This is a genomic window from Pseudomonas sp. fls2-241-TYG-175 (assembly GCF_030209155.1).
Taxonomy (GTDB): Bacteria; Pseudomonadota; Gammaproteobacteria; order Pseudomonadales; family Pseudomonadaceae; genus Aquipseudomonas; species Aquipseudomonas viridiflava.
This window is the reverse complement of sequence record NZ_JARVSO010000017.1, coordinates 57,672-149,820: the sequence shown is the minus strand read 5'-3', so window position 1 is coordinate 149,820 and position 92,149 is coordinate 57,672. Positions and strand designations below refer to the sequence as shown.

The following is a 92,149-nucleotide window of genomic DNA, read 5'->3' as shown; positions in this document are numbered from 1 at the left end:
CGCCGGAAGTGGGGCGAATTATAGACACCTCAACGAGCGCGTCAACCGTTATTTTGAACTTTCTTCAGAAACCAGCGTAACGCGCCCAAAAGCCTTCTTGCCGGCCTGGCAGACATGCGTCGAACCCAGCTTGAAGATAAAGCCGCGATCCACGACCTCTCCATCTATACGCACACCACCGGAAGCCAACAGATCACGAGCAACTGCTGCGTTCTTTACCAGGCCCGCCTTATTAAGGACGGCCGAGATCGGCATGTCTTCAGCAGCCCCTACCGATATCTCCGGCAGATCGTCAGGCAGCTCGCCTTCCTTCATACGGTTACCCGCAGAGCGGTGCGCATTGGCCGCAGCTTCTTCGCCGTGAAAACGCGCGACCAGTTCTTCAGCCAGCTTGATCTTGATGTCACGCGGATTGGCACCCGCCTCGCAATCAGTCTTGAAGCCCTCGATCTCTTCCATGCTGCGGAAGCTCAGCAGCTCGAAGTAGCGCCACATCAAGGAGTCAGGCATCGATACCAGCTTGTTGTACATGATGCCCGGTGCTTCCTGGATACCAACATAGTTACCCAGCGACTTGGACATCTTCTTGACGCCGTCCAGCCCTTCGAGCAACGGCATGGTCAGAATGCACTGCGGCTCCTGCCCATAAGCGCGCTGAAGCTCACGCCCCATCAGCAGGTTGAATTTCTGGTCGGTACCGCCCAGCTCGATATCGGCGCGCAACGCGACCGAGTCGTAGCCCTGAACCAGCGGATAGAGGAATTCGTGAATCGCGATCGGCTGACTGCCTTTATAGCGCTTGTCGAAATCATCACGCTCGAGCATGCGCGCGACCGTGTACTGCGAAGACAGACGAATAAAGTCGGCAGGACTGAGCTTGTCCATCCAGGTGGAGTTGAACGCCACCTCGGTTTTGGCAGGATCGAGAATCTTGAACACCTGAGCCTTATAGGTCTCGGCGTAGTCCAGAACCTGCTCACGGGTCAATGGCGGACGAGTGGCGCTCTTGCCGCTCGGGTCACCGATCATGCCGGTGAAGTCACCTATAAGGAAGATGACCTGATGACCCAGGTCCTGGAACTGGCGCAGCTTGTTAATAAGGACGGTATGACCCAGGTGCAGGTCGGGTGCCGTCGGATCGAAACCGGCCTTGATGCGTAGCGGCTGGCCGCGCTTGAGTTTGGCGACCAGTTCGGCCTCGACCAGGAGTTCATCCGCGCCGCGCTTGATCAGCGCCAGCTGCTCTTCAACCGACTTCATATCAGCCCCCAATTTAAAGGGAACCAACCATACAAGATCAGAGCCCAATTACAAGTTTTTGCCCAGCGCACACCTACGATTCCAGAAGGGATTCGTGGGGAGGGTTGCTTCGGGCAGCTTTTGGTTATATTTTATACAGTTATTTCATCTTCATCATGTCATTCATCTTTTCCATTTCACCTTTTTCAAAGTCAAAATTACCTATGATAGACACACCGCCTAAAGCGCCCCCGCTTTATCCGAAGAGTCACCTGCTCGCTGCAAGCGGCATTGCTGCCCTGCTGAGCCTGGCTCTCCTCGTTTTCCCATCCAGCGAAGTTGAAGCCAAACGAACCAATCTGGCGCTCGATCTGGAAATGCCCACAGATCCGAACGCACAAGACCAAGACGCTCCGCAAGCCGCTCAAGCCACACCTGAAAACTCCGAATCGCCCTTCGCTCAGATCGACAATGGCGATGAACAGACCGCCGAGACCGCCAGCAAGCAGCCCGAGCCAGCCAAACCGGCGCCGGAAGCAGCCAAGAACCCGAATCATCGTGAAGTCGTAGTCGCCAAGGGCGATACCCTGTCCACCCTGTTCGAAAAGGTGGGTCTTCCGGCAACGACCGTCCATGAAGTACTGGCCAGCGACAAGCAGTCCAAGGAGTTCAGCAAGCTGCAGAACGGCCAGATCCTGCAGTTCGAGCTCACGCCGGATGGTCAGCTCAAGCAATTACACACCAAGCTCAGCGAGCTCGAGACCATCAGCCTGTCCAAATCGGCCAGCGGTTTCACGTTCAGCCGCGAAGTCAGCAAGCCCAACGTTCGTAACGCGTACGTCCATGGCGTGATCAACAGCTCGCTCTCGCAATCCGCGCAGCGTGCAGGGCTGACTCACAGTATGACGATGGACATGGCCAACATCTTCGGCTACGACATCGACTTCGCCCAGGACATCCGCAAGGGTGACGAATTCGACGTGGTATACGAGCAGAAAGTCGTGAACGGCAAGCCCGTCGGCACCGGCAACATCCTGTCTGCCCGCTTTACCAACCGCGGCAAGACCTACACAGCGGTTCGTTACACCAACAAGCAGGGCAACACCAATTACTACACCGCTGATGGCAACAGCATGCGCAAGGCGTTCATCCGCACGCCGGTGGACTTCGCCCGCATCAGTTCGATGTTCTCCATGGGTCGCCAACACCCGATCCTCAACAAGATCCGCGCCCACAAAGGCGTCGATTACGCAGCGCCACGTGGTACACCTATCAAGGCAACCGGCGATGGCAAAGTCCTTCTTGCAGGACGTCGCGGCGGCTACGGCAATACCGTGATCATCCAGCACGGCGATACCTACCGCACGCTGTACGGCCACATGCAGGGCTTCGCCAAAGGCGTACAAACCGGCTCATCGGTGAAGCAAGGTCAGGTGATCGGCTATATTGGAACAACCGGCTTGTCGACAGGCCCGCATTTGCACTATGAATTTCAGGTCAACGGCGTACATGTCGACCCACTGGGCCAGAAACTTCCGATGGCGGATCCTATCGCCAAGTCCGAAAAGCAGCGGTTCATGCAGCAAAGCCAACCTTTGATGGCGCGCATGGATCAGGAAAAGGCCACCACGCTGGCCTCGAATAAAAGGTAATCCATGGCCTTCTTCTATATAGGTGTGATGTCCGGCAGCAGCCTCGATGGGATTGATATCGCCCTATTGGAGCAAGACGACCGACCAAGACTTCTGGCAACCCACTACATTCCCATGCCGGAAGACCTGCATGCGGAATTGCTGGGTCTCTGCTCCAGTGGCACGGATGAGCTGACGCGCGCGGCAATTGCCGAGCAGAAGTGGTGCCATCTGGTTGCCAAGGGTGTTTTGCAACTGCTGGAAGAACAAAACATGGTCGCCGGCCAGATCCGAGCAATCGGCAGCCACGGTCAGACTATCCGCCACGAGCCGGCACGCGGTTTCAGCATCCAGATCGGCAACCCTGCGTTGCTGGCCGAGCTGACCGAAATCACGGTCGTCAGTGACTTCCGCCGTCGTGACATCGCAGCAGGAGGCCAGGGCGCACCCTTGGTCCCGGCCTTCCACGAAGCGTTGTTCGATGACAACAAGGAACACCGCGCAGTACTCAACATCGGCGGGTTCAGCAACCTGAGTCTGATCGAGTCCGATCGCCCGGTGACGGGTTTCGATTGCGGCCCGGGCAATGTCTTGCTCGATGCCTGGATTCAGTCGCAACGCAATCTGAGCTATGACAAGGACGGTGCCTGGGCCGCCAGCGGGCAGGTAGATGCGGCGTTGTTGAAGACGTTGTTGAGCGACCAGTTCTTTCTGACCAAGGGTCCGAAGAGTACCGGCCGTGAGGTGTTCAACCTCGGCTGGTTGCACCATCACCTGTTCCAGTTGCCGACCCTGGCACCGGAAAACGTCCAGGCAACATTGCTCGAGCTGACCGCGCTCACCATCACCGAATCCTTGCAATCGGCTCAGTCGAGCACGATGGAACTGCTGGTCTGCGGCGGCGGCGCCCACAACGCCGCGTTGATGAATCGACTGGCCGAGTTGTTACCCGATACACGTGTCAGCAGCACCGCGAAGTTCGGCGTCGATCCTGACTGGGTTGAAGCCATGGCATTTGCCTGGCTGGCGCATTGCTGTCTGGAAAGCGTACCGGCCAACCGTCCGACGGTGACCGGTGCCAAAGGTCTGCGAGTGCTGGGTGCTATCTACCCGGCCTGATGCCCCGGCTGATCCAAAGCGCCAGAACGAAAAACGCCGCTCAATGAGCGGCGTTTTTGTAACTGCAGCGTACGATCAGATGGAGAACGACGAACCGCAACCACAGGTCGTGGAAGCATTCGGGTTCTTGATCACGAAGCGCGAGCCTTCCAGTCCTTCCTGATAGTCCACCTCGGCACCCGCCAAGTACTGGAAGCTCATCGGATCGACCACCAGACTGACGCCTTCGCGCTCGACGATGGTGTCGTCGTCTGCAACGTCTTCATCAAATGTGAAGCCATACTGGAAGCCGGAACAACCGCCCCCCGTCACGAAGACACGTAGTTTAAGGCGATCATTGCCCTCTTCATCGACCAGAGACTTCACCTTGTGCGCTGCACCTGGGGTGAATTCCAAAGCCGTCGGAGTGAAGGATTCGACACTCATGTCAGATATCTCCCGGCGATAAGCCGTCGTAATGCGTAATGACGGGCATTATCCGCTTGTCCTAGAAAATCGGTCAACTATTTGCAGAGCAGCGGCAAATGGAGCAGAACCCCGCTTGCCGCTTGATCCCGAGTCTTACGGCATCATACCGGCGTGGGACAGGCCCAGCCGTTCGTCCAGCCCAAACAGGATGTTCATGTTCTGCACCGCCTGACCCGACGCGCCTTTGACCAGGTTGTCGATGACCGAGAGCACGACGACCAGATCACCGCCCTGCGGACGATGCACGGCGATACGGCAGACGTTTGCACCGCGCACGCTGCGTGTTTCCGGATGGCTGCCTGCTGGCATTACATCCACGAACGGTTCATCGGCGTAGCGCTTCTCGAACAGCGCCTGCAGATCGACCGACGTGTCGGTGACTGTCGCGTAAAGCGTGGAGTGGATACCGCGGATCATCGGCACCAGATGCGGAACGAAGGTCAGACCCACGTCACCACCCGCCGCGCGGCGAAGCCCCTGAGTGATTTCGGGCAGATGACGGTGACCTTTGACGGCATACGCCTTGAAGCTTTCGTTGGCTTCCGAGTACAGCGAACCGATGCTCAGGCCGCGCCCGGCACCACTGACACCAGACTTGCAGTCGGCAATCAAACGCGTGTTATCGGCAATGCCTGCTTCCAGCAACGGCAGGAAGCCCAACTGGGTTGCAGTCGGGTAGCAGCCAGGAACCGCAATCAAGCGAGCATTCTTGATTTGCTCACGATTGACTTCCGGCAGGCCGTAGACCGCATCCTGCAACAATTCCGGTGCGCCGTGCGGTTGACCGTACCACTTCGACCACTCGACAGGGTCCTGCAGGCGGAAGTCTGCGGACAGGTCGATCACCTTGGTGCCCGCCGCGAGCAACTCGCCCGCCAGCGCATGGGCAACGCCATGAGGTGTCGCAAAGAACACCACGTCACAGGCACCCAGCGTCTGAACATCCGGAACGCTGAACGCCAGACCGTCGTAATGGCCTCGCAGGTTCGGGTACATGTCGGCGACGGGAAGACCGGCCTCCGAGCGGGAAGTAATCACCACCACTTCAGCCTGCGGATGCTGTGCCAACAGACGCAGCAGCTCGACTCCGGTGTAACCCGTGCCGCCGACGATACCGACCTTGACCATAACCTGCCCTCAACGAAACAACTGGAAAGCGGTCGATAATATGGGCCTATGGCCTCTGCGACAACCGACAACGTGACGTATGGACACTCTAGCCTCTACTATTCGGCCACCGTGAACCTGGGAATAACCAAAAATGCTCTATCTATGGATCAAAGCGCTGCACATCATCTCGATGGTCTGCTGGTTTGCAGGTCTCTTCTACCTGCCACGACTGTTCGTTTATCACTCCATGAGCGAAGACACCATAAGCCGCGACCGCTTCTGCATCATGGAGCGCAAGCTGTACAGAGGTATCATGGGCCCGGCAATGATCGCGACCCTGATCTTCGGCGGCTGGCTCATCAGCTTCAATCCAAGCGGATATTTCAGCCAGGGCTGGATGCACGTCAAGCTTACGCTGGTGGTGTTGCTGATCGGTTACCACCATGTGTGCGGCGCGCAGGTCAAACGTTTCGCCCGGGGCGAGAACGGACGCAGCCATGTGTTCTACCGCTGGTTCAATGAAATCCCGGTCCTGATTCTGCTGGCCATCGTCATTCTGGTAATCGTCAAACCATTCTGATGCACGACTGGATGGTGCTCATTCGGGTCTCATTCAAATAACAGGCGCTCTGCCCTTTGCAGATGCGCCTGGCTCGCTCTCACTTCAAGACAAGGAAGCCCTGTATGGCCGAAACCCACTTCAAAATCGTTTTTGAAGGACAGGTGCGTGATGGCGTAGAGCCCGAGGTTGCGAAAGCCAATCTGGCGCGTCTGTTCAAGAGCGAAACCGCGGCTGTCGAAAAACTGTTCAACGGTCAGCCTGTTGCACTCAAGCGGGGCTTGCCCCACGACGAGGCCGAGCACTACATAAAGGCGCTGTATGAAGCTGGCGTCGAGGCGCGGATTGAACCGGATCCGGCAATCAGCGCGAGCATCAACGAGAAAGACCTTCCCGCGCCCGCCTCCCCTTATGCGCCACCTCGATCACACGTGGGAACTGCCGAGTTCGCCGAGCACTCAACGCTCAAAATATTCAGCATCAACGGAAGGATCGGTCGTCTGCGTTACCTGGCATGGACGCTGGTGCTGAGCGCTGCCAGCCTGGCGCTGCTGTCCATCGCAATCACGATCATGAGCCAGTCACTGATCGCCGGCGGGCTGCTGATCGCGATCATTGCGATGGTATTCGTGGTCATCAGCTCAATGATGGGCGTTCAGCGGCTGCACGACATCGGCTGGTCAGGCTGGCTTCTGCTGCTCAATCTCGTGCCTTTCGTGGGCAGTGTCTTCCCCTTCGTGATGACTGCCATGCCCGGCACCAAAGGACCCAACCCATACGGGGCACCGCAGCCGCCCAACTCACGCGGCGTCAAGGTTCTGGCCGGGCTGTGGTTGCTGCTGATTCCCGTCATCCTCGTCAGCGGCATTTTCGGCGGGATGAACACACTCAAGGAAGAAATTGAGGTGCAGACCGACGAGTACGAGCAGTCCCTGCCTTATGACGATGAAGCGCAACGCGACAACGCCCAATCCAGCCAGGCCGACACCGAAAATGTGCCTGAAGACGAAAGCGACTCGCAATAAAAGGCTCATGGCCCGGTAGACTGCCGACCGCACTACGCTCAATGGAGAACTGCATGACCCGTTACGCCCTGATCACCGGTGCATCCAGCGGCATAGGCCTGGCCATGGCCGAAGCACTGGCGCGCCGTGGTCGCAGCCTCATTCTGGTCGCTCGCCAGCGAGATCATCTGGAAACCATCGCTCTGGAGCTGACGCAGCGATTTGGCGTGGAAGTGCTGTTTCGCGCCTGCGATCTGGGCGAGCCTCTTCGGCTTTCCGGGTTTCTGCTTGAGCTGGAAGACGGCGCGCATCAGATCGATCTGCTGGTCAACGCAGCGGGTATTGGTAGCAGCGGCCCATTCCTCGCGCAGGACTGGGGCGTCGAACAGGATCTGATCGACCTGAATATTCTGGCGCTGACGCGTCTGTGTCACACCGTCGGCAATCTGATGGCGATTCAGGGTGGCGGCCAGATACTCAATGTCGCGTCGGTGGCTGCATTCCAGCCCGGCCCATGGATGAGTACGTATTACGCGAGCAAGGCTTATGTCCTGCACTTTTCCGAAGGCTTGCGCGAAGAAGTGAAGAAAACCGGGGTCAAGGTATCGGTGCTCTGCCCCGGTCCGACCCGGACGGCTTTTTTCCGTACCGCTCAGCTCAAGGTCAATATCGACAAGATGATGAGCCCCGAAGAAGTTGCGCTGTACACCGTACGGGCCCTGGCGAAGAACCGCGCCGTCATCATACCGGGCTGGCGCAACAGGCTCTGGACGTTCAGCCCGCGACTGGTTTCACGCTGGCTGGCCAGACAGATCAGCGGTTACATCAACAAATCCTGCTGCCCGCGCTGACCCACAAAATGGCTGGGCGAGCCCTGTCTCGCTCAGTACACTCGACAGCGGTGATACCCCGCACGCACCATCAACCGATAAGGAGCATACGGCTGTGGATACTTTGTTCACCAAGATCATCAATCGGGAAATTCCGGCGAAGATCATCTACGAAGATGATCAAGTGCTGGCGTTCCACGATATCGCCCCTCAGGCCCCGGTACACTTTCTGGTCATTCCCAAGAAGCCGATTCGTACGCTGAACGATCTGACCGAAGAAGATAAAGGCCTGGCTGGACACATCCTGTTCACGGCGCAGCGTCTGGCACTTGAGCTGGGCTGCGAAGAAGGATTTCGTGTGGTCATGAACTGTAACGAGCTGGGTGGACAGACCGTTTATCACATTCACATGCACGTGCTGGGTCAACGCCAGATGAACTGGCCGCCGGGCTGAGTCAGCTTTCCAGCCCCATACGTCCTTCCAGCTTCCGGCATCGAGAGGCTGGCAAGGCGGTACCCTGCTCCGCTGATTCGGTTAAACTCCTTCTCAGGATCTATCCGGAGGTGCCCATGGCTACCGAACGTCACTACTCCCCCATTGACCGCTTGCTGCTGCAGGCCGACAGCGCGATGCGCACGTTGCTACCGTCAAGCGGCCACTCCCGTCGGCCGTCACCTGCCGTTGTGCAGACTGATCACAAGATGAGCGATGTCGACTCCCGTCACGTCGCGGGTCTGATGCGCATCAACCATACAGGTGAAGTCTGCGCCCAGGCGCTGTATCAGGGTCAGGCGCTGACCGCCAAGCTGCCCAAGGTGCGCAAGGCCATGGAGCATGCGGCCGAAGAAGAAATCGACCATCTGGTCTGGTGCGAACAACGCATCCATCAGTTGGGCAGTCACACCAGCGTGCTCAACCCATTGTTCTACGGTCTGTCATTCGGAATGGGTGCAGCGGCCGGTATCATCAGCGACAGGGTGAGCCTGGGTTTCGTTGCAGCGACTGAAGATCAGGTCTGCAAGCACCTGAGCGAACATCTGGAACAACTGCCCGTCGAGGACAACAAGTCTCGGGCGATTCTCGAACAGATGCTCAGTGACGAGGAGCATCACGCAGAATCGGCACTGGAAGCGGGCGGTTTTCGCTTTCCGGCACCGGTCAAGTTCGGCATGAGTATCCTGGCCAAAGTCATGACCAAGAGCGCTTACCGCATCTGACAAAACCGCATGAACAAAAAAGGCGCCCTCGAGAGGCGCCTTTTTTAGTTACGGCTGCTGGCCGATCCGAGTCTGGACTCAGACCGCTACGTTACGACCGTAGAAGATTTCCAGCATCTCGTGCTTGACCTTCGCGGTCACCTGCTCACGCTGTTCGGTGGACAGGTTGCTGGTCGCATCGCCGAACAGGTAGTTATCCAGTTCGAACTCTTTGAGCAGCATCTTGGTGTGAAACAGGTTTTCCTGATACACGTTCACGTCGGTCATCTGGTAACCGTTGCGGGTGTCTTCGGACAGGTAGTTCTGGATCGAGTTGATCTCGTGGTCGATGAAGTGCTTCTTGCCTTCCACGTCACGGGTAAAGCCACGCACACGATAATCGACCGTCACGATATCCGACTCGAACTTGTGAATCAGATAGTTCAGGGCCTTGAGCGGTGAAATGACGCCACAGGTCGACACATCGATGTCCACGCGGAACGTGGCGATGCCGTCTACCGGGTGAATCTCCGGGTAGGTGTGAACTGTGATGTGGCTCTTGTCCAGGTGGGCCAGAATGGTTTCCGGCAGTGGACCTGGCGACTCTTCGATCTGGCTTTCGGTAGGCGTCACCGGCTGCTCGGAGATCAGAATGGTCACACTGGCGCCCTGAGGATCGTAATCCTGACGCGCAATGTTCAGGATGTTGGCACCAATGATATCGACAACATCGGTCAGAATCCGCGTCAGGCGTTCTGCGTCATACACACTGTTGATGTATTCGACATAAGCCTGCTGGTCTTGCGGAGTTTCCGCATAGCAGATGTCATAAATGTTGAAGCTCAAGGTCTTGGTCAGGTTATTGAACCCGTGGAGCTTGAGTTTGCTTTTCACCGTTAAAAACTCTCTATATGTGTGCGGCGCCGGCCGCGTGATCAAGCATGCCCGTCAGATGAGTCCGGCTCAGCTGCGTAGGACGGTTAACACCTCTTCGCGTTGGCGATTTTGGTTGTCTGTTCGGGCGCGACAGCAGATAACCAATGCACGCTGCGCCCTGAAAAAGTGGCGCATTATGCAGACGTCCGAAGCCGTCTGCCAGAGTGTGCGCCGTTTTTATGATCGTTGGATGTCTGGAGGTCAGCCCAGTTCGACGATTTCATAATCGTGGGTGATCTTCACACCCGCATTGCCGAGCATGATCGAGGCAGAGCAATACTTTTCTGCGGACAGCTCGATGGCGCGTTTGACCTGGGCTTCTTTAAGCCCGCGACCTTTGACGACAAAGTGCAGATGGATTTTGGTGAAGACTTTCGGATCCTCGTCTGCACGCTCTGCCTCGAGGAAAGCTTCACAGCTCTCGACCGGCTGGCGGGACTTCTTGAGGATGCTCACGACGTCGTAATTGCTGCAACCGCCCAGACCGATCAGCACCATCTCCATAGGACGAACGCCCAGATTGCGACCGCCACTTTCGGGCGGGCCATCCATGACCACTACGTGACCGCTGCCGGACTCACCGAGGAACATGGCTTCACCAGCCCATTGAATGCGTGCCTTCATCGCCAAGACTCCAGTGCTAAAAAAGGGGCGTCAGCTTAGCACAGGGCCACCCCGCTCCCTGATCACATGATGAAAAATGCCTTTCGCAGCCGATGTGTAGGAATATTCGGAGATTGGGCCTGCCGCTCGTCGAAAAGCTGGCGAGAATGCAGGTGCAGCCGATACCTACAGGTATGCCATTTGGCGCAGGTCCTCATTTCGGAATTCACGCATGGCCGCACTCACACTTGCATCTAAAACAAAGAATCTGGAAAAGCTTCTTCCACACGCACAACGCCGTCGCTACGCCGCCAAGAGCAACATCATCAACGCCGGTGACGGCTCTGACTCGCTGTTTCTCATCATCAAGGGATCGGTCACGATCCTGATCGAAGACGACGAAGGCCGCGAGATGATCATCGCCTACCTCAACAGCGGCGACTTTTTCGGCGAGCTGGGTCTTTTCGAACAGGCGGGGCAGACGTCAGTGCGCAGCGCCTGGGTAAGGGCAAAGACTGAGTGCGAAGTGGCCGAGATTGCCTACGACAAGTTTCGTGAACTGACGCAGCAGGAGCCGGATATTCTTTATGCCCTTGGTGGCCAGATGGCGGATCGCCTGCGCAACACCACGCGCAAGGTGGGGGATCTCGCATTTCTGGACGTCACCGGACGTGTGGCTCGTACCCTGCTGGACCTGTGCAAGCAACCCGATGCCATGACCCACCCCGACGGGATGCAGATCAAGATCACCCGTCAGGAGATCGGTCGCATCGTGGGCTGTTCACGGGAAATGGTGGGGCGAGTGCTCAAGGCGCTCGAAGAGCAGAGCCTGATCGATGTCAAAGGCAAGACCATGGTGGTGTACGGCACACGCTGACGTGCGAACGGGTCAGATATCCGCAAGCAACTGCCGATAGGCGCTCAGCAGCCCGGACACCTCCGCCTCGGGAAACGCTTCATGCAACGCGATATGGCTTTCGGCCCGGACGTGCGCGTCGAGCTCGCAGATCACGTTGAAGCGATTGACGGCGGCGACCATCTGCACCCTTTCATCGTCCAGCAACAAGGCGGCGTGAGCCAGTACAACAGGTCGCGCGCCGCCCTGGCTCTGACGCCAGCGCTGGGCCGTGCCGACCATCTTGCGACCGTCGAGGTTGACGTTGAAACGACCGTCGCAGAACGCACCCTCCACTTCACCCAGCGAAGCCTCGCCACCCAGCTCATTCAACATGTCGAGAATGGGCTGACACAGACGGCGATACGCTGTCTCGATACGGTCCCGATCAAGGTCAGTCGAAGGCTGTGCATAGACCAGTGCAATGTTCACGGTGGCGGACGACTGCGGCACCGGTTCGCCGCCGGTTTCCCGCAGCAGGATCGGCCATCCGCTATCCGCCAGGGTTTCGCTCGCTTCGACGAAGCCAGGAAGCCGGCTCAAGCGACGCGGCATCACCAGCGCCTGATCATTGGGGCGCCAGAACAGCACCCCATGCTCTGCCTCGCCCGCACACACAGCAGCCAGAACATCCTGCTCGGCCTGCAGTCCTTTTTCGACACAGATGTCGATGATCGAGTCTGACATACGAACGCTCTGGCTCCTGCTACGTGTGGAACAGTCAGTCGAGTGTCGAGCCGCTTACAGGTGCTCCGCGCTCAGGGAAGAACAGGCGCTGCAGTTCCGTACCTGGATGTTCAGCACGCATGAACGCCTCACCGACCAGAAACGCATACACATCACTGATTTCCATCAATTCGACATCGGCACGATTGAGAATGCCGCTTTCGGTGATGACCAGACGGTCGCGAGGAACACGCGGCAGCAAGTCCAGCGTGGTTTCCAGACTGACATTGAACGTGTGCAGGTTACGGTTGTTGATGCCTACCAGCGGGGTGTCGAGTGTCTTGAGTGCGCGATCCAGCTCGTCGCCGTCATGCACTTCGACCAGCACATCCAGCCCAACGTTTTTGGCGACGGCGGCCAGTTCGGCCATCTGCACGTCGTCCAGCGCCGACACGATGAGCAGAACACAGTCCGCGCCCAAGGCACGGGCTTCGACGATCTGATACGGATCGATCATGAAATCCTTGCGGATCACAGGCAGGTTGCACGCCGCCCGGGCATCTCTCAGGTATTGATCCGAACCCTGAAAGAAGTCGATATCGGTCAGCACTGACAGGCAGGTTGCGCCACCGCTCTGGTAGCTTTTGGCGATCTCGGCAGGCAGGAAGTTTTCCCGGATCACGCCTTTGCTGGGCGATGCCTTCTTGATTTCAGCAATGACCGCAGGCTGTTTCTTCCTGGCCTGTTCGATCAACGCCTTGGCAAAGCCACGCGCAGGATCGGCTGCGGCAGCTTGTTGCTCAAGCTCGGCCAAGCTGACGACAGCGCGGCGGGCCGCGATTTCCTCGGCCTTACGGGCAAGGATCTTTTCCAGTACGGTTGGTACGCTCATTCTTCGTTCTCCTGCTTGAACACTGCCGTAAAGGCGCCCAACTCTTCCAGTTTTTCCCGGGCAAGGCCGGTATGAAGCGCGTCATGCGCCAGTGCTACGCCCTCCTTGAGGCTCGTGGCGTGGTCTGCAGCATAAAGTGCAGCCCCTGCATTGAGCACAATCATTTCGGCGGCTTTCTGACCGTTCTCGGTCTTGCGACGACCCAGAGCATCACGGATCAGCTCAAGCGAGGCCGCCGGGCTTTCCACCGCCAGGCCATACAGGCTCTGACTCTTGATGCCCAGGTCTTCAGGCTGCACCCAGTATTCGGTCACTTCGCCATTCTTGAGTTCCGCGACGAACGTCGGTGCGGCCAGGCTGAACTCGTCCAGCCCGTCCTGCGAGTGCACCACCAGCACGTGCTTGCTGCCCAGACGCAGCAACACTTCGGCCAGCGGACGGCACAGCGCCTGATTGAACACGCCAACCACCTGATGGCGTACGCCGGCCGGATTCGTAAGCGGGCCGAGCATGTTGAACAGGGTGCGCAGGCTCAGGTCACGACGCGGACCTGCCGCGTGCTTCATGGCGCTGTGATGAGACTGGGCGAACATGAAACCGATACCGACGCTGTCGATGCAACGCGCCACCTGAACCGGCGTCAGGTTCAGGTAAACGCCTGCGGCTTCCAACAGATCGGCACTGCCGCTCTTGCCCGAAACCGCACGGTTGCCATGCTTGGCCACGGTGCAGCCCGCTGCTGCAATCACGAAAGCGGATGCGGTCGAAACGTTGAAGATGTTGGCGCCGTCGCCGCCGGTGCCGACGATATCGACCACGCCTTCCAACGTCTTCAGCTCGACGTGATCGGCCAGCTCACGCATGACCGACACCGCGCCGACGATCTCATCGATGGTTTCGCTTTTCATGCGCATGCCCATCAGGAAAGCACCGACCTGTGCTTCAGTGCACTGGCCGGTCATGATCTCGCGCATGACATCGCGCATCTCGTCCGTGGTCAGATCCAGCTGGTTGACCACGCGGTTCAGCGCGCTTTTGATATTCATGGGGGTATTCATAAAAAGTCCTTAACCCTGACGACTGCCGCCGCGCTGCTTGAGGAAGTTGGCGAACAGCTCATGGCCCTGCTCGGTCAGGATCGACTCGGGGTGAAACTGTACCCCTTCGACGTTCAGTGTCTTGTGACGCAGGCCCATGATCTCGTCAACCGAGCCGTCGTCATGTGCCGTCCAGGCCGTGACTTCCAGGGCGTCAGGCAGCGTGTCCAGCTTGACCACCAGCGAGTGATAACGCGTGACAACCAGCGGATGGTTCAACCCTTCGAACACGCCCTGGTCTTCATGGATCACCGGGCTGGTCTTGCCGTGCATGACCTGACGCGCACGGACCACGTCACCGCCAAATGCCTGACCAATGGACTGATGCCCAAGGCAGACGCCCAGAATCGGCAGTTTGCCCGCGAAGTGATTGATCACTTCCAGCGAGACACCGGCTTCATTGGGCGTGCAAGGACCGGGCGAAACAACGATGCGCTCGGGGTTCAGGGCTTCGATCTGCGCGATGGTCAGCTCGTCATTGCGGATGACCTTCACGTCGGCGCCCAGCTCGCCCAGGTACTGCACGACGTTGTAGGTGAAGGAATCATAGTTATCGATCATCAGCAGCATTTTGCTATTAACCTTTTGAATTTTCTGACTTCGTTTACGCCTTCAGATCGCGATTCGCTCAAGCATCCGCCTTTCAGCCACCTCGAATGGAGTGACAGTGGCGGGAGAACATGACGAATTGAAGACATACAGGTGCGGGTCCGGCAGGGCCGGCAAGGAAATAGTCAGGCGCGCCAACGCCAGCGGGCGTGAGCCTTGATAACGCGCATCAAGAGTTTGCTGACAATCGTCACGGGAAGGGGTCTCATCGGTACGTTTCGGGACATTAGCGTACCGATGAGAGCGGTGCAATATGAATGTATCGAGCGAGGTGATCGATAACGTCGATGGGCGAGCCTGGAAAAGGCTGCAAGGAGGCCGCGCCTCCGTGTAGAGGCGGGAAAGAGGCAGGTCGTTCAGAACGCGATCTCACGCACGTAGGCCTGGCAGGCCTTTAGCGCGATCAGTCCCTGGTCGCCGTCGCCGGTGATGGCGACAATTCGTTGAGCAGCCGTTGGGTCAAGTTCGGCTCGCGGGCCTCCATGAACCACGCGGCCGGAGTCGGTGGAGGCTGACACTCCAGCACCACCGCTCGGGGTGGCGAGGAGGACTGACAGCCGCAGATCAGCAGTGGCCAGGCGATCACGCAGGCGGACCTGAGAAGTCTGTGCATCACTCAATTCCTTGTGAAGGGTTGTGTCGCTGTTTTGCAGACGGACTTCCAGCGCCCGTCGCCTGGCCTGCTCAGCGGTTTGCCAGTCGCTGACTGCCCTGGACGCCAGTTCGCGCTCTTGCGAACAGGCCATCGCCTGCTCGGAGAGTTGCCGCTCGTAGCGCGTGGCCTGCCATTCCCAGGCAAGCCAACCACCCAGGCCCGAACCAACCACGACCGCCAACAACACGAAGCGCAGATCCAGACCATTCACGGCAGTATCTCCAGGGCGCGTTGATAGAGCGCCTGTCGATCGGCCAGACCATTGGTGCCGCCATTGATACGCCGGGTGATCATCAGGAAATCGCCCTTGTCCGCCAGCGCGTTCAGGTTGGCGCGATACCAGAACCATGCCGCAGACATCGCGGCATGGTCGGGCCTTTCAAGCAGCTCGGGCTGGCGCAACAGATCCAGCCCCAGCGCCTCCCCGCACGCTTCATAGTTGGCCCGCCCCGTGACCTGAATCAGCCCACGACCACGGTAAAGCTGGCCGTCGCCGTCTGCGTCGGGCGTATTGCCCAGACGCAGCGCCAGCTGCCCGGTGTCGTACTTCGCCAGGTAACTGTCGTTGCCCAGTTCACGCACGTACCGCAATTGTCCTGACTCATGACCGATCTGCGCGATGAATGCCGCCACGCGCAGCCGTGTGTCGATGCAGTAGCGAGTCATCGCGATATTAAGAGCAGGAACGAAAACGCCGGCTTTAAGGCCGGCGTTGGGGAGGATGTGTAGCAATTGTTGCTGATTGACAGGCATGGGTCCTCCTTGGGCAGACGGGCTCAAACAAACGGCGTTGCTGGCGCAACAGGCCACTCGAACGACACGGGAAAGCCAGGCAGCGCATCGAGTTGGGCGAGCTGCACGCGGTAAAGCCAGTACGCATCACGCTCGGCCTGTAGCGCAGGCAGGGATTTGAGTTGAGCCTCGATGGCGCTTTGCAACGTGCTCAGCGTGTTGTTCAACGCCTCGATTTTCGCAGTAGCCATGGCCGCATAGCGGTCACGCTGAACTCGACCGTCTACGGTGACGACAGGCTCAGGCGGTTCAAGCGGCTCAAGAACCGGGCCAAACTCGCTGAAGATTGCACGATCAAACAGCTTTCTGGCTTGCGGCCTCGGGTCGTTGAAGGAGACGGTGACCGCCTCTTCATCACGGGTATCTTTGGTGTTCTCGAAAACCACCAAAAGAACAATGGCGTTATGGGACTGATCGGCCCAGCGAGGGTTGCGAATGCTCGACATCACCCAGGGCAGCTCATCATCGCTCACACCTGTCGGCGGCGTTGGCACTTCAGGCGGTTTTACGTACACGAACGGCGACGCAGGCGGAACCGGCCATACGAAAGACATCGGGAACCCCGGGATGTCTTCGAGGTGGGCGAGGTCTGCCCGGTAAGCCATGTAGGCATCAAGCTCGGCCTGCAGCGCAGGCAGGGATTCAATCTGAGCCTGGGTGGCCGTTCCCGATGCGACAGCGTTCTGCAGGACAGACAGATCGTTGGTCAGTGCATCGATTTTGCGGCTCGCGTCGGCCGAGTAGTTGCCACGCTTCATCATGACGGCGATCCGCACCATCTGCTCGGTGGGCTCGGCAATGACTCCAAACTCACCCGCGACGGCGCGATTGAACAGCGCGACAACTTGCGGATCCTGGTCATTCGCAGAGATGGATATCCCCTCCTCACGACCGGAATCCTTGTTTTCTTCAAAAATCACCCACAGGTTCAGGGTGCTGTGGGCTTGATCCGCCCAGCCAGGGTTGCGGGCGCTGAGTACTGTTTTCATGTGAATACCTTTAATGATGCATCGAGAAAGTGTGGATTTGTAGGTGGATGGCGCCTGCGACCATCAAAGAACGTCGTTTGGGTAACGCTGATCAGAGTGCTCTGACCAGCGCTTGAGTACCGCAAAAGCCGCTTGTGCAATGCGGCATCAGCAGTAGCCACATGGACAGGCCATGCCGATAGTGAAAGCAGAAACAAGAACGCCGGCTCAAGGGCCGGCGTCAGGGCGAACTTCAGGCATGTGTTGAGTTGATCGACCTCCGTGCCCCCGTCAGGTTCTGGACAATTCATGTTCGTTCACGCCCTGCCAAGTCCCGGTTACTTGGTTGGCGGCACATACACAAAAGGTTGCGCAGGTGCTACTGGCCACTCGAACTTGGTCGGGTAACCTGCCAGCGTATCGATCTGGGAAAGCCGTACCCGATAAACACGGAACGCATAGAGTTCAGCATTGACTGCCGGTACGGAGTTTATTTGCTGTTGGGTTGCGAGATTCATCGAAATGGCGTCTTGCAACATATCCAGCCTGGCCACCAACTCGTTGATGCGGGCAGTGGCTGTCGCGGACAAAGCATCCCGCTGGTTTGTTACCTGCGCCAGAATCGTTTGCTCGGTAGGCTCAAGAACCGGGCCGAACTCGCCGGCAACAGCACGGTTGAACAGATCGACACCGTGAGGCTCAGGATCTTTGGGAGACGCTCCGAAAGGGACCTCGCCGTAGGTGTCTTTGAACTCTTCGAACAACACCCACATTTCAATGGAGGTGTGTGCAAGATCGGCCCAGCGTGGATCACGAGCACTGATGACTGTAAACATATAAATACCTTTTGATTTTAGATTGAGAGAATGTGCGTTTATGACGGAATGACACTTGCTGGCGTCAACAGGCCTCCTGTTTGGTTTGAGTGACAGGGCGCGCTCATCAGCGTTTTTTTGATCAGCGCTTGAAAGGCAGCGGTAACTGCCTGAATGAATGCAGTTCGTTCGATAGTGCTGTCGCAGGATCACAGAGAGGGAGAGAGCAGAAACAAAAACGCCCCTTCATTGAGGGACGTTTAAGCGAGCTCCTTTGCAAGCCAATCGGGCGCTTTAGGCCGATGATCTATTAACGGAAAGTCTTCGGACTCCGGCCATTTACGAAGCTCGCGGCGGTAAGCCTGAAGCTGGATATAGTGCACGGACGTCAAAGTTGTCACCGACTCACCTTCCAACTCATCGCGATGACGACTGACCAAGCCGTCCGTAGCCGCCAATTGGCCATCTCGCCAGAACCGCTCGTTGCTGATCAAAACGTTTTCAGGCAACGGTAGTGGATTGGCTAAAACAGGAAGCCCGTTTTCATCAGCAATGATTCGCAACCCGGAAGCGGGCCCCGCAAGCAGGGCGGCATGACGCTCACTCGTGATTTCGAGTGCATCCTCGGGTATATAATTATTTTCAGAAGAGTCGTAAAACCCACCTGTTGTGGCTGAATAAAAAATCATGTTCAGAGCCTCAATAGCCGATACCAATAATCGTGGTTCCTGCAACGGAACCGATCTTCAAAGACTGGCCGTTATTAACGAGCTTTGCCCCCTGCCGGTTTCTGTCAATAATCGACAGCGTCATATAACCGTACTCGGAAATAGTAAAATCAGGAGCAAACGCAATGGAGACGGCCGCATTATCAAATGAGATGGGCCAATTGAACGGGATCACACTTCCTTGTCCGAGCGGGATAGAAACGTTCATCCATTGCATGAGTGTTCCGTTGGGCAGCCTCTGACGCCCTGAATAGCCGGAAACACCCGCAAGAGCGGTGCAATACTTCAGTGCGATGCTGCCCCCCAGCAAGCGCCATTCACCAGCCACCCGAGATAAAAGCGCCGAATCACCCGCGCCCAATACAATCGGAATTGTCGCGCCAGACTGATTCGTCAGGCTGTCGTTTCCAGAAGCCATCAAAGTAACGGCGCCAGCGCCTGCACTGACAACCATGATGGTCCCACTCGTGGGTACTCTCGCCGCCGCTGGCATCGTCACGGTTATCGGTGTTGAAGACGCTGCGCTGATCACTCCTCCGACGCTATCCACACCGAGCACAGTGCTTGTAGCTATAGAGTTGAAACCTGACCATTCGAAGCCCGGATTACCCCCCTCCTCAACCTGCCCATACCGATTGACCTTCACCCGGCTATAACTACCCGCCGCCACGCCACTTCGCCCCAGCGCTCGCTCGAAGACCAAGCCTGTGGTGCCCAGAACCGGCGCCGTCGTGTTGGTCAACTGCCAGACCGTACCGCCGTTTTTAGTCCCTGCCTGCACCGGCACAAGGTGACCGGGGGTGCACTCGGTGCTTTCGTTGGCATCCTGCGCACGGGTCCAGGCGTCTGCTGCTGCCAAATAGATCCAGTTCTGCGCCGGGTTGTCCTGGTTCTTGACCAGTACCCGGTCGCCTGCCACCAACGTGACGTCGTCGATGGTCTGCAAGCCGCTCAAGCCGATCGCCATGGTCGTGGCGCAGCGCACGGACTTTTTGTAGTCCGAGGCGGCGAGGCCTAGGATGGCCCTGTGCAGTTGCGTGACATCCGCTTCGCTGGGCACCAGACCGGCCCCCAGAATCACGTTCAAAATCTCCTGCGTCACCGAGTTGCCCCACTGCGCCGGAATCAGCGAGCCGGGGGTGCCGGTCGCCGGGTTTTCATCTACAAACTTGCCGCTGACCAGGCCTACGCCTGGCACACTCTTGGGATAATCCATAGGTTGTTCCTCAGTTGAAATTAACGAATTCGATGCCATGCGCCGGTGCTGCTCGACGAATCAGGCATTCGATTGCGGTTCCGGGATTGACCCCGAAACGCTCTCCCCAGTAACTGGCGCCAAAGCGCCGACCCAGCCGCTGGCGCCCGCCGGTGTTCAGGGTCCACATGAATTGCGCGTTCCAGGTGCCGAAATGCGCCTGCCCAAAACGAGAACGCCCCATACGGGGCGTTCTGAATTCGGTGACGGAGGCATCGGGATAGCCCTGGCTGACGGCAATGCCGACGTAGAACGCCGCGTTCTGCCCTCCTACGGCTACCAGCCGCTGACGTACCGATAGGCGTCGGTCTTCGAACAGTGGCTTGAGGCCAAGGCAGGGGTCGGGCAGGTTCATGACCCGCTCCCAATCCGGAACCAGTTCACTGACGGTGGCCGGGTCCATCTCGTTGAGCAGGTCGAAGGCGCGGCCGTCGATGCGAGCGAATTCATGGGACAAACCGGCGATCAGTTGCTGCACCTCGGGCACGCGCTCCGGGTCCCAGGCAGGACCGGGTGGCAACAAGGCTTGCAGCTGTTCGGTGTAATGCTCGGCGGTTCTTATGACGACCATAGAATCCCCCCGAAGGTGAGCAACTGATTGGCGGCTGCCGTGACATTGGCCGTCGGTGAGATCAACACGTGGTCGGTTTCTCCGGTCGCCCGGCTGATGGCCTCGGCAATGTGCGTCAGCAACAGGGTTTCACCCAAGCCCGCCTCGCGGTTATGCAGGTCCGCCAGTTGCGCCTGCACAGCGGCGCGCACCGCGGTGGTGTCCGGCGTCAGGCTGATGGTGTAGGTCACCGGTTTCTGCACCGGCGCCAGCACGTACAGCTCGGCCGTGACCGGGCGTAGCGGCTCGATGTAAGCCGCCACCTGGGCCAGTTGTTCGGCATCGGGCGTCGGCGTCGCGTCATCGTCGCGCATGAAAAACACGGCGACGGTGCCCGGCCCCATATAACGACGTACACACCAGGCTCGTGTTACGCCCGGCACGTCCAGCGCCCAGGTGACGTAGTCGTCCTGATTGCCGCCGTGCGGGATGACCCTGTAGGACCGCACGACACGAGCTCGCAGCGACTCGGTGCTTTCCCGGGCGATGCCACCGGTCAGGCCGTCGGCGATCACGGTAAAGCTGCTGTCGATGCCTTCAACAGGCTGCACGACGGTCATGACCTGCCCGGCATCCGCATTACCCAAGGCTCCCGCGTCCACCGCCTCGACAGTGGTCGTGTTGTTGCCTGCCACTGTGGTAACGCCCTGGGTTATGCGATAGAAACGCCCATCGCTGAACTGCAGGATCGTGTCGACATCCAGCACAGCGCCCGCGGCCGCCACAAAACGCACGGCGCCGGTGGCAGGCTGCGCGGGTTTGCGCGGTTGCCTGAGACGCAGGATGGCCTGGCGCTCAAGGGTTTCTTCATCGGCGGTGTCCGGCAGAATCTGATCTGCGATCCAGTCCTGATAGCCATACAGCCCATAGGCCGCGCCACTGTGGGCGCGGGACAGCACGCGGGCATCAGACTGACGAAGCGCGTCGCCCGCCAGATCAACCTGTGTGCGGTTGACGAGTGCGGGTAACGTGGGGGTTTCAAACGGCATAAATCACCTGCCACTGTTCTGAAGGGTTGAAGCGCACGACCTGACCGTCCGGGACGACCAGCTCGACGCCCAGGTTCAAGCGATTGCTCTGAACCTGTTCGGTGAAGATATTGATGCGTTGGACGTGACCGTCGTCGATCAGCCAGCTCAACGCTTCGCGGGCATAGAACTCGGCGTCGCGCTGCGTCTGAGCGGTGAGCTTGACCCTGCGCAGCAGCCAGAGCCTGGAACCAATCCGGTCATTGGCAACGGCCGGGTAGGTGTCGCCCCACCAGCCGAAGCGCTCTGCATCGTCGAACGGATCGTCCGCTTCGGCGCGGCGCCAGGTGAACAGACTGATGATCACCGAGCGCAGCAACGAAGCCTGCAAGGAGCCTTCGATAATCATCAGCCACCTCCAACGGGCGGCCCGCTCTGGTCGGGACCGGAGCGCACGCTGCCGTGCAGATGAGTGATCTGGCTGATGCCGCCGGCAATCTGGTCGCCCTGGGAAACGATCTTTCCGGTCTGGGTGATCTGCGGCGTATCGAAGTTCACCGCCGTCGCCGCCTTGATGTTCAAGGTGTTGGTTTCGATGTCGATGACCTTGCCGCGCTTGAAGTGAACCTTGTCACCTTCATCGGTGTAGATCGCCACTTCGCCCGACTCCAGTCCCTGAAGGCGATAACGGCGGTCGGCGACGACCAGCAGCAGCCCATGGGAGCGGTCGCCGCCGATGAAGGCAGCGATGCCTTCGGCGCCGGCCAGCGGGTTGCTGGTGAAACCGTAGGGTTCGAAATGCTCCATATCGCCCCTGACCTCCCCTGCCGTCAGACGCATTTGCAGCGCCTGCATTTTGCTGCTGGCCCTTGCGAGCACGACCGTGCCGCGCACCAGCATGCGGTTGAATAGACTCATGCAAGTGTTCCTTCGTCATTGGGTTGCGCGTAGCTGTAGGCGTCCTTGTTGACCGGCACCTTGCTGCGCTTTTCAGGATCACCGGGCTCGGCTTCAAAACCCTCTATCGGCCCCACCACCAGCGTGGTGGTGGTGCCCTTGTCGCTGAGCGAATAGGTAATGGCTGAAATCAGCATTTCCTGATCCAGATCGAGGATCGAATCAACGACCCGGACCAGGGTGTTATGGCGCCATAGCGCGCCGTTGGCCTGCCGCCAGCCCTGCACCTTGTAGGTCGTGAGCCGCGTCTTGCCTTGGCGATGACCGCGCTCCCATTTGGCACGGCTCAACGCCAGTGCCGGTGTGATTGGCGACTCCTCATGGATGACCAGCACACGCGCAGGCGTAACGCTGCTGTCAGTGACCGAGGCCGATACCTCGGACGCCGCCTTGCCGAATGTCTTGTCATTGCCCGCCTGCTGGCCAATGACCTGGTACTCGGAAAAGAGTCCGGAAAAATCCAGCGGCGCAACGGCTGACAGTACGTTCCTGCCCAGTTCCAGCGCGTCCACTGCATTGCCCATGCTGCCGGGCCTGGCGAGCACGACATTGCCGTATTCGTCATCGGTGGAAAATATCCGGAACACGGTCAGCAGGCGGTCGATGGACTTGAACACGGTCTCACCGGGCTCGATGGTGTGCTTCGATTTCCTCGAGGTTTCCGGTATCTCGCTGAGCACCTTCACGTTGTAGGACGCGGCCAGCTCCCTGACGATGGTCAGCGCCGACACATCGTTCCACTCGCCAGGTTTGTTGATCGCAGAACAATCAATGAGGTCGGCCGTCAGGGAGCGCCCGGAGATCTTCAAGGTGATCTGCTTGTCGTCATAGCTCACAGGTGTGGCGAACACCCGGCCTGTCAGGATCAGCTCGCCGCCGATACTGACCGCACACCGGGCACCTGCCCTAACAGGCCTGACCATGTCCGTTCCAGGCCATTGCCAGGTCAGGCTGATGTCGAAGCTGCGCGCCTGACGCTCGATGCCTGCGGAGATTTCCACGGTTTTCCAGCCAGCGTAATCCTTGTCATCCACCGTCAAGGTGACAACATTGGGGTCGATCATGGGTTACTCCTGAGCGATCTTGAGCGTGCCGGGCGGCACGAAGCCTGGATGCGGAATACGGTTGCGCTGAACCACTTCGCGCGAGCGGCTTGCGTCGCCGAAACGACGGTACGCCAGCACCAGTGCCGGTAAAGGTTCGGAGACCTTCATGTCCTGCAGGCGTACACCGGAAGCAGCCACTGCGTTGAGGTGACTGATCAGTGCATGACGCAGCGTATTGAGCGCCAGGTAATGCTCCGGATCGGCTTTCAATGAGGCGTCCCAGATCGCCGCGCTGAGCGTGTCGCGCAGTTCGATCACATCGTCGGCCACTGGTACATCGGCACGTTGCAGCGGTTGAACCCGTTGCTGATCCAGCGAAGGAACGACCAGAATCGGTGTCGTGCTGACCGCCACCGGCATGCTGGCCACGACCCGCGCCACCTTGACGAGCAGCGCATCCTGCACCAGATCCGCCGTGGCTTGAGCGGTCACACCGGTATCGAGACCTCCGCCCTGATTGACCTGATTGATGCTGGAGACCGCCTGCGCCTGTTGAGTCGCGTCGGAGATGATCGAGCGATACGGCACCGGCTCGACACCCGAAGCATTTCGGGAGACCGAGGCGCTGGACGCAACGTTGCCGACGCTGCCCGTGCCATTGGAACCGCTGGAACCGCTGGAACCGCTGGAACCACTGGAGCCGCCGCTACCCGAGCTACCGGAACCACTGCCGGAACTGCCCCCCGTATTGCCGCTGCCAGAACTGCCTGAACCACTGCCTGTGCTGCCACCGCCAGCGCTTCCGCTGCCAGATCCAGTACCGCCTGCGCCGACGTTGCTACTGCCGCGCTCTCTGCTGCTCCGGCGGCTGTCACCCTGGAAGCTGGCAAAGAACGTGGAAAACATCGTACTCACGGTGTAAGGCGCGTTGACCAGCGAATGCACCAGTGCGGTGGCATCCGAATAGACCGTCATGAACGAGGAGAACTGCCGCTGAATCGTGGCGAATACGCCAGACAAGGTACTGCGTAGCGCCTGAATGTTGATGCGCACCGCGTCCACCGTCACCATGACCGCCCGGTAGCGCCTGAGCGCAGAACCCAGCAATCCCTCGGACGCCTGCATGAGCTGGCGTCCCGTGTTGAGCGTCGACGTCGGAAACTTCAGCGGCTGATCCGGGTAGAACTTCAGGTTCAGACGCACGATTCCGCCTTCGGCCAGGCTGTGCGTCATGTCGCAATCGCCAACCTGCACCTGCATCCGTCCCAGCCAGGGATGCACCAACTCACCGGCGCCCGATGCTTCCAGCGCCTGAAGCAGCTTGTCCCTTTGCTCAAAACAGTCCGGCCCGACAATGAACGCCGTTACCGTATGGACTTGCGATTGCTTGCCCAGCGACTCGAAGTAAGGTTCGTCGCGCTGCGGAAACTCATGCAGTTGTCCTTTGCGTCCTATCGGAACGGCCGTACTGCTGATGAAAAAGCCGACACCCCGAAAGGACGCGGGCAACAGGCTGTCACGCCAAGTACTCATGATGCGGCTCCTGCGCCGAGGGTTCGATAACCCACGCTTGGCGATATAGTCAAACCGGGTTGATTGGTCTGCATCTGTTCGGTGCGCATGCCAGGGGGCGCGTTTTCAAAGCGAATATTGAGCTCGCCTTCGAGCCGTGAACCCACGCCTGCGCCCTGTTGCAGCAACAGGCTGCCAGGAGCTGGCAGGTTAGGCGCACTCAGCAACTGGCTGGTTGCCGGTATGCCCATTGCCTGATTGATCTGCTGCTGTTTCAACTGGCTGACCTGCACAGCGTCGGCGGTCAGAAACGCCCCTTTGCCACCACCGGGACCGGCGTTATCCACACGCCGTTCTTCAGCGAACTCGTTGAGCTTTTGAGTGGCTTTTTGCAGCAGAGACTTGTCCTCGGAGCCCATACCGAACCAGCTCAGGATCGGGTCAATGAACGGCTTGATGTCCGTGAACAGACCCGAAAAGAAGGTTTTGATCGGCGCCCACTTCTCGTTGATCGAATCCATCGGCGACCAGTTGAACAGCCCCGTCAGCGCGTCCATGAGCGGCGCGGTCTCGGCCTTGATGCCTTCCCAGATACCCGTGAAGAAACCGCTCACGGGTTGCCAGGCAGCCGAAATCAGTTCCATAGGCGACACGTCGAACAACGAGGCCAACGCATCGGTGACAGGTGCCGCCTCAGCCTTGATGGTTTCCCAGAGACCAGAGAAGAAGCTACTAACGGGTTGCCAGGCAGACGAAATCGTGTCCATCGGCGACCAGTCAAACATCGATTGAAAATAACCAATCACCGGCGAAGCCAAGGCCTGGATAACGCCCCAAAGCGCGCTGAAAAACTCGGACAACGGTTGCCAGTTCGAGATGATCATGCCGATCGGCGTCCAGCCGAACAGCGTTTTCATCGCGTCGAAGACCGGCGCGGCCAGAACATTGATGTCGTCCCATAAGCCGACAAAAAATGTGGACAGCGATTGCCAGCTTGAGACGATCGTGTCGATCGGCTTCCAGCTGAACAACGTTTTCATTGCGTCGAACACCGGCGCAGCCAGCACCTTGATGCCGTCCCACAAGCCAACAAAAAATGCGGACAACGGCTGCCAATTCGAAATGATGAGGCCAATGGCACTCCAGCTGAAAACCCTCTTGAACACATCCCACAGCGCCATGACGGGTTCCCGGATCGCCGCCCATACCGCCTGGAAATACGGGGCGACGGTCGACCAGTTGGCGATCAGCAGACCGGCGGCCAGCGCCAGCGCCCGCACGACAATGCCCACCGGAGACATACCGAGGACCGAGCTCAGCAATTTGCTGGCAGTGGTCGCCGCGATGACGGCCACCTGCAGCACGCCAAAGGCAATCGCAGCGCCCACCACACCCTTGATGACGCCCGGGTGTTCGGCGGCCAGTGCTGCGACCTGAGAAATCATCGGCCCGATCACGGCCATTGTTTCGTTCATCGCAGGCAGAAACATGCTGCCGATGTTGATGCTCAGGCGATCAACCCGATTCTCCATCTCTTTGAGAGCGACCGCAGTCGTCTCCGAGTTGGCCTGGAACTCCTGCTCTATGGTCCCTGCCGACTGCACCCCTTCCCCGACTTTCGCCAGGTTGGAGCGCAGCACATCCAGGTTCTTCAGCAGCGGCGTGATAGCGCCCAGCGACTCTTCGCCAAACAGTTGCGTGATGACCGCTGACTGTGTGCCCGGATCGACCGTCGAGATGGCCTTCAGGACCTTCTCGATGGTCCCGGACGGGTCCTGCTGCATGCCTTGGGTCAACTGGTTGATGTCCAGCTGCAGGGCCTCGAAAGCCCCGGCCTTGGCTGCGCCGCCCTCGGTAATCGACTGCATGAAACTCTTGATGCCCTTGGCGGCCACATCGGTCGGAACATCCACCCCGGCCAGCGTAGCGCCCATGGCGGCAATCTCGCCCGACGCCCGACCCGCCACAGGCCCGAGCGGGCCCATCGCGGTGACCATGGTCGCAATCTGCTTCTCCAGATTGTTGCCGCCCAGCACGTTGATCTTCTCGGACAGCGCCGCGACCTGTGGCTGAGTCATCTCGAAAGAAGAGCGCCACTTGCCCATCATCTCGCCAGACTGAGCGGCGGTCTGGTCGAACGCGATGCCCATTTTCACGGCATCGGTGGCAAACCCGGTCAGCTCGGCGCGTGGCACATTGGCCTTTGCGCCTTCAGTGACAATCGCCGCAAGACCACTCGCGCTTTCCGGCAGCCGTTCACTCAGATCAAGAATGTCACGGCTCATCGCCTGGAATTGCTGTGGGGTTTCAAACGTCACCGACCGTTTGACACCGGCCATGCTTGTCTCGAAACCCACCGCGGCCTTGACCGCATCGATCAGCGGCTGCGCCAGGGTGCTTTCGCTGATCATGTTTTCAAGCGGGACTTTTCCCAGCCCGGAGTCCTCAAGCCCTTGCTGGAATCCTTTGACGTTCTTGTTGATCGTCTCCAGCGTTGGAGACAGTTGATCGACGCCGGTGATCAGCGTTTTTATAGTGTCTGCCATCACTCCCCCTGCAGGATCTGGTTGATGCGTTGCGCCTGCAAGATCGACTCGGTGATGATGTCCAGCTCCCTGGACATCATCAGTTCGGGGTCGGTCTTCCAGAAGTACGCGAGGTCGTAAACGACGGCTATCAGGCCTTCAAGGTCGCTGATGCCGCTGCCATGAAAAAACTCGCGACCTTCCAGCTCAACGTGTTGATGTCACACAGATCCATCTGGTTGACGGACGACGGCGGAATGCCGGCGCAGACGGCGATGTACTTCGCTGCCACGTCCAGATCGAGGGACACGTCCTCGTTCTTGTCGATCCGGTAAGGCAGGGCCTTGATGGCGCGCGCTTCCTGTGCGGTGGGGCGGCGAAACGTCAGTTGCGAGACGGTTTCACCATGAGCCTCGATCGGGCTCGCCAGTTCGATGATTTCGCTCATTGCCAGCTCCCCTGACTGCCATCGAACCGCAAGTCGATGGTGCCGTCATCGGCCTTGCTGATCGGTTCTTCGACCAGATAGGCGCCGGACAGAACGTAGGTCTTGCCATTGTTGAACTCGCAGGTGATGGTCATATCCACACCGGTGGTGAGCAGTTTGAGCGGCATGTCTGGCGTGTGTACGGCCTTGAATTTCAACCAGGCGGCTTTATCCACTTCCTTGAAGTAGCCCGGCACGACGGTGTCACGCTTCACGTTCATCAACGGGGCTTCACCGCCGCCGCTGATGGTCAATTGGGTGCCATCCACTTTGATGTAGCAGGTACCCGCAACTTTCTGAGCCATGTTCTTTTATCTCCAGAATGAAAAAACCCGCACGAGGCGGGTTTGAAAGTGATGTTGGTGGAAAAATTTACGCCGCTTCGTCGTACTGCAGGCGGAACTGGTTGAGCAGCGCGAACACGCGCAGGCCGTTGATGTAATCCGGCGGGAACATCACGTTCACGCGGCTCGGATCGTTGCCGTCACGTTCAACGATAAGGTGCTGGGCGAACACTTCCGCGTTCTCCACATGACCTTCTTCTTCAAGACGGGCGTACTGCGCGATCAGCTCACCGCGAATGGTGCTCGGCGTGATGATCGGCTGACCGGCGCCGAAGCGCGTGCCATCGCTGGCCAGCTTGTGGCGACCGTACTTGCTGGTGATCACGCCCTGCAGACGGCGAATGATGAACGCCGACTGGTGCATGGTTTCGCTGTCCAGGTACGAGTTGTCGGCCTGGCCGTAAGCGTTCTTTTGATAGGTGGTGATCGAGCGCTGAATGCGCACATAACCGCCTTCGTAGTACGCCGTGGCAATGCCGTAACGCAGCAACGATTCACGCTCGGTCAGCGTGAAACGCTGGCTGGCCGGTGCAGGGTCCAGACCGGGCATGGTGCCGCTCTGGGTCGGACGGCTGGCGTCGGCGGAAATGAACACAGCCGTGCGTGCCGCCAGAGCAGCCGCTTGCAGCCAGACCGGCTGTGGCGCTGCCATCTCGACGGCCTGAATGGTGATGTGCTGATCGTTGCGCAGTTGACCTGCGGCGACCAACGTACCGACCGTGCCACGCTTGGCGCTGTAGACATGACCGTACAGTTGACGCGCCCAGCTCCAGCGACCGGTGCTGTCGTCCATGGCCGCTTTCCAGGCATCCAGCGTGCTGGTGTCGGTCCATGGCAGGCACAGGAACTCGAAAGGCTCATCGCCCAGAGCAGCCAGCGCCTGAACCTGATCGGGGGTGCCGACGCCGCCGGTCATGGCGGTGACTTCAGCGGTGAGGCCTGCCGGAATCGCTTCGCCATTAGTCTTGCCCAGGCGGTTGAATTCCAGGCGGATGTCGTTGCCGCTCACGCCGCTCCATTTGCAGGAGAGGGTCAGCACGCCCGCGTCGACGACCGACCGGACTGGCAGGTCAGGCGTGGCGTTGATCTTCACCGACAGAGCATTGGCAGCCTGAGCCGCCGTTGCACCATTGACCACAGTAGCCTGCACGCGCACGCCACCGACATACAGGTTCAGCAGACCGGTTTCGGTCGCTGCGCCCGCTACGGTAACCGTTGCAACGGCCTTGGCGCCTTCGGTATTGAGCAGCGGCAGGCACCAGACTTCACCGGTCGGGTCGGCCTTGCGCCAGGTTTCGTACATGGCGGCGAGCATGGAGCCCTGACCACCAAGGTTCTTCGCCAGCGCCACGCTTGGCACCAGCACCAGCGAACCGATTTCCGGGCCGGTGACATCGTCGTTGACCTGAGCAACGATCAGACGGCGCATGCCGGCCGACGCGCTGTTGGCGGCCGAGTTGTCCATCTCCGCATAGAACAGCGGCACGCGGACATCGGATGGAATGTTGTTAAAGCTGATAGCCATTGTTTGGCTTCCTCTTGATTAAGCCGTTTCGGCGGATTGAGTGGGGGATTGCTCGGTTTGCAGGGTGATATCGCCGTCGTTGTGACGGCGTTGCCACCAGGCGTTGAACGTCACGACGCGTCCTTCGGCAGGCAACAGATCGCCTGCTTCAGGGTCGGGCACGGTGCGGCCTTCGGCCGGTAGAACGGTGATGCGTTGGGTCATGGTTTTACATCTCCTGAGAATTTCACTTCGATACGCCCGTCCGGGCCTGGGTATTTCAGGTTGGGGTCTGCCGGGTCGATGCTGTCCATCTCGAACGTGGCACCGGTAAAGCCCGGCAACCCGTCCAGATACGCCTCGTGCCAGGTTTCGGCGGGCTGGCTTTCAAGGTTGCGACCCAACTGAAACTGCGAGGCGAAGCCGAAGCGATAGGTCACGCGGTCACCGCTGATCTGCACCAGCGCGCCACCCTGGTATTGCATCGGGTCGTACTCGCGCTCCGGGCTCCAGCCCACCAGCGCACGCCATAGCTCGGCGCGAATGGCATGCAGTTGTTCACTGGCTTCCTGTCCGCGCTTGTCGCCGCCATCAAGCACCACCACCACGTCCAGCCGGTCGGTGATGGTCTGGCGAACGACGTTCTGCAGATCGTTGGCCGTGGCGAGATCGCCGGTGGCAATCACATAAGCCGAGGGATGCGCGAGTTGATCGCCGAGGGCAACAGCCGCCCAGTCGATCCCTGCACTGATTCGCCCGGCAAAGGTCGGGCAGGTCGCCTGCAGATGGGCAACTATCGGGGTTATCTTCATGAGTGAATCCGCGTGTAAGAAATGTCGATCCAGCACGCCAGCAATGGCTGCCAGTCTGGAAGGTATGGACGGCTGAACGCCTTGAGCTATTGGGTTGCCTTGTCGAGCACCTTGTTGGCCTTGTCGGCAGCACGACTGGCCGTGTGCGCTGCCTCGCTGGCAACCGTGGCGGCGCTTTCGACCTTGCCAGCGGCTTCGGTCGTACTCTCGGCCAGCCGGTCCAGACGAAGATCGCGCCTGCCCAGTGCTGCGTCGTAGGCCTTGCGCACCTCGGCCAGCTGTTGAGTGTGTTCGGTATTCGCCGACCATTGACCGGCCTGAAACCCGAGCATCAGGCAGCCTGCGATCATCAACGCGGCGATCACCCAGACCTCGATCTGGCGCCAGGCGCGACGGGCGATGAAATCAATTACGCATCTGTGCATCGTTGGCACCTCCGAGCTGGGAACGAAGCCGGGCTATCTCGGCGCTTTGGGTGGTCACCTTGTCGGTGAGCTGCACGATGTGGCTGGTCAGCGCTTCGATCTTGCCCTCCATGCGGCCAACGGCTGCGGCGAGTTCGTTGCGCTCCTTGGCGAACTGATCAGCCCGCGCTTCAGCCTCCTTGCGAATCTGTCGCTCGGAGTCGAGCAGTTCATTGAGGCGCCGGACGGTGCCGATGTCGGCGTTATCCATCGCCCGGTCGGCGGCGTCTCTGGAAAGAAACTTGCGCAGCCATAAAAAGCCGCCAAGCAGAATGGTGCCAGTGCCGCCCAGCCAGGTAGCTGTGCCTGGTCCAAGGTCGGTTGGGTCCATCTTTGCTCCACGCATAAAAAAGGCCGCACAGTGGCGGCCGGGGAAATCCATGACGGTAGTCCGCCAGGGCGGGCTTCGGGGCGGATCACGAATGACCCGTTTCAACAGTTGCGCGGCCTGCCTTGAGCAGCAGTTCCGAGGCGCAAATCGCATATCGTGGGACCTTTTTACCCCCCTCCGGAAAGGCTGGGAAGGGGCAATTTCGGGGTGGGTCGAGTTTGACCGGACTTCAACCCGAGTTCGACCGCAGCTGTGCAGTCAACCCGGATGAGCGGTGCGAAACACCGCGTGATCCGACGCGAAATCAGGCTCTGTGTGCGACCTCCTTCCTGTTGCTTCGAGAGGCGCTACGCGCAGAAAGCGCAGCCAGGATGCTCTGATGGAGCTTGTCGACCCAGTTGCGGTAGGTTCGATCGGCGCCTTCATTAATGCCCAGCAAACGCATCTGCTCGCGCACCGGCAACGACTCCACATAACGCAGGGTGGCGAGCTGCGCCAATTCAGGTCCTCGGCTCCTGGCCGGGCTGCGCGCCATCTCGGCAACAGCGGCTTCGACTTCGCTGCTTATATAGTCCATGCCGCTGCCATTGCCGATCAGCGAGCGCGAACCCGGCTTGCTGCGGGGAATGTAAGCGCCCCATTCCATGATCCCGGCCATCGGGCTACTCAATCCGCCGCTCAGCCCGATGCGATTGCGCTGCTCGCCCCAATGCATCATCACCGCTTCTACTTCTTCAATCATTGTGTCGCTCCTGACTTCTGTACAGAGAACGCCTATCGACGTCCTCAGGAAAGGCAGACAATACAATCTGTATTTTTTATACACAACACGCCATTACAATGTGTATATTGAAGAACACCCTACAGCCTGTATGATTCGACGCATGAATAAATGGTATGAAGTCGCGAGACAGGTCATGGATACCCAGCAGATCAGCCAGGAAGAAATGGCTGAACGCATGGGGGTTACGCCCGGCGCGGTCGGGCATTGGCTGAACGGCAAACGCGAGCCCAAGATCGAGGTCATCAATCGATTGCTTGGCGAGCTGGGCCTGCCGATCCTCACTACCTCCATCCCTTGGAACGAGCCCGGACAGCAGAACGTTGCGCCAACGGAGCAGCCTTCGCGTTTCTATCGCTACCCGGTGATCAGCTGGGTCGAAGCCGGTGGCTGGAACGAGGCGGTCGAGCCCTATCCGGTCGGTTACTCGGACACCTTCGAATTGAGCGACTACAAAGCCAAGGGCCGAGCCTTCTGGCTGGTGGTGCGCGGGGATTCGATGACGGCACCCGCAGGCCAGAGCATTCCGGAAGGCATGTTGATTCTGGTGGACACAGGCATCGAGCCAACCCCTGGAAAGCTGGTGATTGCCAAGCTCCCGGAAAGCAACGAGGCGACCTTCAAGAAACTGGTCGAGGACGCCGGGCGCTACTTCCTGAAGCCGCTCAACCCTGCCTATCCCACCATCGCGATCAGCGAAGAATGCAAACTGATTGGTGTTATCCGGCAGATGACCATGCGCCTCTGATCACCGTGATGATCCCCAAGCCTCGCCCAGCGAGGCTTTTTTATGCCCGGCATTCAGGGTCATGACTTCCTGATAGGAAAGGTTTGCCGCTTGCGTGGGAAAATTTACTCAACTACTGTACGCACATACAGTAAAAAGGAGTTCACGCATGTACGACCTGAAACCTGAAGCCTCGCAACACGATGCCTACCTGGCGCTCGCCCAGCGTATCCAGGACCTGATCACCAGCCCCAAGGCGCAGATAGAGCACCAGGTACTGTTAGTCCGGGAGCCTGGTGAATCACCTGTTCACTGGGAGCAGATCGTCGAGCAGATCAGCGAGGCCGAAGGTATCAATGTGACGCGTAACTTCGAAAACGGCTCGGTCAACGTGTCGTGGTACGTCGAATCCGCAGACGCGTACTAATACAAATCGTATTTAAATATACAATCTGTATTGCACCATTCCGCTACATATCGTATTGTTTGTTCGCACCTCGTCATGGAGTACGAACATGCAGACCACACGACTCAAAGCACGCTGCCCGGTGTATCTGCACCCGGCAGCCTGCGACAGACATCTCATCGAGATGATCCAGCGGCAGACCGGGCAGTTCCTGGTCCTGACAAATTCCAGCCACAGGCCCTCGCCTGCCATCAATACGCACCCTGCCCCGTCAGGTGGAGACGCGGCATGACGCTACGCCTTTCATCTGCACCGACACAACCACAAGGAGTCACGGAATGAACGACATACTCGACCAGCTTCGCAAGGAATTCGCCACGCCGTGCCCATCGCTGAGTGCCGTGCGCGAGCGCTACTTCTCCCATCTGTCCAACGACCGCAACCTGCTGCGCAAGATCAACGCCGGGCGTATCGCCCTGAAGGTCAGCCGCACCGGCGGCACGCGCCAGGGCCATCCGTTCGTCTACCTGCACGATCTGGCGAATTACCTCAACGATATCGTCACGGACAGGGCCGCATGATTTACGCCAGTGATAGGCCAACCATTGGGCGGTAACTTTCGATAGCGCTGGCGGTCATGAAGAGGCTTGCTACGTTTCCTAGACAGAATAAAAAACAGGAAAGGATCTTTCTCATGATCACGATATCAAGGCGATGGCCCTTCGCGGCCTGTCTGCTTTCGCTGGCCTGTAGCACGGCCGTTGCCGCGCCTTACTCGACCATGGTTGTGTTCGGTGACAGTCTGGCCGATGCCGGGCAGTTTCCCGACACGGACGGACCTGCCGGTTCGACCCTGCGCTTCACCAACCGGGTCGGGCCGACCTATCAGGACGGCAGCGGCGAGGTTTACAACCTCAACTCGTCCACGCTTATCGGCAGAATGCTCAACGTTCCTGCTGGCGATCTGGCCGCTTCGACCTCCCCCGTCAACGCTGCGCTGGGCCAGCCGGATGGCAACAACTGGGCGGTGGGCGGCTATCGGACCGACCAGGTCCTGGACTCGATCACCACGCAGTCCGACGCGGTGACGCCCATCACCAGCGGATCGCAGACCGTTCTGCGCAGCCGTCCAGGCTATCTGCCCAGCAACGGGTTTCGTGCCGATCCGAACGCGCTCTATTACCTGACCGGAGGCGGCAACGATTTCCTGCAGGGCCGCGTACTGAGTTTCGGCGATGCCGAGGATGCCGCCGACCGTCTCGCCGACAGCGCGCAGGTGCTGCAGCAGGCGGGCGCACGCCACATCATGGTCTGGCTGCTGCCGGACATCGGCCAGACGCCCGCCTTGAGCGGCACAGTGCTGGAATCCTTGACGTCCAGACTCAGCGCCCGATTCAACGAGCAACTGGTCAGCCGCCTTTCACAGATCGATGCGCAGATCATCCCGCTCAACGTGCCGCTGCTGATCAGCGAAACGCTGGCGCAGCCTGCGCGATTTGGCTTCGATCCAAATGAAGACCTTGTCGGCACCTGTTTCAGCGGCGACAGCTGTGACGAAAGCGCCACCTTCGGACGCTCAGGCACAACACCTGATCCGACCAAGCTGTTCTTCAACGACCGCGTTCACCCGACCGAAGCCGGGCAGCGGCTGCTGGCCGACTATGCGTATTCATTGTTGTCGGCGCCCTGGGAAATCACCCTGCTGCCTGAAATGGCCAACAGCACCCTGCGTGCTCATCAGGACGAGCTGCACGCCCAATGGCTCAGCGACTTTGGCAACTGGCAGGCGGTCGGCCAATGGCAAGGCATCCTCTCGGCAGGCGGTCAGAAACTGGACATCGACGCTCAGGACACCGCTGCAGATGCAGACGGCAAGGGCTACAACCTGACGATCGGCACCAGCTACCGTTTCGCCGAAAACTGGCGCACGGGTGTCGTTGCGGGCGCCTATCGACAGAATCTCGAGGCGGGACCGCGAGATTCGGACTACAAACTCAACAGCTACATCGCCACCGCGTTTCTGCAGTATCAGGCCAACCACTGGTGGGGTGATCTGGCGGCCTCAGGCGGCAAGCTGGATTACGAGAACGCCGAGCGCAAGTTCGCATTGGGCGTGAGCCAAGGTCAGGAGAAAGGCGATACCGATGGTGAAATGTGGGCTGTGAGCGCACGTGTCGGCTTCGACATCGCGGGTACAAACAGTCGCTGGCACCTGTCGCCGTTCATCAGCGCGGACTATGCGCACATCGATGTGGACGGCTACTCAGAAGAAGGCGCTCGTTCGACAGCTCTGACCTTCAGCGACCAGACGCGCAAATCCAAACGAGCAGGCGTGGGTTTGCAGGGCAAGTTCCAGGTCACGCCATCGACGCAGGTCTGGGGAGAAGTGGCGCGTGAACGGGAGTTTGAAACCGATCAGCAGGACGTGACCCTGTCGCTCAACAGCGTGCCGTCCATCGACTTCACGCTGGACGGCTACACGCCGCAACGCAACCTTAACCGCGCCACAGTGGGCGTCAGCCAGAAACTCACCCAGGACCTCACGCTGCGCGCCAACTACAACTGGCGCAAGAACGATGACGTGACCCAGCAAGGGGCTAACGTGGCGCTGAGCCTGAACTTCTGAGTGAAGGAATGGGACGCGAAGCGTCCCCGGATGCATGCGGAAGATGATCGTTCCCACGAGCGTAGGAACGATCAGCGTGACCTCAAGCACGCCGATCATGCCCATGCTTGTGCTCAGCGTTATACCCGAGTCTTGCTGCGACCACGGACTGTGGGAGGCTCTCACTCCGCTGCGGTCTGCTCCGCCAGCGCCACTGCGCGGAACATCGCGCGGCGTTTGTTGAGGGTTTCTTCCCACTCCAGCGCAGGCACCGAATCAGCCACAATCCCGCCGCCCGCCTGCACATGCAGCTCGCCGTTCTTGATCACCGCCGTACGAATCGCGATGGCAGTGTCCATGTTGCCGTTCCAGGCAAAGTAGCCCACGGCACCGCCGTAAACGCCACGCTTGACCGGTTCAAGCTCGTCGATGATTTCCATCGCGCGAATCTTTGGTGCGCCGGACAAGGTGCCCGCTGGCAGAATCGCTCGCAGAGCGTCCATCGCCGTCAGGCCTTCCTTCAACTGGCCGGTGACGTTGGAGACGATGTGCATCACGTTGGAATAACGCTCGATGACCATCTTCTCGGTCAGCTTGACTGTGCCGATCTCCGATACCCGACCGGTATCGTTACGACCCAGGTCGATGAGCATCAGATGCTCGGCGATTTCCTTGTCGTCGGACAGCAGGTCTTTTTCCAGCGCCAGATCGGCTTCTTCGTTGGCACCGCGTGGGCGGGTCCCGGCGATCGGGCGCACAGTGATGAGGTTGTCCTCGACCCGCACCAGCACTTCCGGCGAACTGCCGACGACATGGAAATCGCCGAAGTTGAAGAAGTACATGTAAGGCGTCGGGTTGAAGCAGCGCAGCGCCCGGTACAGATCGATGGGCGCGGCCTTGAAGTCGATGGACATGCGTTGCGACGGGACGACCTGCATCACGTCGCCCGCCAGGATGTACTGCTTGATGGTATCGACTGCGGCTTCGTAATCGCCCTGAGTAAAACTGGAGCGGAATACCGGATCGGGCGCAGGAGGACGGTCCAGATCCAGACCACGGCGCGGCGTGATTGGCTGACGCAGTTTGTCCATCAGTTCATCAAGCTGCTTGCGCCCATGCTCATAGGCATCCTGCTGTGCAGGATCGACCAGCACGATGGCGTGCATCTTGCCCGCCAGGTTGTCGAACACCACAACCGCATCGGACACCATCAGCAGGATATCGGGCACGCCCAGTGGATCCGGGTTCGGGCAGTTGGCCAGGCGCTTCTCGACATAACGCACGCAGTCATAACCGAAATAACCGACCAGCCCGCCATTGAAACGCGGCAGACCGGCGATGGTCGGCACGTTGTAGCGCGCCTTGAATACTTCGACGAACGCCAGCGGGTCTTCCGATTCGTGAGTTTCGATCTCGACGCCATCGTGGGTAATGCTGACGCGATGGCCATGCACACGCATCACGGTGCGACATGGCAGACCGATGATCGAATACCGCCCCCACTTCTCGCCGCCCTGCACCGACTCCAGCAAATAGGAGTTCGGCTGGTCGGCCAGTTTCAGGTAGATCGACAGCGGTGTGTCGAAGTCAGCGAGGGTTTCGCGGGCAAGCGGAATGCGGTTGAAGCCATCAGCGGCCAAACGCAGGAATTCTTCACGGTTCATGAGCAACCTCGTGGTTTGAGGATAAAACGGTCAGTAAGGCAAACGCACCGGCAGGCCGGCCAGAAACAAGTCAGGCGCGCCAACGCCAGCGGGCCAGGGCCTTCATGACTTTCATCCAGAGTTTGCGAGTGACCACCACGATGGAATCTCTAAAGGAGGGACGTTCGATGTCGGGCAACAGTATCTCAGCGTCCTGATCCAGGCAACCGGGAATCAGCTTGCGCAGATCATCGATCACCATCGCCGGAGACTCCTCGGCAATCGGGCGACCATGGTTGTAGCCGTAGCTCATCGCAACGCAGGCCACACCGGCAGCCTTGGCAGCCTGCACGTCGGTCCGCGAGTCGCCGACGAACAGGGATTGCGAGGCCGGAACACCGGCCATTTTCATGACGAAAAACAACGCCGCAGGATCGGGCTTCTTTTGCGGCATGGTGTCGCCACCGACGATCCAGCGAAAGAACCGGCCCAGCTTCATTTCATCGAGCAACGGCGCAACAAAGCGCTCCGGCTTGTTGGTGATGAGGGCCATCTGCACGCCCATCTTCTGCAGCCACTTCAGAGTTTCCCGCACGCCCGGATAGACCACAGTGAACTCGTGCTTTTGCGCGTAGGCTTCCATGAAGATGTCCAGCCCGCGCTCGGCCAGCGCGTCATCGACATGGCTGTGGTCGATGTCATTGGCCAGCGCACGACGCACCAGCACCGGCGCACCGTTGCCAACCCAGGCGCGTACCGACTCAAGCCCGGCCGCAGGACGACCCAGCTCAAGCAGCATTTTGTCCACGGCGACGGCAAGGTCCGGCACGGAGTCCACGAGGGTTCCGTCCAGATCGAACATGATCAGCTTGGGCAGTTGACCTGCAAACAGCTGCTCGAAGCCGCTCATGCGTGGGCAGACGCCAGTTCGGCACGCATTTTCTCGATCACTTCGCGGTAATCGGGCGCGTTGAAGATGGCAGAGCCTGCCACGAAGGTATCGGCACCGGCAGCCGCGATTTCGCGGATGTTGTTGACGTTGACGCCGCCGTCGATCTCCAGACGGATATCGCGACCCGACGCATCGATCAGCGCCCGTGCTTCACGCAGCTTGTTCAGCGTGCCGGGAATGAACTTCTGGCCACCGAAACCGGGGTTGACGCTCATGAGCAGGATCATGTCGACCTTGTCCATGACGTACTCCAGCAGGTTCAAGGGCGTCGCAGGATTGAACACCAGACCCGACTTGCAGCCGCCTTCACGGATCAACTGCAACGAGCGGTCGATGTGCTGAGTGGCTTCAGGGTGGAAGGTAATGTACGTGGCACCGGCTTCGACGAAATCGCCGATGATGCGGTCCACCGGGCTGACCATCAGGTGCACATCGATGGGCGCTGTAACGCCGTACTTACGCAGCGCGCTGCACACCATCGGACCAATGGTCAGGTTCGGGACGTAGTGGTTGTCCATGACATCGAAATGCACGAAGTCCGCGCCTGCGGCCAGCACATTGTCGACTTCCTCACCCAGGCGGGCGAAGTCAGCGGAAAGAATCGATGGGGCAATAACGAAGGGCTGCATGACGCACCTGTTTGAGCAGAATCACAGTGGCGCGCATTGTACTCCAACGTTTCTGGATATGTCGCAGGTGCACTCCGGATGTTTTTGTCAGGCATTCAGCGGGTAAATGTCAGAGATCGCTTCATGCCTGATACAACCCGAGCAATTGTCGGAGGCGTCCGATGCGCAACGGCATCAGGCCGCCTGCGTCCTCAATTTCTCGCTCCGCCCACGCAGCCACTCCAGCACCAGCAGCAACACCACCGAAAAACCGATCAGCAGGGTGGCGGCAGCGGCGATGGTCGGGCTGAGGTTTTCGCGGATACCGCTGAACATCTGACGTGGCAATGTCGCTTGCTCGGGACCGGCGAGAAACAGCGTCACCACCACTTCATCGAACGAGGTCGCGAAGGCGAACAGCGCACCGGAAATCACGCCCGGCGCGATCAGCGGCAAGGTCACGCGGCGAAACGCAGTCAACGGCGAGGCACCCAGGCTGGCCGCAGCACGCACCAGATTGTGATTGAAGCCCTGCAACGTCGCCGACACCGTGATGATCACGAAAGGCACACCCAGCACCGCGTGCACCAGAATCAGCGAGGTATAGCTGTTGCCCAACCCGAGCGGTGCGAAAAACAGGTAACTGGCGACCCCGACGATCACCACCGGCACGACCATCGGCGAGATCACCAGCGCCATGACCAGCGCCTTGCCGGGGAAGTTGCCACGCGTCAGGCCAATGGCCGCCAGCGTGCCGAACACCATGGCCAGCACGGTCGCGGCCGGAGCGACGATCATGCTGTTCTTCAGCGCACGCATCCACTCGGCAGAGTTGAAGAAGTCCTGATACCACTGCAGGGAAAAGCCCTGCAGCGGATAGACCAGGAAGCTGCCGGAGTTGAACGACAGCGGAATGATGACCAGCACCGGCAGCACGAGGAACAGCAGCACCAGCGCACAGATGATGCGCAGCGCGAAATACCAGATGCGCTCGATCGGCGATGTGTAGGGGTTCAGCATGGTGACGCTCCTCAGCTCAGACGCAGGCGGCTGGCGCCGACCAGCCAGCTATAAATCAGATACAGCACGATGGTCGCCAACAGCAGCAGACCGCCCAGCGCCGTGGCCATTCCCCAGTTGATGCTGGTGTTGGTGTAGAACGCGACGAAGTAGCTGACCATCTGATCGTTCGGGCTGCCCAACAGAGCCGGGGTGATGTAGTAGCCGATCGACAGAATGAACACCAGCAGGCACCCGGCACCGATCCCGGCGTAGGTTTGCGGGAAGTACACGCGCCAGAAGCTGGTGAACGGATGACAGCCCAGAGAAATCGCGGCGCGCATGTAGGTCGGAGAGATGTTCTTCATCACGCTGTAGATCGGCAGGATCATGAACGGCAGCATGATGTGCACCATCGAGATGTACACACCCACCCGGTTGAAGACCAGTTCCAGCGGCTTGTCGATAATGCCCATCGCCAGCAACGCGCTGTTGATCAGTCCGCTGGACTGGAGCAGCACAATCCAGGCCGCAACCCGCACCAGAATCGAGGTCCAGAACGGCAGCAGCACCAGAATCATCAGCAGGTTGCTTTGCCGTGAAGGCAGGCTGGCGAGCAGGTAGGCCAGTGGATACGCCAGCACCAGACAGATAACGGTAATGACCAGTCCCATCCAGAAAGTGCGGGCGAAGATGTCCAGATAGATCGCTTGATCGGGGGTCGCGGGGGCCACTTCACCGAGGTCGTCGATGCGATGATCCAGCGCGGCCAGTACGTAATACGGGGTGATGCTGCTGGTGTTGCGGCGCACGGCCTGCCAGTAGGCAGGATCGCCCCAACGCTCATCCAGCGCTTCAAGCGCTTCTTTATAAGAGGCAGGCTCAGTCTTGAACGGCAACGCACGAGCCGTCTTGCTCAGCAGGCTGCGATAACCGGCCAGCTCTACGTTCAAGCGTCTGGACAGATCGCCCAGGGTCGAATTCTTGCGGGTTTCAGCCAGGTCCAGGCTCATTGCCTTGTAGACCGACTCGGGCGGCAGCCCTTTTCCATCCCATTTCTGGACTTCGATCACGGTGCTCGGCAAGGCGGCAACGACTTCCGGGTTATCGACGCTTTTGTAGAGCAGCGCGGCGATAGGGACCAGAAACACCAGCAGCAGGAAGATGACCAGCGGAGCGATCAGTGCCTGGGCCTTCCAGCGGTTGACCCGCTCTGCGCGAGCAAGACGTTGCTTCAAGTTGGGGCTGGCGCCTTCAGTCAGGGGCACGGCGATGGCCATAGCGAACTCCGGAATCTTTCAACGAAGGGTGTTCCCCTTGGTACAGGGAACACCCGGATCTAACGCAACGTGACGCGCTTACTTGGCAGCCCAGGCAGTGAAACGCTGCTCCAGGGATTCGCCGTTGTCAGTCCAGAACGACACGTTCATCTGCACCTGATCCTTGATGTTCTCAGGGGTCGTCGGCATGTTCTGCAGGGTTTCCTTGTCCAGCAGCGGTACCGCCTGAGTGTTGGCCGGGCCGTAGGCAATGTTCTGCGAGTAGACTTTCTGCTGTTCCGGGCTCAGGCTGTAGGCGATGAATTTCTTCGCGGCTTCAGCGTTTTTCGAACCCTTTGGAATGGCCCATGCGTCGAAGTCGTAGACGCCGCCAGTCCACACCACTTTCAGATTGCTTTCCTTTTGTACGGCGGCGATGCGACCGTTGTAGGCCGAGCTCATTACCACGTCGCCGGAGGCGAGGTATTGCGGCGGCTGTGCGCCGGCTTCCCACCACTGGATGTTCGGCTTGAGCTCATCGAGCTTCTTGAACGCGCGGTCCTGACCGTCTTTGCTGGCCAGCACTTTGTAGACGTCCTTCGGCGCAACGCCGTCGGCCATCAGAGCGAATTCCAGGGTGTACTTGGCGCCCTTGCGCAGGCCACGCTTGCCCGGAAATTTCTTGGTGTCCCAGAAATCCGCCCAGCCGCTCGGAGCACTGGCAACCTTGTCGGCGTTGTAGGCGAGTACGGTGGACCAGACGAAGAAACCGGCACCACAGGTGGTGATGGCGCCCGGAACATAGTCGGAAGCCTTGCCCAGCATCGCCGGGTCAAGTTCCTCGAACATGTCCTCGTCGCAGCCACGCGCCAGCTCCGGCGACTCGACTTCTACCAGATCCCAGGACACGCTTTTGGTGTCGACCATGGTCTTGATCTTGGCCATTTCACCGTTGTACTCACCGGCGATGATCTTGCCGTTACCCGCCTTTTCCCACGGCGCGTAAAAGGCTTTTTCCTGCGCGGACTTGTTGGCACCGCCGAAGGAAATGACCGTCAGGTCAGTGGCTGCCATGGTCTGCGCTGCGCACATCATCCCCAGGGTGATGGCGGTGAACTTCAATGATTTCAGCATTTATTCTTTTCTCCACGAGCAGTGTTGGTAAGCGATTGGAATGGGCGATCGATTCGCCTCTGTTATTGCTTTTATCGATAGATCAATGCACTTGCTGCAAGGGATCGAGCGCGCGCACGTGCTCGACTTGCCATCCGATGGGCACCACGTCGCCAACGCTCAGCGCAGGATCCAGCTCGGCGATAGGCTGCTTGACGAAGAAGTCGGTCTTGCCTGCCACTTCCAGACGCACACGCACGTGGTCGCCCAGGTAGATGAACTCGGCCACACGGCCGGAGAAACGATTGGTGCAGCTCTCGCTGCGGCCATTGAGATGGATGCGTTCCGGGCGAATGGACAGCGTGACAGGACCGCCCGGCTGCCCGACGTTGATCGCCAGCGCGTGGACTTTTTCACCGCGCTCCAGCTCGACGACGCAGCGGTCGCCATCCTGGCTGACCAGACGGCCGTTGAGGCGGTTGTTCTCGCCGATGAAGTTGGCCACGAAGGTGTTTTTCGGCTCTTCATACAGGCTGCGCGGCGGCGCGATCTGCTGGATTTCACCTTGATGGAACACTGCCACGCGGTCGGACATCGTCAGGGCTTCGCCCTGGTCGTGGGTCACGTACACCACGGTCACGCCGAGGCGCTGGTGGAGGTGCTTGATCTCCATCTGCATGTGCTCACGCAGTTGCTTGTCGAGTGCGCCGAGGGGTTCGTCCATCAGCACCAACTGCGGTTCGAAAACCAGCGCGCGGGCAAGGGCGACGCGCTGCTGCTGACCGCCGGACAACTGGGCCGGGTAGCGATGAGCGAACGTATCCAGCTGGACCATGCCCAGCGCACGTTTCACTTTCTCGCCGACATCGGTCTTGCTCATGCCACGCACCGACAGCGGGAACGCCAGGTTCTCGGCCACCGTCATATGCGGAAACAATGCGTAATTCTGAAACACCATGCCGATGTCGCGTTTGTGCGGTGGCACGTTATTGATGGCGCGGCCGCCGAGCAGGATTTCACCGGCAGTCGGGGTTTCGAAACCGGCCAGCATCATCAGGCTGGTGGTCTTGCCGGAGCCGGAGGGTCCGAGCAGGGTGAGAAACTCGCCTTTGCGAATATCCAGGTTGAGGTCTTTGACGATCAGTGCTTCGCCGTCGTAGCTCTTCTGCACACCACGAAAGCTGACCAGAACATCACTTGCTCCAGCGCTTGTATCGACGTCGCTCATTACCCACACCTTTGTTTTCTGTCTGCGTGGCTCGAAGACTAGAACAGCCCGAAGCCCCCGCAAATCGGGGCTGATGAGAGATTAGCCTAGGCAGGCTGGAAGGCCAGGGGTAGGGATTGCCCTACAAGGATGGCGGGGATGGGTATGTCTTCTAAACTGCGCGGAATCAGGTGGGAGCGGACTTGTCCGCGAAAAGTAGCCAACCCTGAGCATCTGCGTCGCCTAACCCATTCTTCGCGGACAAGTCCGCTCCCACGGGTCGGTGTCCAGAACTCTGATACATGTCGTTTTCAGACTCAGAGCAGCTTGTGCTCCATCGCATATTTCACAAGATCAGCCAGCGAGTTGAGCTTCATTTTCTGCATCAGGCGCGCCTTATGGGTGCTGATGGTCTTGCTGCTCAGTGCCAGTTGCTGGGCGATGTCGTTGACGTTCGCGCCCTGGGCCAGTCGTTCGAATACCGAAAATTCGCGCTCTGACAGCAGCGAGTGCAACGGGCGGTTGTCGGTAAGGCCCACCTCGAACACCATGCGGTCGGCCAGTTCGGGGTCGATGTAACGCCCGCCTGCCGCCACGCGACGGATCGCCGTCAGCAGCAGCGCCGGATCGCTGTCCTTGGTGGCGTAACCTGCGGCACCGACTTTCAAGGCGCGGGCCGCCATCTGCGCCTCGTCATGCATCGACAGCACCAGAATGGCTGGCGGATTGTTCAAGGCGCGAATTCTCGGGATCGCTTCAAGTCCGTTGACGCCCGGCATGGAAATATCCAGCAGCACCACCTCGCAAGCCACGTGGCGCAGCGTCTCCAGCAGTTGCTCGCCATTGCTCGCCTCGCCCACCACCTGCAGGTCCTTGGCCAGGCCGATCAACTGTTTGATGCCCTCACGCACGATGGTGTGGTCTTCGGCTACCAGTACACGGATCACTTTGCTCGCTCCTGTCCAGCGGGGTCCAACGGAATGTAGGCGCGCAAGGTTGTGCCCTCACCCAGCTCGCTGTCCAGTTCCAATCGACCGCCCAGCATCAATACCCGCTCGCGCATCCCGACCACGCCGAACGACGCCGACCTGCCGGACTCGATGACAAAGCCCTGCCCGTCGTCGGCAACCGTCATGCAGAGCATGTCGCGCTCGAGCGTCAGGCTGATTTCGACCGTGTGCGCCTGCGCGTGACGCATCACATTGGTCAGCGCCTCCTGAAGAATCCTGAACATCCCCGTCGCCTTCGCATCGCTGAGCGATGGCAGATTATCCGGAACCTGCACCAGACACGGGATCTGCGTGCGCGCCTCGAAACGCCGGGCCTGCCACTCGATGGCCGACGCAATGCCCGCATCGAGAATCGGCGGTCTGAGCGCGGTCGCCACATCGCGTACCAACTGGAACAACTGCGCGATCAGCTTCTTCATGCTGCCCAGCCGTTCTCTCAGGCCTGGGTCCAGATCGGCGTAGGCCAGTTCGCACATTGAGGTTTCCAGCTTGAGCACGGTCAGCATCTGCCCCAGTTCGTCGTGGACCTCGCGGGCAATTCTGGCTTTTTCTTCTTCACGCACGCTTTCCAGGTGAGCCGACAGTTCACGCAACTGATCATGAGCGCGACGTCGTTCGCTGACATCGCTGAGGAAGACCACCAGATATTCCGCCTCGCGAAAGCGCAGAAAGCTCAGCGACACATCGACTGGCAATACGCTGCCGTCGGCGCGCACACAATTGGTCTCGAACAACTGCGGGCTTTCTTCAGTCGAGCGAGCGTTTTTCCACAGGTTGAGCCAGCGATCCATATGCAGGCTGGGATCGAAATCAATCAAGGGCCTTTCGACGACTTTACCCGGCGCATAACCGAGCATGGTTTCTGCCGCCCGGTTGGCGTAGCGCACGCGGCTGTCCCAGTTGACCCAGAGAATGCCGACGGTGCTCTGGTCGATGGAAAACTGCGCCAACCGTAGCGACTCCTCGCCTTGCACCCGGCGGGCGATGTCATCGCGGGCCGTGAGCAACTCCTGCTCGAGCGCCTGCTGCTGACGACGTTGCCAGATCACGATGGCGAAACAGGCCAGCAGCATCACCAGCAGCAGGATGCACAGGTTCTGCCAGAGGCCCGGTGATTCGATGAAATGCGAAGGCGTCAGCGGCATCCAGCGGGTGTGCAGTTGGTCCAGTTCTCTGGCCGGAATGGCACGCAACGCTTCACCGATGATGTCCGCAAGCTCCGGGGCATCCCGGCGCGACGCGACCCTCAGCAACAGCGGCAGGCCGATGTCGCCCACCACCGCAAGACCTGCAAACTCGGGCTCCCGCAGCAGGCGACTGAGCTGGGCTTCATCGGCCACGGCATAGCGCGCCTGCTGACTGAGCAGCAACTGCAAGGCCTGACGCTCCAGCGGTACGCCTTGCAGATTCAGGTGCGGGTAATTGCTGCGCAGGTAATCGGCCGTGGCGCTGGGCATGCGCACCGCCACTCGGGAGAGACTGTCGAGCTTGTCCAGATCCACGGCGGTGCTGCCGTCCCGTTCGCCGATCAACAACTGGGACACTCGCAGATAGGGATCGGAGAACAGCCAGAGCTTGAGTCCTGCAGGCGTTTGGGTCAGACCAGGCGCAACGTCCACTTCGCCCTCGGCCAGCGCTTTCTCGAGCGCAGCCTGATCAGCGAAATTTCGCCACAGCAATTCCACCGGCAGCGTGGCCGCCAGGGCATTCATGAACTCGACGTTGGCCCCCGACAACTGCTGCAGGCGCTGATCGAACTGCGCATAGGGCGCACGCAGGACAAGGCCGACGCGCAACGGGCCATGCTGTTTCAGCCAGTCGCGCTGCACCGGACTCAGTTGGGCACGTGCAGCAATGTCAGATGCATCGAACTGTGCATTTGCCGCCTGCGCCATCAAGAGCACAGCCAGGCAGCCGATAAAACCGATGCACCGAAGACGAGTTAGCAACGTGTCGTTCTCATATAGAGGTAGTGCGCCCAGGCTCACGCCTGACAAAAGCCGATCAACCCATTAGGCTGCCGGTATCGTTTCTGGCTTGGAATATCCGATGTCCCACACCATTCGCGCAATGTTTCCTGCATTGTTTCTGTCATTGATCATTCCTTGTGCCCTGCCTGCCCTGGCAGCAGATGCACCAAAGGACGCGGCCAAAGACGCTCCCGAAGAGCGCGCGCCACTGCCCAGCCGCGCGCAGGAAGATGCCATCGCGCTTGAGCGTCAACTGCCCAAAGAGGATCAGCAGCAACTGCAGGCAGGCGACGAAAGCTTTCTGGCGCTCTGGAAACCGGCCAACACTGACGAGCCGCAAGGTGCCGTCATTATCCTGCCTGGCGCAGGCGAATCGCCGGACTGGCCCGACGTGGTCGGCCCGCTGCGACGCAAGTTTCCCAATGTCGGCTGGTCCAGCCTGAGCGTCACCTTACCGGACGCACAGGACACTGCGCTGATGCCGCGTGACACTGACGCCGCGACCGGCGACGCCAGCGCTGAAAAACCCAAGGAAGCGCCAAAGGATGCGCCTGCCAAGGATGCGGCCGCCGAGGCAGAAGCCCAGGCCAGCGCCGACACGGCCAAGGCAGCGGCCGATGAAGAACGCAACAAGGCCCAGGCTGAAAGGGTCTTTGCCCGCATTGATAGCGCGATTGCCTTTGCGCAGCAGAACAAGGCGCACAGCATCGTATTGCTCGGCCACAGCAGCGGCGCTTATTGGGCGACGCGCTACATGAGCGAGCGCCCGTCGCCTCTGGTGCAGAAACTGGTGTTGGTGGCCGCACGCGAACCGCTCGACACGCCACCGTCACTGCTGGACATGGTGCCCACGCTGAAGGTCAATACCGCCGACTTCATCTACAAAAACCCGCCCCAGCAGGCAGCGACCGAACGCCTCCAGGCCAGCAAACGCGCCAAGGGACCGGGCTTCACACAAATCGGGCTGATCAATATTGCAGGCAATGCAGAGACAGAGCAGGAACAACTGTTCCGCCGGGTTCGCGGATGGGTCGAGGCCAAATAGGCCGGGGATGCTCTTGGCGTGTTGAAACACGCTGTCCGTAGCAATCACCAGATTGGGGGAGGCCCCACCACGTCTCCGACGTAGCGCTGTCGCGCAGCAAACACCGGGCGTCGTGGGAGCGAACTTGTCCGCGAATGCTGCATTTCAGTCGCTGAACCTTCATCGTCTGCACCACCCCTTCGCGGACAAGTCCGCTCCCACAAAATCCAGTTTCTTCAGTGGGTTGCAGGTTGTTTGATAAGAGGCGGCTTGCCGGCGATGAACGATGACGCGACTTTCCTGACATGCCGCGTCGACTGCATCGCCGGCAAGCCGCCTCCCACTCATAGGGGTGAGCATCATCACTGAAACCCGCGACGCGCCTTGATCAGTCGATAGGCGTTGTGCAGTTCGCTGGTTTTCTCGGTCGCTACACGCACCTGCAATGAGCTGGCGCCCGAGCCTGCGATCTTGTCCGGGTGGTGGCGGCTGAGCAGCCGCCGGTAGGCACGCTTGATGGTCACAGGATCGGTGTCGGCCTTTACGCCCAGCAACAGCAGTGCACCCTTGTAGGCGTCAATACTGCCGATTGACGGCCGCTTCATCGGATCATGTTCGGCGGCCAGCGCCTCGATCTGCGGCTCGGTCCAGCCCAGCCACATGCCCCACACGCCAATCAGCTCGCGCTCGGCCCGGGACGCCTTGCCATCGGCCCACGCCATGCGCCAACAGGCACGTAACAATCCTTCGGCCTTGTCCGATTGATCACGCAAACCGCGCAGATAACTGCGCAGTCCATCGGATCCGTCCTTGCCGCGCTTGAACGCATTGATTGCACGCAACTGACCCGCCTTGTCCATGCTCAGTCGTTGCATCTCGACCCGCGCCTGATGGATGTGACTGGCGACCACGCGCCCGTCACATTTGGCCAGGCGCCCCAGCAGCACAAACAGCAACTCGTCGTCATGAACAGCCGGGCGACCACCCAGCCGCTCACGCAGATGTGCCCAGCTGTACAGTTTCAATCGACGGTCCAGCGCCTGCCCCAGCAAGGCGCCCAGCATCGCACCGGGTATGTCGGCAATCGCGTACCCGATACCAGCGCCTGCCAGTGTGCCCGGCCAGATCATTCAGTACGTCCCGCCAGCAACTGCTCCACTTCAGCCAGCCGTTCATGAGTACCGACATCCACCCAGCGCCCGCTGAAATGCTCACCGGTTACCTGCCCTTCACGCATGGCATCACGCAGCAACGGCGCCAGCTTGAACGCGCCCGCCTCGCAACCGGCGAACAGTTCAGGATGCAAAATCGCGATACCGCTGTAGGTGAGGCGATGCCCAGCCGAGTCGTCATCGAGTACCTGACCGTCAACCAGCGAGAAATCCCCCGTCGGGTGATGCGCCGGGTTGTCGATCAACACCAGATGCGCAAGCCCCGTCAACGGTCGACGCAGCGAGGCGAAGTCGTAGTCCGTCCAGATGTCGCCATTGACCACCACAAACGGCTCGTCGCCCAGCAAAGGGAGGGCGCGGAAGATGCCGCCACCTGTTTCCAACGGCTCACCTTCAGGGGAGTAACGGATGTTCAGGCCGAAGCGCTGGCCGTCGCCAAGCCAGTCTTCGATCTGCTGACCCAGCCACGCATGGTTGATGACCAGATCGTGGAACCCGGCCTCACGCAAAGCATTGAGGTGATATTCGATCAAAGGCACACCACCTGCGCGCACCAGAGGTTTTGGCGTGTGCAGGGTCAACGGGCGCATGCGCTCGCCTTTCCCGGCAGCGAGAATCATCGCTTTCATGCAATCCTCTTCAACACAATCGGTACCTTTTTCAAAATGAGTCAGACGGCTGTCTCGACCGGCTGCTGCAGGCTGGTCAGCAACTGACCCAGTTGCGCCAGTTCCGGACGTCGCGAAAGAACGGCTTCTATATAGGCGAAAAAGCGTGGAACGTCGCCCAGATAACGCGGCTTGCCATCGCGATGACAGATACGCGCGAAGATGCCGATGACTTTCAAGTGACGCTGTACGCCCATCAGGTCGCTGGCCCGCTCGAACGCAGCGAAGTCTTCATGGACCGGAATGCCCAGCGCCCGCGCCTTGTCCCAGTAGATTTTCAACCAGTCGCTGACGCGCTCCTGCGGCCAACTCAGGAACGCATCCTTGAACAGGCAGGTGATGTCGTAGGTGACTGGGCCATACACGGCATCCTGAAAATCCAGCACGCCCGGATTGGGCTCGCTGATCATCAGGTTCCGAGGCATATAGTCGCGATGCACCAGCACCTTGGGTTGTATCAGCGCACTTTCGATCAGCAGGTCGCTGGCCTGCTGCCAGTCAGCCAGTTGCGCCTCGTCCATGTCGATGCCCAGATGACGCTTCACGTACCACTCGGGAAACAGCTCCAGTTCACGGCGCAGCAAGGCCACGTCATAGCTGGGCAACGGCGCATCCATCGGCAATTGTTGATAAGCCAGCAACGACTCGATGGCGTCGGCAAATAACATATCCGCGTTATCGGCATCGATCACGTCCAGATAAGTCTGACGCCCCAGATCATTGAGCAGCAAAAAGCCCTGCGCGAGGTCCTCGGCATAAATTTTCGGAACATTTATGCCGGACTTTTCCAGCAAATGAGCGATATCCACAAACGGTTTGCAGTTTTCCTGGGGTGGCGGCGCGTCCATCACAATAAAAGTTCGCCCTTCGCCCTCCCAACGGAAATAACGGCGAAAACTCGCGTCGCTACTGGCCGCAGTCAACGTGGCCGGGGGTACGGCGCCCCAATTGTGCGCGGAGAACAGCGCTGGCAACTGCTTATCCAGCCAAACTTTCAGGGATTGCAGGCGTATATCTTGATCTGGCATTACAAGGGTCTCCGACGGCGCTAGCCGTCAAGCGGGTCATGCTTTATTATCCGGAATCTTTTTCAGCCCATCGAGAGGCGTGCGGCCCCCCCGCGGGCAGATGGCGCGCAGGAAGCCCGGACTAATAAGATGGCATTGAAATCCCCCGCGTTTCGTAAAAAATTTCCGTTGCTCGTAACCGGCAGTCTGCTGGCGATGCAACCTCTGGCCACTCAATTCGTGGTTGCCGCGGAACAGTATGACTGCTCAGTCTCTGCTTCGGGTGCCTGGAATTGTGCGCCTAAATCCGGCACCGCTGCCGTTGAACTGCCTCCGCGCCCCGTGCACAGCACGACGTCGGTCAGTTCCAACGGTACTGTGACCTCGGAAAGCACTTCCGCCGGCGAACCGGTTGCGACCACGCAACTGGTGACCGAAGCCAAGGGCAAAGGCCTGAGGTCGCGTAGTGCTGACTACAGTCACCTCGATTGGGTTCCTCGTGAAAAGCTCACCGCAGCGCAACTGGCCGAAACCGGTCCGTATTGCTCGGGTGCCTACGTAGAGCCGATTCGCCCGGGCATGGACGACAAGACGAAAATGAGCGATGCACCGATGTTCGTCGGTGCAAAAGCCTCGCGTTACGAGCAGGAAGCACAGGTTGCGACCCTCGCTGGTGACGTCGTGTTGCGTCAAGGCAGCATGCAGGTTCAGGCTCAGGAAGCCGCCCTGCATCAGGCCGAGAACCGTGGCGAGCTGAACGGTGACGTGCGTCTGCGTGACAACGGCGCACTGATCGTCGGCGACAAGGCCGAACTGCAGCTCGACACCGGCGAAGCCCGTGTCGACAACGCCGAGTACGTCCTGCACAAGTCGAACATTCGCGGTAACGCTCTGTACGCCAAGCGTGCCGAGAACGCGATCATTCGCCTCAAGGACGGCACATACACCACGTGCGAGCCGAACAGCAACGCCTGGACGCTCAAAGGCAACAACATCACGCTGAACCCGGCCACCGGTTTCGGCACCGCGACCAACGTGACGCTGCGGGTCAAGGACGTACCGGTACTCTACACGCCGTACATCTACTTCCCGATCGACGACCGTCGCCAGTCCGGTTTCCTGCCGCCTACCATCGGTACAGGCAGCGACACCGGTTTCACGCTGGTCACGCCTTACTACTTCAACCTGGCGCCGAACTACGACGCCACGTTGTACCCACGCTATATGGCCAAGCGCGGCCTCTTGATGGAAGGCGAGTTCCGCTACCTGACCAAGAGCAGCGAAGGCCAGTTCGGTGGCGGCTACCTGAACGACGAAGACGACGAGCGCAAGCTGCAGTCGGACTACGACAAGACGCGCTGGATGATCAACTGGCAGCACACGGGCGGGCTTGATTCGCGCTGGCTGACCAAGGTCGACTACACCGATATCAGTGACCCTTACTACTTCCAGGACCTGGAAACCGATCAGATCGGAGTGAGCAGAACCGACTTCATCAATCAACAGGGCTCCCTGACGTATCGCGGTGATTACTACTCGGCGTACTTCAACGCTCAGGCGTACAAGCTCGCGACCGTTGCAAACATCACGCCTTACAACCGCCTGCCGCAGATCACCTTCAACGGTACCCTGCCTTACAACCCGGGCGGGTTGAAGTTCGACTATCAGACAGAGGCGGTTCGTTTCGAACGTGATTTGCGCGATGGCAACTTCGTTGATGAAAACGGCATCTCTTCACGTCGTCTGGACACAAACGTTGCGGGGCTTGCACGTGCAAACGGTGACCGTCTGAACCTGGCACCATCGGTCAGCTTGCCGATGAACTGGACCTACGGTTTCATCACGCCGAAGCTCAAGTATGTCTACACCCAATACGATCTGAGTCTGGACGGCCTGGGCAAGACCTCACTGCTGGCTGACGAAGAGTACAGCAGCAGCCAAAGCCGCAGCGTACCGATCTTCAGTGTCGACAGCGGCCTGTACTTCGACCGCAACACGCAATGGTTCGGCAAGAACTATCGCCAGACCCTCGAACCACGTCTGTTCTATCTTTATGTTCCCAAGAAAGACCAGACCGATATTCCGGTTTTCGATTCGGGTGAAAGCACGTTCAACTACTCGTCCCTGTTCCGCGACAACCGGTTCAGTGGTGTCGACCGTATTGGTGACGAGAACAAGCTGTCGCTGGGCATAACCAACCGCTGGATCGAAGACAACGGCTTTGAGCGTCAGACGTTCAGCATTGGCCAGGCGATCTATTTCAAAGACCGCGAGGTCCAGTTGCCCGGCATCACCTTTGCCGATCGTGACGATGCCAAGGCCAACGTTTCGCCGTACGCCCTCGAATACGCTTTCCGCTTCAACCGCGACTGGCGGTTCAACTCCGACTTCAACTGGGATCCGGACAGCAAGAGCACCCGTTCGGCCAGCGCGATGTTCCACTACCAGCCTGAAGACGACCCGAACAAGGTCGTCAACGCCGGCTTCCGCTACCGCAATGACCAGATCCGTTTCGACCAGACAACTGGCCGCTGGACCGTGGGCGGTGGCGATTACGGCTCGCCGGGTGATGCGAACTACGTGAAGGACTACTACAAGATCCAGCAGTATGACTTCTCGGTCATCTGGCCGATTGTCCCGCAGTGGAACCTCATCAGCCGCTGGCAGTATGACTACAACCGCGACCGTACCATCGAGGCCTTTGGTGGTTTCGAATACGACAACTGCTGCTGGAAGCTGCGTCTGATCAACCGTTACTGGATTGATTACGACGAGTTCAGCCAGGAAGCGCCTCAGAACGAAAAAGGCGACCGCGGCATATTCCTACAAATCGTGTTGAAGGGACTCGGCGGCGTGACCGGCGCCAAAGTAGAGAGCTTCCTCGACAAAGGCATCCAAGGTTATCGTGAACGTGAAGACCAAGCTTTCTGATTGTCTGCGCCCGCTGATGCTGGGCGCGTTACTCCTGAGCGGTGCGGTGCATGCAGCGGTTCAGCCTCTGGACAGTGTCGTGGCCATCGTCGACAACGACGTGATCATGAAAAGCCAGATGGACCAGCGTGTTCGTGAAGTTCAGCAAACCATCGCCAAGCGCGGGTCGGGCGTACCGCCTGCCGAAGCACTGCAGCAGCAGGTTCTGGATCGTCTGATTCTGGAAAACCTGCAGTTGCAGATTGGCGAGCGCTCCGGCATTCGCGTCACTGACGAAGAACTGAATCAGGCCATCGGCACCATCGCTCAGCGCAACAACATGAGCGTTGACCAGTTCCGTGCAGCACTGGCCCATGACGGTCTGTCATACAACGATGCACGCGAGCAGGTTCGTCGCGAGATGATCATCAGCCGTGTGCGCCAGCGTCGTGTGGCCGAGCGTATCCAGGTCTCCGAGCAGGAAGTGAAGAACTTCCTGGCCTCCGATCTGGGCAAGGCTCAGCTGTCCGAAGAGTTTCACCTGGCCAACATCATGATCGCCACACCTGACAGTGCATCGTCCGATGCCATTCAGGCGGCAGCGCGCAGGGCCAAGGACGTTTACGACCAGTTGAAGAAAGGCGCCGACTTCGCACAGATGGCGATTGCCAAATCGTCGAGCGAAAGCGCGCTGGAAGGCGGCGACATGGGCTGGCGCAAGGCAGCCCAGTTGCCACCTCCGTTCGGCGACATGCTCAGCTCGATGCCAATTGGTGACGTGACGCCTCCGGCGCGCACACCGGGCGGCTTCATCATCCTCAAGCTGCTGGAAAAGCGCGGTGGACAGGGTCAGGCTCAAATGCGCGATGAAGTGCATGTGCGCCACATCCTGATCAAGCCAAGCGAAATCCGCAGCGAAGAAGAAACCAAGCGTCTGGCTGCCAAGATCTATAACCGCATCGAAAACGGTGAAGATTTCGGCGAACTGGCGAAGAGTTTCTCGGAAGATCCGGGTTCGGCGCTCAACGGCGGTGACCTGAACTGGGTCGATCCCAACTCGCTGGTTCCAGAGTTCCGCGAAGTGATGACCGAGACGCCTCAGGGCGTGGTCTCCAAACCGTTCAAGACTGCTTATGGCTGGCACGTTCTGGAAGTTCTGGGCCGTCGCGCCACGGACGCCACCAGTCAGGCTCGTGATCAGCAAGCGTTGAACGTACTGCGTAACCGCAAGTACGACGAAGAGCTGCAAACCTGGCTGCGTCAGATCCGTGACGAAGCGTACGTTGAAATCAAGCTTCCTGGCGCAGCCCAGGCTGCTCAGTGAAACCAAAGCGCTTCGCCCTGACACCCGGCGAGCCGGCTGGCATAGGTCCCGACCTTTGCCTGCTGCTCGCCACGCAGCCTCAGCCACACCCCCTGATTGCCATTACCAGCCGCGACCTGCTCACCGAGCGGGCCGCGCAACTGGGCGTGGCCGTCAACCTGCTCGACGTGATGCCAGATGCCCTCCCCGACTCGCCCGCCCCTGCGGGCAGCCTGTATGTCTGGGATACACCGCTGGCAGCCCCAGTGGTAACGGGTCAACTGAACACGGCCAACGCCGGGTTCGTGCTGCAAACCCTGACACGCGCCGGACAAGGCTGCCTCGACGGCCTGTTCAGCGGCATGATTACCGCCCCGGTGCACAAGGGCGTGATCAACGAAGGCGGCTTTGCCTTCTCCGGACACACCGAATTCCTCGCCGAACTGACCCATACCGAACAGGTCGTGATGATGCTGGCCACGGGTGACTTGCGAGTTGCACTGGTCACCACACACCTGCCGTTGCGCGATGTGGCCGATGCCATTACCCCGGACCGGCTGGAACGCGTCACGCGCATCCTGCATGCCGATCTGGTGAACAAGTTCGGCATCCCTCACCCGCGCATCCTGGTGTGCGGTCTCAATCCGCATGCAGGCGAGAGCGGGCATCTGGGGCGCGAGGAAATCGACATCATCGAACCGACTCTGGAGCGTCTGCGCAGCGACGGCCTGGACCTGCGTGGTCCGCTGCCTGCCGACACTCTGTTTACCCCCAAATATCTGGAGCACTGCGATGCGGTGCTGGCGATGTACCACGATCAGGGCCTGCCCGTACTGAAGTACAAAGGCTTCGGCGCAGCCGTCAATGTGACGCTGGGCCTGCCGATCATTCGTACGTCCGTCGACCACGGCACCGCGCTGGACCTGGCGGGCAGTGGCAAGATCGACACCGGCAGCCTGCACGTCGCACTGCAAACCGCCTACCAGATGGCCGAGACCCATTCATGACCGAGCTATACCAACACCGGGCGCGCAAGCGTTTCGGGCAGAACTTCCTGCACGACGCAGGCGTTATCGACAAGATCCTGCGCGCGATTCGTGCCAAACCCGAAGACCGCCTGCTGGAAATCGGTCCGGGCCAGGGCGCATTGACGGAAGGCCTGCTCAACAGCGGTGCCCGCCTCGATGTCGTGGAGCTGGACAAGGACCTGATCCCGATCCTCAACAGCCAGTTCGCCGGCAAGCCGAACTTCAACCTGCATCAGGGTGATGCGCTGAAGTTCGACTTCAACAGCCTGGGTGCCGAGCCGCGCAGCCTGAGGGTCGTCGGCAACCTGCCGTACAACATCTCGACGCCGCTGATCTTCCACCTTTTGCAGAACGCCGGTCTGATCCGCGACATGCACTTCATGTTGCAGAAGGAAGTGGTCGAGCGCCTTGCAGCCGGCCCTGGCGGCGGTGACTGGGGTCGCCTGTCGATCATGGTCCAGTATCACTGTCGCGTAGAGCACCTGTTCAACGTGGGGCCTGGTGCGTTCAACCCGCCGCCCAAAGTGGACTCGGCCATTGTGCGCCTCGTGCCGCACGAAACCCTGCCCCACCCGGCCAAGGATCACCGCCTGCTGGAGCGCGTCGTACGTGAAGCCTTCAACCAGCGTCGCAAGACCCTGCGCAACACCTTGAAACTGCTGTTGAGCAGTGATGACATCACCGCTGCGGGTGTAGACGGCAGTCTGCGTCCGGAGCAACTGGACCTGGCCGCTTTCGTTCGTCTGTCCGACAAGCTGGGCGAGAAAGCCCTCGCGGAGTAAGCATTGGTAACAGGTAAACGGCTGACGGCCATTGGTCATTTTCCGTTTACTTGTCCTAGACTGATGCTGCTGTTGAGCACTCCGTTTTTTTCGCTATGGATTTCAAGGCCTACTGAATGTCCGATTCCCGTTATCAGGTCGACGTCAGCGTCGTCACGCGCTTCCTCGCAGAACAGTCCCAACCCGAGCAGAATCGCTTCGCGTTCGCCTACACCATCACGGTCCAGAACAATGGCGAGCTGCCTGCCAAGCTGTTGTCCCGGCACTGGGTCATCACGGATGGCGACGGTCACGTCGAAGAAGTCCGCGGCGAAGGCGTGGTGGGCCAGCAACCGCTGATCAAGGCTGGTCAGAGCCACACGTACAGCAGCGGCACTGTGATGACGACCAAGGTCGGCAACATGCAGGGCTCGTATCAGATGCTGGCCGAAGACGGTAAACGCTTCGACGCCGTCATCGCCCCGTTCCGCCTTGCCGTTCCGGGTGCCCTTCACTGATGGCGGTGTACGCCGTAGGCGACCTGCAAGGTTGCCTGGATCCGCTGAAGTGCCTGCTTGACGATGTGCAGTTCGACCCTGAAAAGGATCAGTTGTGGCTGGTGGGCGACCTGGTCAACCGCGGCCCCCAGTCGCTGGAGACACTCCGGTTCCTGTACGGCATCCGTCAATCGTTGGTCTGCGTACTGGGCAATCATGACCTGCACCTGCTGGCCGCCGCTCGCAACATCGAGCGCCTGAAAAAAGGCGACACGCTGCGTGAGATCCTGGAAGCGCCGGATCGTGACCAGCTGCTGGGCTGGATACGCCAGCAGAAACTGATGCATTACGACGAATCGCGCAACGTCGCGATGGTCCACGCCGGAATCGCACCGCAGTGGTCGCTGAAGAAAGCACTCAAGCATGCGGCCGAAGTCGAACAGGCCCTGCAGGACGACAACCTGTATGAACCGTTTCTGGACGGCATGTACGGCAACGAGCCTGCCAAGTGGGACAACGATCTGAACGGCGTCACCCGGCTACGGGTCATCACCAACTACTTCACGCGTATGCGTTTCTGTACCAGCGATGGCAAGCTCGACCTCAAGGGCAAGGAAGGCGTCGAGACGGCCAAGCCTGGCTATGCGCCCTGGTTCAGTCACAAGAACCGCAAAACCCGCTCGGTAAAGATCATCTTCGGGCACTGGGCGGCACTTGAAGGTCGCTGTGACGAGCCGGACGTCTTCGCGCTCGACAGCGGCTGCGTGTGGGGCGGCGCCATGACGCTGCTCAACGTCGACACCCTTGAACGTCATCAATGCAATTGCGATGCTGTCGGCCACGTAGCAACACCGACCATCACCCGAATACCGGCAGACGCCAGCCGTCATCAGCAGCCACAGGCTCAGGAGCCCACGCAATGACCGATTTCAAACGCATCCCCCCCGAACAGGCTCAGGCACTGCGCGAGCAAGGCGCGGTCGTGGTCGATGTTCGTGACGCCCAGACATTCGAGAGCAGCCACATTCCCGAGTCACAGCACCTGGACAACCACTCGATCGCCGACTTCATCGCCAAGGCCGATCTGGACAAGCCCCTTGTGGTCATCTGCTATCACGGCAACTCCAGCCAGAGCGCAGCGGCCTATCTCGTGGGTCAGGGATTCTCGGACGTGTACAGCGTGGACGGCGGCTTCGAGCTGTGGCGCTCGACTTTTCCGGCCGAAACCGTACAAGGCAACTGAAAAATATTTTTATGACAGTCGATCCCGCGTTCTACGCGGGCTCGCGCCCCAACTGACGAACGGTCAGCCCGTCTTCTCGCTCATCCCTTCTTTATCTTTCCGAATCCGAACTATCCTTAGCCTAGGCCATCCGAAATCAGGGGAGAGCCGGTACACCGGCGCGTGGGTCATCGGTAGTTACTTTTATGGTGTTCTGGGGGGTAAACGGCATCTGGATACTCAGCTGCTGCCAGCATCGACTGACGATCCGCCGCCGGCTCAACGTATCGAGCGAGGTGACGTCATGAGTATTTTTAGCCACTTCCAACAACGCTTTGAAACGACACGTCAGGAAGAGCTCTCGCTGCAGGAGTATCTTGAGCTCTGCAAACAGGATCGCAGCGCATACGCCTCGGCGGCAGAACGTCTGCTGCTGGCCATAGGCGAACCTGAGCTGGTGGACACCTCCGCCAACTCGCGGCTGTCGCGAATTTTCTCCAACAAGGTGATACGTCGCTATCCGGCGTTTGCAGACTTCCACGGGATGGAAGAATGCATCGATCAGATCGTCTCGTATTTCCGCCACGCCGCCCAAGGCCTGGAAGAAAAGAAGCAGATCCTCTATCTGCTCGGCCCGGTTGGCGGTGGTAAATCGTCTCTGGCTGAAAAACTCAAGCAACTGATCGAAAAAGTCCCGTTCTACGCCATCAAGGGCTCGCCGGTATTCGAGTCGCCATTGGGCCTGTTCAATGCCAATGAAGACGGTGCCATTCTCGAAGAAGACTTCGGCATCCCGCGGCGCTACCTGAGCACCATCATGTCGCCCTGGGCGACCAAGCGTCTGGCTGAGTTCGGGGGCGACATCAGTCAGTTCAAGGTCGTGAAACTCTATCCATCGGTTCTCAACCAGATCGCTGTGGCCAAGACCGAACCGGGTGACGAGAACAACCAGGACATCTCGGCGCTGGTCGGCAAGGTCGATATCCGCAAGCTGGAAGAGTTTCCGCAGAATGACGCCGACGCCTACAGTTATTCGGGCGCGCTCTGCCGGGCCAACCAGGGCCTGATGGAATTCGTCGAGATGTTCAAGGCGCCGATCAAGGTCCTGCACCCATTGCTGACCGCCACTCAGGAAGGCAACTACAACAGTACCGAGGGGCTGGGCGCGATTCCGTTTACCGGCATTCTGCTTGCGCACTCCAACGAATCGGAATGGCACAGCTTCCGTAACAACAAGAACAACGAAGCCTTCATCGACCGTATTTACATCGTGAAGGTGCCTTATTGCCTGCGGGTCAGCGACGAGATCAAGATCTACGACAAGCTGTTGTTCAATAGCTCTCTGTCCAAGGCGCATTGCGCACCGGACACGCTGAAGATGCTGGCGCAGTTCACCACCCTGTCGCGCCTCAAGGAGCCGGACAACTCCAACATCTATTCCAAGATGCGGGTGTACGACGGCGAGAACCTCAAGGATACCGATCCGAAAGCCAAGTCGATCCAGGAGTACCGCGACAGCGCGGGCGTCGACGAAGGCATGAACGGTCTGTCGACACGTTTCGCGTTCAAGATTCTGTCCAAGGTGTTCAACTTCGATCCGCATGAAATCGCGGCCAACCCGGTGCACCTACTGTATGTGCTGGAACAGCAGATCGAACAGGAGCAATTCCCTGCCGAGACGCGCGAGCGTTATCTGCGCTTTATCAAGGAATACCTGGCACCGCGTTATATCGAGTTCATCGGCAAGGAGATTCAGACCGCTTACCTGGAATCCTACAGCGAGTACGGGCAGAACATTTTCGACCGTTACGTGCTGTACGCGGACTTCTGGATTCAGGATCAGGAATACCGCGATCCGGAGACCGGCGAGATTCTCAACCGGGTGGCACTGAACGAGGAACTGGAAAAGATCGAGAAACCGGCCGGTATCAGCAACCCCAAAGATTTCCGCAACGAGATCGTCAACTTCGTGCTGCGCGCCCGCGCCAACAACAACGGCAAGAACCCGACCTGGCTTAGCTACGAGAAGCTGCGTGTCGTGATCGAGAAGAAAATGTTCTCCAACACCGAGGACCTGCTGCCGGTCATCAGCTTCAATGCCAAGGCCAGCAAGGAAGACCAGCAGAAGCACAACGACTTTGTCACTCGAATGGTTGAACGGGGCTACACCGATAAACAGGTACGTCTACTCTCCGAATGGTATCTGCGCGTACGCAAGTCGCAGTAATGGCAGCGGCAAGCGGCAGGCTGTAAGCCTCAGGCGGACGCAGGTTCGTCTGAGGTGCTGTTTTGTGCCAGCGCTTGCTTTTAAGCTTCAGCCTCACGGCTTGAAGCTTGCAACTTGAAGCTGCCCGGAGGGCCTATGAGCTATGTGATTGACCGACGTCTCAACGGCAAGAACAAGAGCACGGTAAACCGGCAACGGTTTCTGCGGCGTTATCGTGACCACATCAAGAAGGCCGTGGAAGAAGCTGTCAGCCGCCGCTCCATTACCGATATGGAGCATGGCGAGCAGATCAGTATTCCCGGTCGAGACATCGACGAGCCTGTGCTCCACCACGGACGTGGCGGCAAACAGACCGTCGTTCACCCTGGTAACAAGGAATTCACCACCGGCGAGCACATCGCCAGGCCGCAAGGCGGCGGTGGCGGCAAAGGGCCTGGCAAGGCGAGCAATTCCGGCGAAGGCATGGATGAGTTCGTGTTCCAGATCACCCAGGAAGAATTTCTCGAATTCATGTTCGAGGACCTGGAGCTGCCCAATCTGGTCAAACGCAACCTGACCGGCACGGACACCTTCAAGACCGTGCGCGCGGGGATCAGTAACGAAGGCAATCCTTCACGCATCAACATCATTCGTACGCTGCGTTCAGCCCACGCGCGGCGCATCGCGCTGTCGGGCAGCAGCCGGGCAAAACTCAAGGAAGCCAACAGCGAACTTGAGCGCATGAAGCGCGAAGAACCCGACAATTTCGGAGATATTCAAGCGCTTGAGGTGGAGATCGAACGCCTGAAGGCACGCATTCGTCGTGTGCCGTATCTGGACACCTTCGACCTCAAATACAACCTGCTGGTCAAGCAGCCCAACCCCAGCTCCAAGGCCGTGATGTTCTGCCTGATGGACGTCTCTGGCTCCATGACGCAAGCGACCAAGGACATCGCCAAACGCTTTTTCATCCTGCTGTATCTGTTCCTCAAGCGTAACTACGACAAGATCGAAGTCGTGTTCATTCGCCACCACACCAGTGCGCGCGAAGTGGACGAGGAAGAATTTTTCTATTCACGGGAAACCGGCGGCACCATCGTCTCCAGCGCCCTGAAACTGATGCAGGAAATCATGGCCGAGCGTTATCCGAGCAGTGAATGGAATATCTACGCGGCCCAGGCTTCCGACGGCGACAACTGGAACGATGACTCGCCGATTTGCCGCGACATCCTGACCAAGCAGATCATGCCGTTCGTGCAGTACTACACCTATGTGGAGATCACGCCGCGCGAACATCAGGCACTTTGGTATGAATATGAGCGCATCGGAGAGGAATATGCCGACACGTTCGCCCAGCAGCAGCTTGTCTCTGCCGGTGATATCTATCCGGTATTCCGCGAACTCTTCCAGCGAAGGTTAGTGTCATGACCGCCAGAGAGCAGAAACGCCAACCCATTTCCACGGGGTCAGAGTGGACGTTCGAACTGATCCAGACCTACGACCGCGAAATCAGCCGTATCGCTGATCGTTATGCGCTGGACACTTATCCCAACCAGATCGAAGTGATCACCGCCGAGCAGATGATGGACGCCTATGCCTCGGTCGGCATGCCGTTGGGCTACCACCACTGGTCCTACGGCAAACACTTCCTCAGCACTGAAAAATCCTATACGCGCGGCCAGATGGGTCTGGCGTACGAAATCGTCATCAACTCCGACCCCTGCATCGCTTACCTGATGGAAGAAAACACCATCTGCATGCAGGCGCTGGTGGTCGCTCATGCCTGCTATGGCCACAACAGTTTTTTCAAGGGCAACTACCTGTTCCGCACCTGGACCGATGCCAGTTCGATCATCGATTACCTGGTGTTCGCCAAGCAGTACATCATGCAGTGCGAGGAACGCCATGGCATCGACGCCGTGGAAGACCTGCTCGACTCCTGCCATGCGCTGATGAACTACGGCGTGGACCGCTACAAGCGTCCGTATCCGATTTCGGCGGAAGAGGAGCGGCGTCGGCAGAAGGATCGGGAAGAGCACCTGCAGCGCCAGATCAATGACCTGTGGCGCACCATCCCGAAAAGTGCGAAGGAAGGCGGCAAGGAAGACAATGCACGCTTCCCTGCCGAGCCTCAGGAAAACATTCTCTACTTCATCGAGAAACACGCGCCGCTGCTGGAGCCCTGGCAGCGCGAAGTGGTGCGCATCGTGCGCAAGATTGCGCAGTACTTCTACCCTCAGCGTCAGACCCAGGTGATGAATGAAGGCTGGGCCACGTTCTGGCATTACACGCTGATGAATGATCTGTATGACGAAGGCCTGGTCACCGATGGCTTCATGATGGAGTTTCTGCAGTCGCATACCAGCGTCATTTATCAACCCGGCTTCGACAGCCCCTACTACAGCGGCATTAACCCTTACACGCTGGGCTTTGCGATGTATCAGGACATCCGCCGGATGTGCGAGCACCCGACCGAAGAAGACCGTCAGTGGTTTCCGGAGATTGCCGGCACTGACTGGCTGACCGCGATCAAGTTCGCGATGAGCAGCTTCAAGGACGAGAGCTTCATCCTTCAGTACCTCTCGCCCAAGGTCATACGCGACCTCAAACTGTTCAGCATCATGGACGACGACCTGAAAGATGATCTGCTGGTCCCGGCCATCCATGACGAGAACGGCTACCGCACCATTCGCGAAATACTGGCCGCGCAGTACAACCTGGGTAACCGCGAGCCCAACATCCAGATCTACAGCATCGACCGGCGCGGAGACCGTTCGCTGACCCTGCGTCATCAGCAGCACAACCGCAAACCGCTGGGCGACTCCACCGATGAAGTGCTCAAGCACTTGCATCGCCTGTGGGGGTTCGACATCCATCTGGAAACCCTGCAGGGCGATCAGATCGTGAAAACCCACCATGTACCACCGAGAGGCGAGCACGCCGACAGTGAATATCCCCGGCTCGATTTGGCGGTTGTACACCTCTAAATCCTGAAGGCGTGAAGCTTAAACCGGTCATCGTTCGGTTTTAGCCTCCGTAAGGACGACGCAAGGTTTATCCTGTCGCGCTTACGGAGGTTTTTTATGCAGATTTTTAAAGTGGGCGGCGCCGTACGCGACCGCCTCCTGGGTTTACCCGTCACCGATATCGACTGGGTGGTCGTCGGCGCGTCGGCTGAAGACATGCTGGTCAAGGGCTATCGTCCGGTCGGCACCGATTTTCCGGTATTTCTCCACCCGCTGACGGGCGAGGAATATGCGCTGGCACGCACTGAGCGCAAAAGTGGCGTGGGGTATGGCGGCTTTGTTTTTCATGCGAGCCCTGACGTTACGCTCGAGCAGGACCTGATCCGTCGCGACCTCACCATCAACGCGATGGCCGAAGACAAGGACGGCAACCTGACCGACCCCTATCACGGCCAGCAGGACCTAGAAGCGCGCATTTTGCGTCACATTTCCCCCGCGTTCGCCGAAGATCCCCTGCGTGTACTGCGCGTTGCCCGTTTCGCCGCTCGTTATGCGCCGCATGGTTTCAGCATCGCTCCCGAGACGCTGGGCCTGATGCGGCAACTGAGTGAATCCGGCGAGCTCAAGGCGTTGACACCCGAGCGCAGCTGGAAGGAAATCTCTCGCGCCCTGATGGAAAAACAACCACAGGTGTTCATCGAGGTGCTGCATGAGTGTGGCGCGCTGAAAGAACTGATGCCCGAAGTAGAGGACCTGTTCGGCGTACCTCAGCCAGCCGCGCATCACCCTGAAATCGACACCGGCGTGCATGTACTGAGTGTGCTGGAGCAGGCTGCCCTTCACGAGCATCCGTTGAGCGTGCGTTGGGCCTGCCTGCTTCATGATCTGGGCAAAGGGCTGACCCCGGAGTCGGAATGGCCAAGACACATCGCCCACGAGCACACCGGCTTGCGCCTGATCAAGGCTGTCAACGAACGCTTCCGGGTACCGAGGGAGTGTCAGGAATTGGCGTTGCTGGTCGGCCAGTACCACACACAAGGACATCGGGCGCTGGAACTCAAGCCCTCCACTGTGCTGGAACTGCTGCACAGCTTCGACGTGTACCGCAGGCCGCAGCGCTTCGAGGAATTCATCGCCGCGTGCGAGATGGATGCACGAGGCCGTCATGGTTTCGAGCAGCGCAGTTATCCACAGGCGGAGTACCTGCGCGGTGCCGCAGAAGCGGCACGAGCGGTGTCTGTACAGCCGCTGCTCGAGAAAGGCTTGCAGGGTCAGGAACTGGGCAACGCCCTGAAAAATGCGCGACTGGATGCGCTGAAAGTGTACAAAGCGGAGTATGGCAATAGGTAAGTCGATCGATTCCTAGGCTCCAGCGCTCATCGTTATACACAAGTCCGCAAGCCGCGCAAAACGGGGGCCTAAACGAAAGTGACTGACTGAATGCATACCCCTTGGTCGTAGCAAGACTCGGGTATAACGCTGAGCACAAGCTTGGGCATGATCGGCGTGCTTGAGATCATGCTGATCGTTCCTACGCTCTGCGTGGGAATGCCTCCCAGGACGCTCCGCGTCCGCTCTGGAATGTGGCGCAGATGTGTGCCCAAGCTCCAGCGTTATCCACGTCATGCGCTCGGCTTAATGAATCCTCAGTCTGTGCCATTTGTGACGCGGAGCGTCACGGGAGGCATGCCCACGCAGAGCGATGGGCACGATCAGTGTTGAAGCGGACTTATGTATAACGCCGAGCGCGTGGGCACGATCATAAGCCCTTGAGCAGCTCCGCAGGCGTCAGCGCCTGGCCTTTCCACTCGAACGCCACAGGCCACAGCTGCTGATCAATCTGCGCGTCAGCCCACAACGTGCTGAATGGCACGCCGACACCTGGGTGCAGACGATCCGGAGCGATCAGCGATAATGGCCACAATACGAAGGCGTTCTTGAGAATTTCAGCCCGGGGCAGAATCAGCCCGTCGAAATTACCGACCTGCTCGCCATACAGCAGCACGTCAATGTCAAGCGGCAGTCCCTTGCGGTCCGGGGCGTAGCGGCCGTTGTCGGCCTCGATGAATTTCAGACGGCGATCCAGCTCCATCAACGGCAAATCGGTCAGCGCCGACACCACCAGATTGAAAAACGGGCCGCTCTTGATGCCCACCGGATGACTCTCGAATACGGGCGAACAGCTCAACTCACTCAGGAAGCTGTCCAGCGCATCAAGCCCGGCATGCAGGTGCCTTTCGCGCTCGATGTTACTGCCGAGCCCGAGGAAAATCCGCGTCAGCGACATCCGCGCTCGATCTCCACGCCCACACCGGCAGCGGCAGCGACCGCACCGGGCTTGGTCAGCCTCAGGTGCAGCCAGGGGATATTGAATTCAGCCATCAGCACCTCGGCCAGGCGCTCGGCAAACGTCTCGACCAACTGAAACTGCGCCTGCTCGGCAAAGGCCTGGATGCGGGTCGAAACACTGGCGTAGTCGAGTGCCTTGCTCAGGTCATCACCCGCGGCCGCAGGTCGGTTGTCCCAGGCAAAACTCAGGTCAAGACGCAGGCACTGACGAATGCCGCGCTCCCAGTCGTACGCGCCGATCACGGTATCGACCTCAAGACCCTGAATGAAAACTCTGTCCAAGCACTACTCTCCACTGCACGACAAGGGCGCGATGCGCCGTTAGAATCAGGGCATCCTCGCCCGGAATGGTTAGCATGTTTTGGTTACTGGCGACCTTCGCCTACCTGCTCGGCTCACTGTCCTTCGCCATCCTGCTCAGTCGCCTCAACGGCGGTCCCGACCCGCGTGAAAGCGGTTCAGGCAACGCAGGCGCGACCAACATGCTGCGTCTGGCTGGTAAAAAAATGGCCATCCTCACGCTGATCGGCGATCTGTGCAAAGGTCTGGTCCCGGTACTGATCGCCAGCGCCTGGGGGCTTGATCCTTCGCAACAGGGCTGGATCGGCGTGTGCGCCGTACTGGGCCATCTGTTCCCGCTGTACTTCCGCTTTCGCGGTGGTAAAGGTGTCGCCACGGCTGCCGGCGTGCTGCTAGGTCTTTATCTTCCCGCTGCCGCACTGGCCATCGCCGCCTGGCTGCTGACGTTCCGCCTGACCCGCACCAGCTCGCTGGCCGCGCTGATCGCCACACCCCTCACACTGCCATTGCTGGCCTGGCAGGAACCTCGGGCATTGCTGCCCATGAGCGTCCTGACACTGCTGATCGTCTGGCGACATCGCGGCAATCTACGCGACCTGCTCGCCGGGCGCGAACGGCATTTCTGATCGGTGTATTACAGCCCCGACAGTTGCTCCATTGGCCAGCGCGCCTGCACGCTGATGCTCAGGTCTTCCTTCTGGCCTGCCTGCAAACGCTGACAGCCCGCATAGGCGATCATCGCGCCGTTGTCGGTGCAGAACTCGGGACGCGCATAAAACACTTGCCCGCGCAGATCGCCCAGCATGCTCTCCAGCGACTGACGAAGCGCCTTGTTGGCGCTGACACCGCCCGCGATGACCAGGCTCTTGAGGCCCGTCTGCTTGAGCGCGCGCTTGCACTTGATGGTCAAAGTCTCCACTACCGCCTGCTGGAAGGCCAGAGCGATGTCGCAACGGGTTTGCTCGCTGTCGTCCCCGGCACTCTGGCACTGCTGCCAGGTGTTGAGTGCAGACGTTTTCAGACCGCTGAAGCTGAACATCAGGCCAGGACGATCCGTCATCGGCCGCGGAAACGTGAAGCGCCCCGCCAGACCCTGAGTCGCCAGTCTGGAAATCTCCGGACCGCCGGGGTATTGCAGGCCCATCATCTTGGCGGTCTTATCGAACGCTTCGCCTGCCGCGTCATCGAGCGTCTCGCCCAGCAACTCGTATTGGCCGATGCCATCGACACGAACCAGCTGCGTGTGGCCGCCGGACACCAACAAAGCGACGAACGGAAACTCGGGTGGATTTTCTTCCAGCATCGGGGCCAACAGATGGCCTTCCATGTGGTGCACGCCCAACGCCGGAATGTCCCAGGCGAACGCCAGGGCCTGTGCGCAGGACGCACCGACCAGAAGAGCGCCCACAAGTCCCGGCCCTGCGGTGTAGGCAATGGCGTCGATGTCGGTTGCGACGCAGTCGGCCTCGGCCAGCGTCTGGCGAATCAGGGGCAGCATGCGCTTGACGTGATCACGCGAAGCCAGCTCCGGCACCACGCCGCCATAAGCACGGTGCAGGTCGATCTGACTGAATAATGCATCGGCCAGCAAACCGCGCTCACTGTCGTAAAGCGCGACGCCGGTTTCATCGCAGGACGTTTCTAATCCCAGTACTAGCATGGGTTTGCGCCTTGTAGGGGGCAGATTCGAAGGCGCGCATAATAGTCGCCGACCGAGGTGCCGACCAGCGGTTTTCGATCAGAGGCTTTGCATTCCTCTCAATGAGGGGTTAACATCCGCAACCCTTAAAAACCGACGTACTTTTGTGCAGTGTTTGCACGAAGCGTTGACCCCGGTAATGAATGAAGGTAGCTCTGGATGCCAGCCGTCAAAGTTAAAGAGAACGAACCCTTCGACGTAGCTCTGCGTCGTTTCAAGCGCTCCTGCGAAAAAGCCGGTGTTCTGGCTGAAGTTCGTAGCCGCGAATTTTACGAGAAGCCGACTTCCGAGCGTAAGCGTAAGGCAGCTGCTGCTGTCAAACGTCACGCCAAGAAAGTTCAGCGCGAGCAGCGCCGCGCCGTTCGTCTGTACTAATACAGACTTACGTCGAAAGCTTCTGCCTTGCCCGGCCTTACAGTCGGGCTGTCGGCAGTTGCAGTTATAGCATCACGCTAGATTGACCGAGCAGCCAAGGCAGCACATGCGACCCGGGCTTCAGTCAAGCACGTCCCGCCTGCTTACAGGCAACATTGGTCATGCCCTCTCGGGCAGCACATCGATCAATGGACAAGACGAGTATGCCTTGATGACTTCGCAAGAAGCTCAGCCAAGGCAGCGTCTCGTGCATATGAAAATCCCTTTTCATACCCAAGCACCGACCTTCGGATGCCAAGACGTGCCCGCTTGTTGCAGTGCCTTTCAAAAAGGCGGCTGACAGGCCGACGGAACGCTCGTAGAGTCACCACGATAATTTCGCGACACGCTTGATATGAGAATGCCATGGCCGGGCTGATTCCCCAGAGCTTCATCGACGACCTTCTGAACCGTACCGACATCGTCGACGTGGTCAGCTCGCGTGTGCAGCTCAAGAAAACCGGGAAGAACTTCAGCGCCTGCTGCCCGTTTCACAAAGAGAAAACACCCTCTTTCAGCGTCAGCCCGGACAAACAGTTTTATTACTGCTTTGGCTGCGGCGCGGGTGGCAACGCCCTTGGCTTCATCATGGACCACGACAACCTGGATTTTCCCCAGGCCGTCGAGGACCTCGCCAAAGCCGCCGGTATGGAAGTGCCCCGCGAGCAGGGCGTCAAAGGTCAGAAGCCGCGCCAGCCCACCGATTCGCCGCTCTACCCGCTGCTGACTGCCGCCGCAGAATTTTACCGTCAGGCCCTGAAGAACCATCCGACGCGCAGAGCCGCGGTGGACTACCTCAAGGGCCGCGGCCTGTCAGGCGAGATCGCGCGGGACTTCGGCCTCGGCTTCGCTCCGCCGGGCTGGGACAACCTGTACAAACACTTGAGCAGCGATACCCTGCAGCAAAAAGTGATGATCGACGCCGGCCTGCTGATCGAAAACGCAGAAACCGGCAAGCGCTATGACCGCTTCCGTGATCGGGTGATGTTTCCGATTCGCGACTCGCGCGGGCGGGTCATCGCGTTTGGCGGCCGGGTACTGGGCGACGACAAACCCAAATACCTGAACTCGCCGGAAACACCGGTCTTCCATAAAGGCCAGGAGCTTTACGGCCTGTTCGAAGCCCGCAAGTACAACCGCAACCTCGATGAAATCATCGTCGTCGAGGGTTACATGGACGTCATCGCGCTGGCTCAGCAAGGGCTGCGCAACGCGGTGGCAACGCTGGGTACAGCCACCAGCGAAGAACACCTGAAGCGTCTGTTCAGGGTCGTGCCCAACGTGCTGTTCTGCTTCGACGGCGACCAGGCAGGCCGCAACGCCGCCTGGCGAGCGCTTGAAGCGACACTGTCGAGCCTGCAGGACGGAAGGCGGGCACGCTTTCTGTTTCTGCCCGAAGGCGAGGACCCGGACACCTTGGTGCGCTCGGAAGGCACCGACGCATTCAGGGCGCGCATCAACCAGCACGCGCAGCCGCTGGCGGATTACTTCTTCGAGCAACTGACCAAGGAAGCCGACCCGCGCTCGCTCGAGGGCAAGGCTCATATGGCCACCCTCGCCGCTCCGCTGATCGACAAGGTGCCCGGCGCGAACCTCAAGACCCTGATGCGTCAGCGCCTGACCGAAATCACCGGCCTGAGCGGTGAAGCGGTCAGCCAGCTGGTGCAGAGCGCACCCTCGGAAGCGCCGCCCAGCTACGACCCGTATGTCGATTATGACGCGATGCCTGATTTTGCCGACTACCAGCCACAGGGCGGTTATGAAGCGCAGCAGGACTGGACGCCGAAGAAAACCGGCGGTCCGAATCAGAAAAAATGGGAAAAGAAACCCTGGGACAAAAAAGGCAAGCGTGGGGACTTCGAACCGCGCGCGCCACGTGTGCCAACAGCGGTTGAACCACCGATGCAGGCCGCACTCAGAACATTACTGCACCACCCCGAACTGGCCGAGAAAGTCGAAAATGCCAGCCATTTCGCGGCAGAAGACCAGTCTCAGGCTCAATTATTGGTTTCTCTTATTGAAGCCCGGCAAAAGAATCCCAATCTTCGGTCGTTACAGTTGATAGCGCGGTGGCATGGAACCGAACAGGGCCGTTTGCTGCGCGCGCTGGCCGAAAAGGAATGGTTGATCGAGGCCGATAACCTTGAACAACAGTTTTTCGACACTATAACTAGCTTATCCGCTCGCCAACGCGAGCGTAGCCTGGAACATCTGATCAGCAAAGCACGTCAAACCGAACTGAGTGCAGAAGAGAAAATTCAGCTTCGGGACCTGCTAAATCGCAATGTTCCTGCACAAACCCCGACCTCAACTGGCGCGTGAGGTCATAGCTCGGGTATAATCCTCGGCTTGTTTTTTGCCCGCCAAGACCTTCAGTGGATAGGGTGTTATGTCCGGAAAAGCGCAACAGCAGTCTCGTATCAAAGAGTTGATCACCCTGGGTCGTGAGCAGAAGTATCTGACTTACGCAGAGGTCAACGACCACCTGCCCGAGGATATTTCAGATCCTGAGCAGGTGGAAGACATCATCCGCATGATCAACGACATGGGGATCCCGGTACACGAGAGTGCTCCGGATGCGGACGCCTTGATGCTGGCCGACGCCGATACCGATGAGGCAGCCGCAGAAGAAGCGGCCGCAGCATTGGCAGCGGTCGAAACCGACATCGGTCGTACCACCGATCCCGTTCGCATGTACATGCGTGAAATGGGTACCGTTGAACTCCTGACCCGTGAAGGCGAGATCGAAATCGCCAAACGTATCGAAGAAGGCATCCGTGAAGTGATGGGCGCAATTGCGCACTTCCCTGGCACGGTTGACCATATTCTTTCCGAATACACACGTGTCACGAGCGAAGGCGGTCGCCTGTCCGACGTTCTCAGCGGTTACATCGATCCGGACGACGGCATTGCGCCACCCGCCGAAGTGCCTCCGCCTGTCGATCCCAAAGCCGCCAAGGCCGAAGGCACCGACGACGACGAGGAAGAATCGGCAGACGCTTCCGATGAAGAAGACGAAGTCGAAAGCGGCCCGGATCCGGTCGTCGCTGCACAGCGCTTCGGCGCTGTCTCCGATCAGATGGAAATCACCCGCAAGGCGCTGAAGAAGTTAGGTCGCGAAGACAAGCACGCCATTGCCGAAATGGTTGCCCTCGCCGAACTGTTCATGCCAATCAAGCTGGTTCCAAAGCAGTTTGAAGGTCTGGTAGAGCGTGTGCGTGGTGCCCTCGAGCGTCTGCGTGCCCAGGAACGCGCCATCATGCAGCTGTGTGTACGTGATGCACGTATGCCGCGCGCCGACTTCCTTCGCCAGTTCCCTGGCAACGAAGTCGACGAGAGCTGGACCGATGCGCTGGCCAAGGGCAAGAGCAAATACGCTGAAGCCATTGGTCGCCTGCAGCCTGATATCCAGCGTTGCCAGCAGAAGCTGTCCGCGCTCGAAGAAGAAACCGGCCTGAAGATTGCCGAGATCAAGGACATCAACCGTCGCATGTCGATCGGTGAGGCCAAGGCCCGCCGCGCGAAGAAAGAGATGGTTGAAGCGAACCTTCGTCTGGTGATCTCCATTGCCAAGAAGTACACCAACCGCGGTCTGCAATTCCTCGATCTGATCCAGGAAGGCAACATCGGTCTGATGAAGGCGGTGGACAAGTTCGAATACCGTCGTGGTTACAAGTTCTCGACTTATGCCACCTGGTGGATCCGTCAGGCGATCACTCGCTCGATTGCCGACCAGGCACGCACCATCCGTATTCCGGTGCACATGATCGAGACGATCAACAAGCTCAACCGTATTTCCCGCCAGATGTTGCAGGAAATGGGTCGCGAACCGACCCCGGAAGAGCTGGGCGAACGCATGGAAATGCCTGAGGACAAGATCCGCAAGGTACTGAAGATCGCCAAAGAGCCGATCTCCATGGAAACCCCGATCGGTGACGACGAAGATTCGCATCTGGGTGACTTCATCGAAGACTCGACCATGCAGTCGCCAATCGATGTCGCCACGGTCGAAAGCTTGAAAGAAGCGACACGCGAAGTGCTGTCGGGCCTCACGGCTCGTGAAGCCAAGGTTCTGCGCATGCGTTTCGGCATCGACATGAACACCGACCACACGCTGGAAGAAGTTGGCAAACAGTTCGACGTGACCCGCGAGCGGATCCGTCAGATCGAAGCCAAGGCACTGCGTAAACTGCGTCACCCGACCCGTAGCGAACACCTGCGTTCGTTCCTCGACGAGTAATACGCGCAGCACGCTATGCGTTCAAACAGAACCCCCGGCCCGCCGGGGGTTTTGCGTTTCAGGTCCGTCGAAATTTCAAAGCGCTCTATCTCGGGTGTTTCATTGAAACCCCCTCGAAAACACGCCTGTCAGCCGTCGCCCGGCAGGCAAAATTCCGAAACCTGACCTACAACTATGTGTCACTGCAGGCAAAAAGCCTGCTCGTGATCCTTTGGCCTATCGGTTGTTGCCAGGATATTTACCGCAGCATCGTGCGCAGACTTGCCGTGATGTTGAGACCTTCTGCTAGCAATAAATCAGCAGCGGTAATGACCACAACCCTGGCCCGCTCGTGCGCAACGATACGGAGCAAGTGCTGTGGCCCCCGCGATATCGGCAGCCAGACCAAGCACGGACGTGAGCACTTATGCGTGGATTAATGACCGACATCAGTGACATCAAACAAACAGAAGAAGCGTTGCGTCTATCTGAAGACAGGTTTGCCTCCGTCTTCGCCCACTGCCCGGACATCATGGTCATCGCCAGCCTCATCGATGGCCAGATTCTGGAAGCCAATAAAGCGTTCGTAGAACAATCGGGACTCACCGCCGAAGAAGCCATTGGCAAAACGCCCACGCAGATCAACGTCTGGGCCGTTCCCGGCATGGGTCCCAGCCTGCTTGAGCAACTGCAAAAAGGCACTATCCGCAATCTGGAAGTGCCCTTGCGGCGCAAGGACGGACAGACCTTTTCCGGGCTCATGTCCGCCCAGCCCTTCGAACTGGGCGCCAAACCCGCTGTGCTGGTGGTGGTCCGCGATATCACCCCGCTCAAACAGGCCCAGCGACAACTGCAGCTCTCGGAAGAAAAGTTCGCCAAGGCCTTCCACGCCTCCCCCGACGGGCTGACCATCAGCCGTGTGCGCGACGGGGTGATTCTCGAGGTCAACGAAGGCTTTTCCCGCATCACCGGGTACACCGAAAAACAGTGCCTGGAACGCTCCACGCTCGACTTGGGCATCTGGGCCGACCTGAGCGAACGCCAGACCATGATCGAGCACATCAAGCGCCATGGCTCTGTACATGATTTTCGCACCAGAATCCGGGGCTCCGAAGGCAACATCCGGCTCTGCGAACTCTCTGCGCACCCGGTGCTGATCGACGGCGAAGACTGCCTGCTGACCATCAGCCGTGACGTCACCGAACGCCAGCACATGCAGGAAAAACTGCACCTGGCCGCCACCGTGTTCGAGAGTACCGCTGAAGGCGTGCTGATCACCGACACGCGCCAGCGCATCCACGCCGTCAATCGCGCCTTCAGTGAGATCACCGGTTACAGCGAGACCGAAGCCATCGGCCATACGCCCCGCCTGCTCGCCTCAGGCCAGCACGACAGCGCTTTCTATGCCGCGATGTGGCATCAACTGACCGCAGAAGGCCACTGGCAAGGCGAGATCTATAACCGCCGCAAGAACGGCGACATCTACCCGAGCTGGCTGACCATCAGCGCCGTGCGCAACAAGGACGACCTCATCACCCATTTCGTCGCCGTGTTCGCCGACATCTCCAGCCTCAAGCACGCTCAGGCACGCCTGGACTACCAGGCCCACCACGACCCCCTCACCGGCCTGCCCAACCGCACCCTGTTCGAAAACCGCCTGCAGACCGCCCTGCTGCACAGCGAAGAGTCCGGCAGCCTGGGTGCCGTGCTGTTTCTGGACCTGGACCGCTTCAAGCACATCAACGACAGCCTCGGCCACCCGGTTGGCGACCTGCTGCTCAAAGGCATCGCCCAGCGCCTCAAGGAACACCTGCGCGACATCGACACCGTCGCCCGGCTCGGCGGTGATGAGTTCATCGTCCTGCTGCCCGGCCTGCTGCAACCCAGCGACGCCGTCAGCATCGCCAACAAACTGCTGGCCTGCTTCAGCGCGCCGTTTCAGGCGGGCGAACACGAATTCTTCATCAGCTCCAGCATCGGCTGCAGCCTGTTCCCCACCGACGGCACAGACGTCGCCACGCTGGTCAAAAACGCCGACGCGGCCATGTACCGCTCCAAAGCCAAAGGCCGCAACCGCGTCGAAAGCTACACCCGTGACCTCACCTCCCAGGCCAGCGAACGCATCGCGCTCGAGCAGGAACTGAGACGCGCACTGGACCGCAACGAACTGAGCCTGTCGTTCCAGCCCAAGACCAGCCTGCACACCAACACCATGGTCGGTGCCGAAGCCCTGATCCGCTGGAGCCACCCGACCTTCGGCGAAGTGCCGCCGGAGCACTTCATACCGCTGGCCGAAGAGAACGGCATGATCCTGCAGATCGGCGACTGGGTGATCGAACAGGCCTGCCTGCAAATGCACGCATGGCGCAAAACCCACAAGCCCTTCGGCCCGCTCTCCGTCAACCTCGCCGGCGCACAACTGCGCCAGCCGCACCTCGTGACCCGCATCGAACAACTGCTGGCCGACAACGGCCTGGAGCCCGGCTGCCTGCAACTGGAAATCACCGAAAACTTCATCATGAGCCAGACCCAGGAAGCCCTGGCCGTGCTGCACAAACTCAAGAAACTCGGCGTCCAGCTGGCGATCGATGACTTCGGAACCGGCTATTCATCGCTCAGCTACCTCAAACGCCTGCCACTGGACATCCTCAAGATCGACCAGTCCTTTGTCCGCGGCCTGCCCGAAGACACCCACGACGCCGCCATCGTCCGCGCCATCATCGCCCTGGGCCGCAGCATGCAACTGACCGTCATCGCCGAAGGCGTGGAGAACAGCGAACAGCAGCAATTCCTGGCCGCAGAAGGCTGCGAACAGATGCAGGGCTACATCGTCAGCCTGCCCCTGCCCCCCGAGGAATTCTGCGCCAGGTTTCTTCTTATGAACGTTTAGGACTTTTCGGATAGCACAGCCGCGAAACCGCCGTTATAATCCGCGTCCTGCTGAGGGCCCATAGCTCAGTTGGTTAGAGCAGAGGACTCATAATCCTTTGGTCCACGGTTCGAGTCCGTGTGGGCCCACCATACTCAAAGCCGCGCATTGCGCGGCTTTCGCGTTTCTGGGGGGTGCATAACAATTACAGTTCTATGGACTATTGCAGAGATGACCCACTACTCGCTGTCAGCTTGCTGAATACCCCTGACAACGCATATGAATCACGAAACCGAGGGCCTACCAAATGGTGCTCGCCCTCAATCAGATTGCGCTCCACCCTATCCAAAGTCGACATTACCTGGCTTTTTCATCTCTGTAATAGAGACGGCCAAACCCGTTCACTTAACTATTTCCACTGCATTGGTAGTGATGAAGTATTGAAGGGCGATGCAAGCCAGCCTGTAGCCCGCGAGCCACCAGCTATCAGAAAAATACTTATTTGTAGCTCTTGAGCCACATTAATCGGGTAAATCATTGCGCCAATGTAGCCCATAAGCTACATTTTTCGATATTACATCTGTTTCTGACGCTCAAGGGCCACAAGTGACCTCTCTATACGATATTTCCGAGATGCTCAAACACGCGCGCGGTGACGCGAAGTTGAGCCAAGAGACGCTGGCCAGCCGTGCCGGTGTCTCGCGCTCCACCGTGGCACGCATGGAAACGCTGGCTAAAGGCGACATGAGCGTTTCGGCGCTGGTTCGGCTATTGGAAGCTGCGGGCTATGATCTGAAACTGGTTAAGACCGGACACCAACGCACAGTTGAAGACATCCTCAACGAGCAGCGATCAGGGAGCGCTTGAGCATGATGCTGGACGTCCACGTCAGCGCAAGGTTGGTAGCCAAGCTCTACCGGGAGCGCGATGAATACATACTGAAATACCTTCCAGACACAGCACCTGAAGACTTTGTCAGCCTGACGATGCCTGTTCGTGAGGAAGCATGGCGCTGGCCCCGCGACCTGTTCCCGTTTTTTCGGCAAAATCTTCCCGAGGGTTATTTGCTCAGTGTTATCCGCGAAGAATTCGGCCCCTTGCTCGACGGCACTGATTTGTCACTGCTGGCCGTAGTGGGAGGCACCGGTATCGGTAGAGTCTCGATCACTCCTGAAGGCGTGCGGCCTGGAGTCGAGATGGCCCCCTTGGAGATAGAACACTTGCTCAAAACGGAGAACACTAGCGAACGGTTCGCCACATTGGTACGGCAATATGCTCGAGTAGCCATATCAGGGGTCGTGCCGAAATTCATTGCCGCCGACACCGCCGGAACTCAGGAGCCGCTAGGCAAACCGACTCTGCGTACCGGCTTTCACATCATCAAAGGCTCCGACGACACAACTCCTTTTCTGGGTTTTAACGAGTTCTATACCATGCGCGTACTGGCCAGGCTTAATGTCGTGCCGGTCGCAGCCTGTCGTATGTCAGAGGACGGCAAAGTATTGGTAGTGGATCGCTTCGATGTGGACGACCGCGGCATCCCACGCGGTGGAGTCGAAGATGCCTGTGGGTTGCTGGGTTTACCACCCCATGAGAAGTACGCCCCCACCACCGAGCGACTATGGAATGCTACACGCCCCTATATTCCTGCTGACCGTCTGCAAACACAACGCGAGCATCTGGGCTGGCAACTGCTTACCAACTACGTCGTGCGTAATTCAGACTGTCACGCGAAGAACATCGCACTGCTTTACACCTCACGTGCGGACGTGGTTTTTACCCCGGTCTATGATCTAGTGACCACTCAGGCCTACCCACGCTTCGCCAGCAACCCTCCCGGTCTTTCCATAGGCGGCAGGAAAACCTGGACACCAGGTCGCTCGGTAGAAACGTTCTTCAAAGCTGTCTTAGGCATTTCACCGCGCCAGTACGCTGCAATGGTCGAGCAGCTCTGTGAGTCGGCTGTAGCCGTCGGTAAGGAAGTGATCGAAGCGTCAAAGAATGAGCCAGCTTGGCGCGATGTAGCCAAACATATGGTGCACGCTTGGAACGAAGGGATGGAGACATTGCGCAGCTCCAAGGCGGCCCCGCATTTTCGCGGTCTGGATACTTTCATCGAAGAAGCCGGCTTATCAGGGCCGAGCAAATCAGAACGCAGTCGTGACGTGATTGGCCGCTCTGAATTACTAGCAAAGAAGCGCTGAAATTTATAAAGAGGTGAAATGGCCCAATGATCCCGGACACCTCTATAGGACGGTATGACTCTACCCCGCTCCACACATGACTAAATTGGACTCACCTGCCCGCACTCAGCCACCACCTCCCCCGTTGCCAACCAAAGCGCATACTTCCTGAACCGCTCATGGTTAGCCACCTTCAAAAAAGGCTGCAGCCCCATCTCGGTGATCCCCGCCTCGTATTTCTTCCAACTGCTGATACTGATCCCCACGACCTCGCAGAACTCAGTTTGGGTCAGGCCTTCCTTCTTACGGATGGCTTTCATTTTTGCTGGCAAATCCACTTTTTATCTTCCCTGTTGAAAACCACAAAACTCGGGGAGCGCTAAATCGTTCAGGCAAGCGACCTTCAAAACAGCCCAGTCAAAAAGCCGTTTTCAGTACGAGGTCTGGAGCGGCAATACGACGAGAAACTACCATGCGGTGCTCCTGACACACTGCGTCGACTGCGTCGCCGGCAAGCCGCCTCCCATGGTTGAGTGTTTGGTCGAAGACGCGGTGGAACCTCCAAGGCACGGCGATTAACGGCGCACTCATCAATCAACCGACGGCCCATTCCTCATCCCTATTCCGCACCTACCTGACCGCAATCAGGAGCGGTGTCACCCGTCATCAACCACAGAGTGTACTTCTTGAAATCCGGGTGATTGCTCACCTTGCACAGCGCCCCGTATCCCATCTCAAACATCGAGGCCTCGTATTTTTTATACGTGCTGAGGCTGATGCCCACCCGCTCGCAAAACTCGGACTGGGTTACCCCTTCCGTGCGCCGGATCGCTTTCAATTTAATAGCCAGGTCCACGATTCACCCTCTTGACAGGATCCTATATAGGGCACACCATAAGAGCCTATATAGGAACCAAAATTGCCATCATAGCTGGAGAGATTATCAGAACATCGCTCTTGACCGGCTCGGTCTGCGTAACCGCAGGTGAGCGGGCTGACTTTGATACCTGAAAGCAGCCGATAACTCAGCCCCAAAAAATACATCAATCAAAAAACGCTGCACCAGCGCCAACGGGATCGGCTTGCCCGAAAAACGCCCAAACCCCGCATCTTCAATTATCCAAGGAGGTATCACATGACAAAAATCACCCTGCACTGCCTGTCGCAACTCCAACCCCGCCCCGAGCACGCCACTGATCACACCGGCAAACGTCGAGGGAAGTTGACGGCGATTGAGTCCCTGCGCCCAGTTGGACGTCAGCGTCTATAGCGCACACACATCTCACCGCCCAGACTGTCTCCTTCAGGTTGACAGACAAACCTTTTTCAAGCGCTTTTTCAACGCTCAGATGGACATTAATCTAGCAACACGTTGAAACGACAGCCACTCACCACTTTGAAAAAGGATTCCTTCATGACTAACGCCACTTACAACCGCCTGAACAAAGACGACGCCGTAGTTCTGTTGGTCGATCACCAGACAGGTCTGATTTCGCTGGTACAGGACTTCACACCAAATGAGTTCAAGAACAACGTTCTGGCGTTGGCCGACGTGGCGAAGTTCTTCGAACTGCCGACCATTCTGACCACCAGCTTCGAACAGGGCCCGAATGGCCCGCTGGTACCGGAACTCAAGGAGATGTTCCCGGACGCGCCTTACATCGCTCGCCCTGGCCAGATCAACGCCTGGGACAACGAAGACTTCGTCAAAGCGATCAAGGCCACCGGCCGTAAGCAACTGATCATTGCCGGTGTGGTGACGGATGTCTGTGTAGCGTTCCCGACCTTGTCGGCACTGGCTGAAGGCTTCGATGTGTTTGTGGTGACTGACTCGTCCGGCACGTTCAATACAGCTGTGCAGCAGGCCGCCTGGAACCGCATGACGCAAGCAGGTGCGCAGATGATGAACTGGTTCTCGGTGGCGTGTGAGTTGCAGCGCGACTGGCGGAACGATATCGAAGGCCTGGGCAACCTGCTGTCCCAGCGTATTCCGAACTACCGCAACCTGATGAACAGCTACGCAGCCTTGACTGCACGCTGACAGGTAATCGCAGGGGGGCATTTTGCCCTCCTGCATGCACCTCGATATCACGCCTGACTAAAGCGATGCCACCGGGCGCTTAATGCGCCACGATCAGTCCAGCATTCCCTTCAGCCTGACTACCTCGCCAACCTGATTCACCCTCTCCTCCGCACTCAGCATCCGCTCGCAATACTCACGACTCACAAAAAGTATCACGTCGTTTCCATCCGGCTCAGCGGCATACTCAGGATGCGCTGCTATCTCTGCGAGCAATGCCTTGGTTACCGGCACCACATGAAAATGCAAATTGAAGCCTGCCGAGAAACCCAGTTTGTAGACGATCACTTTCCAGGGTTCATACGCCCGCATCAGAAGCTGTTCGGTCCTGCGCAAAACACCTCCCAGCTCAGCCAGCGCCTCGTCGGCAACGTCTGTCAGGTCAGACGCCGACGCAACGGACGCAACCATCAGATAGCCGTTGTATCGCGCGTCACGTCGATGACTGACACGCCAGTGCCCGGTCTCAAAGACGTCCCACTTGGTCATATGTCCATCCTCTGGTTCTTCATGTGCACCTGACTCACAGCGGGAGAATATGACAGCGCGCCTCAGGCGTGCGAGATTGCAGACACTTTGTCATTCACCGCACCAGCAGGAACACTTTTCAATGGACCTGAAATTCAGCCACATCGACGTCCTCGTCACCAACCTTGAAGAAGCCTGCGCTTATTACGCGCACATCCTTCAAGCTAGAATATCCAAGACCCTGGTCTGGGAACGCGGCGGTCTGCATGTGCGTTATGCCATCGCGATGATCGGCACGGAGCGTTTCATGCTGGTCCAGCCGTTGGCGGGGAATCTGAAGGAGCTGCTGGATACGTCAGGCGAGGGCATGATTTATCGGCATTGTTATTCGACGCCGGATATCGGGAAGGCTTACGACGAACTGATCGCAGCCGGTGTGCAGCCGGAAGACGAGAACGGCAAGCCGCTGGCGCGTTCGAACCTGCAAACGCCATCCGGGGGAAGGATTATCTGGCTGCCCAAGCGGTTCGGGCATTTCTCGATGGAGATTCTGGAGGAGAAGACGCTGGAGGCGTTTATCGAGGCGGCGTTTGCGGATTAGCATGTAACACACACATTGCCTGACTGTGAGCAAGCGTCAGGACCGCTCTGCCACTCTGCTAGGGTGCGAAAAACCTTGGAGACCCCCATGGAAACCGATCCGATTTGCCTTGTTTTCATACCTGCGTTGGTAGCCATTCTTACAGCCGTAGAAAACGAAAAAGGCTCGCCACTCACGGAGGAGGAAGTTATCGGCATCCGGGACAAGGCGACGTGCATGGCGGTTAGGTTCAGTGTCGCGCTCAGTATGGAACAGGAGCGGGGCTATCCGGATATCGTTGCGGAGAACTGCTGGGAGGAATGGCAGCGCCATCGCGAACAACGCGCCTGATTTTTTACTGCGAGCGCGCGCTGTATCAAAGACATATAGGCGTCTTTTCTGCTCCACGCCGCTGCGTCGAGGAGGGCCTCCCACAACCCGACGTTAGCCGCAACGCTGTACAAAATCCCCCTCCCCTCGCAATTTCCAGAATCACAGCTAAACCTAATACTCAGGCACATCATGCACTTGGTCACCCAACTGTCATCAACCGGACGGGTGGCGTCTGTGCGCTCTAAAGTTGCCATGATCGAGGCAGATAACCACTAAGTTGCTTCCATCCGCTGTAATGTTCAAGGATCGAACCCATGACGTCGAGTCAGTACGGTAGTACTCCAGGTCAAAGTCATCCCCGCTTCCTCTGGTTTCCGCTGGTCCCGGTCATCCCGGCCATTGCCTGGATTCTGACTCAGTCGGGCACCTCTTCCGCCAATCTTGCTGCATGCGTCGTACTGGCCGTTCTCGGCGTGGGTGCCGGGGTGTGGAGTGCGCGTTCGCAACGTGAACAGGCCGTGCGTCTGACGGCGGATACGCTCACGCAGCATCAGGCCAATGACGCTGCAATCGGCGCGAAGGCTTCTCGGGCGCAGCTCAATGAAGTGTTGCTGGGTGCGATGCCGATCTGGGCCAAGCAGGTCGAAAGCTCGCGTCAGCAGACCGAGACCGCCATTGTCGAGCTGACCAGTCGGTTCACCGGCATTTCCGAGCGGCTGCAGGAGACTGTTCAGGCATCGCAGCAGGCCGCGGGTGAGCTGGACGGGCAAAATGCCGACGGCGCACTCAAGGTGCTGGCGCAGAGCGACAGCGAGCTGAGCCAGGTCATCGATTCATTGAAAGCCACGCAAGCCAGCCGCGACGAGACGCTGACTCAGGTGCGCAGCCTCACGGCCTATACCGGCGAGCTGCGTACCATGGCGGCCGACGTTGCCGCCATCGCGGCGCAGACCAACCTGTTGGCCCTCAATGCGGCCATCGAAGCAGCGCGTGCCGGTGAAGCCGGGCGAGGCTTTGCGGTGGTGGCCGATGCGGTGCGCAGCCTGTCGAGCAAGTCCAGCGAGACCGGTCAGCAGATGTCGGCCAAGGTCGACATCATCAACAACGCAATCACCCAGTTGGTTCAGGCTGCCTCCAGCGGCGCGGATCAGGACAGCCATTCGGTGGCCGAGTCCGAACAGAGCATTCAGCATGTGCTGCAGCGTTTCCAGAGCATTACCGGACGCCTGGCCGAATCCGCCGACCTGCTGAAGCAGGAAAGCTACGGCATTCGCGACGAGATGACCGAGGTGCTGGTCAGCCTGCAGTTCCAGGACCGGGTCAGTCAGATCCTCACTCATGTGCGCGACAACATCGACTCGCTGCACACCCATTTGCAGCAGTCCAGCCAGTCTCCGGACGAGGCCGTCGCGATCAATGCCCGCGAGTGGCTGGCGCGCATGGAGTCGACTTACGCCACTGACGAACAGCGCCGCACGCACCGCGGCGAATCGGCAGCGCAACAGAATTCTCAGGAAATCACGTTCTTCTAGGAGCGAATCATGGCTAAGAGTGTATTGGTGGTCGACGACTCGAGCAGCGTTCGGCAGGTCGTCGGCATTGCGCTGAAAAGTGCTGGATACGATGTGATCGAGGCCTGCGACGGCAAGGATGCACTGGGCAAGCTCAGCGGGCAGAAGGTGCACCTGATCATCAGTGACGTGAACATGCCGAACATGGACGGCATCACGTTCGTCAAGGAAGTGAAGAAGCTGGCCAGTTACAAATTCACGCCGATCATCATGCTGACCACCGAGTCGCAGGAATCCAAGAAGGCCGAGGGCCAGGCCGCTGGTGCCAAGGCCTGGGTGGTCAAGCCGTTCCAGCCTGCACAGATGCTGGCAGCGGTCTCCAAGCTCATTCTGCCCTGAATGTCCGGGCCACGGAGGCCAGCATGCCGATGTTGAGCGAAATCACTGCTGACACCCTGCGTGTCAGCATCGATGGCGAACTGACGATTTATACCGTGACCGAACTCGCTGCCGGACTACTGCCGCAGATGGGTAGTGCGCCACGCATGAAGATTGACCTGTCGCAGGTGACCGAAATGGACGGCGCAGGGTTTCAACTGCTGGCGGTCATCGAGCGCGAGGCTGGCAAAACCGGCACCGCACTCAGCCTGACCGGGCAGAGCAAGGCGGTCGTGGAAACATTCGAACTGTGTCATCCGGGCGCCTTCGCTTAGCGCCCGTTGCAGTGTGGTTCAGTGATCGAAAAGGAAGTTCACGTGAGCATTAATCTTGATCAGGCACAGCAGACGTTCATCGTCGAGGCGCGTGAGCTGTTGCTGGCCATGGAGGAATCCCTCCTGCAACTGGAAAGCGAGCCGGGCGATCAGGATGCCATCGGCGCGGTATTCCGTGCGGCCCACACCATCAAGGGCTCTGCCGGGTTGTTCGGCCTGACGCCAATCGTCAGCTTTACCCACATTGTCGAAGACGTGCTCGACCGGTTGCGTGAAGGCAGCGTGTCGGTGGATGCAGAATTGATCGCCGTGCTGCTCAGGTCCGGCGACCACATGCTTGAACTGATCGACGTGGTGGCCAGCCGTGGCGAGCAGCTTCAGGCCGCAGCGCTGGAACGTGAAGCCGCGTTGCGTCAGGCCTTGCAGGCGTATCAGGCACCTGCGCAAGCGTCTGCGCAGCCCGTGCAGACGGAAACTGTCAGCGACATTCAGGCAGAAAGGCTGTGGCACATTTCCCTGCGTTTCGGCGTGGACGTGTTTCGCAACGGCATGGATCCGCTGTCGTTCCTGCGTTACCTCAACACGCTGGGCCAGATGGTCCAGGTCACCACCGTGACCGACAGCATTCCGACCGTTGAGGAGTGGGACCCCGAATCCTGCCATCTGGGTTTCGAGATCGATTTCCGCTCGGCAGCCGGATATGCGGCAATCAATGAAGTGTTCGATTTCGTGCGCGAAGACTGCGCCGTAGAGATCACTGCCCTGGATGAAACGGCGGAATCCACAGGCACTGACCTGGTGTCGCAGGACGACACCAGCCCGGTCATCCACAGTGGCGAGTTGCTGGGCGATCAGCGCGCCGTGCCGCGAGGCCCCGCCCAGGTTTCCACAGAGCGGGCATCGTCTGCGAACGAACAGAAGAACAAGGACGGCCGCTATGTGCGGGTCAACGCCGACAAGCTCGATGAGCTGATCAATCTGGTCGGCGAACTGGTGATCGCCAGTGCCGGGGCCAATCTGCTGGCCCGCTCCTGCAACAATGCGCCGCTTCAGGAAGCCAGCTCGACGGTATCGGGACTGGTCGAGGAAATACTCGACGGCGCCCTGCACCTGCGCATGATCCCCATCGGCGATACCTTTAACCGCTTCCGCCGCGTGGTGCGCGATGTCAGTCAGGAACTGGGCAAAGACATCGACCTGATTATCAGTGGTGCAGAGACCGAGCTGGACAAAACCGTGGTCGAGAAAATCGGCGACCCGTTGATGCACCTGCTGCGCAACGCCATGGACCACGGCATTGAAAGCGCTGAAGCGCGCCGTGCTTCAGGCAAGTCGGCAAAAGGTCATTTGAGCCTCAATGCCTACCATGACTCAGGCAGCATCGTGATCGAAATTGCCGATGACGGCGCAGGCCTGAACCGCGAGCGCATTCTGGAAAAGGCGCAGGAGCGCGGCCTGGTCGCGAGCGGCGCGGTGCTGACCGATCAGGAAATCTACAACCTGATTTTCGAGCCCGGTTTTTCCACGGCCGAGGCGGTCACCAATCTGTCGGGGCGCGGCGTCGGCATGGACGTGGTCAAGCGCAACATCACCCTGCTGCGCGGCACCGTGGACCTGGACAGCCAGCCCGGCCAGGGCACCATCGTGCGGATCCGTCTGCCGCTGACGCTGGCGATCATCAACGGCTTTCTGGTCGGCATCGATCAATCGACCTATGTCATTCCCCTGGACATGGTTCAGGAGTGCATCGAACTCGACGAACAGGACCGTCAGTCCAGCCGCGACAACGGCTATCTGGACCTGCGCGGCGAGGTGCTGCCGCTGGTGTACCTGCGTGACCACTTCAACCATGAAGGTCCCGTCGCGCGGCGCCAGAACGTGGTGGTCGTGCGTTATGCGGAGCACAAGGCCGGGCTGGTGGTGGACGACCTGCTCGGCGAGTTCCAGACCGTGATCAAGCCGCTCGGCAAACTGTTCGGCGGCCTGCGTGGCATCAGCGGCTCGACCATTCTGGGCAGCGGCGCGGTGGCACTGATTCTCGACATACCGGCGCTGCTCAACCAGATCGTCCAGCTGGAAGCCCGCTCGACCCAAACCCCTTATTCGCTGTCGGCTGCGGCCCGCTGACGCGCCTGCATTTCCATGGAGGTAACCCCGATGAAATGGTTTTACGATCTGAAGATATCCACCAAGTTGATCACCTCCTTTCTGGTCGTGCTGGCGCTGACGGCGGCCATGGGCGTGTTCGCCATCATTCAGCTCGGGCAGGTCAACCAGACTGCTCAGGACATGAAGGAAAACTGGATGCCCTCCATGCGTGCTGCCTCGGGCATGCGCTTTTACGCGGCCAGCTATCGCCTGAAGGAAAACCGGCACATCGCGGCCGATACGGCGCAGGAAAAGACCCAGATGGAACAGGAGGCTGTCGAGGCGCGCAAGCAATTCGAAACCCGCCTGGCCACCTATGAACACCTGTTGTCCAACGACACGGATCGCCAGTTGTTCAACAGCGTGACCACTGCATGGTCAGCGTACCTGGTGGTTAGCAAAGAGCTGTTCGACCTGTCTCGGCAGGGTCTTGAGAATCAGGCGCGCACGCTGTTGAAGGGCGAGTCCAAGCTGCACTTCGATGAAGCGACCAACCAGTTGCAGAAAATGGTCGAGCTCAACGATGCAGGCGCAACCACGGCCAGCGAGAAAGGCGCGGCCCTGTATGAAAATGCGCGTATCTCGATCATTGCGGTGCTGGTCGCTGCGCTGTTGATCGGGCTGGGCCTGGCGCTGTTCATCGCTCGGATCATTTCCCGCCCGCTCAAGGACGCTGCCATCGCCGCCGAGCAATTGGCTGAAGGCAACCTGAGCGCGCAGATAGCGGAAGGCTCGAAAGACGAAACCGGTATGGTGCTCAACGCCATGCGCAACATGGTTGGCAAGCTGTCGCACATCATCGGCGAAGTGCGCAACGCGGCCGACAATCTGGCCAGCGCCTCGGAAGAAGTCAGCGCCACGGCTCAGTCCATGAGTCAGGCCACCAGCGAGCAGGCCGCCAGCGTTGAAGAGACCAGCGCGTCGGTTGAACAGATGAGCGCCAGCATCAACCAGAACACCGAGAACGCCAAGGTCACCGACGGCATGGCCAGCAAGGCCGCCAAGGAAGCCACAGAAGGTGGCGATTCGGTGCAGCAGACCGTGGTGGCGATGAAGAAAATTGCCCAGCGCATCAGCATCATTGACGACATCGCCTACCAGACCAATCTGCTGGCCCTCAACGCCGCAATCGAAGCGGCCCGTGCGGGTGAGCACGGCAAGGGCTTTGCCGTGGTTGCCGCCGAAGTGCGCAAGCTGGCTGAGCGCAGCCAGGTGGCGGCTCAGGAAATCGGCGAGCTGTCTTCGAGCAGCGTGGACATGGCCGAGAAGGCCGGCAAGTTGCTGGACGAGATGGTGCCGTCGATCAACAAGACCTCGGACCTGGTGCAGGAGATCAGCGCAGCGTCCGAAGAGCAGGCCGCAGGCGTGGCGCAGATCAACACCGCCATGACTCAGCTCAATCAGGTAACGCAGCAGAACGCGTCGAGCAGCGAAGAGCTGGCGGCGACCGCTGAAGAGATGAGCAGCCAGGCAGAGCAGTTACAGCAGGCCATGAGCTTCTTCGTCCTGAGTTCGGCATCCAGAACGGCCGTGAACGACTTGAGCGTTGACTCCTCCAGCAGCGCCCCGCCTCGCCAGCCGTCGCGACCGGTCAAGCCCGCCCCTAAAAAGGCGTTTGCCTACAACATGGCCAGCGCGCCGGATGAATCGGAATTCACCCGTTTCTGATCGCAGACCGGATACAGGTCACACAGGGAGAACGACATGGGCGCACTGGCCAAGACACACCAGACCGCAGCCGCAGTGGAAGAAGAGGCGCAGTACCTGACGTTCATGCTCGGTGGCGAGATGTTCGCCATCGGCATTCTGGGCATCAAGGAAATCATCGAGTACGGCAGCCTGACCGTGGTGCCGATGATGCCGTCGTTCGTGCGCGGCGTGATCAACCTGCGCGGCGCCGTCGTGCCGGTGGTCGATCTGTCGGCGCGGTTCGGCCGGCAAAACTCGGAAACCACGCGACGCAGCTGCGTGATCATCATCGAAGCCAGCACCGAAGACGGTCAGCCGCAGGACATCGGTCTGCTGGTCGATACGGTCTCGGCGGTGCTGGAAATTCCCGCCTCGCAGATCGAGCCGCCGCCGAATTTCGGCGCACGCATTCGCGCCGACTTCATCAGCGGCATGGCCAAGGTCGAGGGCAAGTTCGTCATCGTACTTGAGGTCGAACGCGTGCTGTCCATCGACGAGATGTCGAGCCTGGCCGAAGCCGGTCAGACACCCGCTCTCGATTTCGACGCGCACTGAGATCCGCATATGCCAGACACAGCCGCACTCAACGACCGCGAATTCGGCCAGTTCCAATCCTGGCTGTATCGCGCAGCGGGTATCAATCTGTCGCCGGCCAAGAAGGCGCTGGTAGCCGGCCGCCTGTTCAAGCGCCTCAAGCACTATGAACTGAAAAGCTATGGCGACTACTTCAAGCTGATCATGACGGACCAGCGCCACGGTGAACTGCAGGTCGCGCTGGACCTGCTGACCACCAACGAGACGTACTTCTTCCGCGAGCCCAAGCACTTCGATTTTCTGCGCCAGCACGTATTGCCCAAGGCAACGCCGGGCAAGACGTTCCGATTGTGGAGTGCTGCCAGTTCATCCGGTGAAGAGCCCTATAGCCTGGCGATGACCTTGGCCGAAGGTCTGGGGACTACGCCCTGGGAAGTGATCGGCTCAGACATCAGCACCCAGGTGCTGGCCAAGGCGCGCACCGGCCATTACCCCATGGAACGCGCAGGCACCCTTCCGCAGCCGTTGCTGGTCAAGTATTGCCTGAAGGGCACTGGCCGTCAGGACGGCACCTTTCTGATCGAGAAGTCGCTGCGCAACCGGGTCAATTTCGTTCAGGTGAACCTCAATGAAACCTTGCCCGATCTGGGCGAATTCGACGTGATCTTCCTGCGCAACGTGATGATCTATTTCGATCAGGAAACCAAGAGCAAGGTGGTCGCGCGCCTGCTGCCACGTCTCAAGCCGGGCGGTTTCTTCATCATCAGTCACTCGGAAAGCCTCAACGGTGTAAACGACACCCTGAAGCTGGTCGCCCCCTCGATTTACCGCAAACCATGAAAAAGCCTGTCGGCGCGGCCGAAGTGGTGCTGGCTCCCGGTGAAGTGAGCTTTGCGACCCGCCCTACCCGCCTGCGCACCCTGCTCGGGTCCTGCGTGGCCATTACCTTCTGGCATCCGTTACGGCATATCGGCGGCATGTGCCACTTCATGCTTCCGGGACGTATCCGCAGAGGCCAACCACTGGACGGCAAGTACGCCGATGAAGCCCTTGAAATGCTCATCCGTCATGCGCGCATCAACGACACCCGGCCTGAGGACTATCAGGTCAAGCTGTTCGGCGGTGGCGAGATGTTTCCCTGTCACCGTCATGATCTGCATGCGCATGATGTCGCCAACCTCAACATCCGCGCCGCCCTGACGCTCGCCGAGCAGCACCGTTTACACCTGATGGCGCAAGACATGGGCAGCACCGGCTACCGCAATATCATCTTCGACCTGTGGAACGGCAACGTCTGGGTCCGGCACACACCAACAGGGACCATCGATAAAGATGCCAACCAAAAAAATCAGCGTACTGCTGGTCGATGATTCGGCCGTGGTTCGTCAGGTACTGCTGGCGATCCTCAACGACACCCCCGACATGCATGTGATGGGCGCCGCTTCGGACCCGATTTTCGCAATGGACAAGCTGGCCCGGGAATGGCCGGACGTTATCGTGCTGGACGTGGAGATGCCGCGCATGGACGGCATCACCTTTCTCAAGAAGATCATGAGCGAGCGCCCGACGCCGGTGGTGATCTGCTCGTCGTTGACGCAGAAAGGCGCAGAGACCTCGCTGCAGGCATTGTCCGCCGGAGCGGTGGAAATCATCACCAAACCCACCACGGGCCTGAAGAACTTTCTCATCGAGTCGGCAGCAGAGTTGGTGACAGCGATCCGTGCGGCAGCCAACTCCAATGTCAGGAATCTGGGAAAGCGCGCTGCGGTTCCGGTCCTGGCGCCCGCCAGCAAGCTCACTGCAGATGCCATCCTGCCCGCTGCCAACGGACACGCCATGGCCCAGACGACCGAACGGATTGTCGCCATTGGCACCTCGACCGGGGGAACCCAGGCGCTGGAGGCTGTGCTGACGTCCTTGCCTCGGGTGTGTCCCGGCATGGTCATCGTGCAACACATGCCGGAGAAATTCACCGCCTCGTTCGCAGCCCGCCTCAACGACCTGTGCCAGATAGAAGTTCGCGAGGCAAAGAACAACGACCGTATTCTGCCCGGTCTCGCGCTGATCGCTCCCGGTGGCAAACACATGATGGTGACCCGCAGCGGCGCCTACTATCACGCTCAGGTCATCGACGGCCCGCTGGTCAACCGGCATCGGCCTTCGGTGGATGTGCTGTTTCGTTCAGTGGCCAAATTCGCGGGCAAGAACGCCACCGGAATCATCATGACCGGCATGGGCGACGACGGCGCACGCGGCCTCAAGGAAATGCTTGACGCCGGCAGCTCGACCGTCGCTCAGGATGAAGCGAGCTGCGTCGTGTTCGGCATGCCCAAGGAAGCCATCAAACTCAACGCCGCGCAACGCATCATGCCGTTGCAGGAAATCCATCAAGCGATACTGCACCGATAGGGCCGGGCGTCAGGAAACCGAACCTGCTGAACGGCCCCGGCGTCTGTGGGAGGCGCCACCACGTCTTCGACATAGCGCTGTCGCGCGGCAAACACCGGACCGTGGGAGGCGGTTTGCAGCAAGACACCATGCCGTCTCTGAAGATGACTTCAGAACACGAAGAACGCCCCAACCATCAATCGTAAAACGGCGCAACCAGCACCCGACTGCCCACGAAAAAGCTGTCCGCCACCAGCCGCAATGGCTGCAGGTCCAGGTCGCTCTTCCTGTCGCCAATCAACTGCTGAAAATGCCGGTAGACCACGGTGTACTCACCCTCTTCCGAAACCGTCTGGCGCACGCCATCGATGCTCAACATTGCGCCGCCATTGTCCAGCCGAAGGACGCCTTCTGCGCAGCGGATTTCGATGCTCCACAGTTCGTTCTGACCGTGGTCGAAATCGAATTCGGCGCGAAGGTCGAGGTGGCGGGCGTCGGACATTTTGATGTCAGCGGCGATGGGCGACTGGCAGTTGTCGGGGACGCGCAGTTCGGCAGACTCAACGAACAGTTGCAGCGGTAGCAGGTGGGTCACGATCGATAGGGCATTGATGCCCGGATCGAAGACGCCAAGACCACCAGGCTGCCAGATCCAGGTCTGGCCGGGGTGCCATTTGCGGACGTCTTCCTTCCACTCGATTTTCACGCTTTCCAGAGTGCGCGTCGCGAGCCAGTCGCGGGCGGCTTCGATGCCGGGCGCGTAACGCGAATGCCAGGCGAACAGGCCGGTAACGCCCTGTACGTGTACCTGATTCACCAGCTCCATGGCTTCGCCCAACGTGGCGCACGGCGGTTTTTCGACCAGCACGTGTTTACCAGCGGCAATGGCTTGCTGCACCAGGGCGAATCGACCTTGAGGAGGTGTACAGAACGCGATGGCATCGACCTGCGGCCCGTTTTCGAGCAGCTCGGTCAGGGATTTGAAGTTCTGCACGCCAGCGCAAGGCTGACCCTGGGTGGCGACGGACACCAGCGCGAAGGCGGGATTGGCGAGAATCGCGGGAACATGCTGGTCCTGAGCGATCTTGCCGTAGCCCACCAGACCGAGACGAATGGGTTGCATCGGTGACTCCTGATTCTTGTACTTATTAGAGGGTGCGATTAATAGTCATACTAATTATGGAGCAAACTAGACGTAAATGGCGCGCCAGACAATGGGCAAGCGCGACATACGTGAGTTTTCCGCTCAGGCTGCGGTCACGACGTTGGCAATCCTGCCCAGAAACGGGTCGAGCCGCTCGCGTGGCGCGTCCTGCTCGACCACCAGCGCCGACACGTCTTCGCACTGGGCCACTTGGTAATGAGCGACGCTGGACAGCTTTTCGTTGGTCACGGCCACCACAATCTGGCCGCTCGCTGCGACGACGGCGCGCTTGAACTCGGCGTCTTCCAGCCCGAATGCCGTGACGCCGTTGTCCGGGTCCAGCGCGCAGGCGCCGAGAAAGCACAGGTCAAAGCTGAACTGACGTAGTTGCTGGACCGCCGTCAGGCCGATCACACCTCCCGCCGTCGGATTCAGACGCCCACCGAGCAGAATCACTTCGGCGTTGGGCAGTGTCATCAGCTGCACGGCAATCAACGGTGAGTTGGTGGTGAGCGTCAGGTGAAGCTGGGGGGCGATGGCGCTGGCGATGGCGAAGTTGGTGGAACCGGCGTCAATGAAGACGTGCTGTCCGTCGCTCAGCAGGGAAGCAGCGGCCTGCCCGAGGCTGTCCTTGCGTGTGGTGTCCTGCTGCACGCGCGCGGCCATGGGGCCTTCAGCGCTGCGCAACAGAATAGCGCCGCCGTAGACGCGCTTGCATACACCCGAGGCAGCCAGCGCACTGAGGTCGCGGCGGATCGAGTGCTCAGAGACATTGAACTCGCTGGCCAGATCAGCCGCAATCACCCGGCCGTACCGGGCCAGGCGTTCACTGATCAACTGCTGGCGTTCGCCGGGG

At 59.3% G+C, this 92,149-nt stretch carries 92 protein-coding genes, 1 tRNA gene and 1 pseudogene (1 of these 94 running past the window's edge); 44 read left to right on the top strand and 50 right to left on the bottom strand.

Annotated features, from left to right (window positions below; translation table 11 throughout):
• Positions 1–48 precede the first annotated feature (48 nt).
• Entirely contained in the window at positions 49–1,260 is a 1,212-nt protein-coding gene (gene tyrS, locus QRN20_RS14730) for a tyrosine--tRNA ligase (RefSeq protein WP_029243339.1), read from the bottom strand.
• 203 nt (positions 1,261–1,463) lie between these two features.
• Here tyrS and QRN20_RS14725 point away from each other — a divergent pair, with 203 nt between their 5' ends.
• Positions 1,464–2,891, top strand: coding sequence for a peptidoglycan DD-metalloendopeptidase family protein (locus QRN20_RS14725; protein WP_029243340.1), 1,428 nt, complete (start codon positions 1,464–1,466; stop codon positions 2,889–2,891).
• A 3-nt stretch (positions 2,892–2,894) separates the two neighbouring features.
• Positions 2,895–3,989: an anhydro-N-acetylmuramic acid kinase gene (locus QRN20_RS14720; RefSeq protein WP_122469069.1), complete on the top strand. Its 1,095-nt coding sequence runs from the start codon at positions 2,895–2,897 to the stop codon at positions 3,987–3,989.
• Positions 3,990–4,064: 75 nt separating this feature from the next.
• On the opposite strand, the gene erpA is transcribed toward QRN20_RS14720, so the two are convergent.
• Entirely contained in the window at positions 4,065–4,415 is a 351-nt protein-coding gene (erpA, locus tag QRN20_RS14715; protein ID WP_004885454.1) for an iron-sulfur cluster insertion protein ErpA, read from the bottom strand.
• A gap of 135 nt (positions 4,416–4,550) precedes the next feature.
• A complete protein-coding gene (gene argC, locus QRN20_RS14710) occupies positions 4,551–5,585 on the bottom strand; it encodes an N-acetyl-gamma-glutamyl-phosphate reductase (protein WP_025995993.1) in 1,035 nt (344 codons plus the stop codon).
• A gap of 133 nt (positions 5,586–5,718) precedes the next feature.
• Here argC and hemJ point away from each other — a divergent pair, with 133 nt between their 5' ends.
• From hemJ to coq7, 5 genes are all read left to right on the top strand, one after another.
• Positions 5,719–6,147, top strand: a complete 429-nt coding sequence (hemJ, locus tag QRN20_RS14705; RefSeq protein ID WP_025995992.1) for a protoporphyrinogen oxidase HemJ — start codon at positions 5,719–5,721, stop codon at positions 6,145–6,147.
• 104 nt (positions 6,148–6,251) lie between these two features.
• Complete coding sequence (locus QRN20_RS14700; RefSeq protein WP_029243341.1) at positions 6,252–7,151, top strand: DUF805 domain-containing protein; 900 nt, start codon at positions 6,252–6,254, stop codon at positions 7,149–7,151.
• Positions 7,152–7,204: 53 nt separating this feature from the next.
• Complete coding sequence (locus tag QRN20_RS14695; RefSeq protein ID WP_025995990.1) at positions 7,205–7,981, top strand: SDR family NAD(P)-dependent oxidoreductase; 777 nt, start codon at positions 7,205–7,207, stop codon at positions 7,979–7,981.
• A gap of 94 nt (positions 7,982–8,075) precedes the next feature.
• The gene (locus tag QRN20_RS14690; protein ID WP_003316306.1) at positions 8,076–8,414 is read left to right on the top strand and encodes a histidine triad nucleotide-binding protein; all 339 of its coding nucleotides are present in this window, start codon (positions 8,076–8,078) and stop codon (positions 8,412–8,414) included.
• 116 nt (positions 8,415–8,530) lie between these two features.
• Entirely contained in the window at positions 8,531–9,178 is a 648-nt protein-coding gene (gene coq7, locus QRN20_RS14685) for a 2-polyprenyl-3-methyl-6-methoxy-1,4-benzoquinone monooxygenase (protein WP_122605550.1), read from the top strand.
• A 78-nt stretch (positions 9,179–9,256) separates the two neighbouring features.
• On the opposite strand, the gene speD is transcribed toward coq7, so the two are convergent.
• Together speD and QRN20_RS14675 are read right to left on the bottom strand one after the other, a co-directional pair.
• Positions 9,257–10,051, bottom strand: a complete 795-nt coding sequence (gene speD / locus QRN20_RS14680) for an adenosylmethionine decarboxylase (RefSeq protein WP_004885441.1) — start codon at positions 10,049–10,051, stop codon at positions 9,257–9,259.
• A gap of 243 nt (positions 10,052–10,294) precedes the next feature.
• The gene (locus QRN20_RS14675; RefSeq protein ID WP_025995989.1) at positions 10,295–10,717 is read right to left on the bottom strand and encodes an OsmC family protein; all 423 of its coding nucleotides are present in this window, start codon (positions 10,715–10,717) and stop codon (positions 10,295–10,297) included.
• Between the two features lie 211 nt (positions 10,718–10,928).
• On the opposite strand from QRN20_RS14675, the gene crp reads away from it, so the two are divergent.
• Positions 10,929–11,573 (top strand): cAMP-activated global transcriptional regulator CRP, encoded by a 645-nt coding sequence (gene crp, locus QRN20_RS14670; protein WP_088234473.1) that lies wholly within the window; start codon positions 10,929–10,931, stop codon positions 11,571–11,573.
• A 12-nt stretch (positions 11,574–11,585) separates the two neighbouring features.
• On the opposite strand, the gene QRN20_RS14665 is transcribed toward crp, so the two are convergent.
• From QRN20_RS14665 to QRN20_RS14545, 25 genes and pseudogenes are all read right to left on the bottom strand, one after another.
• Entirely contained in the window at positions 11,586–12,278 is a 693-nt protein-coding gene (locus tag QRN20_RS14665; RefSeq protein WP_122605552.1) for a lipoate--protein ligase family protein, read from the bottom strand.
• A 34-nt stretch (positions 12,279–12,312) separates the two neighbouring features.
• Entirely contained in the window at positions 12,313–13,149 is an 837-nt protein-coding gene (gene trpC / locus QRN20_RS14660) for an indole-3-glycerol phosphate synthase TrpC (protein ID WP_029243344.1), read from the bottom strand.
• On the bottom strand, positions 13,146–14,195 hold the full coding sequence (trpD, locus tag QRN20_RS14655; protein ID WP_057410148.1) for an anthranilate phosphoribosyltransferase: 1,050 nt from the start codon (positions 14,193–14,195) through the stop codon (positions 13,146–13,148). The genes trpC and trpD overlap by 4 nt, the downstream gene beginning before the upstream one ends.
• A gap of 21 nt (positions 14,196–14,216) precedes the next feature.
• On the bottom strand, positions 14,217–14,816 hold the full coding sequence (locus tag QRN20_RS14650; RefSeq protein WP_004885428.1) for an aminodeoxychorismate/anthranilate synthase component II: 600 nt from the start codon (positions 14,814–14,816) through the stop codon (positions 14,217–14,219).
• Positions 14,817–15,211: 395 nt separating this feature from the next.
• Positions 15,212–15,721, bottom strand: a complete 510-nt coding sequence (locus QRN20_RS14645; RefSeq protein ID WP_122411066.1) for a lysis system spanin subunit — start codon at positions 15,719–15,721, stop codon at positions 15,212–15,214.
• A complete protein-coding gene (locus QRN20_RS14640; RefSeq protein WP_122433389.1) occupies positions 15,718–16,263 on the bottom strand; it encodes a glycoside hydrolase family 19 protein in 546 nt (181 codons plus the stop codon). The genes QRN20_RS14645 and QRN20_RS14640 overlap by 4 nt, the downstream gene beginning before the upstream one ends.
• A 23-nt stretch (positions 16,264–16,286) precedes the next feature.
• Positions 16,287–17,291 (bottom strand): phage tail protein, encoded by a 1,005-nt coding sequence (locus QRN20_RS14635; RefSeq protein WP_122417523.1) that lies wholly within the window; start codon positions 17,289–17,291, stop codon positions 16,287–16,289.
• 317 nt (positions 17,292–17,608) lie between these two features.
• Positions 17,609–18,106 carry a tail fiber assembly protein gene (locus QRN20_RS14630; protein ID WP_069142847.1) on the bottom strand — a complete coding sequence of 166 codons (498 nt, stop codon included), beginning with the start codon at positions 18,104–18,106 and terminating at the stop codon, positions 17,609–17,611.
• Between the two features lie 239 nt (positions 18,107–18,345).
• Positions 18,346–18,774: a tail fiber assembly protein gene (locus QRN20_RS14625; RefSeq protein ID WP_122518076.1), complete on the bottom strand. Its 429-nt coding sequence runs from the start codon at positions 18,772–18,774 to the stop codon at positions 18,346–18,348.
• A gap of 640 nt (positions 18,775–19,414) precedes the next feature.
• Positions 19,415–20,029, bottom strand: a pseudogene (locus tag QRN20_RS14620) (phage tail protein); the annotation flags it as partial.
• Positions 20,030–20,039: 10 nt separating this feature from the next.
• Positions 20,040–20,639: a YmfQ family protein gene (locus tag QRN20_RS14615; RefSeq protein ID WP_122409470.1), complete on the bottom strand. Its 600-nt coding sequence runs from the start codon at positions 20,637–20,639 to the stop codon at positions 20,040–20,042.
• Positions 20,627–21,667: a baseplate J/gp47 family protein gene (locus QRN20_RS14610; RefSeq protein WP_285360632.1), complete on the bottom strand. Its 1,041-nt coding sequence runs from the start codon at positions 21,665–21,667 to the stop codon at positions 20,627–20,629. Before QRN20_RS14610 ends, QRN20_RS14615 begins: the two co-directional genes overlap by 13 nt.
• Positions 21,657–22,055: a phage GP46 family protein gene (locus tag QRN20_RS14605; protein WP_004885412.1), complete on the bottom strand. Its 399-nt coding sequence runs from the start codon at positions 22,053–22,055 to the stop codon at positions 21,657–21,659. The genes QRN20_RS14610 and QRN20_RS14605 overlap by 11 nt, the downstream gene beginning before the upstream one ends.
• Positions 22,055–22,564 carry a phage baseplate assembly protein V gene (locus QRN20_RS14600; RefSeq protein WP_004885410.1) on the bottom strand — a complete coding sequence of 170 codons (510 nt, stop codon included), beginning with the start codon at positions 22,562–22,564 and terminating at the stop codon, positions 22,055–22,057. The genes QRN20_RS14605 and QRN20_RS14600 overlap by 1 nt, the downstream gene beginning before the upstream one ends.
• The gene (locus QRN20_RS14595; protein WP_029243351.1) at positions 22,561–23,667 is read right to left on the bottom strand and encodes a phage baseplate assembly protein; all 1,107 of its coding nucleotides are present in this window, start codon (positions 23,665–23,667) and stop codon (positions 22,561–22,563) included. Before QRN20_RS14595 ends, QRN20_RS14600 begins: the two co-directional genes overlap by 4 nt.
• 3 nt (positions 23,668–23,670) lie before the next feature.
• The gene (locus tag QRN20_RS14590; RefSeq protein WP_217386828.1) at positions 23,671–25,182 is read right to left on the bottom strand and encodes a DNA circularization protein; all 1,512 of its coding nucleotides are present in this window, start codon (positions 25,180–25,182) and stop codon (positions 23,671–23,673) included.
• Positions 25,179–27,707 carry a phage tail tape measure protein gene (locus tag QRN20_RS14585; RefSeq protein ID WP_285360630.1) on the bottom strand — a complete coding sequence of 843 codons (2,529 nt, stop codon included), beginning with the start codon at positions 27,705–27,707 and terminating at the stop codon, positions 25,179–25,181. Before QRN20_RS14585 ends, QRN20_RS14590 begins: the two co-directional genes overlap by 4 nt.
• A gap of 130 nt (positions 27,708–27,837) precedes the next feature.
• Entirely contained in the window at positions 27,838–28,134 is a 297-nt protein-coding gene (locus tag QRN20_RS14580) for a phage tail assembly protein (RefSeq protein ID WP_004885402.1), read from the bottom strand.
• Positions 28,131–28,478, bottom strand: a complete 348-nt coding sequence (locus QRN20_RS14575) for a phage tail tube protein (RefSeq protein ID WP_043305456.1) — start codon at positions 28,476–28,478, stop codon at positions 28,131–28,133. Before QRN20_RS14575 ends, QRN20_RS14580 begins: the two co-directional genes overlap by 4 nt.
• Positions 28,479–28,545: 67 nt before the next feature.
• Complete coding sequence (locus QRN20_RS14570; protein ID WP_088234465.1) at positions 28,546–30,042, bottom strand: phage tail sheath subtilisin-like domain-containing protein; 1,497 nt, start codon at positions 30,040–30,042, stop codon at positions 28,546–28,548.
• A gap of 18 nt (positions 30,043–30,060) precedes the next feature.
• Entirely contained in the window at positions 30,061–30,246 is a 186-nt protein-coding gene (locus QRN20_RS14565; RefSeq protein WP_004885397.1) for a DUF2635 domain-containing protein, read from the bottom strand.
• Entirely contained in the window at positions 30,243–30,833 is a 591-nt protein-coding gene (locus tag QRN20_RS14560) for a phage tail terminator protein (protein WP_058431030.1), read from the bottom strand. Before QRN20_RS14560 ends, QRN20_RS14565 begins: the two co-directional genes overlap by 4 nt.
• A gap of 86 nt (positions 30,834–30,919) precedes the next feature.
• A complete protein-coding gene (locus QRN20_RS14555) occupies positions 30,920–31,258 on the bottom strand; it encodes a hypothetical protein (RefSeq protein ID WP_025995968.1) in 339 nt (112 codons plus the stop codon).
• Positions 31,239–31,628, bottom strand: coding sequence for a DUF3450 domain-containing protein (locus QRN20_RS14550; protein ID WP_004885392.1), 390 nt, complete (start codon positions 31,626–31,628; stop codon positions 31,239–31,241). The genes QRN20_RS14555 and QRN20_RS14550 overlap by 20 nt, the downstream gene beginning before the upstream one ends.
• Positions 31,629–31,932: 304 nt before the next feature.
• Complete coding sequence (locus QRN20_RS14545; RefSeq protein ID WP_122413326.1) at positions 31,933–32,370, bottom strand: hypothetical protein; 438 nt, start codon at positions 32,368–32,370, stop codon at positions 31,933–31,935.
• A gap of 175 nt (positions 32,371–32,545) precedes the next feature.
• Between QRN20_RS14545 and QRN20_RS14540 the strand changes: the two genes are divergently transcribed.
• The 4 genes from QRN20_RS14540 to estP all read left to right on the top strand — a co-directional run bounded on the left by QRN20_RS14540 (position 32,546) and on the right by estP (position 36,168).
• Positions 32,546–33,157, top strand: coding sequence for a LexA family protein (locus tag QRN20_RS14540; RefSeq protein ID WP_025995966.1), 612 nt, complete (start codon positions 32,546–32,548; stop codon positions 33,155–33,157).
• Positions 33,158–33,305: 148 nt separating this feature from the next.
• Positions 33,306–33,563, top strand: a complete 258-nt coding sequence (locus QRN20_RS14535) for a DUF1654 domain-containing protein (RefSeq protein ID WP_122411056.1) — start codon at positions 33,306–33,308, stop codon at positions 33,561–33,563.
• Positions 33,564–33,880: 317 nt separating this feature from the next.
• Positions 33,881–34,123 (top strand): pyocin activator PrtN family protein, encoded by a 243-nt coding sequence (locus QRN20_RS14530; RefSeq protein WP_004885381.1) that lies wholly within the window; start codon positions 33,881–33,883, stop codon positions 34,121–34,123.
• A gap of 113 nt (positions 34,124–34,236) precedes the next feature.
• Complete coding sequence (estP, locus tag QRN20_RS14525) at positions 34,237–36,168, top strand: esterase EstP (RefSeq protein WP_285360627.1); 1,932 nt, start codon at positions 34,237–34,239, stop codon at positions 36,166–36,168.
• Between the two features lie 161 nt (positions 36,169–36,329).
• Here estP and trpE read toward each other — a convergent pair whose 3' ends face one another.
• The 9 genes from trpE to QRN20_RS14480 form a co-directional block, all read right to left on the bottom strand.
• Entirely contained in the window at positions 36,330–37,811 is a 1,482-nt protein-coding gene (trpE, locus tag QRN20_RS14520) for an anthranilate synthase component I (RefSeq protein ID WP_029243360.1), read from the bottom strand.
• Positions 37,812–37,881: 70 nt separating this feature from the next.
• A complete protein-coding gene (locus QRN20_RS14515; protein WP_025995962.1) occupies positions 37,882–38,700 on the bottom strand; it encodes a phosphoglycolate phosphatase in 819 nt (272 codons plus the stop codon).
• Positions 38,697–39,371, bottom strand: a complete 675-nt coding sequence (gene rpe, locus QRN20_RS14510; protein WP_029243361.1) for a ribulose-phosphate 3-epimerase — start codon at positions 39,369–39,371, stop codon at positions 38,697–38,699. Before rpe ends, QRN20_RS14515 begins: the two co-directional genes overlap by 4 nt.
• 174 nt (positions 39,372–39,545) lie before the next feature.
• On the bottom strand, positions 39,546–40,370 hold the full coding sequence (locus QRN20_RS14505; RefSeq protein WP_004885370.1) for an ABC transporter permease: 825 nt from the start codon (positions 40,368–40,370) through the stop codon (positions 39,546–39,548).
• 11 nt (positions 40,371–40,381) lie between these two features.
• On the bottom strand, positions 40,382–41,629 hold the full coding sequence (locus tag QRN20_RS14500; RefSeq protein WP_004885368.1) for an ABC transporter permease: 1,248 nt from the start codon (positions 41,627–41,629) through the stop codon (positions 40,382–40,384).
• Between the two features lie 78 nt (positions 41,630–41,707).
• Complete coding sequence (locus QRN20_RS14495; protein ID WP_004885367.1) at positions 41,708–42,742, bottom strand: polyamine ABC transporter substrate-binding protein; 1,035 nt, start codon at positions 42,740–42,742, stop codon at positions 41,708–41,710.
• An 82-nt stretch (positions 42,743–42,824) separates the two neighbouring features.
• On the bottom strand, positions 42,825–43,949 hold the full coding sequence (locus QRN20_RS14490; protein WP_025995960.1) for an ABC transporter ATP-binding protein: 1,125 nt from the start codon (positions 43,947–43,949) through the stop codon (positions 42,825–42,827).
• 296 nt (positions 43,950–44,245) lie between these two features.
• Positions 44,246–44,875, bottom strand: coding sequence for a response regulator (locus QRN20_RS14485; RefSeq protein WP_004885362.1), 630 nt, complete (start codon positions 44,873–44,875; stop codon positions 44,246–44,248).
• Positions 44,872–46,833: a sensor histidine kinase gene (locus QRN20_RS14480; RefSeq protein WP_423242102.1), complete on the bottom strand. Its 1,962-nt coding sequence runs from the start codon at positions 46,831–46,833 to the stop codon at positions 44,872–44,874. Before QRN20_RS14480 ends, QRN20_RS14485 begins: the two co-directional genes overlap by 4 nt.
• A 154-nt stretch (positions 46,834–46,987) precedes the next feature.
• On the opposite strand from QRN20_RS14480, the gene QRN20_RS14475 reads away from it, so the two are divergent.
• A complete protein-coding gene (locus QRN20_RS14475) occupies positions 46,988–47,953 on the top strand; it encodes an alpha/beta hydrolase family protein (protein ID WP_058431035.1) in 966 nt (321 codons plus the stop codon).
• Between the two features lie 341 nt (positions 47,954–48,294).
• Here QRN20_RS14475 and QRN20_RS14470 read toward each other — a convergent pair whose 3' ends face one another.
• Genes QRN20_RS14470 through QRN20_RS14460 form a run of 3 tightly spaced genes read right to left on the bottom strand, consistent with a single transcriptional unit; the run spans position 48,295 to position 50,800 of the window.
• Positions 48,295–49,062 carry a TerB family tellurite resistance protein gene (locus QRN20_RS14470; protein ID WP_029243368.1) on the bottom strand — a complete coding sequence of 256 codons (768 nt, stop codon included), beginning with the start codon at positions 49,060–49,062 and terminating at the stop codon, positions 48,295–48,297.
• Positions 49,059–49,733: an N-acetylmuramate alpha-1-phosphate uridylyltransferase MurU gene (gene murU / locus QRN20_RS14465; protein ID WP_088234460.1), complete on the bottom strand. Its 675-nt coding sequence runs from the start codon at positions 49,731–49,733 to the stop codon at positions 49,059–49,061. The genes QRN20_RS14470 and murU overlap by 4 nt, the downstream gene beginning before the upstream one ends.
• A 41-nt stretch (positions 49,734–49,774) precedes the next feature.
• On the bottom strand, positions 49,775–50,800 hold the full coding sequence (locus tag QRN20_RS14460) for an aminoglycoside phosphotransferase family protein (RefSeq protein WP_122417512.1): 1,026 nt from the start codon (positions 50,798–50,800) through the stop codon (positions 49,775–49,777).
• 129 nt (positions 50,801–50,929) lie between these two features.
• Between QRN20_RS14460 and QRN20_RS14455 the strand changes: the two genes are divergently transcribed.
• The 11 genes from QRN20_RS14455 (at position 50,930) to QRN20_RS14405 (ending at position 65,022) form a co-directional block, all read left to right on the top strand.
• On the top strand, positions 50,930–53,710 hold the full coding sequence (locus QRN20_RS14455; protein ID WP_122433379.1) for an LPS-assembly protein LptD: 2,781 nt from the start codon (positions 50,930–50,932) through the stop codon (positions 53,708–53,710).
• Positions 53,691–55,013, top strand: a complete 1,323-nt coding sequence (locus QRN20_RS14450; RefSeq protein ID WP_058431076.1) for a peptidylprolyl isomerase — start codon at positions 53,691–53,693, stop codon at positions 55,011–55,013. Before QRN20_RS14455 ends, QRN20_RS14450 begins: the two co-directional genes overlap by 20 nt.
• On the top strand, positions 55,010–55,999 hold the full coding sequence (gene pdxA / locus QRN20_RS14445) for a 4-hydroxythreonine-4-phosphate dehydrogenase PdxA (protein WP_058431040.1): 990 nt from the start codon (positions 55,010–55,012) through the stop codon (positions 55,997–55,999). The genes QRN20_RS14450 and pdxA overlap by 4 nt, the downstream gene beginning before the upstream one ends.
• Positions 55,996–56,802 carry a 16S rRNA (adenine(1518)-N(6)/adenine(1519)-N(6))-dimethyltransferase RsmA gene (gene rsmA / locus QRN20_RS14440; RefSeq protein ID WP_096767449.1) on the top strand — a complete coding sequence of 269 codons (807 nt, stop codon included), beginning with the start codon at positions 55,996–55,998 and terminating at the stop codon, positions 56,800–56,802. The genes pdxA and rsmA overlap by 4 nt, the downstream gene beginning before the upstream one ends.
• Before the next feature lie 116 nt (positions 56,803–56,918).
• On the top strand, positions 56,919–57,299 hold the full coding sequence (apaG, locus tag QRN20_RS14435) for a Co2+/Mg2+ efflux facilitator ApaG/CorD (RefSeq protein WP_004885335.1): 381 nt from the start codon (positions 56,919–56,921) through the stop codon (positions 57,297–57,299).
• Complete coding sequence (locus tag QRN20_RS14430; protein WP_096767448.1) at positions 57,299–58,201, top strand: symmetrical bis(5'-nucleosyl)-tetraphosphatase; 903 nt, start codon at positions 57,299–57,301, stop codon at positions 58,199–58,201. The genes apaG and QRN20_RS14430 overlap by 1 nt, the downstream gene beginning before the upstream one ends.
• Positions 58,198–58,521 (top strand): thiosulfate sulfurtransferase GlpE, encoded by a 324-nt coding sequence (glpE, locus tag QRN20_RS14425; RefSeq protein ID WP_004885333.1) that lies wholly within the window; start codon positions 58,198–58,200, stop codon positions 58,519–58,521. Before QRN20_RS14430 ends, glpE begins: the two co-directional genes overlap by 4 nt.
• A 283-nt stretch (positions 58,522–58,804) precedes the next feature.
• Positions 58,805–60,727, top strand: a complete 1,923-nt coding sequence (locus QRN20_RS14420) for a PrkA family serine protein kinase (RefSeq protein ID WP_004885332.1) — start codon at positions 58,805–58,807, stop codon at positions 60,725–60,727.
• 135 nt (positions 60,728–60,862) lie between these two features.
• Complete coding sequence (locus tag QRN20_RS14415) at positions 60,863–62,134, top strand: YeaH/YhbH family protein (protein ID WP_004885330.1); 1,272 nt, start codon at positions 60,863–60,865, stop codon at positions 62,132–62,134.
• Positions 62,131–63,693 (top strand): SpoVR family protein, encoded by a 1,563-nt coding sequence (locus QRN20_RS14410; protein WP_004885328.1) that lies wholly within the window; start codon positions 62,131–62,133, stop codon positions 63,691–63,693. The genes QRN20_RS14415 and QRN20_RS14410 overlap by 4 nt, the downstream gene beginning before the upstream one ends.
• Positions 63,694–63,789: 96 nt before the next feature.
• Complete coding sequence (locus tag QRN20_RS14405; RefSeq protein ID WP_285360621.1) at positions 63,790–65,022, top strand: multifunctional CCA addition/repair protein; 1,233 nt, start codon at positions 63,790–63,792, stop codon at positions 65,020–65,022.
• Positions 65,023–65,431: 409 nt separating this feature from the next.
• On the opposite strand, the gene folK is transcribed toward QRN20_RS14405, so the two are convergent.
• Both folK and folB read right to left on the bottom strand, forming a co-directional pair.
• On the bottom strand, positions 65,432–65,959 hold the full coding sequence (gene folK, locus QRN20_RS14400; RefSeq protein WP_122413334.1) for a 2-amino-4-hydroxy-6-hydroxymethyldihydropteridine diphosphokinase: 528 nt from the start codon (positions 65,957–65,959) through the stop codon (positions 65,432–65,434).
• Positions 65,950–66,303, bottom strand: coding sequence for a dihydroneopterin aldolase (gene folB / locus QRN20_RS14395; RefSeq protein ID WP_004887801.1), 354 nt, complete (start codon positions 66,301–66,303; stop codon positions 65,950–65,952). The genes folK and folB overlap by 10 nt, the downstream gene beginning before the upstream one ends.
• A gap of 74 nt (positions 66,304–66,377) precedes the next feature.
• Between folB and plsY the strand changes: the two genes are divergently transcribed.
• Positions 66,378–66,947, top strand: a complete 570-nt coding sequence (gene plsY / locus QRN20_RS14390; RefSeq protein ID WP_004887799.1) for a glycerol-3-phosphate 1-O-acyltransferase PlsY — start codon at positions 66,378–66,380, stop codon at positions 66,945–66,947.
• Positions 66,948–66,955: 8 nt separating this feature from the next.
• On the opposite strand, the gene tsaD is transcribed toward plsY, so the two are convergent.
• Positions 66,956–67,981 (bottom strand): tRNA (adenosine(37)-N6)-threonylcarbamoyltransferase complex transferase subunit TsaD, encoded by a 1,026-nt coding sequence (gene tsaD, locus QRN20_RS14385; RefSeq protein ID WP_058431048.1) that lies wholly within the window; start codon positions 67,979–67,981, stop codon positions 66,956–66,958.
• Positions 67,982–68,179: 198 nt separating this feature from the next.
• Between tsaD and rpsU the strand changes: the two genes are divergently transcribed.
• From rpsU to QRN20_RS14350, 7 genes are all read left to right on the top strand, one after another.
• Positions 68,180–68,395 (top strand): 30S ribosomal protein S21, encoded by a 216-nt coding sequence (rpsU, locus tag QRN20_RS14380; protein ID WP_002551877.1) that lies wholly within the window; start codon positions 68,180–68,182, stop codon positions 68,393–68,395.
• A gap of 405 nt (positions 68,396–68,800) precedes the next feature.
• Positions 68,801–70,756, top strand: a complete 1,956-nt coding sequence (gene dnaG / locus QRN20_RS14375; protein WP_029242329.1) for a DNA primase — start codon at positions 68,801–68,803, stop codon at positions 70,754–70,756.
• A 67-nt stretch (positions 70,757–70,823) separates the two neighbouring features.
• Entirely contained in the window at positions 70,824–72,674 is a 1,851-nt protein-coding gene (gene rpoD, locus QRN20_RS14370; protein ID WP_029242330.1) for an RNA polymerase sigma factor RpoD, read from the top strand.
• A gap of 418 nt (positions 72,675–73,092) precedes the next feature.
• Positions 73,093–75,543 (top strand): bifunctional diguanylate cyclase/phosphodiesterase, encoded by a 2,451-nt coding sequence (locus tag QRN20_RS14365; RefSeq protein ID WP_050575382.1) that lies wholly within the window; start codon positions 73,093–73,095, stop codon positions 75,541–75,543.
• Between the two features lie 54 nt (positions 75,544–75,597).
• Positions 75,598–75,674, top strand: a tRNA-Ile gene (locus QRN20_RS14360).
• 454 nt (positions 75,675–76,128) lie between these two features.
• On the top strand, positions 76,129–76,389 hold the full coding sequence (locus QRN20_RS14355; RefSeq protein ID WP_004887765.1) for a helix-turn-helix domain-containing protein: 261 nt from the start codon (positions 76,129–76,131) through the stop codon (positions 76,387–76,389).
• A 2-nt stretch (positions 76,390–76,391) separates the two neighbouring features.
• A complete protein-coding gene (locus tag QRN20_RS14350) occupies positions 76,392–77,726 on the top strand; it encodes a type II toxin-antitoxin system HipA family toxin (protein ID WP_043305479.1) in 1,335 nt (444 codons plus the stop codon).
• An 80-nt stretch (positions 77,727–77,806) separates the two neighbouring features.
• Here the strand turns inward: QRN20_RS14350 and QRN20_RS14345 are convergent, their stop codons facing one another.
• Positions 77,807–78,043, bottom strand: coding sequence for a helix-turn-helix domain-containing protein (locus QRN20_RS14345; protein ID WP_122605570.1), 237 nt, complete (start codon positions 78,041–78,043; stop codon positions 77,807–77,809).
• Between the two features lie 281 nt (positions 78,044–78,324).
• Positions 78,325–78,561: a helix-turn-helix domain-containing protein gene (locus QRN20_RS14340; protein WP_122413355.1), complete on the bottom strand. Its 237-nt coding sequence runs from the start codon at positions 78,559–78,561 to the stop codon at positions 78,325–78,327.
• A gap of 558 nt (positions 78,562–79,119) precedes the next feature.
• Between QRN20_RS14340 and ycaC the strand changes: the two genes are divergently transcribed.
• The gene (ycaC, locus tag QRN20_RS14335; RefSeq protein WP_069142817.1) at positions 79,120–79,746 is read left to right on the top strand and encodes an isochorismate family cysteine hydrolase YcaC; all 627 of its coding nucleotides are present in this window, start codon (positions 79,120–79,122) and stop codon (positions 79,744–79,746) included.
• Positions 79,747–79,839: 93 nt separating this feature from the next.
• Here ycaC and QRN20_RS14330 read toward each other — a convergent pair whose 3' ends face one another.
• A complete protein-coding gene (locus QRN20_RS14330) occupies positions 79,840–80,274 on the bottom strand; it encodes an HIT family protein (protein ID WP_122605572.1) in 435 nt (144 codons plus the stop codon).
• Between the two features lie 121 nt (positions 80,275–80,395).
• Here QRN20_RS14330 and QRN20_RS14325 point away from each other — a divergent pair, with 121 nt between their 5' ends.
• The 11 genes from QRN20_RS14325 (at position 80,396) to QRN20_RS14275 (ending at position 90,170) form a co-directional block, all read left to right on the top strand.
• Positions 80,396–80,854 carry a VOC family protein gene (locus QRN20_RS14325; protein ID WP_122605574.1) on the top strand — a complete coding sequence of 153 codons (459 nt, stop codon included), beginning with the start codon at positions 80,396–80,398 and terminating at the stop codon, positions 80,852–80,854.
• Between the two features lie 87 nt (positions 80,855–80,941).
• Positions 80,942–81,184 carry a hypothetical protein gene (locus tag QRN20_RS14320; RefSeq protein ID WP_004880035.1) on the top strand — a complete coding sequence of 81 codons (243 nt, stop codon included), beginning with the start codon at positions 80,942–80,944 and terminating at the stop codon, positions 81,182–81,184.
• Positions 81,185–81,480: 296 nt separating this feature from the next.
• Positions 81,481–82,698: a methyl-accepting chemotaxis protein gene (locus QRN20_RS14315; protein WP_122415883.1), complete on the top strand. Its 1,218-nt coding sequence runs from the start codon at positions 81,481–81,483 to the stop codon at positions 82,696–82,698.
• 9 nt (positions 82,699–82,707) lie between these two features.
• On the top strand, positions 82,708–83,076 hold the full coding sequence (locus tag QRN20_RS14310; protein ID WP_004880039.1) for a response regulator: 369 nt from the start codon (positions 82,708–82,710) through the stop codon (positions 83,074–83,076).
• 23 nt (positions 83,077–83,099) lie between these two features.
• Positions 83,100–83,390: an STAS domain-containing protein gene (locus QRN20_RS14305; protein ID WP_122605576.1), complete on the top strand. Its 291-nt coding sequence runs from the start codon at positions 83,100–83,102 to the stop codon at positions 83,388–83,390.
• A 42-nt stretch (positions 83,391–83,432) separates the two neighbouring features.
• A complete protein-coding gene (locus QRN20_RS14300; RefSeq protein ID WP_122605578.1) occupies positions 83,433–85,517 on the top strand; it encodes a chemotaxis protein CheA in 2,085 nt (694 codons plus the stop codon).
• A 30-nt stretch (positions 85,518–85,547) separates the two neighbouring features.
• The gene (locus QRN20_RS14295) at positions 85,548–87,206 is read left to right on the top strand and encodes a methyl-accepting chemotaxis protein (protein WP_122605580.1); all 1,659 of its coding nucleotides are present in this window, start codon (positions 85,548–85,550) and stop codon (positions 87,204–87,206) included.
• Positions 87,207–87,242: 36 nt separating this feature from the next.
• Complete coding sequence (locus QRN20_RS14290) at positions 87,243–87,782, top strand: chemotaxis protein CheW (RefSeq protein ID WP_004880047.1); 540 nt, start codon at positions 87,243–87,245, stop codon at positions 87,780–87,782.
• Between the two features lie 9 nt (positions 87,783–87,791).
• Positions 87,792–88,601 (top strand): CheR family methyltransferase, encoded by an 810-nt coding sequence (locus QRN20_RS14285; protein ID WP_025993471.1) that lies wholly within the window; start codon positions 87,792–87,794, stop codon positions 88,599–88,601.
• Positions 88,598–89,131 carry a chemoreceptor glutamine deamidase CheD gene (gene cheD, locus QRN20_RS14280; RefSeq protein WP_122605582.1) on the top strand — a complete coding sequence of 178 codons (534 nt, stop codon included), beginning with the start codon at positions 88,598–88,600 and terminating at the stop codon, positions 89,129–89,131. The genes QRN20_RS14285 and cheD overlap by 4 nt, the downstream gene beginning before the upstream one ends.
• Complete coding sequence (locus QRN20_RS14275; protein ID WP_025993473.1) at positions 89,094–90,170, top strand: protein-glutamate methylesterase/protein-glutamine glutaminase; 1,077 nt, start codon at positions 89,094–89,096, stop codon at positions 90,168–90,170. Before cheD ends, QRN20_RS14275 begins: the two co-directional genes overlap by 38 nt.
• 175 nt (positions 90,171–90,345) lie before the next feature.
• Here QRN20_RS14275 and QRN20_RS14270 read toward each other — a convergent pair whose 3' ends face one another.
• Positions 90,346–91,272 carry a Gfo/Idh/MocA family protein gene (locus tag QRN20_RS14270; protein WP_122605584.1) on the bottom strand — a complete coding sequence of 309 codons (927 nt, stop codon included), beginning with the start codon at positions 91,270–91,272 and terminating at the stop codon, positions 90,346–90,348.
• A 123-nt stretch (positions 91,273–91,395) separates the two neighbouring features.
• Positions 91,396–92,149: the 3' portion of a DeoR/GlpR family DNA-binding transcription regulator gene (locus tag QRN20_RS14265; RefSeq protein WP_285360613.1), read on the bottom strand. Its footprint extends 23 nt past the window's final position; the window shows 754 of its 777 coding nt (coding positions 24–777); the start codon falls outside the window, past its right edge; it ends in the stop codon at positions 91,396–91,398.

Coding starts and splice junctions, on each gene's coding strand:
- tyrS (WP_029243339.1), bottom strand. CDS start 1,260: ATGAAGTCGGTTGAAGAGCAGCTGGCGCTGATCAAGCGCGGCGCGGAT.
- QRN20_RS14725 (WP_029243340.1), top strand. CDS start 1,464: ATGATAGACACACCGCCTAAAGCGCCCCCGCTTTATCCGAAGAGTCAC.
- QRN20_RS14720 (WP_122469069.1), top strand. CDS start 2,895: ATGGCCTTCTTCTATATAGGTGTGATGTCCGGCAGCAGCCTCGATGGG.
- erpA (WP_004885454.1), bottom strand. CDS start 4,415: ATGAGTGTCGAATCCTTCACTCCGACGGCTTTGGAATTCACCCCAGGT.
- argC (WP_025995993.1), bottom strand. CDS start 5,585: ATGGTCAAGGTCGGTATCGTCGGCGGCACGGGTTACACCGGAGTCGAG.
- hemJ (WP_025995992.1), top strand. CDS start 5,719: ATGCTCTATCTATGGATCAAAGCGCTGCACATCATCTCGATGGTCTGC.
- QRN20_RS14700 (WP_029243341.1), top strand. CDS start 6,252: ATGGCCGAAACCCACTTCAAAATCGTTTTTGAAGGACAGGTGCGTGAT.
- QRN20_RS14695 (WP_025995990.1), top strand. CDS start 7,205: ATGACCCGTTACGCCCTGATCACCGGTGCATCCAGCGGCATAGGCCTG.
- coq7 (WP_122605550.1), top strand. CDS start 8,531: ATGGCTACCGAACGTCACTACTCCCCCATTGACCGCTTGCTGCTGCAG.
- QRN20_RS14675 (WP_025995989.1), bottom strand. CDS start 10,717: ATGAAGGCACGCATTCAATGGGCTGGTGAAGCCATGTTCCTCGGTGAG.
- crp (WP_088234473.1), top strand. CDS start 10,929: ATGGCCGCACTCACACTTGCATCTAAAACAAAGAATCTGGAAAAGCTT.
- QRN20_RS14665 (WP_122605552.1), bottom strand. CDS start 12,278: ATGTCAGACTCGATCATCGACATCTGTGTCGAAAAAGGACTGCAGGCC.
- trpC (WP_029243344.1), bottom strand. CDS start 13,149: ATGAGCGTACCAACCGTACTGGAAAAGATCCTTGCCCGTAAGGCCGAG.
- trpD (WP_057410148.1), bottom strand. CDS start 14,195: ATGAATATCAAAAGCGCGCTGAACCGCGTGGTCAACCAGCTGGATCTG.
- QRN20_RS14650 (WP_004885428.1), bottom strand. CDS start 14,816: ATGCTGCTGATGATCGATAACTATGATTCCTTCACCTACAACGTCGTG.
- QRN20_RS14640 (WP_122433389.1), bottom strand. CDS start 16,263: ATGCCTGTCAATCAGCAACAATTGCTACACATCCTCCCCAACGCCGGC.
- QRN20_RS14635 (WP_122417523.1), bottom strand. CDS start 17,291: ATGAAAACAGTACTCAGCGCCCGCAACCCTGGCTGGGCGGATCAAGCC.
- QRN20_RS14630 (WP_069142847.1), bottom strand. CDS start 18,106: ATGTTTACAGTCATCAGTGCTCGTGATCCACGCTGGGCCGATCTTGCA.
- QRN20_RS14625 (WP_122518076.1), bottom strand. CDS start 18,774: ATGATTTTTTATTCAGCCACAACAGGTGGGTTTTACGACTCTTCTGAA.
- QRN20_RS14615 (WP_122409470.1), bottom strand. CDS start 20,639: ATGGTCGTCATAAGAACCGCCGAGCATTACACCGAACAGCTGCAAGCC.
- QRN20_RS14610 (WP_285360632.1), bottom strand. CDS start 21,667: ATGCCGTTTGAAACCCCCACGTTACCCGCACTCGTCAACCGCACACAG.
- QRN20_RS14605 (WP_004885412.1), bottom strand. CDS start 22,055: ATGATTATCGAAGGCTCCTTGCAGGCTTCGTTGCTGCGCTCGGTGATC.
- QRN20_RS14600 (WP_004885410.1), bottom strand. CDS start 22,564: ATGAGTCTATTCAACCGCATGCTGGTGCGCGGCACGGTCGTGCTCGCA.
- QRN20_RS14595 (WP_029243351.1), bottom strand. CDS start 23,667: ATGATCGACCCCAATGTTGTCACCTTGACGGTGGATGACAAGGATTAC.
- QRN20_RS14590 (WP_217386828.1), bottom strand. CDS start 25,182: ATGAGTACTTGGCGTGACAGCCTGTTGCCCGCGTCCTTTCGGGGTGTC.
- QRN20_RS14585 (WP_285360630.1), bottom strand. CDS start 27,707: ATGGCAGACACTATAAAAACGCTGATCACCGGCGTCGATCAACTGTCT.
- QRN20_RS14580 (WP_004885402.1), bottom strand. CDS start 28,134: ATGAGCGAAATCATCGAACTGGCGAGCCCGATCGAGGCTCATGGTGAA.
- QRN20_RS14575 (WP_043305456.1), bottom strand. CDS start 28,478: ATGGCTCAGAAAGTTGCGGGTACCTGCTACATCAAAGTGGATGGCACC.
- QRN20_RS14570 (WP_088234465.1), bottom strand. CDS start 30,042: ATGGCTATCAGCTTTAACAACATTCCATCCGATGTCCGCGTGCCGCTG.
- QRN20_RS14565 (WP_004885397.1), bottom strand. CDS start 30,246: ATGACCCAACGCATCACCGTTCTACCGGCCGAAGGCCGCACCGTGCCC.
- QRN20_RS14560 (WP_058431030.1), bottom strand. CDS start 30,833: ATGAAGATAACCCCGATAGTTGCCCATCTGCAGGCGACCTGCCCGACC.
- QRN20_RS14555 (WP_025995968.1), bottom strand. CDS start 31,258: ATGCACAGATGCGTAATTGATTTCATCGCCCGTCGCGCCTGGCGCCAG.
- QRN20_RS14550 (WP_004885392.1), bottom strand. CDS start 31,628: ATGGACCCAACCGACCTTGGACCAGGCACAGCTACCTGGCTGGGCGGC.
- QRN20_RS14545 (WP_122413326.1), bottom strand. CDS start 32,370: ATGATTGAAGAAGTAGAAGCGGTGATGATGCATTGGGGCGAGCAGCGC.
- QRN20_RS14540 (WP_025995966.1), top strand. CDS start 32,546: ATGGATACCCAGCAGATCAGCCAGGAAGAAATGGCTGAACGCATGGGG.
- QRN20_RS14535 (WP_122411056.1), top strand. CDS start 33,306: ATGTACGACCTGAAACCTGAAGCCTCGCAACACGATGCCTACCTGGCG.
- QRN20_RS14530 (WP_004885381.1), top strand. CDS start 33,881: ATGAACGACATACTCGACCAGCTTCGCAAGGAATTCGCCACGCCGTGC.
- estP (WP_285360627.1), top strand. CDS start 34,237: ATGATCACGATATCAAGGCGATGGCCCTTCGCGGCCTGTCTGCTTTCG.
- trpE (WP_029243360.1), bottom strand. CDS start 37,811: ATGAACCGTGAAGAATTCCTGCGTTTGGCCGCTGATGGCTTCAACCGC.
- QRN20_RS14515 (WP_025995962.1), bottom strand. CDS start 38,700: ATGAGCGGCTTCGAGCAGCTGTTTGCAGGTCAACTGCCCAAGCTGATC.
- rpe (WP_029243361.1), bottom strand. CDS start 39,371: ATGCAGCCCTTCGTTATTGCCCCATCGATTCTTTCCGCTGACTTCGCC.
- QRN20_RS14505 (WP_004885370.1), bottom strand. CDS start 40,370: ATGCTGAACCCCTACACATCGCCGATCGAGCGCATCTGGTATTTCGCG.
- QRN20_RS14500 (WP_004885368.1), bottom strand. CDS start 41,629: ATGGCCATCGCCGTGCCCCTGACTGAAGGCGCCAGCCCCAACTTGAAG.
- QRN20_RS14495 (WP_004885367.1), bottom strand. CDS start 42,742: ATGCTGAAATCATTGAAGTTCACCGCCATCACCCTGGGGATGATGTGC.
- QRN20_RS14490 (WP_025995960.1), bottom strand. CDS start 43,949: ATGAGCGACGTCGATACAAGCGCTGGAGCAAGTGATGTTCTGGTCAGC.
- QRN20_RS14480 (WP_423242102.1), bottom strand. CDS start 46,833: ATGGCGCAGGCGGCAAATGCACAGTTCGATGCATCTGACATTGCTGCA.
- QRN20_RS14475 (WP_058431035.1), top strand. CDS start 46,988: ATGTCCCACACCATTCGCGCAATGTTTCCTGCATTGTTTCTGTCATTG.
- QRN20_RS14470 (WP_029243368.1), bottom strand. CDS start 49,062: ATGATCTGGCCGGGCACACTGGCAGGCGCTGGTATCGGGTACGCGATT.
- murU (WP_088234460.1), bottom strand. CDS start 49,733: ATGAAAGCGATGATTCTCGCTGCCGGGAAAGGCGAGCGCATGCGCCCG.
- QRN20_RS14460 (WP_122417512.1), bottom strand. CDS start 50,800: ATGCCAGATCAAGATATACGCCTGCAATCCCTGAAAGTTTGGCTGGAT.
- QRN20_RS14455 (WP_122433379.1), top strand. CDS start 50,930: ATGGCATTGAAATCCCCCGCGTTTCGTAAAAAATTTCCGTTGCTCGTA.
- rsmA (WP_096767449.1), top strand. CDS start 55,996: ATGACCGAGCTATACCAACACCGGGCGCGCAAGCGTTTCGGGCAGAAC.
- apaG (WP_004885335.1), top strand. CDS start 56,919: ATGTCCGATTCCCGTTATCAGGTCGACGTCAGCGTCGTCACGCGCTTC.
- QRN20_RS14430 (WP_096767448.1), top strand. CDS start 57,299: ATGGCGGTGTACGCCGTAGGCGACCTGCAAGGTTGCCTGGATCCGCTG.
- glpE (WP_004885333.1), top strand. CDS start 58,198: ATGACCGATTTCAAACGCATCCCCCCCGAACAGGCTCAGGCACTGCGC.
- QRN20_RS14420 (WP_004885332.1), top strand. CDS start 58,805: ATGAGTATTTTTAGCCACTTCCAACAACGCTTTGAAACGACACGTCAG.
- QRN20_RS14415 (WP_004885330.1), top strand. CDS start 60,863: ATGAGCTATGTGATTGACCGACGTCTCAACGGCAAGAACAAGAGCACG.
- QRN20_RS14410 (WP_004885328.1), top strand. CDS start 62,131: ATGACCGCCAGAGAGCAGAAACGCCAACCCATTTCCACGGGGTCAGAG.
- QRN20_RS14405 (WP_285360621.1), top strand. CDS start 63,790: ATGCAGATTTTTAAAGTGGGCGGCGCCGTACGCGACCGCCTCCTGGGT.
- folK (WP_122413334.1), bottom strand. CDS start 65,959: ATGTCGCTGACGCGGATTTTCCTCGGGCTCGGCAGTAACATCGAGCGC.
- plsY (WP_004887799.1), top strand. CDS start 66,378: ATGTTTTGGTTACTGGCGACCTTCGCCTACCTGCTCGGCTCACTGTCC.
- tsaD (WP_058431048.1), bottom strand. CDS start 67,981: ATGCTAGTACTGGGATTAGAAACGTCCTGCGATGAAACCGGCGTCGCG.
- rpsU (WP_002551877.1), top strand. CDS start 68,180: ATGCCAGCCGTCAAAGTTAAAGAGAACGAACCCTTCGACGTAGCTCTG.
- dnaG (WP_029242329.1), top strand. CDS start 68,801: ATGGCCGGGCTGATTCCCCAGAGCTTCATCGACGACCTTCTGAACCGT.
- rpoD (WP_029242330.1), top strand. CDS start 70,824: ATGTCCGGAAAAGCGCAACAGCAGTCTCGTATCAAAGAGTTGATCACC.
- QRN20_RS14365 (WP_050575382.1), top strand. CDS start 73,093: ATGACCGACATCAGTGACATCAAACAAACAGAAGAAGCGTTGCGTCTA.
- QRN20_RS14350 (WP_043305479.1), top strand. CDS start 76,392: ATGATGCTGGACGTCCACGTCAGCGCAAGGTTGGTAGCCAAGCTCTAC.
- ycaC (WP_069142817.1), top strand. CDS start 79,120: ATGACTAACGCCACTTACAACCGCCTGAACAAAGACGACGCCGTAGTT.
- QRN20_RS14330 (WP_122605572.1), bottom strand. CDS start 80,274: ATGACCAAGTGGGACGTCTTTGAGACCGGGCACTGGCGTGTCAGTCAT.
- QRN20_RS14325 (WP_122605574.1), top strand. CDS start 80,396: ATGGACCTGAAATTCAGCCACATCGACGTCCTCGTCACCAACCTTGAA.
- QRN20_RS14320 (WP_004880035.1), top strand. CDS start 80,942: ATGGAAACCGATCCGATTTGCCTTGTTTTCATACCTGCGTTGGTAGCC.
- QRN20_RS14315 (WP_122415883.1), top strand. CDS start 81,481: ATGACGTCGAGTCAGTACGGTAGTACTCCAGGTCAAAGTCATCCCCGC.
- QRN20_RS14310 (WP_004880039.1), top strand. CDS start 82,708: ATGGCTAAGAGTGTATTGGTGGTCGACGACTCGAGCAGCGTTCGGCAG.
- QRN20_RS14305 (WP_122605576.1), top strand. CDS start 83,100: ATGCCGATGTTGAGCGAAATCACTGCTGACACCCTGCGTGTCAGCATC.
- QRN20_RS14295 (WP_122605580.1), top strand. CDS start 85,548: ATGAAATGGTTTTACGATCTGAAGATATCCACCAAGTTGATCACCTCC.
- QRN20_RS14290 (WP_004880047.1), top strand. CDS start 87,243: ATGGGCGCACTGGCCAAGACACACCAGACCGCAGCCGCAGTGGAAGAA.
- QRN20_RS14285 (WP_025993471.1), top strand. CDS start 87,792: ATGCCAGACACAGCCGCACTCAACGACCGCGAATTCGGCCAGTTCCAA.
- cheD (WP_122605582.1), top strand. CDS start 88,598: ATGAAAAAGCCTGTCGGCGCGGCCGAAGTGGTGCTGGCTCCCGGTGAA.
- QRN20_RS14275 (WP_025993473.1), top strand. CDS start 89,094: ATGCCAACCAAAAAAATCAGCGTACTGCTGGTCGATGATTCGGCCGTG.
- QRN20_RS14270 (WP_122605584.1), bottom strand. CDS start 91,272: ATGCAACCCATTCGTCTCGGTCTGGTGGGCTACGGCAAGATCGCTCAG.